At 41.5% G+C, this 115,343-nt stretch carries 95 protein-coding genes and 1 pseudogene (1 of these 96 running past the window's edge); 53 read left to right on the plus strand and 43 right to left on the minus strand.

The genetic code is table 11. From position 1 onward, the window contains the following. Positions 1-36: 36 nt before the first annotated feature. Positions 37-225: pseudogene (locus tag BM736_RS09270) on the minus strand (IS110 family transposase); the annotation flags it as partial. 135 nt (positions 226-360) lie between these two features. Between BM736_RS09270 and BM736_RS09275 the strand changes: the two are divergent. From BM736_RS09275 to BM736_RS09285, 3 genes are all read left to right on the plus strand, one after another. Next, the gene (locus BM736_RS09275) at positions 361-648 is read left to right on the plus strand and encodes a hypothetical protein (RefSeq protein WP_076411196.1); all 288 of its coding nucleotides are present in this window, start codon (positions 361-363) and stop codon (positions 646-648) included. A gap of 110 nt (positions 649-758) precedes the next feature. After that, on the plus strand, positions 759-1,220 hold the full coding sequence (locus BM736_RS09280) for a hypothetical protein (RefSeq protein ID WP_076411197.1): 462 nt from the start codon (positions 759-761) through the stop codon (positions 1,218-1,220). Between the two features lie 207 nt (positions 1,221-1,427). Then, positions 1,428-1,841 carry a VOC family protein gene (locus tag BM736_RS09285; RefSeq protein ID WP_076411199.1) on the plus strand — a complete coding sequence of 138 codons (414 nt, stop codon included), beginning with the start codon at positions 1,428-1,430 and terminating at the stop codon, positions 1,839-1,841. 288 nt (positions 1,842-2,129) lie between these two features. On the opposite strand, the gene BM736_RS09290 is transcribed toward BM736_RS09285, so the two are convergent. Next, positions 2,130-3,428, minus strand: coding sequence for a cytosine deaminase (locus BM736_RS09290; protein ID WP_076411201.1), 1,299 nt, complete (start codon positions 3,426-3,428; stop codon positions 2,130-2,132). After that, positions 3,418-4,677, minus strand: a complete 1,260-nt coding sequence (gene codB / locus BM736_RS09295; RefSeq protein ID WP_076411203.1) for a cytosine permease — start codon at positions 4,675-4,677, stop codon at positions 3,418-3,420. The genes BM736_RS09290 and codB overlap by 11 nt, the downstream gene beginning before the upstream one ends. A gap of 609 nt (positions 4,678-5,286) precedes the next feature. Between codB and hrpA the strand changes: the two genes are divergently transcribed. From hrpA to BM736_RS09325, 6 genes are all read left to right on the plus strand, one after another. After that, positions 5,287-9,174: an ATP-dependent RNA helicase HrpA gene (gene hrpA / locus BM736_RS09300; RefSeq protein WP_179079040.1), complete on the plus strand. Its 3,888-nt coding sequence runs from the start codon at positions 5,287-5,289 to the stop codon at positions 9,172-9,174. Positions 9,175-9,800: 626 nt separating this feature from the next. Next, positions 9,801-10,106 (plus strand): chaperone NapD, encoded by a 306-nt coding sequence (locus BM736_RS09305; RefSeq protein ID WP_076411205.1) that lies wholly within the window; start codon positions 9,801-9,803, stop codon positions 10,104-10,106. Next, entirely contained in the window at positions 10,103-12,592 is a 2,490-nt protein-coding gene (napA, locus tag BM736_RS09310) for a periplasmic nitrate reductase subunit alpha (protein ID WP_076411207.1), read from the plus strand. Before BM736_RS09305 ends, napA begins: the two co-directional genes overlap by 4 nt. Positions 12,593-12,604: 12 nt before the next feature. Next, entirely contained in the window at positions 12,605-13,057 is a 453-nt protein-coding gene (locus BM736_RS09315; protein WP_076411209.1) for a nitrate reductase cytochrome c-type subunit, read from the plus strand. Positions 13,058-13,078: 21 nt separating this feature from the next. Further along, positions 13,079-13,669, plus strand: a complete 591-nt coding sequence (locus BM736_RS09320; protein WP_076411211.1) for a NapC/NirT family cytochrome c — start codon at positions 13,079-13,081, stop codon at positions 13,667-13,669. A gap of 9 nt (positions 13,670-13,678) precedes the next feature. Further along, positions 13,679-13,807 carry a TIGR02808 family protein gene (locus tag BM736_RS09325; RefSeq protein ID WP_076411213.1) on the plus strand — a complete coding sequence of 43 codons (129 nt, stop codon included), beginning with the start codon at positions 13,679-13,681 and terminating at the stop codon, positions 13,805-13,807. Between the two features lie 212 nt (positions 13,808-14,019). Here the strand turns inward: BM736_RS09325 and BM736_RS09330 are convergent, their stop codons facing one another. Next, positions 14,020-14,955, minus strand: coding sequence for a LysR family transcriptional regulator (locus BM736_RS09330; protein ID WP_076411215.1), 936 nt, complete (start codon positions 14,953-14,955; stop codon positions 14,020-14,022). Between the two features lie 303 nt (positions 14,956-15,258). On the opposite strand from BM736_RS09330, the gene BM736_RS09335 reads away from it, so the two are divergent. Both BM736_RS09335 and BM736_RS09340 read left to right on the plus strand, forming a co-directional pair. After that, complete coding sequence (locus BM736_RS09335; RefSeq protein WP_372828696.1) at positions 15,259-16,932, plus strand: ABC transporter substrate-binding protein; 1,674 nt, start codon at positions 15,259-15,261, stop codon at positions 16,930-16,932. Then, positions 16,919-17,641: an ABC transporter substrate-binding protein gene (locus BM736_RS09340; protein ID WP_076411219.1), complete on the plus strand. Its 723-nt coding sequence runs from the start codon at positions 16,919-16,921 to the stop codon at positions 17,639-17,641. The genes BM736_RS09335 and BM736_RS09340 overlap by 14 nt, the downstream gene beginning before the upstream one ends. A gap of 284 nt (positions 17,642-17,925) precedes the next feature. Here the strand turns inward: BM736_RS09340 and BM736_RS09345 are convergent, their stop codons facing one another. From BM736_RS09345 to BM736_RS09355, 3 genes are all read right to left on the minus strand, one after another. Continuing rightward, complete coding sequence (locus BM736_RS09345; protein WP_076411221.1) at positions 17,926-18,936, minus strand: D-alanine--D-alanine ligase; 1,011 nt, start codon at positions 18,934-18,936, stop codon at positions 17,926-17,928. A gap of 248 nt (positions 18,937-19,184) precedes the next feature. Then, positions 19,185-19,655, minus strand: a complete 471-nt coding sequence (gene bcp, locus BM736_RS09350) for a thioredoxin-dependent thiol peroxidase (RefSeq protein WP_076411225.1) — start codon at positions 19,653-19,655, stop codon at positions 19,185-19,187. 3 nt (positions 19,656-19,658) lie between these two features. Beyond that, on the minus strand, positions 19,659-20,207 hold the full coding sequence (locus tag BM736_RS09355; RefSeq protein WP_076411227.1) for a glycine cleavage system protein R: 549 nt from the start codon (positions 20,205-20,207) through the stop codon (positions 19,659-19,661). Positions 20,208-20,445: 238 nt separating this feature from the next. On the opposite strand from BM736_RS09355, the gene dapA reads away from it, so the two are divergent. The 6 genes from dapA (at position 20,446) to BM736_RS09385 (ending at position 33,111) form a co-directional block, all read left to right on the plus strand. Further along, entirely contained in the window at positions 20,446-21,330 is an 885-nt protein-coding gene (dapA, locus tag BM736_RS09360; protein WP_076411229.1) for a 4-hydroxy-tetrahydrodipicolinate synthase, read from the plus strand. 3 nt (positions 21,331-21,333) lie between these two features. After that, positions 21,334-22,455 (plus strand): outer membrane protein assembly factor BamC, encoded by a 1,122-nt coding sequence (gene bamC, locus BM736_RS09365; RefSeq protein ID WP_076411231.1) that lies wholly within the window; start codon positions 21,334-21,336, stop codon positions 22,453-22,455. 119 nt (positions 22,456-22,574) lie between these two features. After that, positions 22,575-24,953, plus strand: coding sequence for an EAL domain-containing protein (locus tag BM736_RS09370; RefSeq protein WP_076411235.1), 2,379 nt, complete (start codon positions 22,575-22,577; stop codon positions 24,951-24,953). A gap of 255 nt (positions 24,954-25,208) precedes the next feature. Next, positions 25,209-26,294, plus strand: coding sequence for an efflux RND transporter periplasmic adaptor subunit (locus BM736_RS09375; RefSeq protein ID WP_076411237.1), 1,086 nt, complete (start codon positions 25,209-25,211; stop codon positions 26,292-26,294). Beyond that, positions 26,291-29,389, plus strand: coding sequence for an efflux RND transporter permease subunit (locus BM736_RS09380; protein WP_076411239.1), 3,099 nt, complete (start codon positions 26,291-26,293; stop codon positions 29,387-29,389). Before BM736_RS09375 ends, BM736_RS09380 begins: the two co-directional genes overlap by 4 nt. Before the next feature lie 356 nt (positions 29,390-29,745). Then, positions 29,746-33,111 carry a PKD domain-containing protein gene (locus BM736_RS09385; RefSeq protein WP_256717769.1) on the plus strand — a complete coding sequence of 1,122 codons (3,366 nt, stop codon included), beginning with the start codon at positions 29,746-29,748 and terminating at the stop codon, positions 33,109-33,111. A gap of 255 nt (positions 33,112-33,366) precedes the next feature. Here BM736_RS09385 and BM736_RS09390 read toward each other — a convergent pair whose 3' ends face one another. The 14 genes from BM736_RS09390 to BM736_RS09455 all read right to left on the minus strand — a co-directional run bounded on the left by BM736_RS09390 (position 33,367) and on the right by BM736_RS09455 (position 46,570). Continuing rightward, a complete protein-coding gene (locus BM736_RS09390; protein WP_076411241.1) occupies positions 33,367-33,609 on the minus strand; it encodes a DUF2897 family protein in 243 nt (80 codons plus the stop codon). 387 nt (positions 33,610-33,996) lie between these two features. After that, positions 33,997-34,734 (minus strand): 8-amino-3,8-dideoxy-manno-octulosonate cytidylyltransferase KdsB, encoded by a 738-nt coding sequence (gene kdsB, locus BM736_RS09395; protein ID WP_076411243.1) that lies wholly within the window; start codon positions 34,732-34,734, stop codon positions 33,997-33,999. Positions 34,735-34,817: 83 nt separating this feature from the next. Continuing rightward, positions 34,818-35,888: a 3-deoxy-alpha-D-manno-octulosonate 8-oxidase KdnB gene (gene kdnB, locus BM736_RS09400; protein ID WP_076411245.1), complete on the minus strand. Its 1,071-nt coding sequence runs from the start codon at positions 35,886-35,888 to the stop codon at positions 34,818-34,820. Positions 35,889-35,971: 83 nt separating this feature from the next. Further along, positions 35,972-37,156 carry an 8-amino-3,8-dideoxy-alpha-D-manno-octulosonate transaminase KdnA gene (kdnA, locus tag BM736_RS09405; protein WP_076411247.1) on the minus strand — a complete coding sequence of 395 codons (1,185 nt, stop codon included), beginning with the start codon at positions 37,154-37,156 and terminating at the stop codon, positions 35,972-35,974. Positions 37,157-37,366: 210 nt separating this feature from the next. Then, positions 37,367-37,981, minus strand: a complete 615-nt coding sequence (gene can / locus BM736_RS09410; protein ID WP_076411250.1) for a carbonate dehydratase — start codon at positions 37,979-37,981, stop codon at positions 37,367-37,369. A 287-nt stretch (positions 37,982-38,268) separates the two neighbouring features. Next, complete coding sequence (locus BM736_RS09415) at positions 38,269-39,102, minus strand: alpha/beta fold hydrolase (RefSeq protein WP_076411252.1); 834 nt, start codon at positions 39,100-39,102, stop codon at positions 38,269-38,271. Between the two features lie 63 nt (positions 39,103-39,165). After that, on the minus strand, positions 39,166-39,858 hold the full coding sequence (locus tag BM736_RS09420; RefSeq protein ID WP_076411254.1) for a M15 family metallopeptidase: 693 nt from the start codon (positions 39,856-39,858) through the stop codon (positions 39,166-39,168). Beyond that, entirely contained in the window at positions 39,852-40,982 is a 1,131-nt protein-coding gene (dapE, locus tag BM736_RS09425) for a succinyl-diaminopimelate desuccinylase (protein ID WP_076411256.1), read from the minus strand. The genes BM736_RS09420 and dapE overlap by 7 nt, the downstream gene beginning before the upstream one ends. Beyond that, the gene (locus BM736_RS09430) at positions 40,979-41,323 is read right to left on the minus strand and encodes an ArsC family reductase (protein WP_083700015.1); all 345 of its coding nucleotides are present in this window, start codon (positions 41,321-41,323) and stop codon (positions 40,979-40,981) included. Before BM736_RS09430 ends, dapE begins: the two co-directional genes overlap by 4 nt. Before the next feature lie 411 nt (positions 41,324-41,734). Continuing rightward, entirely contained in the window at positions 41,735-42,244 is a 510-nt protein-coding gene (crr, locus tag BM736_RS09435; protein WP_076411259.1) for a PTS glucose transporter subunit IIA, read from the minus strand. Between the two features lie 83 nt (positions 42,245-42,327). Beyond that, the gene (gene ptsP, locus BM736_RS09440) at positions 42,328-44,040 is read right to left on the minus strand and encodes a phosphoenolpyruvate--protein phosphotransferase (protein ID WP_076411260.1); all 1,713 of its coding nucleotides are present in this window, start codon (positions 44,038-44,040) and stop codon (positions 42,328-42,330) included. A gap of 43 nt (positions 44,041-44,083) precedes the next feature. Continuing rightward, a complete protein-coding gene (locus BM736_RS09445; protein ID WP_076411262.1) occupies positions 44,084-44,341 on the minus strand; it encodes an HPr family phosphocarrier protein in 258 nt (85 codons plus the stop codon). A 33-nt stretch (positions 44,342-44,374) separates the two neighbouring features. Continuing rightward, on the minus strand, positions 44,375-44,761 hold the full coding sequence (locus tag BM736_RS09450; RefSeq protein ID WP_076411264.1) for an ACT domain-containing protein: 387 nt from the start codon (positions 44,759-44,761) through the stop codon (positions 44,375-44,377). 171 nt (positions 44,762-44,932) lie between these two features. After that, a complete protein-coding gene (locus BM736_RS09455; RefSeq protein WP_076411266.1) occupies positions 44,933-46,570 on the minus strand; it encodes a methyl-accepting chemotaxis protein in 1,638 nt (545 codons plus the stop codon). A gap of 343 nt (positions 46,571-46,913) precedes the next feature. Here BM736_RS09455 and BM736_RS09460 point away from each other — a divergent pair, with 343 nt between their 5' ends. Then, positions 46,914-47,621 carry a DUF3334 family protein gene (locus BM736_RS09460; protein WP_076411268.1) on the plus strand — a complete coding sequence of 236 codons (708 nt, stop codon included), beginning with the start codon at positions 46,914-46,916 and terminating at the stop codon, positions 47,619-47,621. An 85-nt stretch (positions 47,622-47,706) separates the two neighbouring features. On the opposite strand, the gene BM736_RS09465 is transcribed toward BM736_RS09460, so the two are convergent. Continuing rightward, the gene (locus BM736_RS09465; protein WP_076411270.1) at positions 47,707-48,324 is read right to left on the minus strand and encodes a PolC-type DNA polymerase III; all 618 of its coding nucleotides are present in this window, start codon (positions 48,322-48,324) and stop codon (positions 47,707-47,709) included. Between the two features lie 137 nt (positions 48,325-48,461). Further along, a complete protein-coding gene (fusA, locus tag BM736_RS09470) occupies positions 48,462-50,552 on the minus strand; it encodes an elongation factor G (protein WP_076411272.1) in 2,091 nt (696 codons plus the stop codon). Positions 50,553-50,930: 378 nt separating this feature from the next. On the opposite strand from fusA, the gene BM736_RS09475 reads away from it, so the two are divergent. The 8 genes from BM736_RS09475 (at position 50,931) to BM736_RS09510 (ending at position 60,258) form a co-directional block, all read left to right on the plus strand. Then, positions 50,931-52,073, plus strand: coding sequence for a cupin domain-containing protein (locus BM736_RS09475; protein WP_076411274.1), 1,143 nt, complete (start codon positions 50,931-50,933; stop codon positions 52,071-52,073). A gap of 119 nt (positions 52,074-52,192) precedes the next feature. Beyond that, on the plus strand, positions 52,193-52,561 hold the full coding sequence (locus tag BM736_RS09480) for a hypothetical protein (RefSeq protein WP_076411276.1): 369 nt from the start codon (positions 52,193-52,195) through the stop codon (positions 52,559-52,561). Positions 52,562-52,622: 61 nt separating this feature from the next. After that, positions 52,623-53,138, plus strand: a complete 516-nt coding sequence (locus BM736_RS09485) for a hypothetical protein (RefSeq protein WP_076411278.1) — start codon at positions 52,623-52,625, stop codon at positions 53,136-53,138. Between the two features lie 150 nt (positions 53,139-53,288). Then, entirely contained in the window at positions 53,289-54,248 is a 960-nt protein-coding gene (locus tag BM736_RS09490; protein ID WP_256717770.1) for a transporter, read from the plus strand. Positions 54,249-54,259: 11 nt separating this feature from the next. Next, positions 54,260-54,634, plus strand: a complete 375-nt coding sequence (locus BM736_RS25405) for a hypothetical protein (RefSeq protein ID WP_256717771.1) — start codon at positions 54,260-54,262, stop codon at positions 54,632-54,634. A gap of 202 nt (positions 54,635-54,836) precedes the next feature. After that, positions 54,837-56,177: a DEAD/DEAH box helicase gene (locus tag BM736_RS09500; RefSeq protein ID WP_076411279.1), complete on the plus strand. Its 1,341-nt coding sequence runs from the start codon at positions 54,837-54,839 to the stop codon at positions 56,175-56,177. A 217-nt stretch (positions 56,178-56,394) separates the two neighbouring features. Beyond that, entirely contained in the window at positions 56,395-57,609 is a 1,215-nt protein-coding gene (locus BM736_RS09505) for an RsmB/NOP family class I SAM-dependent RNA methyltransferase (RefSeq protein ID WP_076411281.1), read from the plus strand. Positions 57,610-58,032: 423 nt separating this feature from the next. Further along, the gene (locus tag BM736_RS09510; protein ID WP_076411283.1) at positions 58,033-60,258 is read left to right on the plus strand and encodes an EAL domain-containing protein; all 2,226 of its coding nucleotides are present in this window, start codon (positions 58,033-58,035) and stop codon (positions 60,256-60,258) included. A 35-nt stretch (positions 60,259-60,293) separates the two neighbouring features. Here BM736_RS09510 and BM736_RS09515 read toward each other — a convergent pair whose 3' ends face one another. After that, complete coding sequence (locus tag BM736_RS09515; RefSeq protein ID WP_076411285.1) at positions 60,294-61,352, minus strand: UDP-glucose--hexose-1-phosphate uridylyltransferase; 1,059 nt, start codon at positions 61,350-61,352, stop codon at positions 60,294-60,296. A gap of 310 nt (positions 61,353-61,662) precedes the next feature. Between BM736_RS09515 and BM736_RS09520 the strand changes: the two genes are divergently transcribed. Then, positions 61,663-64,896: a DEAD/DEAH box helicase gene (locus BM736_RS09520; protein WP_256717772.1), complete on the plus strand. Its 3,234-nt coding sequence runs from the start codon at positions 61,663-61,665 to the stop codon at positions 64,894-64,896. A 35-nt stretch (positions 64,897-64,931) separates the two neighbouring features. On the opposite strand, the gene BM736_RS09525 is transcribed toward BM736_RS09520, so the two are convergent. Together BM736_RS09525 and BM736_RS09530 are read right to left on the minus strand one after the other, a co-directional pair. Then, positions 64,932-65,618 (minus strand): flagellin, encoded by a 687-nt coding sequence (locus BM736_RS09525; RefSeq protein ID WP_076411289.1) that lies wholly within the window; start codon positions 65,616-65,618, stop codon positions 64,932-64,934. Between the two features lie 177 nt (positions 65,619-65,795). Continuing rightward, positions 65,796-66,215, minus strand: a complete 420-nt coding sequence (locus BM736_RS09530) for a secondary thiamine-phosphate synthase enzyme YjbQ (RefSeq protein WP_076411291.1) — start codon at positions 66,213-66,215, stop codon at positions 65,796-65,798. 249 nt (positions 66,216-66,464) lie between these two features. On the opposite strand from BM736_RS09530, the gene BM736_RS09535 reads away from it, so the two are divergent. The 4 genes from BM736_RS09535 (at position 66,465) to BM736_RS09550 (ending at position 69,613) form a co-directional block, all read left to right on the plus strand. Further along, a complete protein-coding gene (locus tag BM736_RS09535) occupies positions 66,465-66,980 on the plus strand; it encodes a TlpA disulfide reductase family protein (protein WP_372828623.1) in 516 nt (171 codons plus the stop codon). 68 nt (positions 66,981-67,048) lie between these two features. Beyond that, positions 67,049-67,267 (plus strand): DUF4266 domain-containing protein, encoded by a 219-nt coding sequence (locus BM736_RS09540; protein WP_076411293.1) that lies wholly within the window; start codon positions 67,049-67,051, stop codon positions 67,265-67,267. Further along, positions 67,254-68,690, plus strand: coding sequence for a DUF3570 domain-containing protein (locus BM736_RS09545; RefSeq protein WP_256717773.1), 1,437 nt, complete (start codon positions 67,254-67,256; stop codon positions 68,688-68,690). Before BM736_RS09540 ends, BM736_RS09545 begins: the two co-directional genes overlap by 14 nt. Further along, entirely contained in the window at positions 68,687-69,613 is a 927-nt protein-coding gene (locus BM736_RS09550) for an FAD:protein FMN transferase (protein ID WP_256717774.1), read from the plus strand. Before BM736_RS09545 ends, BM736_RS09550 begins: the two co-directional genes overlap by 4 nt. A gap of 81 nt (positions 69,614-69,694) precedes the next feature. Here BM736_RS09550 and BM736_RS09555 read toward each other — a convergent pair whose 3' ends face one another. From BM736_RS09555 to BM736_RS09585, 7 genes are all read right to left on the minus strand, one after another. Next, on the minus strand, positions 69,695-70,960 hold the full coding sequence (locus BM736_RS09555; protein ID WP_076411295.1) for a GGDEF domain-containing protein: 1,266 nt from the start codon (positions 70,958-70,960) through the stop codon (positions 69,695-69,697). A gap of 148 nt (positions 70,961-71,108) precedes the next feature. Continuing rightward, positions 71,109-72,188 carry a sulfotransferase gene (locus BM736_RS09560; protein ID WP_076411297.1) on the minus strand — a complete coding sequence of 360 codons (1,080 nt, stop codon included), beginning with the start codon at positions 72,186-72,188 and terminating at the stop codon, positions 71,109-71,111. After that, positions 72,181-72,585 (minus strand): hypothetical protein, encoded by a 405-nt coding sequence (locus BM736_RS09565; RefSeq protein ID WP_076411299.1) that lies wholly within the window; start codon positions 72,583-72,585, stop codon positions 72,181-72,183. Before BM736_RS09565 ends, BM736_RS09560 begins: the two co-directional genes overlap by 8 nt. A 3-nt stretch (positions 72,586-72,588) precedes the next feature. After that, positions 72,589-72,840, minus strand: coding sequence for a hypothetical protein (locus BM736_RS09570; protein ID WP_083700018.1), 252 nt, complete (start codon positions 72,838-72,840; stop codon positions 72,589-72,591). Positions 72,841-72,854: 14 nt separating this feature from the next. After that, a complete protein-coding gene (locus tag BM736_RS09575; RefSeq protein WP_076411301.1) occupies positions 72,855-74,204 on the minus strand; it encodes an arylsulfotransferase family protein in 1,350 nt (449 codons plus the stop codon). 1 nt (position 74,205) lies between these two features. Next, positions 74,206-76,299: a sulfatase-like hydrolase/transferase gene (locus BM736_RS09580; RefSeq protein ID WP_256717775.1), complete on the minus strand. Its 2,094-nt coding sequence runs from the start codon at positions 76,297-76,299 to the stop codon at positions 74,206-74,208. A 56-nt stretch (positions 76,300-76,355) separates the two neighbouring features. Beyond that, positions 76,356-76,637: a hypothetical protein gene (locus BM736_RS09585; protein WP_076411303.1), complete on the minus strand. Its 282-nt coding sequence runs from the start codon at positions 76,635-76,637 to the stop codon at positions 76,356-76,358. 379 nt (positions 76,638-77,016) lie between these two features. On the opposite strand from BM736_RS09585, the gene BM736_RS09590 reads away from it, so the two are divergent. The 16 genes from BM736_RS09590 to BM736_RS09665 all read left to right on the plus strand — a co-directional run bounded on the left by BM736_RS09590 (position 77,017) and on the right by BM736_RS09665 (position 92,773). Continuing rightward, the gene (locus BM736_RS09590; RefSeq protein WP_179079034.1) at positions 77,017-78,483 is read left to right on the plus strand and encodes a L,D-transpeptidase family protein; all 1,467 of its coding nucleotides are present in this window, start codon (positions 77,017-77,019) and stop codon (positions 78,481-78,483) included. 1 nt (position 78,484) lies between these two features. Then, positions 78,485-78,898, plus strand: coding sequence for a helix-turn-helix domain-containing protein (locus BM736_RS09595; RefSeq protein ID WP_076411307.1), 414 nt, complete (start codon positions 78,485-78,487; stop codon positions 78,896-78,898). Between the two features lie 835 nt (positions 78,899-79,733). Next, positions 79,734-79,934: a Flp family type IVb pilin gene (locus tag BM736_RS09600; RefSeq protein ID WP_076411309.1), complete on the plus strand. Its 201-nt coding sequence runs from the start codon at positions 79,734-79,736 to the stop codon at positions 79,932-79,934. A gap of 90 nt (positions 79,935-80,024) precedes the next feature. Continuing rightward, the gene (locus BM736_RS09605; protein ID WP_076411311.1) at positions 80,025-80,600 is read left to right on the plus strand and encodes a prepilin peptidase; all 576 of its coding nucleotides are present in this window, start codon (positions 80,025-80,027) and stop codon (positions 80,598-80,600) included. A 2-nt stretch (positions 80,601-80,602) separates the two neighbouring features. Further along, on the plus strand, positions 80,603-81,919 hold the full coding sequence (locus BM736_RS09610) for an AAA family ATPase (RefSeq protein WP_143562373.1): 1,317 nt from the start codon (positions 80,603-80,605) through the stop codon (positions 81,917-81,919). 40 nt (positions 81,920-81,959) lie between these two features. Further along, the gene (gene cpaB, locus BM736_RS09615; RefSeq protein ID WP_076411313.1) at positions 81,960-82,796 is read left to right on the plus strand and encodes a Flp pilus assembly protein CpaB; all 837 of its coding nucleotides are present in this window, start codon (positions 81,960-81,962) and stop codon (positions 82,794-82,796) included. A gap of 45 nt (positions 82,797-82,841) precedes the next feature. Continuing rightward, positions 82,842-84,290 carry a type II and III secretion system protein family protein gene (locus BM736_RS09620; RefSeq protein WP_083700021.1) on the plus strand — a complete coding sequence of 483 codons (1,449 nt, stop codon included), beginning with the start codon at positions 82,842-82,844 and terminating at the stop codon, positions 84,288-84,290. A 74-nt stretch (positions 84,291-84,364) separates the two neighbouring features. Then, positions 84,365-84,643 carry a hypothetical protein gene (locus BM736_RS09625; RefSeq protein ID WP_076411315.1) on the plus strand — a complete coding sequence of 93 codons (279 nt, stop codon included), beginning with the start codon at positions 84,365-84,367 and terminating at the stop codon, positions 84,641-84,643. Between the two features lie 147 nt (positions 84,644-84,790). Next, positions 84,791-86,119 (plus strand): Tad domain-containing protein, encoded by a 1,329-nt coding sequence (locus tag BM736_RS09630; RefSeq protein WP_076411317.1) that lies wholly within the window; start codon positions 84,791-84,793, stop codon positions 86,117-86,119. An 11-nt stretch (positions 86,120-86,130) separates the two neighbouring features. Beyond that, positions 86,131-86,598 (plus strand): TadE/TadG family type IV pilus assembly protein, encoded by a 468-nt coding sequence (locus tag BM736_RS09635; RefSeq protein WP_076411319.1) that lies wholly within the window; start codon positions 86,131-86,133, stop codon positions 86,596-86,598. Then, positions 86,595-87,053 carry a TadE/TadG family type IV pilus assembly protein gene (locus BM736_RS09640; RefSeq protein ID WP_076411321.1) on the plus strand — a complete coding sequence of 153 codons (459 nt, stop codon included), beginning with the start codon at positions 86,595-86,597 and terminating at the stop codon, positions 87,051-87,053. Before BM736_RS09635 ends, BM736_RS09640 begins: the two co-directional genes overlap by 4 nt. A 66-nt stretch (positions 87,054-87,119) precedes the next feature. Then, positions 87,120-88,415, plus strand: a complete 1,296-nt coding sequence (locus BM736_RS09645) for a P-loop NTPase (protein WP_076411323.1) — start codon at positions 87,120-87,122, stop codon at positions 88,413-88,415. Between the two features lie 2 nt (positions 88,416-88,417). Next, entirely contained in the window at positions 88,418-89,743 is a 1,326-nt protein-coding gene (locus BM736_RS09650) for a CpaF family protein (RefSeq protein ID WP_076411325.1), read from the plus strand. A gap of 11 nt (positions 89,744-89,754) precedes the next feature. Further along, the gene (locus BM736_RS09655) at positions 89,755-90,732 is read left to right on the plus strand and encodes a type II secretion system F family protein (RefSeq protein WP_076411327.1); all 978 of its coding nucleotides are present in this window, start codon (positions 89,755-89,757) and stop codon (positions 90,730-90,732) included. A gap of 2 nt (positions 90,733-90,734) precedes the next feature. Beyond that, positions 90,735-91,703, plus strand: a complete 969-nt coding sequence (locus BM736_RS09660) for a type II secretion system F family protein (protein WP_076411329.1) — start codon at positions 90,735-90,737, stop codon at positions 91,701-91,703. Positions 91,704-91,735: 32 nt separating this feature from the next. Beyond that, positions 91,736-92,773, plus strand: a complete 1,038-nt coding sequence (locus BM736_RS09665; RefSeq protein ID WP_083700024.1) for a lipopolysaccharide assembly protein LapB — start codon at positions 91,736-91,738, stop codon at positions 92,771-92,773. A gap of 103 nt (positions 92,774-92,876) precedes the next feature. Here BM736_RS09665 and asnS read toward each other — a convergent pair whose 3' ends face one another. Further along, the gene (asnS, locus tag BM736_RS09670) at positions 92,877-94,277 is read right to left on the minus strand and encodes an asparagine--tRNA ligase (protein WP_076411333.1); all 1,401 of its coding nucleotides are present in this window, start codon (positions 94,275-94,277) and stop codon (positions 92,877-92,879) included. Between the two features lie 369 nt (positions 94,278-94,646). Between asnS and BM736_RS09675 the strand changes: the two genes are divergently transcribed. Then, entirely contained in the window at positions 94,647-94,982 is a 336-nt protein-coding gene (locus BM736_RS09675) for a hypothetical protein (protein ID WP_076411335.1), read from the plus strand. 5 nt (positions 94,983-94,987) lie between these two features. Here BM736_RS09675 and BM736_RS09680 read toward each other — a convergent pair whose 3' ends face one another. Together BM736_RS09680 and pabB are read right to left on the minus strand one after the other, a co-directional pair. After that, a complete protein-coding gene (locus BM736_RS09680; protein ID WP_076411771.1) occupies positions 94,988-95,554 on the minus strand; it encodes a CoA pyrophosphatase in 567 nt (188 codons plus the stop codon). A 57-nt stretch (positions 95,555-95,611) separates the two neighbouring features. Next, on the minus strand, positions 95,612-97,006 hold the full coding sequence (gene pabB, locus BM736_RS09685; protein WP_076411336.1) for an aminodeoxychorismate synthase component I: 1,395 nt from the start codon (positions 97,004-97,006) through the stop codon (positions 95,612-95,614). Positions 97,007-97,089: 83 nt separating this feature from the next. On the opposite strand from pabB, the gene BM736_RS09690 reads away from it, so the two are divergent. Both BM736_RS09690 and BM736_RS09695 read left to right on the plus strand, forming a co-directional pair. After that, the gene (locus BM736_RS09690; protein ID WP_076411338.1) at positions 97,090-98,661 is read left to right on the plus strand and encodes a fumarate hydratase; all 1,572 of its coding nucleotides are present in this window, start codon (positions 97,090-97,092) and stop codon (positions 98,659-98,661) included. 216 nt (positions 98,662-98,877) lie between these two features. Continuing rightward, positions 98,878-100,929, plus strand: a complete 2,052-nt coding sequence (locus BM736_RS09695; protein WP_076411340.1) for a S9 family peptidase — start codon at positions 98,878-98,880, stop codon at positions 100,927-100,929. A gap of 647 nt (positions 100,930-101,576) precedes the next feature. On the opposite strand, the gene BM736_RS09700 is transcribed toward BM736_RS09695, so the two are convergent. Beyond that, positions 101,577-103,160: an isocitrate lyase gene (locus BM736_RS09700; RefSeq protein WP_076411342.1), complete on the minus strand. Its 1,584-nt coding sequence runs from the start codon at positions 103,158-103,160 to the stop codon at positions 101,577-101,579. Positions 103,161-103,274: 114 nt separating this feature from the next. On the opposite strand from BM736_RS09700, the gene BM736_RS09705 reads away from it, so the two are divergent. Together BM736_RS09705 and BM736_RS09710 are read left to right on the plus strand one after the other, a co-directional pair. After that, positions 103,275-104,219 carry a LysR family transcriptional regulator gene (locus BM736_RS09705; protein ID WP_076411344.1) on the plus strand — a complete coding sequence of 315 codons (945 nt, stop codon included), beginning with the start codon at positions 103,275-103,277 and terminating at the stop codon, positions 104,217-104,219. 152 nt (positions 104,220-104,371) lie between these two features. Further along, positions 104,372-106,531, plus strand: coding sequence for a malate synthase G (locus BM736_RS09710; RefSeq protein ID WP_076411346.1), 2,160 nt, complete (start codon positions 104,372-104,374; stop codon positions 106,529-106,531). A 79-nt stretch (positions 106,532-106,610) separates the two neighbouring features. Here the strand turns inward: BM736_RS09710 and adhE are convergent, their stop codons facing one another. Next, positions 106,611-109,211, minus strand: coding sequence for a bifunctional acetaldehyde-CoA/alcohol dehydrogenase (gene adhE / locus BM736_RS09715; protein ID WP_076411348.1), 2,601 nt, complete (start codon positions 109,209-109,211; stop codon positions 106,611-106,613). Positions 109,212-109,550: 339 nt separating this feature from the next. Between adhE and BM736_RS09720 the strand changes: the two genes are divergently transcribed. Beyond that, positions 109,551-110,183, plus strand: coding sequence for a YchE family NAAT transporter (locus tag BM736_RS09720; RefSeq protein ID WP_076411350.1), 633 nt, complete (start codon positions 109,551-109,553; stop codon positions 110,181-110,183). 123 nt (positions 110,184-110,306) lie between these two features. Here BM736_RS09720 and BM736_RS09725 read toward each other — a convergent pair whose 3' ends face one another. From BM736_RS09725 to earP, 5 genes are all read right to left on the minus strand, one after another. Continuing rightward, the gene (locus BM736_RS09725; RefSeq protein WP_076411352.1) at positions 110,307-111,641 is read right to left on the minus strand and encodes an anti-phage deoxyguanosine triphosphatase; all 1,335 of its coding nucleotides are present in this window, start codon (positions 111,639-111,641) and stop codon (positions 110,307-110,309) included. A 50-nt stretch (positions 111,642-111,691) separates the two neighbouring features. Continuing rightward, a complete protein-coding gene (yfbR, locus tag BM736_RS09730; protein ID WP_076411354.1) occupies positions 111,692-112,279 on the minus strand; it encodes a 5'-deoxynucleotidase in 588 nt (195 codons plus the stop codon). Positions 112,280-112,403: 124 nt separating this feature from the next. Next, the gene (locus tag BM736_RS09735) at positions 112,404-113,618 is read right to left on the minus strand and encodes a pyridoxal phosphate-dependent aminotransferase (RefSeq protein ID WP_076411357.1); all 1,215 of its coding nucleotides are present in this window, start codon (positions 113,616-113,618) and stop codon (positions 112,404-112,406) included. 336 nt (positions 113,619-113,954) lie between these two features. After that, positions 113,955-114,518 (minus strand): elongation factor P, encoded by a 564-nt coding sequence (efp, locus tag BM736_RS09740; RefSeq protein ID WP_076411360.1) that lies wholly within the window; start codon positions 114,516-114,518, stop codon positions 113,955-113,957. Positions 114,519-114,588: 70 nt separating this feature from the next. Then, positions 114,589-115,343, minus strand: partial view of an elongation factor P maturation arginine rhamnosyltransferase EarP gene (gene earP, locus BM736_RS09745; RefSeq protein WP_076411363.1) — the 3' portion only. Its footprint extends 406 nt past the window's final position; the window shows 755 of its 1,161 coding nt (coding positions 407-1,161); its start codon lies off the right edge, out of view; it ends in the stop codon at positions 114,589-114,591.

Here is a 115,343-nt window from a genome sequence, read left to right on the forward strand (position 1 = left end):
ACAAAGTGTAAGGTTGCTTCTGGGTACTTAGATTGAAACAAAGTGTAAGGTTGCTTCTGGGTACTTAGATTGAAACTGKCTAGMCAGTTTAGTGATAGAGGCTTTCGCACTTGAAATTCGTCCAAAATGAACCGCTTGCGCTCCTCTTTGATCTTCAATATAAGCAACTTCTACAAATTCTTTATGTGTATCAAGGCCAATAAAAAGTATGTTATGTTTATTCATGCTGATCTCCGATTTAGTTTCTTTAACAAAACTATTATGGCTCTGGCTTTCAGCTAACCCACGATTGATTGGAGATCAGCATCTTTAGTGGGGAGTCATTATGTCTATATTTGTCAGAAAAAGTGTTCTACCAGTATGAAAAAAAATGAACTCATTACTCAGTTAGAACTAACTGTTAGCTGTTTAGAGCGGAAAATTGCGGAATCACCAGAGCCAATTGTAATTGAATATTTAAAAAAATACCGTGCGGCAATAGCTTCTTTAAAAAGGCTTGGTAGCAATTCAAGTTCCAAAACACACCTTAATGCGCTTTTGAACTCTGCTAGAGGGTACATGGAAACTTCGAGTAACTATCGCCAAGAGTTTCTTAACGAAATGGGTAAGTCTGAAAAGCTAATTATGCAGTTGCAGTCAAAAATATAACAAGCTGCTAAATCCAGATTCACCAAGGCTGTCATGCCATTTGCTGCGCAAATCGCCCGCCAGCACTTGGTTAACTTACTAGCAGGGCGTGATGTGCTCAGGAGGTGTAGGTGAAAATTGCTCATGTAGCACTAATATCAAGCTTTCTTGTTGGTTGCGCTCAAGGCCGTTTAGATGTAATAGATACTAATGGTAAAGTAATTGGCGAATGCTCAGCTGCTTTCGCTTGGCACTGGTATGGAGCTAAAGATTCTGTAAATTATATCCTTAATCTTTGTGCTCAAGAACAAATAGTTAAAGGTTACACAATTTCAGATAAGACTGTTCTGGTCAATGACTATACTCTTCCTGTTCCACCAAAAGGTAGTGTTTGGAATAAAATAACAGCTAAAGCACAATTCAAAACAGGCAATATTTCAGAGCAACAGTACGGTTACATCTTAGCTGCAATAGAATATGAATATATACTCAAAGTAGAGCAAGCGGAGAATGATCTTGCTAGGGCACTTATTAGTAAAAAAGACTTTGAGCAGGCTATAGAAAAAGCTAAGCTTGAGTTTAATGGCACTTAAGCAGATAACAAGCTAATAAATAATGATAAAACAGTTAGCTGTTTTCGTGCCTCAACATTTTAGTCAACTAATTTTTGACCGTTATTTGGGCGTTGGTATGACTCCCTACGTCAAGTTAAACATAGCGCGCCCTGCCATTTTATTTAGCACCATAGTTCATTCACAAAGTAGTGTAGAATCAGTGTTTTGAGGTAGTCGGATTTAAGTATGTCTAAGCCTGTTCAGCAACAAATCGGTAATGTAGCTCTAGTCGTTGAAAACTACGATGATGCTATTGATTTTTATACACAGAAACTTCAATTTGTATTGGTCGAAGATACCGATTTAGGCGGTGGCAAGCGCTGGGTTCTGGTTTCCCCTCCAAATTCTAATGGTACAAATCTACTTCTAGCCCAAGCGAGCACTGAGGAGCAATCCCAAGCCGTAGGTAATCAAACTGGTGGTCGCGTATTCTTGTTTCTACAAACCAATGATTTTTGGCGAGACTACGAATTAATGAAATCAAATGGTGTGGTATTTCTCGAAGAGCCGCGAGTAGAAGAGTACGGTACAGTAGTGGTGTTCCAAGATCTGTATGGCACTAAATGGGACTTGTTGCAATTAAATAGTGTGACCAGTTAACACGCACGGAACAAAGCACTGAAGGATAAGTGGGGTCACAGTAGACTTTATTTCCCCACTTTAAATTACACTTTTGATCGGTGATTCCAGATTTGCAAGTCTCTTGTTTCTTCTAAATTTGCGCTGCTGGCACCAAGGTGTTGCAGTTAATAGTATGCAAGTAACTTGCAATCCTAAAAATGTCACTGAGACTCTTAGCTTTTAGGTACCACTTCCTTTCTCATAAAAAAAGCCGCTGTGCTTATCTTAAGCATGGCGGCTTTTGTGTTGTGTGCGGTAGGCTTTTGCTTAGCGCTTAAAGGTTACCGCTTCAGTTTCTGCTAAATGGATATCAGTGGTTGCCAACTTAGTCTGTGACAGTAGCTTGCCGTGGCGGATAGAGTATTGAACAGGCACTTGTCTGCGAACGGCATCAAAGCCATTCTCTGCGGGTAAAATCAATAAACTCGCAGGCTTACCAATTTCAATGCTATATTCATGGTGAATATTAAGCGCTTTTGCCGAGTTGGTGCTGATAAGCTCAAGGGATTGGTTTATCTGCTCATAGCCCATAATTTGGCACACATGCAGTCCCATATGCAGTACCTGCAACATATTAGCCGTACCTAACGGGTACCAAGGATCGAAGATATCATCATGGCCAAAACAGACATTAATATTGGCGGCTAGCATCTCTTTGACGCGGGTAATACCACGGCGCTTTGGATAATCATCGAAGCGACCTTGCAGATGAATATTCACTAAAGGGTTAGCAACAAAGCTGATGCCGCTCATTTTAAGCAGACGAAACAGGCGAGAAGCGTAAGCGCCATTGTAGGAGTGCATGGCTGTTGTATGACTGGCAGTGACTCGATCGCCCATATCAAACTTATGCGCTAATGCCGCTAACGTCTCAATAAAACGTGATTGTTCATCATCGATTTCATCACAGTGAACATCAATGAGACGGTCATACTTCTGCGCAAGCTCAAAGACATAGTGGAGCGATTCAACCCCATATTCACGGGTAAACTCAAAGTGAGGGATGGCACCAATCACATCGGCGCCGAGTTTAACGGCTTCTTCTAGTAACGCTTTGCCGTTAGGGAAGGAGAGGATCCCCTCTTGTGGAAAGGCCACAATCTGTATGTCTACCCAAGGCTTCATCTCCTCTCTGACTTCGACCATAGCTTTAAGGGCGATAAGAGAGGGATCGGATACATCAACATGAGTACGGACGTGTTGAATACCGTTAGCGATTTGCCATTTTAGTGTTTGCTTAGCTCGGCTTTTAACATCTTCGATTGAGAGCATCGCTTTGCGCTCTGACCAACGTTCAATACCTTCAAACAAGGTGCCGGAGATATTCCAGCTAGGCTCGCCAGCGGTTTGTGTTGTATCTAGATGTACATGAGGCTCACAAAATGGTGCGACAGCCATGCCGCCTTGTGCATCTATGATGTTATTAACTGCAGCACTCTCTGCGCTTATAGCATCACCCATAGGGTTGAAGGATGTAAACTTTCCATCTTCAATGACGATCTGATGCAGTCCCTTACTGTGGTTAAGGATGACATTATTAATCAACATACTATTTTTACTGTTCATTGGTGCTCTCTTGGCTCGATATAGCTGCACTAGTCGAGTGTTGTTGTAACTTATTTAAAATGAGATAGCTAATCGCACCCGCTAATACGGCATTGATTGGCACTATGCCTGGTAGTAGGTGTCCTGCTGCTACACCTATGGCAACACCTGCAATGGCTGACCAATTCACGGTTGCAAATTTAGCCGATTCATAATCTTTGTATTTATGACGGTTGACTAAGTAATCGGCAATGATTATGCCGCCGATTGGCGGGATAGCTGCAGACAAAAAGGTTAACCAACCAACGAAATTATTATAGAGCCAAAGTGCGCAAAGGGTTCCGATAACACCGTTAACGACCGATAAATAGCGACTCGGTAGGCCGGTAATATTTGAAAAACCTAGGCCTGATGCATAAAGGGCATTATCGTTAGTGGTCCAGATATTTAAGCCTAAGATTATAATGGCTGGGATCAATAGCCCTTGTGCAATCATCACCTCTGAGATGTCTGATTGTCCCGTTGCTGCGGCGCCAGCAGCGCCAAAGATAAACATCAATGAGTTACCGATAAAGAAGGCAATCATAGTGACAAATACTGCGCTGATTGGCTTTTTACCAAAACGAACAAAGTCTGCTGTTAAGGTACCCGCCGAGATAAAAGAACCTACAACTAATACTAAGGCGGTTGAAAACAGCATAGGTTCATCAGGAGTTAACGCGTAAAGGCCGTCTATCCCGCCGATACTGTCGATGGCTGTCATTGCTGAGAAACCACCAAATAGTGCAATGGCGGGGACTGCGATTGCCGACAGTATCATCAAGGCTGCAATACCAAAGTAAACTGTTGCCGTCATTAACAGCCCTGAGATGATAATGAGTAAATTCGTATCAATGCCAGTGGCTTTATGAACAGGGATGGCAAACATAGCAACGCCAACGCCGAACCAGCCCACTTGGGTGCCACCCAGTAGCAATGATGGTAGCCAAGAGCCTTTAATGCCAAATGAGAATCTGGCTAATAGGTGAGTCGATAATCCTGTTTTAGCACCAATATAACCAAGAGAAGAGGTATAGATCCCTAAAATCAGGTTACCTAAAAATACGGCTAGAATGAAATCTTCGAATGAAAGGCCTGTGCCTAACGTACCTCCGGTCCACATACTGGCTGAGAAAAACGTTAAACCTAGCATCACCATGGTCAGAGATACTATGCCTTTTCTGGCCGAAATAGGTACCGGCCCTAAACTGTAGTTGTTGTCACTTGCCACTTTTTCCCCCGATGAAAATGCAATTATTGCGCGTTGATTATTTTAATTCGTCACGTTCTCGCTGAACTGCTGTACTGATAATTGCAGTTTGATGAAACCAGTTTGTTAACTTCTATCTTGTGTAGACAGCTGTTAAGTCGAAGACAAACGGCGCGTATTCTAGGGATTAATAGGGAGCTGTCAATCGACTTATTCGTTATTTATAGCGATTAATTTGCCAGTATATAAATTATTGTTGAAGTTCAATTCATTAAGATTGTATATAATTATGAATTATCAATTTTTAAAAATCACAAACCCGTCAAATGTTAATTAAAATAGTGGGTTACATTGAGCTGGTGTAACTTGATTAATTGTTGTTTACGGGGGAGACATAAGATTTGGTGCCAGATTTAGTATTGTTTGTGAAAATGTGAGTGCGCGTTGTACTCGTTAAGTGCTCTTTGGCCTAGGTTCTGAGTAACAAAGACTAACTTGGTGTGTCTAAAGCAATGGTCTATGTAAATATGGTCAATTACACTTCATAGCTTCCCGATAGTTAACCTATTTAGCAAAATTGCGTACCAATACTATTCGTTAATTGATAGGATCACTTTTTTGCTCAAATTGATGGGAATAGACTTGAGTTCGCCACAACGCCCCTTATCTAAAGATTACCTAAAGCTATGTTATCAAGCAGACGCCTCTAGGATCCGCCGCCGATTATTCAGACTCAACAAAGAAGCTGATTCTGACAAAAAGAAAGCTAACCTTGAAAAGCTTGAAGAACAGGCCGTTGCTGCCTTTGAAAAAGTAGAAAGACGGCGTCAGTCTCGCCCTGAAATTAGCTATCCTGAATCTTTACCTATCTCCCAGAAGCGAGATGAGATAGCGCGGGCAATAGCGGGTAATCAAGTCGTTATTATTGCTGGTGAGACTGGCTCAGGTAAAACCACTCAGCTACCAAAGATCTGTCTAGAGTTAGGCCTTGGGTGCCGCGGATTGATTGGTCATACTCAGCCAAGAAGGCTTGCAGCCAGAAGTGTTGCTAGCCGTGTTGCTGATGAGTTGAACTCGCCGTTAGGTGAGCATGTTGGTTTTAAAGTTCGTTTTGCTGATGCCATCAAAGACACCAGTTATATCAAATTGATGACCGATGGTATCTTACTGGCTGAGCTTACCAACGATAAGTTTCTTGACCAGTACGACACGATTATTATCGATGAGGCTCATGAGCGTAGCCTCAACATCGACTTTATCTTAGGTTATCTTAAAAACGTACTGAAAAAGCGTCCTGATCTTAAAGTGATCATCACGTCGGCGACCATCGACTTAGATAAGTTTTCCAAGCACTTTGACGATGCGCCAGTTATTGAAGTCTCGGGTCGAACCTATCCGGTTGAGACGCGTTATCGCCCATTAGTGCGTGATGAGGGGGAAGATCTAGACCTCACTGAGGGGATCTTCGAGGCTGTCGATGAACTGGTTGCAGAAGGGCCTGGCGATATTCTGATTTTTATGAATGGTGAGCGGGAGATCCGCGATGTCGCCGATCAGCTCAATCGCCGTCAGTATCGTGACACTGAAATATTGCCACTCTACGCACGCCTTTCATATGGTGAGCAGTCTAAGGTCTTTAAAAGCCATATTGGCCGTCGTATCGTACTTGCGACCAACGTTGCCGAAACATCGTTAACGGTACCTGGAATTCGTTATGTTATCGATCCTGGCACAGCCAGGATCAGCCGCTATAGTTACCGAACTAAAGTGCAGCGTTTACCGATTGAACCTATCTCTCAAGCGAGTGCGAATCAACGACAAGGGCGTTGTGGACGTGTCGCTGCTGGTATTTGTATTCGATTATTCAGCTCTGATGACTTTCAAAGTCGTCCTGAGTTTACCGATCCTGAGATATTAAGAACAAACCTTGCTTCTGTCATCTTGAAGATGCTGTCAGTCGGTCTTGGAGACATTGAAGGCTTCCCGTTTGTACAAGCGCCAGATCCACGCTATATCCGTGATGGTTTCTTACTGTTAGAGGAGTTAGAAGCTGTCCATAAAGCTAAGGGGCGCTTAGCGCTAACAAAACTGGGTAAGCAGCTTGCTCACATACCTGTTGATCCTCGCCTTGCGCGTATGGTGATAGAAGCTAACGGCAATGGCTGTTTGCATGAGGCTTTGGTCATCACCTCTGCATTGTCTATTCAAGATCCCCGCGAACGGCCAATGGATAAGAAGCAGGCCGCCGATGAGGTTCATAAAAAGCATAGCGACAAGAACTCTGACTTTATCGCTTATGTAAATCTGTGGGAACACCTCAAAGAGCAGCAAAAGGCATTATCGAGTAGCCAGTTCCGTAAGCAGTGTAAGAAAGAGTTCCTCGCATACTTAAGGGTGCGTGAGTGGCAAGATCTTTATACTCAGCTTAAGCAAGCTGTTCATGATCTTAAGTGGCGTCTAAACAGTGAACCTGCCGATTATGAACTACTGCATCGCTCTTTGTTGTCAGGTTTATTAAGCCATGTAGGCTTTAAAGATAAAGACAATGAATACTTAGGCGCACGTAACCGTAGATTCTTTGTATTTCCAGGATCGCCATTAGCCAGAAAGGGCCCTAAATGGTTGATGGCAGCGGAGCTGACTGAAACATCGAGACTGTTTGCGCGCTGCTGCGCCAAAATTCAGCCTGAGTGGATTGAACCGCTGGCAGGACACTTAGTTAAAAAGAATTATGTAGAGCCTCACTTTGAAGCTAAGCAGGCCAGTGTGGTGGCGCTTGAGAATCAAGTGCTTTATGGTTTGACTATCGTTAATCGACGTAAAACTCAATTTGGGCCTATTAAGCCAATTGAAGCGCGTGAGATATTTATTCGTAGCGCATTAGCCGACGGTGAACTCAAAACCAATGAAGCTTTTTTTGTTAAAAATCAAAAGTTACTGAAAGAAGTTGAGGCCTTAGAGCATAAATCTAGGCGTAGAGATATCTTGGTTGATGAACAGGTCTTATATGATTTTTATGAACCTCGAATACCTGAGGGGATATACAACGGGCCTAAGTTATTTGCATGGTGGAAAACCGCGCGTAAAGCCACACCCGATCTGTTGGACTTTGAACGTGAGCAATTAATGCAGCGCGGGGATGATCATATCTCAGCGCTCGACTTCCCAGATCATTGGCATCAGGAAAATTTCAAATTACCGCTAACTTATCACTTTGAACCTTCTGCTGAAGATGATGGTATCTCAGTCCATATTCCTGTAGCACTGCTTAACCAGATTGAAGACAGTGGCTTTGATTGGTTAGTGCCAGGTTTAAGAGAGGAGAAGTGTGTTGCACTGATCCGCTCTCTACCTAAAAACCTAAGACGCAACTTTGTGCCTGCACCCGATTATGCCAATGCCTGTATGCAAGCAATGAAGCCATTTGAGATGAGCTTTATAGATGCAATGTGTAAGCAACTGTTGAGAATGAGTGGTGTGCGTGTCAGTCCTGATGATTTCGATCTGGCTCAACTGAGTAAACATCTATTAATTAACTTCAAAGTTGAGGGAGAAAAAGGCAAATTAGTGGCTCAATCTCGAAATATTGAGCAGCTTAAAGGTAATTTGCAGGGGGATGTGACGCAGGCAATACGAAAAGTCGCCGATTCTGGTATCGAAAAATCAGATCTGACCGAATGGTCATTCGGAAAGCTACCTAAACAGTTTAAACAGCGTAAAGGTCACTTTGAGGTTAAAGCATTCCCCGCATTAGTTGATGACAAATCCAGTGTATCTATCAAATTATTTGATGATGAAAATGAGGCTGTTCGCGCTCATCAGCTAGGTTTGCAGCGACTGCTGCTGATTAATATGCCTTCGCCAGTAAAACATCTTCAAAAAACATTACCTAACAAAGCCAAACTGGCTATGTATTTCAATCCCTTTGGCCAGGTACAGATCTTACTTGATGATATTTTGGCTGCCGCAGTGCAACAGTTGCTCGACGAAAAGGGACTGGATGTACGTTCAGATGATGAGTTTGAGCAGGCAAAGGATTGGGTTAGACAAGAACTCAACCCAACCGCTGCCAAGATAGCGCTTAAAGTTGAAGAGATCTTGACCTTATATCAGAAGGTCAAGAAGCGATTAAAGGGCAAGATCAGTTTAGATATCGCGTTTGCCATGAGTGATATTCAGTCTCAATTGGATAAATTAATCTTTAAAGGCTTTGTTGAAGCCTGTGGTTGGAAACGTCTACCTGATGTTGCTAGATACTTAAAAGCGATAGATAACCGCTTAGATAAGCTACCAGTAGACCCTAACCGTGACAGATTACATTTGCTGAGTATCAATAATGTTCAAAAAGCCCTTGATGCTCAACTTGCCAAAGTCCCACGTTCAGTTGCGATACCTGACTCATTGTTAGAAGCCAGATGGATGATTGAAGAGTACCGTGTTTCCTGTTTTGCACAGGTTTTAGGCACAGCTTATCCGATCTCTGAAAAGCGGGTGTTAAATAAAATCGAGCAAATTTAACCCTGTTAATCCAAGCTACTGATATCTAAAAAGCATCCATGTCACCATGGGTGCTTTTTTTTTGCACTAACTTCGCTAAAGAGTCCTTTCATTACTCTACCTATTAAGGTATAAATTTAACTGTGTATTAACATTTAGGCTTGAAATTTAACCGCTCTCAACTCATTGTTTAGGCGTTACTGAATAGCTTTGTTCTATACTTTTTGGTGTAACTAATCTAAATAGTTGTTTAGCTTGGTTGATCTAGGATTTGTTTGGGTGAAAAGTATGATTTAGATCAACTGAATAGACCTTTACCAAATTATGGGTATACAGTTTGTTATCAACTTGGGGTTATGATCACCAGCACGTAAAGAGCTTGGAAAAACAGAAAGTTAGTTTCCATGAAATTCTTGAGTCAATGTGTGTTGACTCACCTTGCGAAGGGTTTAACCCTAAGTTGGAGTAAATATGAGTTCCATTGCCGAAGAACAGAAAAATTTAGCTCGAGCAATCTTGATTTTTCTTGCCGTCTTTCAGGCATCCCTTGTCTCGATACTTTTAGTATTTAGACAGGGAGCAGCATCTCTAGTTGCCCAAGCAACATCACTTCAATTTTTTCCCTCAGACAGATAAGGAACGCCCACATGTCGTTACCAGAGGCGCATATCTCAAGCCTACTTGTACAAGTTAGCCCTGAGCACCTAAATACAACTAAAAAGCTTATCGAAGCGTTTGAAGAAGCCGAGATTTATGGCGTCAGTGAAGTCGGCAAAATTGTCGTCGTTCTTGAGACGCAAACTGAAGGTTTCATCACTGACGTCATTGGAAAAATAAATGATATGCCAGGTGTACTTGGCGCAACTATGGTTTATCACCAGATCGATATTGAACCCAATAATAAAAATCAATCCCCAAATAACAGCTATCGTGTTAGCGAGGAACAAGTATGAAAATGTCCAGACGTGAGTTTATCAAAGCAAATGCTGCAGCTTCAGCTGCAGCGCTTGCAGGTGTTACTCTTCCAGCCACAGCGACAAACTTGATCGCATCAAGTGAAGAATCAAAGATACACTGGGATAAAGCCCCTTGTCGTTTCTGTGGTACAGGTTGTTCAGTGCTTGTAGGTACTCAGGAAGGTAAAGTCGTTGCGACCCAGGGCGATCCAGAAGCGCCAGTGAACAAAGGTCTTAACTGTATTAAAGGTTACTTCCTGTCAAAAATCATGTATGGGTCGGACCGATTAACTCAGCCACTTCTTCGTCAAACAAATGGTAAGTTTGATAAAAATGGTGATTTTGCCCCTGTAAGTTGGGATCAAGCCTTCGATATTATGGCCGATAAGTGGAAAACGGCTTTAAAAGAGAAGGGACCAACCAGTGTTGGTATGTTTGGTTCAGGCCAGTGGACTGTCATGGAAGGTTACGCTGCATCAAAAATGATGAAAGCAGGCTTTCGTTCAAACAACATAGACCCTAATGCACGTCACTGTATGGCTTCAGCTGTTGGTGGCTTTATGCGTAGCTTTGGTATCGATGAGCCTATGGGCTGTTATGACGATTTCGAAGAAGCCGATGCCTTTGTATTGTGGGGCTCAAATATGGCTGAGATGCACCCAATTTTGTGGAGCCGCATCACAGACAGACGTTTAAGTCATCCCCATGTGAAAGTGAACGTTTTATCAACGTATTACCACCGTTCTTTTGAGCTTGCTGATAAAGGTTATATCTTCAAGCCGCAATCAGATCTTGCCATTGCTAACTTCATTGCTAATTACATCATTGAAAACGATGCTGTTAATTGGGATTTTGTTAATAAGCACACGCATTTCAAACAAGCGACCACTGATATTGGTTACGGTTTAAGAGATGAACATCCTCTACAACAGAAAGCGGCTAATCCTAACGTTGGCAAAGTGCAAGCTATCGACTTTGAGCAGTACAAAAAGTCTGTTGCACCATACACGCTAGAAAAAACAGCTGAGATGACAGGTCTAACAGAAGATAAGCTTCTTACACTTGCTAAGCAGTTTGCTGATCCAAAGATTAAGGTGATGTCACTTTGGACTATGGGTATGAATCAGCATACTCGTGGTGTATGGATGAACTCATTGGTTTATAACATCCATCTACTTGTTGGAAAAATCTCGCAGCCAGGTAATGGACCTTTCTCATTGACAGGCCAGCCTTCAGCGTGTGGTACAGCACGTGAAGTGGGTACCTTCTCACACCGTTTACCAGCAGATATGGTTGTTGCCAATCCTAAGCACCGTAAGCTATCTGAAAAATTGTGGAAAATCCCAGAGGGTACGATTCCAGCAAAACCTGGATTCCATGCAGTCTTGCAAGATCGTAAGCTAAATGATGGCGTATTAAATGCTTACTGGACCATGTGTAACAACAACATGCAAGCCGGTCCAAACATCAATGAAGAGCGTTTACCAGGTTACCGTAACCCTGCAAACTTTATCGTTTGTTCTGATCCATACCCAACAGCAACAGCGCAAGCAGCTGACTTGATTCTTCCTACTGCAATGTGGGTTGAGAAAGAGGGGGCTTATGGTAATGCTGAGCGTCGTACACAGGTATGGTACCAGCAAGTTGCAGCACCAGGTGAAGCTAAGTCTGATCTGTGGCAGATAATGGAATTTGCTAAACGCTTTAAAATTGAGGAAGTGTGGAGTGAAGAGCTGATTGCCAAGATGCCTGAAGTACGTGGTAAAAACATGTGTGAAGTGCTATTTGAAAATGGCCAAGTCAACAAGTTCCCACTATCTGAAGCACAAGCATTGAACGATGATGCGAAAGATCAAGGTTACTATGTTCAAAAAGGACTCTTTGAGGAGTACGCAAGCTTTGGTCGTGACCACGGGCACGATTTAGCGCCTTATGATCGTTACCATCAAGAGCGTGGCTTACGCTGGCCTGTCGTTAATGGTAAAGAGACTAAATGGCGCTTTAAAGAGGGATCTGATCCTTATGTAGGTAAAGGTAAAGGCTTTGAATTCTATGGTAAGCCAGATGGTAGAGCTTGGATTATCTCTGCACCGTATGAAGCGCCACCAGAATCACCTGATGAAGAGTACAACCTTTGGTTATGTACTGGCCGTGTTTTAGAGCATTGGCACACAGGCACCATGACGCGCCGCGTTCCTGAGCTTTACAAGGCTGTTCCTGATGCCGTTTGTTACATGCATCCAGATGATGCTAAATCACATGGTGTGCGCCGTGGCGATGAAGTATTAATGAGCAATAAGCGTGGTGATGTTCGTGTTCGTGTTGAGACAAGAGGTCGTAACCGTCCACCGAAAGGCTTAGTGTTTGTTCCATTTTTCGATGCTCGTATTTTAGTTAACAAGCTGATTTTAGATGCAACTGACCCTCTGTCAAAACAGACAGACTTTAAAAAGTGTCCAATAAAAATTACTAAAGTGGGATAAGGCGGGTTTAACATGAAAAAGTTACTTTTATTAACAATCAGTTTGAGCTTAGGCCTAGTCAGTGTATTTGCCGTTAGCCAAGATCGCGGTATCGGTGGTGTTGAGTCGCTGCGAGGTAGTGCGGAGTTAGAAACAACAAGAGTGGCAGATCCTATGAAGAAGGTGCCAAGAGATCAGGTAGATATTGAAAGTAGTTATGTCTTTCAGCCTCCATTGATCCCACACCATATTAGGAGCTATGAAGTATCACTAAACGCGAACAAGTGTTTATCATGTCATGGTTGGAAAAATGCTAAAGAGATGGGTGCCACTAAAATCAGTGTGACTCACTTTACGAATCGTAATGATGAAGTATTAGCCGATGTTTCTCCAAGACGATACTTTTGCCTTCAGTGTCATGTCACTCAAGCAGATGCCAAACCGTTGGTGGGTAACTCCTTCGAACGCGTTAAATCACTGCAATAATAACAATAGGCAGGTAGTAATATGAAATTCATTATTAACGCCTTAAAAGGCTTCTGGACAATATTAAGGCGGCCGAGTAAAGCTGCTGTAGGTATTGTTCTGTTCATGGGCTTTGCCGGTGGTCTGATGTTCTGGGGTGCATTTAACACCGGAATGGAAGCAACTAACACTGAAGAGTTTTGTTCTGGTTGTCACGCACCAATTGTGGCTGAAATTCAAGAAACAATACATTATGCTAACCGCTCAGGTGTACGTGCTATCTGTTCAGATTGTCACGTACCTCATGCTTGGACGGATAAGATAGTACGTAAAGTTCAGGCTTCTAAAGAGCTGTTTGCATACTTTGTTACTCAGACTATTAACACTCCTGAGAAGTTTAAAGAGCGCCGTGCTCATTTAGCTGAAAGGGAGTGGGCAAGAATGAAAAGTAATGACTCTTTGGAGTGTCGTAACTGTCATAACTTTGAGTTTATGGACTTTTCTGAGCAAAGCCCACGAAGTGTTAGACAGCACTCAACTGCGCTTGCGAGTGGTGAAAAGACCTGTGTTGACTGTCATAAAGGTATTGCTCACAAGTTGCCTGATATGAACAAAGTTGAAGGTTGGCATTAAGGAGCTGTTATGAGTACATTAGAGAGTGTTATATGGCATGTCCTTGGTTATAGCGCCATGCCAGTTATTGTATTAGTTGGGTTTACAGCTGTTGCTGCAGCCTCTGTTTGGATACTTTCCAAAACATCTGATAAGTAAGCTTGCTATGTCTTCGTACTATGTCTCTGGGCTATGTCTCTGGGCTATGTCTCTGAGCTTAGTCACTTAGACTAAAAGCACGTAAACATAAAAGATGTATACAAAACTAAAAGCCTGACTTTCACAAGTCAGGCTTTTTTATTATCTACGACAAGCTGTGGAATGCCCAGTTCGTAACAGCCATGTATACCTATAAGGTCTTTTGTGCAGATTCAAGTCTCTGGATAGGCATTTTGAACCGATGAGATCATCATCTCTCTTAGCCAGCGGTGGCTGGGGTCTAAATCAAAATGTTTATGCCAAAGCAAAGCATAAGTACCCGGGATCAGCTTTGTGGGTACGGGGAGAGTGATTAACTGATAGTGTCCTAACATCTCTTGTGCATATTTTGCCGGTGAGCAAAGAATAAGATCGCTCTTTTCACAGAGCTGCATAGCGCTATGAAAATCTGTCAGGTTGACCGCTATATCACGCTTGAGGTGCTGCATTTGTAAAACATCATCTAATAACCAATGGGTTATGCCTCCAAAGGTGACTTGTAGGTGACGGTATTTAAGAAATGTGTCTAGATTCCACTCCTCTTCGAGTAAAGGATGATTTTTCCTAACTAGGCAAACAGAGTGATCACGAGTGAGCTCAACATAGTTAAGCTCTTGGGGTAAATTTTTGATATGTAATAATGAGCGCTCATCCCACTCCCGACAAGCAATACCCATGTCAGTTTCGCATCGTAATAACTTATCCATGCTCTCACTGTGCCAAGTTTGACTGTCGACTGTGATATTTGGGGCCTGCTTGAGTAGCTCTGGCATAAAGTAGGGGTAGGTGAGTGAATATGCTGTTTCTACTAGTTCAATTCGAAATTTTCGCTGACTCATAGAGGGGTCGAATTCGCTGGGTCGAGTAAGTTGTTCAACTTGATTAAGCACCAGCCTTAATTGTGGGGCTAATTGCTTGGCTTTAGGCGTGGGTCTGAGCCCGTATGCAGTTCGTTCAAACAGTTTATCATCAAAGGTCTCACGTAACTTAGACAACTGTTTACTTACCGCTGATTGACTTAGGTGTAACCGTGCCGCTGCCGATGTTACGCTCTTTTCTTCGAGTAAAACTTCAAGCACTGAAAGTAAATTGTAATCAAAATTCTTCAATTTTATTCCACCGAGTAACATCTATGACTATGTTGATTTGTTTATAAGTAGGTTTAAGTATTGCCTTGAGTTTACTGTAAAACCTAACGTTATAGCTAAGATAAGTATCGTTTTTCGATTTTATCTTGTTAAGGCAGAATCTATTATTGATTTTGAATTTTAAGAAGGTAATAGAAAAGGTGTTAACTTTGTTGGCGCAACCTTAAGTGGTCAACCATAGTTATAAAGACTTTGATTTTTAGGCAGGAGAATAGGGTGTTGCGTCCAAGTAAGCATATTTTTCTAATATTTTTTATCGCACTTCTGCATCTTGTATGTTTTGACACCAGCGCTTTAACCCCGTCACAATCCAATGCGATTGAGCATTGGGTCAACAATGAATTTCAACCCTCAACGTTAACCACTAAAGAGCAGCTTCAAGAGATGAAGTGGTTCAGCGAGGTCAGTAAACCTTATTCGGGCATGGAGATCCGCGTCGTATCTGAACGCATAACGACTCACTGGTATGAAGCATCTGTTTTAGCTAAAGCTTTTTATGAAATCACAGGGATCCGAGTTGTTCATGAGCTGACTGGCGAAGATGATGTGATCAAAAAACTCTCAGCGCAGATCATGACCCGACAAAACCTCTATGATGCGTATATCAATGATAGTGATCTTATTGGTACACACTTTCGCTCTGATATGATCCTGCCACTCTCTGATTTTATGGTGCTAGATGGGGCTGAAGTTACATTACCAACGCTGGATCTCAATGATTTCATCGGGCTTAAATTTACCACAGGGCCTGACGGGAAGCTCTATCAGTTGCCGGATCAACAGTTTGCTAACTTGTACTGGTATCGCCATGACTGGTTTAACCGTGCAGACTTTAAAAAACGGTTTAAAGCAAATTACGGGTATGAATTAGGTGTGCCTCAAAACTGGCAAGCCTATGAAGATATCGCAGAGTTCTTCAGTGAGGATGTCAAAGAGATAGATGGTGAACGAATATACGGCCACATGGATTACGCTAAAACTGACCCATCATTGGGTTGGCGAATGTCAGATGCATGGCTCTCTATGGCAGGTGTTGGTGATATCGGCTTACCAAACGGGCTACCAGTCGATGAATGGGGAATTAGAGTTGAGAATTGCCGTCCCGTTGGTGCCAGTGTAGAGCGAGGCGGGGCACTTAATAGTCCTGCTGCTGTTTATGCCATTGATAAATTTATCTATTGGCTTAACAGGTTTGCCCCTGAAGATTCCATTCACCTTAACTTTACCCAAGCGGGCGAGTGGCCTGGTAAAGGACTCATTGCCCAACAAATTTTTTGGTATACCGCTTTTGTTGCCGATCTGACCCGTGCTGATCTGCCCGTTGTAAATGATGATGGTACTCCTAAGTGGCGTGTGGCCCCGTCTCCAGTTGGAAAGTATTGGAAAACAGGCATGAAATCAGGTTATCAAGATGCTGGTTCATGGACGCTACTTAAATCTACCCCTTTGAAAAGGCAACAGGCGGCTTGGCTCTATGCGCAGTTTGTTGTCTCTAAAACCGTATCATTAAAAAAGACGTTAGTCGGGCTGACACCCATACGGCAATCAGATATTGACTCAGATGTGATGAGTGAGCGCGCACCTTATCTTGGTGGTTTAGTTGAGTTCTATCGCAGCAGAGGGCGAGATGTGTGGACGCCGACAGGGACTAATGTTCCTGACTACCCGGGTTTAGCGAATTACTGGTGGCAATATATATCAAAAATCGTTGAGGGTAAGGTGACCACACAAGATGGTATGGACCACTTCGCAACTGCGGTAGACCAACATCTAGAGGAGATGAGTCAACAAAGCACACTAAAATGTGCACCTAAGCTGAATGCGCTGTCACCAGCAAATGATTGGTTAATGAAACCTGGCTCACCTAAGAGGCGTCTAAAGTCTGCTCCTGTGGGGAAAACTTTACCCTATGAAGAGGCGATAAATGTTTGGAAATAAGTTAGTTACTCTGGTTATCTTGTGCTTGTTTTCTGTCTCTTTGAGGGCTGAGACTTTGCAAATATTAACCTACGAAGAGTCTCCTTTTGCGCTGCGTGTAGGTAAAACCCACAAAGGCCTGCTAGTCGATATGCTCAAAGAGCTATTCTCACGTACTGAATTGCAATATGAGCTTAGTTTTATTCCTCTTAAAAGGGCAATCATTACCACGGAAAGAATGCCGGGTCACTGCGTATTACCTGTTGCAAGAAGCCAAGAGCGGGAAGCAAGCTTTCATTGGATAAGCCCTGTACTCGTGTCTAGATATGGATTGTATAGTAGCGATAGCGAGCGGATACCTTTGACAACACTCAGCGATGCAAAGCCATATAAAATTGGTAGCTTTCTCGGTAGTGGTATAGGTGAATACCTAAAGGAGTTAGGCTTTAATGTTGAGCTTGCCTCTGTGAGTGCGCAAAATTTAAGAAAACTTAAGCGTTCAAGAATTGAGTTGTGGGCTGCTGAACTGATCAGTGCGCAGGAGCAGATGCATCAACAAGCAATCAACTTTGGCGCGCCTGAACTGGTTTTTTATACCTCTTTAAGAGCGATGGCTTGCAATATTGAGATGCCAAACGAGCAGATCAAAATATTAGAGCAAGCCCTGAATAGCATGTATCGAGACGGTTATATGAGCGCCCTCTACCTTGAATACGGTGTAGAGATCTAATACCAATCGGTATAAAGATGTGGCCATTCAGCGAGAGTTTAGCGCTTGTGAGACAAGGCAACGAGTGAGAGACATAGTTATTCTACGTTTAAGCTCGTTAACGCAGCATCAGAAGTGCTAAAACTCGCCTTCTAGGAGTTTTTTTGGCAGCCTACTTCTGTGTTGAATAAGCTCGAAAGGGATCACCATTCCCTCACTTATTCGCCTTGAATTAAGCCGCCAAAAATAACTCTGAACTGACCACTTTCTTATACCGATTGGTATAATAAAGCCGCAGCTAAAAATTAAGGTGTTATTTCAAGTTGTGATTGAATATTCGACACTAAGAAATCACTAAAGCTATCCCCATGGTTTTGCAACATCTTTGGAAACATTGAGATGGGTGTTGAACCTGGGAAGGTATTTATCTCATTGAGTAATATTTCATTGTCATCGGTTAAGAAAAAGTCGATGCGCGAGAGATGCCTTAACTTCATTCCCTTAAAGACTTTTACCGCATATTCGCGAATTTTATTACTGAGTTCATCGGTAACATCCGCTTCAATTTTTGTTTCAGCTTGGCTATTTGCTGCGTACTTCTCATCGAAGGTATAAAAGGAGTTTGATGCACAGATTATCTCCCCAGGTTTAGTGGCAATGACTTCACCATTAAGCTCATAAACCGCAACCTCTAACTCTCTTGCTGTAATGGTTTTCTCAACGACGACATAAGGAGAAAATTTGAATGCTTCTATTAGCGAAGACGCGATCTCATCTGGCGTATCTGCGCGATAGCAACCGACAGATGAGCCTTGAGATGCCGCTTTAATAAATACGGACCCCCACTTGTCTAATGCCTGAACTGTACTTGCTATAGCCTCATCATTTAGCTCATTGAGGAAAATATAGGGAGTATTAGGGATCCCGAGTGCAGTAAACCACATTTTGGCAGTGATTTTATTAAAGCAGTTACGGCTAGACTCTGCATCACAGCCAAAATAGGGCAAATTGATCAGTTCAAAATATGATTGAATATCGCCAGTTTCCCCAGGATAGCCATGAATGCATGGAATAGCATAATCCACAGGCCAAGGTGCAATCGAATCATTATCGAAACGGAGCTGTTTTAGATTGGTCAGTTCGCAATAATCGCCATTTGCGGTTTGATAACGACCGCTACTGTCTAGCTCGACCCTTACTAGGTTGATATGTGGGAGACTCGCTAGTGATGCTTCAAAAAAGTTGGCAGACATTAATGAAATAGCGTGTTCATCGCCGCCACCGCCGCACAACAAAAGTAGGTTCGTTTGGCTCATCTTTCTTACATCTCCTAGCAAATATTCTGATCTCAGGCTCACTATGAACGGATGCAGATTTATTGCAACAGTTGTGCTTTGTGTTTTGAGCCAACTGGCTAATAATTATTCTGGATTATCGTGATATGTAGCAGAATTAATTTAGGATTGGCTATAGGTAAACAAAAGCCAGTGGCAATGTGCAACTGGCTTTAGAGAGGAACTCTTTTGTAGAAAAGCTATTTGTTGAGATTATATATTAATCGTTATTAGCTTTGCTTTAGATGGTTGAGCACGACTTCATGATGCTCTTTGGTTTTGAACTTATTAAACAGATGGCTGACTTTTCCATCTTCAGTAACCAAGAAGCTCAGTCTGTGGATACCGTCATATACCTTACCCATAAACTTCTTCTCGCCCCACACACCGAATGCATCGGCAATAGCGTGGTCCTCATCACTTAACAGTGAGAAGTTAAGCGCCTGCTTTTCTGCAAAGCGCGCTAACTTTTTAACAGGATCAGGGCTGATGCCTAATACAGTTATATTTAACTCGTTAAGTTCTGTAATGCTGTCTCTAAGGCCACAGGCCTGTACGGTACAGCCCGGTGTAGATGCTTTAGGGTAGAAATAAACCAGCACAGGGCCTTTAGCCAGACACTCTTTTAATGAGATTGTTTGTTCATTTTGGTTTTGAAGCTCAAAGAGTGGGGCCGTATCGCCTGCAATTAATGTTTTCATCTATTATTCCTTTTCTGTTGTGCTAATACCTTGCATACGTTCAATAACGCACTCTAATGATAGTTCTGAAGCAATCTCATTGATGCTCACCTCTAACTTATCAAGTTCCACTTTTTCAGGAACATTGATAGTTAAGAACACATTCTGTGTTGGCTTGCCCTGATCATCTTCTTCTGCATGGGAGCGTACTGCGGCAAGATCCAATGAACGGTCAGCAAGAAATTGAGTGATTTTCTTCATCGTGCCACGTTGATCTTGGCCGGTAAAAGTCACTCCTAGACGTGAGATATAGTTTGGTGCGGTGTGTTTTGAGGTACGCTTCATCACCGTCATGAGTTCGAGTTCAACACTTAAGCTTGGGAGTTGGGTTTCCATTTTTGTAATGGAAGCCCAAGAGCCAGAAAGCATCATGATTAAGGTGAACTCGTTGCCGAATAAGGCCATACGACTGTCGACAATGTCACAGTCACATTCACTAGCAAGTCTTGCGAATTTACTGACTATACCTGGGCGATCTGAGCCCATCGCAGTAACAACAAGATGGTTGGACATGAATTTTCCTTACTTTGTAGCTAATTCTGTACAAAAATGCACCGTAAACAGGTGCATTTAAACGCGATGACCAATGCTACCACAAGTTTACTAAGATGAGATCCCTGTCTTATATATCAAATCTTAGATTGAATACTATTCATAGTGAAAAAGTCTTAACGTTAATGAATCGCTGAAATGCTTGTTTTTAATGGTTAGCATCAGTACCATAGCCAGTCCTGAATCCTGGGGAAGTCACATGATAAACGGAAGCATCGTAGCCTTAATCACACCACTCAATAGTGATGGCTCAGTAGATTATAAAAGTCTTGAAAAGTTAGTTGAGTACCATATTACAGAAGGTACAGATGCCATCGTTGCCGTAGGCACCACTGGTGAATCTGCTACCCTACCAATTTCTGAACATATAGAAGTTGTTGCACATACTGTTAAGTTTGCATCTGGTCGTATTCCAGTCATTGGTGGCAATGGCGCCAATGCTACGGCAGAAGCGGTTGAGCTTACCAAAGCCCAAAATGATTTAGGGGTAGCCGCAATGCTTGGCGTGACCCCTTATTATAATAAACCAAGCCCGAAGGGCTTGATTGCCCATTATAAAGCGGTTGCACAGAGCACTGACATACCACAAATTCTTTATAATGTTCCCGGTCGTACTACGGTCGATATGCTACCGGAAACCGTTGCTGAGCTTGTTAATGTACCAAACATTATCGGTGTAAAAGAAGCGACTGGAGATGTGAGCCGCGTTAAGCGCTTAAGAGAACTATGTGGTGAAGATTTCCTTCTCTATAGCGGTGATGACGCGACAGCCAGAGAGTTTCTCTCTTTAGGCGGTAACGGTGTCATTTCTGTTGCTAACAACATTGTGCCGAAACAGTTTAAATTAATGTGTGATGCAGCCATTAAAGGTGATCTTCAAACTGCTATGGCAGCTGAAGATTCGATTAAAGGCTTATTTAGCGCATTGTTTTGCGAAGCAAACCCTATCCCTGTAAAGTGGGCTGTACATCGAATGGGTTTGATAAGTCATGGTGATATAAGATTACCTTTAACGGAACTTTCGACCGAGTTTCATGGTCTGTTGTTAGACGCGATGAAAAATGCCCGAATAGAGGTTAAATAATAGATGTTCAAACTAGTTACTCCTTTAGTTCTGATTGCTGCGCTTGCAGCTTGTAGCACTCCTGTTGATAGGCGACAGGCAAATGGTGGCGATGAGTATACCAATGTGAGTATTGAACCAGCATTGACGATACCTGAAGGGCTTAATACACCGACCTATAGCAAAGAGTACGATATTCCTCAGTACGGTAAAAATGTAGATGTAGCGCTTGTCGGCAAAAAGCTAGATATTCGACCGCCTCTACAAGTGTTACCTATGGCTGAGGGTACACATGTCGAAGAGGGTAGCGACAATATTAAGATTGTTGTTGAGTCTATCGATAGTGATATTGAACTTAAAAACGAACTTTACTCTGTACTCAAAGACTATCTATCGAGTAAATCGATAGCTGTTTTGAATGAAGATTACGAGAAAGGCATCATTGAAACAGATTGGATTGAGAGCCAAGAAGTGCTCGATACCAGCTTCTGGGGCAGTGATGAGGTTTATACTCTGCGTCAGCGTTATGAGTTTTTAGTTGATGTTCGTCCACATGGACGTAGTGGTAACTTGCTGATTAATCTTATTGATCATGAAGAAAGTTACGACGGAACGTTACAAGACATTATTTTAAGTGGTGAAGATAAGCAACGCTATACTATAGATATGCTAAATAATGCTGTTGCGTATATGAGCATTAAACGTAATCAAGCAATGAAAGCTAAGCGTCTTAGAGAGAGTCTAGGTATTGATATTAGTATCATAAATGGGACTGCTTCAGATGTTGAGGGAGAGCAAGCTTCGCCTTCTTATTGGTTAGCTCAAGCACCATTTATGCGTACTTGGGACAGACTAAGAATTGTTCTACCTGAGATGGGTTTTGAAATTATCGATATGGATAGTAATAAAGGCCTTTATTACATCAATGTTACCGATGACTCAGGTTTCTGGAGCTCTTTATGGAGTGAAAAGAAACTACCTGTAAAAGAAGGGTCATACCGTGTAGTGCTTAAGGAAGATGAAGGTGAAAAGACCACTCGTATCTACCTTCATGACGCGACAGACAAGCCTTTAGAGAATGAAGTTGTTGAAGCTGTGTATGAAGGCTTCTCGGAGCTGATGCAGGAAGATCGTAAGATCCGCTAATAAATTAGCAGACGAAACAACATAAGGAGGCCATTGGCCTCCTTTTTTTTGTCTCTAATTTATATAGGTTTTTATATAAGACTCTATACTTTGATTTGTATCTTGATTTCGAGGTGTAGATGAAGAAGCAGATTGATCTTAATGAGATAGAGTCAAAGTATCTGACAATAGTGAGTGAGTTCGCCATTGATATGCTCTCAATTCATAGTACTGAGAACACCCTGTGGCATCTTGCAAGAAATGTTGTTTCAGAATTAGGTTTTGAAGATGTTGTTGTCTATTTGCTGGATGAAAAGCGGCAAGTACTTTGTCAGAAAGCGGCATTTGGAAATAAAAACCCGAAACGGTATGAAATACTTTCGCCCTTAGAAATTAAGGTGGGAGAGGGCGTTGTTGGTAAGGTCGCTGTGACCAAAATACCTGTGCTTATTAATGACACTCGAAACTTCCCTGATTATATTGTTGATGATGAATCTAGGCTATCAGAGCTTGCCGTGCCAATGATTGTTGATGGAAAAGTCATAGGAGTGATTGATTCAGAACATAGACTGAAGGGATTTTATAATCAGCAGCATAAGAAGACCCTTTATGCGATAGCCTCAATTGCTGCGATGAAAATCTCTAAAAACAAGACATTAAATAAGCTTCAACACACTATTGAGGAGCTAGAGTATAGTTCTAAAATTCAAGACACCTTGTTTGAAATCGCTGAATTGATTTTCGAGACTGATTCACTAAAACTATTTTATCAGCGTCTTCATGCGTGTATTTCACGACTTACCTTTGCAAAAAACTTCTATATTGCGCTTATGAATGACGATGGTACACACTTAGTTTTACCCTATTGCGCTGATGAAAGAGATTGCGTTGTAGAAGACGAAGAAGTGCCTATCAATGTCGCGCAGCCTAGCATTACCGGTTATGTCATGGAGATAAATCAACCCTTGCTGATACATGAATGGGAAATAGAACAAAAAATAGCGAGTAAGACATTTTACCTTAAAGGATCGTTACCAAAATCATGGTTGGGGATCCCCTTTGGGGATAATGATAATGTCAAAGGTATTGTGGTCGTTCAAAGTTATTCTGATACTGTTATTTATCAGGAGAAAGATAAACAGTTATTAAGCTTTGTAGCTAAGCACATTTATAACGCGATTGAACGAATGAACGCCAAAGCAGAGCTCGAGTTTTTAGCGTTACACGACCCCCTTACACACCTGCCAAATAGAGTGCTATTTACTGACAGAGTAGAGCATGCAATAGATAACGCTAAAAGAGTATCCAATACGACTTTAGCTGTTTTATACCTAGATCTTGATAAGTTTAAACATATTAATGACTCATTTGGTCATGGGGTTGGTGATGCATTGCTGGTTATGGTGTCAAAAACCATAAGGGGCTGTTTAAAGGTATCGGATACCTTATGTCGACTAGGTGGTGATGAATTTTCGGTATTGATTGAGACGTTGAAGGGGATAGAGGAAATTGAGCAAACAATAAACGCTATTGTTCGTCAAGTCGCTGAGATAAAACTAATAGATGGTCATCAAGTTAATATATCCACTAGTATCGGGTGTGCAGTTTTACAAAATAATCATGATAACGCTGCGAACCTCTTCGTTCAGGCAGATGAAGCTATGTATCAAGCAAAATTACAGGGACGCAATCAAGTTTGCTACCACAAACCTCAAAATGATTTAGCTGGTCTTAGCCAATTTAGCGTAAGAAGCAATTTTGTTACCGCTATTGAGGAGCAGCAGTTTTATCTGGAGTTTCAGCCCATTATTGAACTAGCTACAGGGCAGATAGTAGCAGCTGAAGGCTTGATACGATGGTTGCACCCTAAGCATGGTTATATACTGCCAAACCAATTTCTTGATGGGTTACAGGTGAGTGATCTATTGACTGAATTGGATCAGCATGTTGTGTCCTTGGCTATAGAATTTTTACAAAAAGAGATCCGTCAGCTGCCAACAGATTTTAGGCTTAATATTAACATTTCGGGTGAGGGGTTTAACTCCCCTAAGTTAATGATGATATTAACTTCAGCATTTGAACTCGAGCCGTATATATTTCAACATTTAACCCTAGAGATCACCGAACAAACCTTGGTGAGCAGTGTTGATGAAACTAAGGTAACGATAGAAGCCTTAAAGCGTATGGGGATCGAAATTGCACTTGATGATTTTGGTACTGGCTTCTCCTCATTAAGTTATTTACATCAGTTTACCTTTGACTGTTTGAAGATAGATCGAAGCTTCATTAGTCAACTTGATTGTGAAAATGGTAATCAGATCATACTCAATACTATTATTAATCTAGCCCATTCACTAGGGATCAAAACAGTTGCTGAGGGTGTTGAGGCGTTAAGTCAGTATAAACAACTGACAAAGATGGAGTGTATATGTGCGCAAGGTTTTTATATGTCTCGGCCCACCTCTGCTTTATCCCTCGTAAAACTCATCACTAGCAATATTAGCTATCTACCAAAATAGCAATTAATGGTAAAAAAGCAGCAACTAGAATCTGGTTAACAGAATAAATAATCAAGAAAACAGCGAATAAGGAATGAGATCCATCTGCTTGACTTGTTTTAAGTAGCGTTTATCTCTGCAGGATGATGATGCAGGTTCCTCTTACTTCTAATGTTGCTATAAAGTTTCATTTGTAAGTAAAAGTAAAACACCTTGAAGCCGCTTAGTCTATGGGTAAACTACCTACATAAAAATAAGTAGTCTTTCGGAAAATTAATGAAAAAAATAATAATATTGTTAATTGTGTTATCACTTTCTTGGCTGGTTTATCAACAAAACTCATCAGATAACAAACCTTCAGCACCAAAATCTCGTCCAATAGCTAATGTTGTTGTGGCAAAAGCTGCCATTGAGCCTGTTAGGGATGAAGTGGAAGCTTTAGGGACGAGCAAAGCGAATGAATCTATTACAGTCACCCCTAAAGTGACAGAAGTTGCCACACAGATTAATTTCAGCGACGGTGATTTAGTTGAAAAAGGAAGACTACTTGTTCAACTACAAGATCGTGAGCAGGTAGCCCGGGTTAAAGTTGCAAAGGTTCGTGTTATGGACCATATGCGGGAACTAGAGCGGATCCGCTCATTGGTGACAAGCCAAACCATTGCAGAACTTGAAAGAGATAGACTCCAAACTTTGATTGATACAGCTAAAGCTGAGCTGGAACAATCACAAGCTGCACTATCAGATAGAAAGATCATTGCGCCATTTAACGGGCGATTAGGCCTTCGCCAAATTAGTGTCGGTAGTTTATTAACTCCTGGAACTGTTATCACTACATTAGATGATATCTCAGTGATTAAGTTGGACTTTTCTGTACCTGAACGCTTTTTACAATCATTAGCAATTGGTAAATCAGTCGAAGCAAGTGCCGTTGCGTTTCCTGATGAGATGTTTATCGGTAAAGTTACCTCAATCGATAGCCGCATCAACCCAACAACTCGTGCCGTTATAGTGCGTGCTGAGATGGCAAACCCTAACAACCGGTTACTACCAGGTATGTTAATGAAGGTCACGCTGATTAAAGAGAGTAGGGAAGCACTTATCTTACCTGAATCTGCCATCATCCCGATCCAAGATAGGCATTACGTGTACCTAGTGAATGATGAGCAAGTCATTGAGCGAAGAGAAGTGGAGCTTGGTCTACGTAAACGAGGCTGGGTTGAAGTGCTCGATGGCGTAGAGCTTGATGAGCAAGTTGTTATCCGTGGGATCTTAAAAGTACGCCCTGGCGATAAAGTGAAAGTACAGTTTAGTGAACGTTTTAGCTTCCTTAAAGAAGCTAAGGTTGGGCCAACTGTATGATATTAACCGACCTTTCAGTAAAACGTCCTGTCTTTGCCTCTGTTATCAGCATTTTGTTGATAGCTTTTGGCTTGGTCGCGTTTGATAAACTTCCTTTACGAGAATACCCAAATATTGATCCACCTGTGGTCTCTATTCAAACCAACTACAGAGGTGCGAGTGCCTCGGTGGTTGAAAGTCGTATCACTCAGCTTGTTGAAGACCGTATCAGTGGTGTAGAAGGGATAAGACATATCAACTCATCGAGCCGAGATGGTCGCTCTTCGGTAACATTAGAGTTTGATATTGACCGCGATATTGAAGCGGCAGCCAATGATGTCCGAGACCGGGTTTCGGGTTTGCTGAATAACCTACCTGAAGAAGCAGAGCCACCAGAAGTTCAAAAGGCAAATGGGGGGGATGAGGTTATCATGTGGCTGAACTTAGTGTCAGATCAGATGACCACATTACAGCTGACTGATTACGCTAGGCGTTATCTTACAGATAGACTTTCGGTTATCGATGGCGTCGCTAATATTCGTATTGGTGGCGGTAAAGTTTATGCGATGCGGATATGGATAGACAGACAAGCTCTCGCCGCGAGAGGGCTGACGGTTGCTGATATTGAGAGTGTGCTGCGCTCTGAGAATGTTGAGCTTCCTGCAGGCTCGGTTGAATCAAAAGAGCGTCACTTTACCGTAAGAGTTGAGCGTAGTTTTAAAAATGTTGATGACTTTGCCAATCTCGTACTCACTGAGGGAGATGACGGTTATTTAGTTAAATTAGGTGACGTGGCTAAAGTGGGTATTGGCTCTGAAGAGGAGCGGATCACCTTCCGCGGTAACCGTGAGGCAATGATAGGCTTAGGGATATCCAAACAGTCAACGGCTAATACGCTCGATGTTGCAAGAGCTGCGAATGCTTTAGTCGATAAGATAAACCCAAGTTTACCCGCTGGAATGGAAATAAAGCGCTCCTATGATAGCTCGGTGTTTATTGAAGCTTCGGTAAAAGAGGTGTATCAGACTCTCTTTATTGCGATGTTTTTAGTCATCATCGTCATCTACCTTTTTCTTGGTAGTGTACGGGCAATGTTAATTCCAGCGCTCACTGTTCCCGTCTCTTTAATGGCGACATTTATTGTTCTCTATGCCTTAGGTTATACGATTAACTTACTGACCTTATTAGCGATGATCCTAGCCATTGGTATGGTGGTTGATGACGCTATTGTGGTGCTTGAAAATATTCATAGACGTATCGAAGAGGGAGACTCTCCGTTAAAAGCGGCTTATCTGGGCTCCCGAGAGGTGGCTTTTGCTGTCGTTGCGACCACCTTGGTACTGGTTGCTGTATTTATGCCGATAACCTTCTTAGAGGGAGATTTAGGTAAGCTATTTAAAGAGTTTGCCGTGGCGATGAGTGCCGCAGTGATCTTTTCGAGCATAGTGGCACTGACATTGAGCCCCATGATGTGCTCTAAACTACTAAAACCTGCTGGAGAGGATTCTTGGCTGGTACGTAAAGTCGATGCAGCAATGAACTTTGTCAGTGCTAAGTATCAAGCATTGCTGGTTAAGGCGATGAAGCATCCTATTATTATCTCCTCTTTTATCATTGCAGCGCTAGGATGCAGTGCGCTATTGATGAAAGAGGTCCCACAAGAGTTCGCCCCACGAGAAGATCGTGGCTCTATGTTCTTGATTGTTAACGGACCACAAGGCGCAAGTTTCGAATATATTGAATCTTATATGGACGAAATCGAAAACCGCTTAATGCCTTTAGTAGACAGTGGTGATATTAAGCGTTTGTTGATCAGAGCGCCAAGAAGCTTTGGTAGCAGTGCCGATTTCTCTAACGGAATGGCGATTATTGTGCTCGAAGATTGGGCAGAGCGCCGCTCAGCCTCTGAGATCACCACAGATATTCGCAGCCGCTTGTCAGATCTTGCCGGAGTAAGGGCATTTCCTGTCATGCGGCAAGCATTTGGTCGTGGCGTAGGTAAACCGGTGCAGTTTGTACTTGGAGGGCCAAGTTATGAAGTATTGGCCCAATGGCGTGACATTATTCTCGAAAAAGCTAAAGAGAACCCTAACTTAGTGGGTTTAGATCATGATTATCAAGAAACTAAGCCACAATTGCGGGTTATTATTGATAAAGAGCGTGCGGCAGATCTTGGGGTTTCAATCTCACACATAGGAAGAACACTCGAGTCAATGCTAGGCTCTCGCTTAGTCACTACCTTTATGCGCGAGGGTAAAGAGTATGATGTGATTATCGAGGGTAATCGCGAAAATCAGAATACGGCAGCGGATTTGGAGAATATCTATGTACGCTCAGATCGCAGCCAGGAACTGATCCCATTATCTAACTTAGTGAGTGTTGAAGAGTTTGCCGATGCGAGCCGATTAAATCGTTATAACAGAATGCGTGCAATTACCTTAGAAGCTAACTTGGCTGATGGCTACAGTTTAGGGGAAGCATTGGGTTATCTTAACGATCTAACCGCAACCTATCTTCCAGCTGAAGCTGTGATCAGTTACAAGGGGCAGTCACTCGATTACCAAGAGTCCGGTAGCTCAATGTACTTTGTATTTATCTTGGCACTTGGGATTGTATTTTTAGTACTCGCAGCGCAATTTGAAAGTTATATTCATCCTATGGTGATCATGTTAACTGTACCATTAGCAACCCTTGGGGCGCTTGTTGGCCTCTGGCTTACGGATCAAAGCCTTAATATCTATAGCCAGATAGGTATTATTATGTTGGTTGGATTAGCGGCCAAAAATGGTATTTTAATTGTTGAATTTGCCAATCAGTTAAGAGATAGAGGCATTGATTTTGATACCGCTATTGTGCAAGCCGCAGCGCAAAGACTAAGGCCTATTTTGATGACTGGTATCACCACGGCAGCGGGTGCGATTCCCTTGGTTATGTCACAAGGTGCAGGTGCTGAAACTCGCTTTGTAATTGGTGTCGTTGTGCTATCGGGAATCATATTAGCAACGCTATTTACCTTGATGGTGATACCTGTTGCTTACTCTCTATTTGCAAGAAATTCGAGTTCACCCGAAGCTGTCACTAGGGCATTAGAAGTTGAATTAGAAAAGAGTCAGTAGATAAGACTAACCACTTAATAAAAAGACCAAGCAGCTTACTGCTTGGTCTTTTTTTTCGTATTCCATTAATCAAATCAAGGGTTTTATTGACTAAAGGTCTTGATATTGGCACCTATTGTTTATGTTAATAAAATGTTTCTTAAAATTGTATATTGGATATCTTTTGTGCTAGGTTGAACTGAATAGTGATTTATTCGTGTGCAATTCCTTGATTGTTTTAAAGGGAGCAGGCACGTAAATCAGTATTAATAAAAACCATAATAACGGTGAATATGGGCAGATATATCACCGAACAGAGCATCTATGTTGGCATAGACCAATATATGATTTTCCCCTGATACTTTGAGAACATAACCATGATAAAAACAATCAAAGGCGGTGCAATATTAACAGCACTTACCCTCTGTGCAACGTTGCCGATCGGGCAAGGTTGGGCAGGGCAGTCAGTTAATAAGATTAACCAAGCCAGTAATAAACAGAGCAATACCATCTCGAATCACTTCAAAGCAGGCGGTCAGGTTTGTGGTACTGACGAGAATGGTCAAACTTGGGTGCCTAGCCCAAATGAGGGACTGTTTTTTGGCGCTGCAGAACCAAAAGGAAGTAATAAGCTTAACTCAAAGCTCAACCTATTGAGTGCTGATGATTTTTTAGTTGAAAATCAATCAATAGGCGTACCTGATGAAGGTGAATATATCATCCCTGTGGTATTTCATGTCTATGGTGCAATCCACAATTGTGAGAGTGGCGGCTCTTGTGTACCTGACTCGCTAATTGCTAATGCACTCAAGAGAAGTAATGAAGATTTTCAAGGGCTTAATACCCTTGATGGACCGATTGCTTCACAGTTTCAAGCGATACGCGAGAACATGAATGTCGAGTTTGTTCTTGCGAAAATCGATCCATGGGGTAATCCAACCAACGGTATCGTTAGGCATGGAGAAGCAACAGGGTATGGTAATTACGAGGCACCCAATGACGAGGCTCGCGCAGCAAAAGATGCTGAGATAGCCGCTGATGCCTGGGATAACTATCGTTATATGAATATCTATATCATGAATGATATAGATGGTGATGGTGCAACCAATAATTCAGGGGTAGCTTGGTACCCAACCACGTCGATGTCTGATGCCGGCCTTGCTCGCGTGGTGTATAACGGTGCATATCTTGGTACAAATACAGATGAAAACTTCCGCTCAATTTTAACTCATGAATTTGGCCATTGGCTTAACTTGCCACATGTTTTTGATGGCGCTCAATGTAACACTGACAATGAGATTTTCTGTTCTCATACAGGTGATAGAGTGTGTGATACGCCACAAATGAGCAGTAACTCTATGGCGAATAATGCTGAAAACTGTTTGGGGCAAGCGACCAATACAGAAAACTTTATGCATTACACAGATAACTACGCCATGTTTACTCAGCAGCAAGCTCAGCGTATGTATGGCGCATTAAATCACCCTGCGCGTAGTTCACTTTGGACTGATGATAATCTGATTTCTGTAGGATTAAGCGCATATACTTCAAGTTTTCCTCATAACTGGGATGGTTCAGGTGTCGACGCGCCACCAGAAGGGACAGTGTTAATGGAGCTCCCTGGTCTATCGGCATTGAAAGGCGAAATAAATACCTACACCATCGACCTGCCAACTGGCACAGAGGTGATGGCTGTGTATCTTGATGGGTTTTCAGAAGATCCTGATCTCTATGTAAGACATGGACAAGCGCCTTCATATGATGGGACTAACTGGACCTACGATCTATTCTCTTTTAGCTCGGCAGGCACACCTGAGTTTATCGGCCTTGTTGGCCCTAAAACGACGGGGACTTACCATATAACGATCGATGCCTTCTCAGCATATACTAATGCAAGGTTGATTGTTGTTGCGATGGATGATCCCACCTTATGTAACGGTTGTGAGCGAGTAACGGCAATTGATGAGAGCGGTTTAGCTGCGGTTAAAGGTTCTGCACCAAAGCATTATAGCTTTACCGTACCTAATGACGCGACCAGAGTAATGGTGGAGATCCCTGGGGGTTATGGCAGTACGTTACAAGGCGGGCCTGATCCTGATCTGTACGTGAGCCGTGATATTATTCCCACAACTTCCGTAGCCGACTGTAAACCCTTTGCTGCGCCTGGATTACGTGAAGTCTGTGAGTTCACAGGAGCTGATCTTGGCGGCACTTACAATATAATGATAGACGCGTTTTTGGATTACAGTGATGTAAGCTTAAAAGCCACTTATGATCATCCTGTGAGTCATAATCAGCTACCTACTGCCGTGGTTAATGGTCCTTACTCGGCCACATTAGGCTCACCTATTAGTTTTTCAAGTAACGGCTCTAGTGATGTCGATGGCACTATAGCAAGTTACAGTTGGGATTTTGGTGATGGTTCTTTAAGTACCGATGCAAACCCCGTTCATACTTACTTAACTGCAGATAACTTCAATGTGACGTTGACAGTGACAGATGATTTAGGCGGCATAGCTACATCAACGACAAACGCTGTGGTAACTCATTCAGGTCTTGTGGAATTACGTAATGGTGTTGCCAAGACTGGCGTATCAGCTAATACTGGTGATGCTGCAAAATTCTTCATTACAGTTCCAGCTGGTGCGACTAATCTAGTGGTCAAAATTAGTGGTGGTACAGGAGATGCTGACCTTTACACTCAGTTGGGGTCAGAGCCAACAGACACAAGTTATGTATGTCGTCCTTACATAGGTGGAAACAGCGAAACTTGTACTGAAGCTTCGCCGACAGAGGGTGTATGGTATGTCAATCTTAAAGCCTATAACACTTTTGCCGATGTAACCTTGCTTGCGACCTTTGATGCCGGTACGGAAAATGTTGCACCAACCGCGAATGCTAATGGTGCCTATACAGGCAGTGCTGGGCAAAGCATTCAGTTTTCTAGCCAAGGCTCGAATGATTCTGATGGCAATATAGTTAGCTTTGAGTGGGACTTTGGTGATGGAAGCGCTAGTACACTAGCTAACCCAAGTCATGCTTACTCTGTTGTGCAAAATTATACTGTGACGTTAACAGTGACAGATAATGGCGGTTTAACTCATAGCAGCACGACAACTGCAAGCGTGACGGGTTCACAAAATGTTGCACCAGTTGCCATGGCTAATGGACCATATTCAGGAGAGGTCGACTCAGCGATAAGCTTCAGTAGTCAAGGCTCAAGTGACAGTGATGGCTCGATAGCGAGTTATAGTTGGGATTTTGGTGATGGTAATACGAGTAGTCAGGCTAGCCCTAACCATACCTATGTATCAGCAGGTGATTATACCGTAACACTCACCGTGACTGATAATTTAGGCGCGACAGGTACTAGCGTTGCTTCAGCCTCTGTATCTAGTCTGCCGGTAAATGGTTTAGTCAATGCGTGCTCAACTCAAGCGGAAGAGGATTATATTACGCCTCAAAGCGGTGCGCCTATCTGTGTGACGGCAGGAAGTGATAAGTATTTTTACTTTTATGCTGATGGCGTGACGCAAACAATCATCCGAACGCAACATGGTACTGGCGATGTCGCGCTTTACTATAGTCAAACTGGCTGGCCTTCAAGTTCATCTTATACTCAGGTATCTAATACTTCAGGTAATACTGAGACTATTACGGTCAATGGTTTGGCGACTGGCTGGCATTATATCTTAGTGGGCGGTAGCCATAGCGGTGTGACGTTGCGAGTTGATATGCAGTAAATTGATATGCAGTAGAGGGCGAAGCGTTATACCAATTGCTCTGCCCATTTTTAATACCAGTAGATGAACAATAAGACTTAAACTTAAAATGAAAACGATCTGAGCAATCAGGTCGTTTTTTATATGAGAAGAACAATATATTTTGGCTGAAAGCTTATCTCTGATCACTCTGTATTAAGCAAAGCACTGATGTGATTGCTGTCTTGTTAAAGAGCTGATTATTCAGCCAATTAGCTAACTTGTTAACCGTTATGCTTAGTTATCACTATCTACTTGAGTGGGCGCTTTCTTAGTGGTATCACCATTTTGTTTATTTGAGTTATCGTCTGGGGCTTGAGTGCTGTTAGTGGTGTTAGACGTTTTATTTAACTCTTTTGGTTTATTCTCTTTGCCAAACTGAGGCATTTTATATTTGGCGCTGTATTTTAGTACGGCCAAATTGCTGGCGATAACGCCTATAACCAATATGATGATAAGCCAAGTTTCAAGATCGGACATAATACTCCTAAAATAACTTTCGGTTAGCAAACAGATCTTATTGCAAGCGAGAATGCGAGTTATCTGTCAATGGTGCTAAAAAGTTTATCACTAGTATATCAAATTTTCTTTAGTAAAAACTTAAGTTGAAGGCGTATCAGCAACTGCATCTAGTATTGAAAATGGATTAAAGATCACTTTTGAAGTTCAGGATACTTTTAGGAAGCTTAGGGGACAGATATGAAATATGGCTTTACAGAAACTGAATAAGTTAATTCGACATTCTTGGCAAACTAGGATAGTCAGAACTTAGTGGAAACGTTCGCTAATCGCTTTGAGCTTGTTGATTGATTATGTCATCAGGTGGTTAGAATAAAAAAGAGCTCATGATGTGAGCTCTTTTTCTATTTAGTCTACGGCTAATCTAGCTTCACAGACTCTGATATCTTCAGGCGTATCCACTTCAGGAGAATCAAAAGCACTAATAGCGACTTTTATCTTGTAACCATGCTCAAGTGCTCTAAGTTGCTCAAGCTTTTCTAAATCTTCTAAGCGTCCTAATGGTAGCTTAGCGAATGTAGAAACGAATTTACGTGTGTAAGCGTAAACACCTAAGTGTTTATAAACCGGATAGTCATCAGTGTCACGGCCAAATGGAATGCGGGCTCGTGAGAAATAGAGGGCATTAAACTCATTATCAAACACCATCTTCACATGCTTTGGATCATTAAGCTCACACTCTTCGGTGATCTCAAACCCTAAAGTAGCCATACCAAATTCACCGGGGTGGCGCTCAAACAAGCTGATAATTTGCTCGATAGATATTGGGTCAATGAGCGGTTGATCGCCCTGAAGGTTAACGACGAGATCATCATCCTTTAACCCTAATTGAGTAATCGCATCTTCAATTCTGTCGGTACCAGAAGCAGCTTCTGCGCTGGTCATTACCACTTGACCACCAAATGCTTCAACGGCGTCCTTAATGCGAACATCGTCAGTGGCGACATAAATAGCGGTTAAGCCTTTTGCTAGAGCCGCACGTTCATACACGTGCTGGATCATTGGCTTGCCGTTAATCGGAGCGAGTGGTTTGCCAGGAAAGCGGCTCGAACCATAGCGTGCAGGGATTAACAGGGTAACGTTCATGAATTATACCTATTACAAATATCTGAATATAAAAGGGCTCTAAAGAGCCCTAAATACTGTCTAAGGACGATAAAAGTCCGAAATTACATGCGGCGATAAAGCGCTGTTAACATTTCGTCAGTGACTTTATCTTCCCAAGTTGGACCGTAAACATTTTCCCAAAGTGGACCCATGCTCTTAGCGACTTTTACCATTTTAGCAATCGTCTCATCAGGCAGATCTTTACAGATACCTTTAGGGATAGTGATGTTATGCTTCTTCACCATAGCACGGAATTCGGCAATGCCTTCTGGGTAGAAATCGTCAAGTACATCAAAGGTAATACAGTTACCTATTCCATGATGATAACCAAGTACGTAACCAAGACCATATGAAACAGCATGACAAGCACCAACTTGGCTGTAGGCGATACTCATACCACCCATGTAGGAAGCCATCATCAATTTGTCATCTTTCTCTTCATGATCATCTATATAGACTTCACGACAAAGGTCCATAGACTTTTCTGCAAAGGCTTTAGCAAACTCATTAAGGAACGTGCCTTGCAGTGATTCAACACAGTGAATATAACAGTCCATACCTGTGTAGAACCATTGGTCGGTAGATACACCGGCAATCAGTTCTGAATCCATAATGATTTGATCAAATACTGTGTAATCTGAGTTCAAACCAAGCTTACGTACAGGCCCACAAAGTACCGCTGTGCGAGAAGCTTCAGCGCCAGTACCAGAGATAGTAGGAATACCAATATGGTGAATTGCTGGGTTCTTGATTAGATCCCAACCTTGGTACATTGCACTGCCGCCAGGGTTAGTTAGCATTAAAGAGACCGCTTTCGCTAAGTCTAGTGTTGAACCACCACCTAAACCAACGACACTGACAGGTTGTTTACCTGCAAAGGCTTGAACTTGTTCTGTTAATGCATCAACCTGCTTTGTTGATGGCTCGTCGTCTACGTTAACGTAGATTAAAAGATCATGGGCTTTTACAGGAACACGTTTAGCCAGTGGCTTGTCTTGATGAACATCATCGACAAGGAAAACAACAAAGTCATCTTCTGTTTTACGCTCTTCGCTCAATACTAGATCGAGATCGACAAATGACCCACGACCAAAAATCATTTTTGGTACGCATTTGAAATTTTTAAAACTCATTACAACATTCTCCGTTGAGATTTTTACTGTAAAAAGTGAAATCGCGCCTTAAAAAAGGCGCAATAGGTATAAGACTTTAGCGCCTAGGCAAAGGCTTTCTTAATATTCTCGATACGCTGAGCAATCTCTTCTTCAGTCCAAGATAGCTTAATTAGCATAGAGATGGTTTTACTCATAATAGCATCAGATTTTGGTACTGATACCTTAGTGTAGTCTGGACGATCTTTGATTAATGTGATCGGTAGGGCAGAGCATGATTTCAACTCTTGAATGTGCTTCCAGTTGCTGAGGTAGTGCCAGTTATTAACATACCAGTAGAAGCAACCGTCAACGCCATTCTCAGCTAACTTTTTGTTGATCTCTATGGTGCGCTCTTCAGATGACATCATGAATGTCAAGAAACCTGCTGAATCACCTTCAGCATCAGGAAGTTCACGGAAAGTCACTTCACTGATATCAGCCATTGCTGATTTTATGGTGTTTTTGTTCTTGCGCTGAATCTCGATGATGGTATCCAGTTTACGCAACTGCGCAAGACCCATAGCGGAGTTCATTTCTGAAATACGGAAGTTCAGACCCATAATAGGGTGGCCTTCTGCACCACGATCGTTACCCACATGGTCGTGGCCATGGTCTGAGAACATATGTGAATGGTTGTAGATGGTTTCACTGTTAGTGATTACCGCTCCACCTTCACCACATGTGATGGTTTTAACTGAGTCAAACGAGTAACAGCCTACATCGCCGATAGTACCGAGTGCCTGACCTTTGTATGTGCCACCAATCGCCTGACAAGCATCTTCTAAAAGCACTAAGTCATGCTTTTCACAAACCGCTTTAATTTCATCTAACTTGCCCATAGAACCACACATATGCACAAGGTTGACCGCTTTTGTACGTGGAGTAATAGCAGCTTCAATGCCTTCTGGAGATAGACATAAGGTCTCATCGATTTCAGCAAAAACAGGGACGGCACCTGCCATAAATACTGCTTCAACTGAGGCGACAAAAGTGAATGGAGGCACGATAACTTCGTCGCCAGCACCAATACCGGCAGCGGCTAATGCAGTTTGAAGTGCTGCAGTACCACTTGACAGTAGATGAGCATGTTTAACATTCATCTTTTCACAAAGCAATTGCTCCATCTCACGCGTTTTCCAGCGGTCGTTGCGCATATGATCAAAGTTATAACGGAAGGTGAAACCGTTCTCCATTACATCTGCAACTTCTTGCTTCTCTTCAGGGCCAAATAATTCAAAACCGGGCATGGAAATTTCCTTAGAATTCGCTGCGCTTATTTGCGCGTGAAATAAATCATAACTACAGGATTATAACTGGGTTGGATGGAAAACTGCGATGTTTATTAAGGAATATTCAGTTAAAACTGAAAAAAAACGATGTGATAGGGTAAAGCGTATGCAGCTAGCCCTTAAAATGAGAATTTTTAAGGGCTGTTCAGTGCAGCTTATCAGTGCAGCTTAGTTTTCTGGTTTGAACTTGTCGTTGTCGACAGTTACATCTAAATCTGATAATAATCCGTTGTCGATACCGTAAATCCAGCCGTGAACTGAGATGTTTTGACCTCTGGCCCAAGCATCTTGCACGATATTAGTACTGCTTACATTACCAACTTGTTCGATGACATTAAGCTCACATAGGCGATCAAATTTCTCTTCACCCTCTAGTTGACTGAGCTCCTCAGTATGTAAGCGATGAACATCTCGAATGTGGCCTAACCAGTTATCGATTAACCCAAGCCTATCATTGCCCATAGAGGCTTTGACTCCACCGCAACCATAGTGGCCAACGACCATGATGTGCTTAACTTTTAGTACTTCTACTGCATATTGCAGTACAGATAAACAGTTAAGGTCGGTGTGAATAACCATGTTAGCGATGTTTCTGTGAACAAAAACTTCACCTGGCATCAAGTCAATGATCTGGTTAGAGGGGACACGGCTATCAGAGCAGCCAATCCACAGGTATTCAGGATTTTGTTGGGTAGCGAGTTGCTCAAAAAAATCGGGTTTCTCTTGTACGATACGTTCAGCCCAACGGCGATTGTTTTCAAAAAGCGGTTTTAGTATTTTCATTGTTCTCAAAAGTATGCAGTTGAAGAGGGAACTTGTCAGCCAAGTTGATTCAGTATTCTAGCACTGATTTCTCACTATGCTGGTCTATTCAGTAAGATACCTAATTAACATTAATTAATAATTAAGGTGTTTAATCTATTTGGTGTTAACTGTGTTTTGTTTGTGGTTCTAGATTGTGGTGAGTCTTGTTAATGGGATGAAAAGGCTTTGAAGGTTTGTCTGGCTAGGTAAATAACACAGCCAGAATGAATTCTGGCTGTGTTTGTTAAACTCAGCACTTCTAGCAATTACTTAAGGTGCTTACCGAGAAAATGTTTAAGCTGGTTATTGATGAAATCTGGCTCTTCCAGTGTTGATATATGGCCTGCATTGGGGATATGTATAAACTCACTACCATCAATCGCATCGTGCATCAGATAACTTTCAAGTACAGGCCTAACTGTGTCTTCGACACCAGTCATAATTAAGCAAGGCAAGGTCAAATTCTCAATATCATCCATGGTATCTCGGCGTCCAAAAATGATTTTACCTAATCGATAAATGCTCTCTATCCTTGCAGGCTCTAAGTTTTCTAGCGATGTTGCAAAGCCCTGAAAAAGCGCTGGGTGCTTTTTGTCAGCGTCTTTGCAGAAGTAAAGCGGCGTGATCTGCTCAATTAATGCAGCGGGTACAGCCTGAGTGTTACGTATGATATCTAACATGTTGTAATACTTAGCTCGGGCAACTTCAGGCTCATAACCAATAAATGAGTTCATCATCACTAAGGTTTGGACGCGCGTTGGAGCCAATAATGCAAGCTCAGCTCCCCACATTCCACCGACTGATAGCCCGACAATACTGAATGAGTCAATCGATAGCGCATCCATGAGTTCAAGCATTTGCGCACTGATATCTCTTAGAGAGTGAGTAGACTCTGGTAGGCTTTCTGAATCACCGTGGCCCCATAACTCTGGAACTATGCAGCGGTAATGCTGTGAAAGACATTCTATTTGAGGTGCCCACATCTGTGAGTCCCAAAGATAACTATGGCCAAATAGAAGTACAGGCCCAGTACCAATATCTAAATAACTTAAACGTTTGTTATCAATTGTTATCTGCTTTTTAGAAGGTGAAGAGTTCATATTGCCTACTGTGTTGTACTGAAAAATTAAAGATAATTGTATTCGTGTGAATTAATGCGCTAGCTAAAGCACTTGCGTAACCCCTGAGGGGCTAGGTGCGACTTTAAAGACGTAATGATTCACTAATGGTTCAAGTCTAGCGAGTAACTCTGACTTGAACCTGATATCTGAGTTCGATATGGCCTGCTTTAAAACATGGATATCAAAACCGCTTAATATGTTGTTTGCTACTGGAAAGTAGCTTAAGTGCCAGGGCTCTGGACTAACACCACTTAAACCGAGTTGAAAAGGGAAGTAAAACCCGTATTTACTGGCATTGAGTACCAACCATTGGTGCAGCGCACTGCAGGGGCCATCTTTGTCATATTCAGCTGAAATAAGCTGCAGTTGGGATTGAGTGATTTGATTGCCATCAAATAGATCGACATCAGTCCCCCAATGGTGGCGTGAAGTACCAGGTAACGCCGACCAGAGTAGAATCAGGTCGATAATCTCATCCGCTGACTTTTCGCTTATGTCAACCGGCTTAGATTCGAGATCAAGCACTGGTCGTAGGCCATTAGCCTTGTTATTCCAGATATGCATTTGACGGTCAAAATCACGGTATCCAGAGCATATCTGGATATCAATGCCTGCAGTCACGGCCGCTGCAGTCATCTGTGATAGCGCAGCAGCTGTGTGTGATTCGAGCTTGTGGCCTTGATGTTCGATAAGCGCACTCGAGTCAAGGCCATAGGCTGTTAGCGGGTTTAGCAAAGTAGCTTTTCCAAAATTACCTCATAACATAGGGCCAGCTGCTCAAGATCTGAGACTTTTACGCATTCATTGACTTTATGTATGGTTGCATTGACTGGGCCTAGCTCAATCACTTGTGCGCCAGTTGGGGCAATAAAGCGGCCATCAGATGTACCGCCAGAAGTCTGAGGATCTGTTTCAGTACCTGTGACGTGTTTTATCGCTTCACGGGTGGCATCAAGCAAAGGCCCATCTTCGGTAAGAAATGGCAGGCCGTTATAGATCCAGCTTATGTCATAATCTAATCCATGTGCGTCAAGAATATTCAGCACACGTTGGATTAGAATTTCAGCGGTAACCTCAGTGGAGTACCTGAAGTTAAACATCACTTCTAACGCTCCAGGTATAACGTTTGAAGCGCCTGTTCCACCATTGATATTGGCTATTTGAAAGCTAGTCGGCGGAAAATACTCATTGCCGTTATCCCACTTCATCCTTGCTAGCTCATCAAGGGCTGGCGCCGCTTTATGAATTGGGTTATCAGCAAGGTGAGGGTAGGCCACATGGCCTTGGATACCGTTAACGGTTAAGTTTCCTGTTAGGCTACCTCTACGTCCATTCTTAACGATATCACCCAGCTTGTGGGTAGAAGATGGCTCGCCGACAAGAGACCATGTGATTTTCTCATTCCGTGCTTCTAAGGTATCGATAACACGGGTTGTACCATTAATAAATGGCCCCTCTTCATCACTAGTGATCAAGAAAGCAATTGAGCCTTTATGATCTGGATTCTTTGCCACAAATCGCTCAGTGGCAACCAGCATTGCGGCCAAAGAGCCTTTCATATCAGCTGCGCCGCGACCATGAAGGTAGCCATCAATAACCACTGGGTCGAATGGCGGGGTATGCCAACGGTTAAGATCACCGACAGGCACAACATCGGTATGGCCTGCAAAACAAAACAGGGGTTTTTGACTCCCGCGCCTTGCCCACATATTTGTCGTATCTTCAAACACCATAGATTCGATGTCAAAACCTGCATTGGCAAGTCTATCTGCCATAAGTTGCTGACAGCCTTCATCTAAAGGAGTGACTGAAGGGCGTGAAATGAGATCCTGAGCGAGTGTTAATACATCCTGACTCATGAGTTAAACCACGCTTGGTAATCAGCTTCTTTAAAGCCTACTTGGATTTTGTCATCGACGACAAGTACTGGCCTTTTAATCAAGGTTGGGTGGTTTAGCATGAGTTCGATAGCTTTATCTTGGTCAATATCGGCTTTATCGGCATCAGAAAGGTTTCTAAAGCTGGTACTACGCTTATTAAATAACTTTTCCCATCCAATCAACGCAACCCAATGGGTTAACTGCTCTTTGTCGAGCCCATCTTCACGAAAATCATGAAATGAAATGTTTGGTTGGTTTTTATCAAGCCATTTTCTGGCTTTTCTGACTGTATCGCAGTTTTTGATGCCGTAGAGGGTCAAGATGATTACTCCTTGTCTTGCTTATATTTTATTCGAACGAGCGAATTGTTATTTATTTGCATTGTGGCATTGCCTGAGAGTTCTCACAAGCGTCAGTTGGCTTCATGTATAGATGTCATACCAATTAAGATAATAATTTATACGCTGAGTAGGAATTTGAAGCCAGAACCGCTTCGCACATAGGTAAAAGTTATATCTATGTAAGCCTTGAGTAGAACTTTCACAATAGGTTCTTAGCATCTACGTCATGTGACTAGGGTTATCTGAGATATAATTTTTTGGATTATCTTAGGTATAAATAATGCTGTTTGCGATTTAATTAAACCTTTATGGGTGTGCTTGAACAAAATAGGGGTAAATAAAAATGCTTCACCAGTAACTGATGAAGCATTAGGGGATGATCAAGTGGTTTTAGAGTACGACGGTGAAAATGACATCTTTTCCAGCTTCAATACTGCCTTGTCGTTTTTCTAACGACTGGATATCTTCCATGTTCGCTAACACAACGGGAGTGAGCAAACTTTCTACTTGGTCTTTAAGATAGTTAAGGTCAAATTCAAGGATAGGTTGACCTGCTTTGACCTCTTGACCCTCTTCGGCTAAACGTTTAAAACCGTTACCCCTTAACTCTACGGTGCCAACACCGAAATGGACAAAAAGTTCAAGGCCTTGGGGAGACTCAATACTAAATGCGTGGTTTGTTTCAAATATTTTTCCAATTGTGCCATCTATCGGTGCAACTATCTGCTTTCCTTTAGGCTTGATGGCTAATCCATCACCAACAATTTTTTCAGCAAAAACAACGTCGGGAACCTTCTCAATTGGCACAATTTCACCTGATACTGGTGCATATACATCAATGCCGCCTACGAGATCGGTTTGCCCGGACATTAAACGTCTTATACGGCTTAAAAAACCCATTTTTTATCCCCTAGTACTATTTTTAGTCTTTTTTATAATCTTATTTATTATGCGTTTCATATTTATATGCTGAATCATACCAGTTAGTTACAGTGTGACACATAATCATTTAGTTCATCCAATCTTTGTATGGATAATGCTTGATTGCACCATTTTTGATAAGTAGACAAGGTATGCTTACCCAGTGATGATTTAAGCTCCAGTAAACTAGAAGGCGCAACACTGAGTTCATCAACGCCCATCCCTATAAGGATGGGAGCTATGTTTTGATTACTGCCCATTTCTCCGCAAACTGAAATTGTAAGCCCTGCTGGTTTTGCACAAGCTATTGTCATCTTGATTAAAGCTAACACGGCAGGAGACAGTGACGGATAGCGCTTTGCTAACATAGGGTTAGTTCTATCTGCAGCCATAGTGTATTGAGTCAGATCGTTAGTACCTATGCTGATGAAATCAAGCTTGTCTATCATCGATGGCAGGTTTATTACTGCGGCTGGGGTTTCTATGACAACGCCAAAATCGAGTTCTCCAAATCCTCTTTCGCTTTCTATTAGCTCGACTTTACACTGCTCGATAATATCAAATAGGGAGTCGAGTTCCTCGACTTGGTTGATCATCGGAAACATTAACCTGACTTTGCCGTGATTTGCCGCCCTAAGAATTGCCTTTAATTGGGTTTTTAATAGAGGAAGGTTAGCGAGTGAATACCTAATCCCACGCAAGCCAAGGGCTGGGTTCTCCTCATCGGGTAAAGATAAGCAGGGGAGTTCTTTATCTGCGCCAATATCTATGGTTCTTATGGTGAAGGTTTTACCATTGAGTAACTGTAATGCGTCACAATAAATACCATATTGGACCTCTTCACTTGGTAGCTCTTGGGCATTCATTAACATAAACTCAGTCCGAAATAATCCAATGCCATCAGCACCAATCTCAGAGAGTTGCCTGATCTCGCTAATGCAGCCGACATTCGCGAGCAATGGGATCTTATGATTATCTTTGGTAAGTGTTAGCTTGTCTTTGAATTTGAGTAATTGACTCTTTCTTAAACTATCGTCTTCATTGAGTTGCTTAAGTTTATCGAGGGTATCTGTGCTCGGGTTAATATGAACTTCACCAGATAGAGCATCAAGTGCAATAACTTGATTATCTTTAAGCGTTTTAGGCACAAGCGCATCGAAATCACAGCTCAACAGGGCTGGGATCCCAACACTTCTGGCCAGAATCGCTGTATGACTGGTTAAGCCGCCTGTTTTGAGCACTATCCCACTGATCTTATCAAGCGGGAGATTTGCAAACTCTGCGGGCGTCAGATCTGATGCAAACAAAATTGTCGGCGCGCTAAGCTGTTGCAGATCGTGTTTGATATTGCCAAAAATGGCCGAGATTAATCGAGTTGAAAGGCATAAAACATCATCAGCGCGGTGTGCGAGATAGGGATCTTCCATGGCTTTTAACTGATCGGCTTGTTGTGTAAATATCCGTTCAACAGCAACGGCTGCGGTAAACCTTTGTTCAGAAATAGCGCTATTTAATTGGTCTTTTAACTCATCATCATCAAGCAATAATATATCCGCTTCGATGAGTTGATAGTTTTCACTCTCAGCTTCCAGCTTTTCTAAGCTATTGCTGAGTAACTGGACAAACTCAAAAATTGCCTGCTTGAGTTTATCGAGTTCGATATTTATCTGGCTGGTGGGAAGTACACGGTAATCTAACTCGGCTTTGTGTGGCTGAACAATTTTTGATTGACCAAAGGCTACGCCTGATGACACAACAATTCCTGAGATGGGCATACTAAATTCCTGTATATATCTTTATTACATTGGTTTTTCAGTTCTAGCTCAAGGTGATAAGTAGCTCAGATACTTTCTCAACCGCTTGCTCTGCTTCATCACCTTCAGCGAATACTTTGACAGTAACTCCTTGGTATAAGCCTAAGGTTTGTAATTTAAATAGACTCTTAGCACTGGCTTGTTTGCCATTACACTCTACCAGAACATCACAATTAAATGTTTTAGCAGCTTTTACGAGTAGGGCTGCAGGTCTAGTGTGAATGCCATGGGTCGCAGTTATAGTGACTGATTTTTCATACATATCAACAACTCTTAAAATGAAGTATAAAATGGATTAATATTCAGAAATGATAAAGTTCTTTTTTTTCAGCGTCGTTATGGCTAAGGGCAGCTTGTCATTTTTGACGAGAATATAGTCGGTATCAAATGTTGATATAGCAAAAATGCTAATGTCGGCATCGGCAAGGGCACCTGATACGCTGGAGAGTATCCCTGTCATTGAGAAACCTAACGGACCAATAACTTCTAAGCAGCCCCAATCGCTTTCCTCTTCAAGGCTATCTAATACTAACTCTTTAGGCACAACCACGGAAATCTCATCTTTTGTTTTAGCGATAAAGAACATCTCTTGTTGAAAGATTTCAGGCGCTATCGATGAATCAGGGCTGAAGCTATGTATGCTGTATTGCTGGGCATGAACTGCTAACGTCATTCGAGCCATGAAAGCCTATTACCTAAGTGTTTTGAAATATGAGTCAGTAGCTTAGCATAGATTGTTAACCTAGAGTTTTATAGGGTGTCTTGAGATTTTTTTTCGATTTGTTAGTAGATGATGAGGGAGAGCGTTGCTCTCCCTTGGCTTGATAACCTAAACCTAAACCTAAACCTAAAGCTAAACCTTAAACTGGCTGAGCGTATTAGATGAGTCAGCACTGATATCTTGAAGTGAGATCGCTGCAGAGCGATTACTTTCAATTGACTTAACAGATACCTCGGTTAATTCTGTAATGCTGCAGATATTACGGTTAACCTCCTCAGTGACTAAAGATTGCTCCTCTGTTGCGCTGGCAAGCTGAGTATTCATATCACTGATATGGGCAATGAGTGCTAAAATCTCAGTTAATGAGTCCCCAGCATCTTTTGCTTGAGATTGCAGTTCAATAGACCTTTGTTGGGTATCACTGTTACTTGTCATCACAGAGGATACACCTGATTGGATTTCGCTAATTATTTTTTGTATCTCATTGGTCGATTCTTGGGTTCTGGTTGCTAATGCTCTTACTTCATCAGCCACAACGGCAAAGCCTCTACCATGAGCACCAGCCCTTGCAGCTTCAATAGCGGCATTAAGTGCAAGTAGGTTCGTTTGATCTGCGATACCTCTAATGACATCTAAAATACTACCAATCTGATCTGAAGACAGTGCAAGGTTTTGGGTGATCCCTTCAGCAGTTTTTAGTTCAGTAACGAGTATCTGTGTGTTTGATACCGTCAAATCCATCTGTGCCTTGCTCTGTTGTGCTTGCACTTTCACACTATTGGCAGCATCCGCAGCCTGCTGAGTATTACTTGCCATCTCATGGGTCGTTGATAGCATCTCGTTGATCGCGGTTGCGACGCTGCTTGTTTCTTCATGCAGGTGATCAACGCAATCATTCGATTCTTGTACCGATCTCAATAAACGGTTTGCATCTTGATCTAGCGTGGCGCCAAGCGGTTGAAGGTGACCAACCATATCAGCTATTTTTTTGACAAATAAATTAAACGCGACTGCAAGCTCTACAACTTCATCACGTCCTTGAGTTGGCAAGCGTTTAGTTAAATCGCCTTCACCTTGGGCGATATTATTCATGGCTGCAATCGCTTCTTTCAGTGGCGAAGTTATGGAATGATTAAGGATTAAGAAAAAAGCAAATATAGGTGCAGCAATCAATACCATTATTATCAGATAATTGCCGACGATTGAGAATGTAGCGTCATCAATATCACTGATATGGCTGCCCGTAATGAGTGTCCATTGCCATTGTGAATAATACCTTGCCTCAACCAACTTCTCTTGAAATCCACCGCTTACAGGGTCGGCAACCTGTAAAGTGAGCTGTGAGTTATGGCTTTGTTTTGCCTCATTAATTAGGCTGGTCAGAGTGTCATTATTTGATTTTGTTTTTACGGCTGTAGCGGCTTGACCAATTAATCTATCCGAGCCGCCATGTGCGAGTATTTTGTGCTGGTTATCGATGAGAATAAAGTAACCATCTTTGCCATAATTCATCTGATTGACTAGCTCGGCAGCTTCAGTCTTAGCGTCCTCAAGGGTTATTTTTCCGTCTAAAGCTTGCTGGCGATGCGCTTCAATAATACTGAGCGCCGTACCAAGTTGTGCATCATTTTGAATCCATTTTTGTTCGATTAAGTTATTTCTCTGCTCGTTAATAGAGAAACTGGCGAATACAAATGTGCCGATGGCCGCTAATGCTAACATTAAGATAAGACGTTGAAGAATAGATAGTTGCCGTAGTAGTTTTGTCATAGCTTTCCCTTATGAGGAATATTGTGATTACCTATAAAATATACCTTCCATATGACGCTAATTATATGGTGTTGAACGATTTTTATTGGATTCTAGACATTGCTCACTCTTGTGGATGTTGCAGTGGTCTTTTTTATACCTAATTAATGTAAGTTAGTCGTATTCGATAGGTTAATTATTTATCGGTTGTTTACTTGGAGTGTAAATTTAAAGCCGTAATAACAGAGGTTTAAGTGATTTCGGGGCTTGTTGAAGAGGATTTATTGGTTAATATATTGTTTTCACTTTGATTTTTTTGTTATTTGAGCGCAAAATTAAATATTATTCCTTTTTGGTTGTTCTCATGACTACGACATCACAAGTTATCACCTCTGATGACATTCTTTTGAAACTGTGTAATTCCGTTTCTCATGTACTTTCCAGTACAACGGCGAGTCAAGTGACTCATGCTGCAATGGTGCAACGTATTACCCGCACTTGCCTTAAGCCTGACCTTGGTTGTTTCTCAATTTTCGATGGTGGTTTTTCTGGGTTGGTTGTCATCAATTTTTCAGCCCCAGCAGCAATAGAGATCTATCGCTCTTATATGAAACAGATGGGAATGCCTGAATCTGAGCTTGCTTTTTCACACACTTCTGATGAAGTTGGTGACATCATGGGTGAGTTGATGAATCAAATACTGGGTGACTTCATCAACAAGGTGAATAAACAGCTGCAAACATCGATAAATCAAAGTCAGCCTAAGATGCTGACGATTAATAAAGAGCTTACAATCTCAATTGATACGAACCTAGATGAGGCTGTGGCGAGAAGGGTATCATTTAGAACTCAAAGCAATCATATCTTTTATCTAGAGTTTGCAATGGATAAAACAGAGTTTATTAAGCTCGATGAGTTTGATGCTGAAGATGACTTTGATCCCGATGACTTGATTGCAGAGCATGGCGTTAACGGCTCGACTAAAGATAAAAAAGCTTCATGGTCACAGCCCACTTCAGCTGCAGTGATCACAGACGATGCTGACGATCTGCTTAATGAACTGGGTATTTAGCCTTAGTTAACGAATACAGCGAGCTTATTGACGGTGTTTTTATTTGTGGGCTTGTTATCAACTAAATGTATTGCGGAAAAATCAATTATACTTGTCTGAGAAAGCTTGATACTTGGGACTTTGATTTTTTCGCAATCTGTTGCATTAACTTAAATGAGGGCATTGATATATTATAATCCTTTTCCATCTCATCAAGCATAAGCAGCCAAAGCTTTGCCGTCATTTCTGAATCTGCCAACGCCCTGTGAAATACCCCATCATTATCAATCTGCTTATACGCGACTAAACCGCCAAGTTTGTGGTTAGGTGCATCTTGAAATATGCGTCTTGAGATCAGCATAGAACAGGCAAACTCACCTCCGTATCCTCTATTGATCGTTGCCAGTTCGGCATCAAGAAACCGTTGATCGAAAGACGCATTGTGTGCGACTAGATTATCTGAGCCGATAAAGTCGGCAAAACGTGCCATAACAGCTTCACAAGAATCCGCACGGCTTAACATAGAATTGGTGATACCTGTATAGCCTTCAATAAAGGCGCTAACCCTAAAACCAGGGTTCATTAATTCCTGAAAGGTATCTGTGACTTGGCCGTTTTGTATTTTTACTGCGCCTATCTCAATGGCGCGATCGCCCTGATTAGGAGAGAGACCTGTAGTTTCGAAATCGAGAACGATAACTGAATCTGCACTGCGTAATGTCATTGCCTTGATGTGCCTTTTACCCGGTATTTAGAAAGTTGTTTTATGTATCGTTGCATCTAATGCACTTATAGCAAGCAAATAAAAAACCCGCGAGATAAGTCGCGGGTTTTATCATGTGCAAATATTAAAAAGTAAAATTACTTCTTAGCAGCTGCTTCACGTTCTTTAACTTCAGCGATAACTTTCTCAGAAACACTGTTTGGACATGGTGCGTAGTGTGCGAACTCCATAGAGAACTGACCACGACCAGAAGTCATTGTACGTAGTGAACCGATGTAACCGAACATTTCTGATAACGGTACGTCAGCTTTAATACGAACACCAGTAACACCAGCCATCTGATCTTTGATCATGCCGCGGCGACGGTTAAGGTCACCAATAACATCACCAACGTTGTCATCTGGGCTGAATACATCAACATTCATGATAGGCTCAAGAAGTTGTGCACCTGCTTTTGGCATAGACTGACGGAAAGCGCCTTTAGCTGCGATTTCGAACGCGATAGCTGATGAATCAACTGCGTGGAAAGCACCATCTACTAGCTCAAGTTCAACGTCAAGTACTGGGAAGCCAGCAACAGTACCAGTTTCCATCATAGATGCGAAACCTTTCTCAACTGCAGGCCAGAATTCCTTAGGAACGTTACCACCAACAACTGATGACTTGAATGTGAAGCCAGTGTTTTGCTCACCAGGGCGGATGATGTAGTCAATCTTACCGAACTGACCAGAACCACCAGACTGCTTCTTGTGCGTGTAGCTATCTTCAGTGATCTGAGTGATAGTTTCACGGTATGCAACTTGAGGCTCACCAACGATTAGGTCAACACCGTAGGTACGCTTAAGGATATCAACCTTAATGTCTAGGTGAAGCTCACCCATACCTTTAAGAATTGTTTCACCTGAATCTTCATCAGTTTCTACGCGGAATGATGGATCTTCTGCAATCATCTTACCGATAGCGATACCCATCTTCTCTGATCCGCCTTTATCTTTTGGCGCAACAGCGATAGAGATTACTGGCTCTGGGAATACCATAGCTTCAAGAGTACAAGGGTTCTTAACATCACATAATGTGTGACCAGTTTGAACGTTCTTCATACCTACGATAGCAATGATGTCACCAGCTTGTGCGTAATCAAGCTCGTTACGCTCATCAGCTTGCATCTCAACCATACGTCCAACACGCTCAGTTTTACCTGTGAACGAGTTAAGGATGGTGTCACCTTTGTTGATCTTACCTGAGTAGATACGTACGAAGGTTAGTGCACCGAAGCGGTCATCCATGATTTTGAAAGCAAGTGCTTTAAATGGCTCATCGATAGATACAAGTGCGTGCTCGCCAGTCTCGTTACCTTCTTCATCAGTAAGAGGCTGTGGATCAACTTCAACTGGGTTTGGTAGGTAATCAACAACAGCGTCAAGAAGAAGCTGCATACCTTTGTTCTTAAACGCAGAACCACAGTATGTTGGGAAGAAGTCCATAGTACGAGTACCGCTACGGATACAACGCTTAATGTCTTCCATAGATGGCTCTTCGCCTTCCATGTAAGCTTCCATAAGATCATCGTCCTGCTCAACAGCAGTTTCGATTAGCATCTCACGGTACTCTTCAACTTGGTCAACCATGTCAGCTGGAACGTCTTCGATCTTGTAGTTTTCAGCTTGACCAGTTTCATCCCATATCCAAGCTTTACGAGTTAGTAGGTCAACAACACCACTGAACTCATCTTCGATACCGATAGGAAGAACCATAACTAGTGGGTTAGCCGCTAGTACGTCTTTAGTTTGCTTAACTACACGTAGGAAGTCAGCACCCATACGGTCTAACTTGTTTACGAAGATAATACGTGCAACTTCTGATTCGTTCGCATAACGCCAGTTAGTCTCTGACTGAGGCTCAACACCACCAGAACCACAGAATACACCAACACCGCCATCAAGAACCTTAAGTGAACGGTAAACTTCAACTGTGAAGTCAACGTGACCAGGGGTGTCAATAACGTTAAAACGGTGATCGTTCCAAAAACAACTTACAGCAGCAGACTGAATGGTAATACCACGCTCAGCTTCCTGTTCCATGAAGTCAGTTGTTGATTCGCCATCATGAACTTCACCTATCTTATGGATCTTACCGGTAAGCTTAAGGATACGCTCTGTTGTGGTGGTCTTACCCGCGTCAACGTGAGCAAAGATACCAATGTTTCTGTACTTTGATAAATCAGTCATTTTTCTACTCTAATTGGAGTTACGTTCTAAAATTCGGGGGGAAGTATATCAACACTTTGGGAATAGTTTTATAGATTTTTATTAAAATCGTTCACTTTCGCACAATAAACCCATAAATTAGACTAGGTCAATGTTGGTTTAAGTGGTATAAGTCATGTAAATACAATGGTTTGCGGGTGTGCAGCGTAAAGGCGGTTAACTCAGGAAATGCTTATATCATTTTGTCCAATTGTGATGTTAGTTCAGTACAAAATCGTCTTTTATTGACCTTTTCTTCATTAGCCACTCAGTTTTTATGATCTCATCGAGCGTTTCGAAAATGCATCATTGCTAATATCTGCGCAATTCAAGTACGCAAGATTATTAGGTTACATATATATGCAATTAGATTTAGGTCAGCTGACACCAGAGATATTTCTGAAACAATACTGGCAAAAGAAGCCGTTAGTCATTCGACAAGGGTTCAAGAATTTCAAAGACCTATTATCACCTGAAGAGATGGCTGGTCTTGCGTGTGACGAATTAGTCGAGTCAAGGCGTATCTATAAAGAGCAGGGGGATTGGCAAGCAGAGTTTGGCCCTTTTCAATCTTATGAGCACTTAGGTGAAAGTGATTGGACGTTAGTGGTACAAGCGCTAAATAACTGGGTGCCCGATGCCGAGAAACTGATCCAATGCTTTGATTTTATTCCTCGCTGGCGATTTGATGATGTGATGGTGAGTTATGCGACTCCTGGTGGTGGAGTTGGCCCTCATATCGATCTCTATGATGTATTTATCTGTCAAGGTTCAGGTCGAAGACGCTGGCGTGTGGGTGATAGAGGACCGCACAAAGAGTTTGCCGTTCACCCAGCTTTGCTCCATACCGAGGCGTTTGATCCAATTATTGATGTTGAGCTTCTTCCCGGCGACATTCTTTATCTGCCTCCAGGTTTCCCACATGATGGAGTCACGTTAGAGTCGTCTATGAGCTTCTCTGTTGGCTATCGTACTGCATCGACAAAAGATATGGTTAGCGCGTTAGCTGATCACTTGATTGATAACGAGCTAGGTTGTGAGCAGGTAGAAGATCCTGATAGAAAACTTTCTGTTAACAGTGGCAGGGTAGATGTAAACGATTTATCACGTATCAAAGCTCAGCTTCTTTCGCAGCTAAATGATCAATTAATTAGCGAGTTTTCTGGACGTTATCTCACTCAATCTAAATGTGAGCTGGACTTGCCAGATGAAAACCTTGGCTTTAGTTGCGAAGACTTTAAACAGATCATTCAAAATCAACCATTAATACGTATAGGTGGGCTAAAAGCGCTTTATTTTGATGCCAGTGTCGATAGGGGCGTTTTCTTCCTTAACGGTGAACAGGTCACTCTCCCTCTATCTTTAATAGATGTCATTCCTGTACTTTGTGATAATCAGACGATTAGCTATGATCATCTTTCTAACTGGCTAGAAGATACTGCGTTTGTTGAAATCATGCTTGAGTGGATTAATTGCGGTTATTGGTATTTTGAACAGGACTAGTTAATCCCTCGATATAAGTATTTTTTTATCGCGTATTTGCAATAAATAAGTGGAGCCATTTGGCTCCATTTTTGTTAGATTCTCACTGATTATTTTCTTTATTAATAAGGGGAAGCCTTTTGGCGATTGAACACAGTACAATCATGTTGGTGTTATCTCAGTTAGAGTGTCGGACCAATTTTACTATCAAAAAAATCACTGAATATATGCTCCCAAAGCTTAAAGAGCCGATTTACTTACATGGAGCAGATAGGGATTGCCAATTAGTGATAAGACCTGCTTATGAAGTGTTTTTGGAAGATTTCTCTTCACTTGAAGGGGTGACACATAAAACAGGCTATTTTCACAATAATGAGATGACTCGCTTTCCTAAAAGAGTACAAAAAAGTCTCAATGGTATCCATTATGGTTTAGGGTTTAAATTTGAAGATGAAGATGCTGTAAAGCGATTTATTAACCGCTTAATAGCGATCAATAAGGGAGAGTGAAGGTACTCATCTCTGTAAGTAAAGGTGTTGTAAATAAAAGGTGCTATGAATAAAAGCTGGTATGAATAAAAGTAAACTTGTAGAAAGCATAGTCACCCAACTTGAGGTAAAGCGGGCGTTGGCAATTAATGCGGCGAACCAAGCCCATGAAACGGCGACCCACACCGAAACCGTTGCAAAAAGTAAATATGAAACTTTCGGCCTTGAAGCTTCATACCTAGCTCACGGACAAGCTAAACGTGTCACTGAGTGTGAAGCTGAGATAAATCTATTTTCAAGTATGGCAATAAATGATTTCAGTGAAGAGGCTCAAGTTGGGGTATCTGCTTTGGTCACCATTGAAGACCCTCAAGGTGAACTTAAAACATGTTTTGTGGCTCCTGGTGGCGGTGGTTTAAAGCTTGAAGCCAGAGAAGTACTATGTGGTTATGAGCCGTCGTCATTTAGCCAATTTATCACAGTGATCACGCCCTCATCCCCCTTGGGGGCAGCGCTAATTGGTCGCTCTATGTTTGACTCATTTACGCTGGATATAGGCAGTAAAATCATAGTTTATGAGATAGTCGGCATATTTTAGCCCTTTTGAGTGGGTTGCAATCAATCAAACTTTCCCTCTGTTCATTATTTTAATTTCATGATTTACCCTCGCTAACCCTTAGTTTATGATGTGTCTAACTTGTTGCTATTAAGTTGTTTTATTGAGGCTTGCATCAAATAAGGTGGTAAATTGATTTCATATTATCGTAATGGCAATGGTTTGAGCTATGTTAAACAAGTTAAGGCTTGTAGGTATGCAGCCTTAACAATTTGTATAGCCATTATTCTATCTTTAACGAGCTACCAAGCGATGGCTCAAGATCTTGAACCGCGAAGTTATAGCAATATTCCTATCGGGATGAACTTTCTTGTTGTAGGTTATGCCCGCTCTCAAGGGGAAGTGTCTCCATCACCAAGTGCACCTGTTGAAGATGTAAACCTTGAAATTGACGGTGCTGTTATCGGTTACGCGCATTCATTTGCACTTGCAGGTCAATCTTCAAAAGTTGACATGGCCGTTTCTAGAGTATGCTTTGACGGGAGTGCAAGACTTGATGGTGAGACTGTCACTGCGGATCGGTGTGGCTATACCGATCCAAGCATTCGGCTTACTTGGAACTTTTATGGCGCTCCAGCGTTAAAGCCTAAAGATTTTGCCAGTTGGCAGCAGGGAGTTGTCGTTGGTACAAGCTTACAGATCACCGCACCTATCGGCAGTTATAGTGACGATGTTTTGTTAAATGCAGGGACGAATCGCTGGATATTTAGGCCCGGTGTTGGCATGTCGCAAAAGCTAGGCCGCTGGTATTACAATCTTATCGCATCCATGAGGTTGTATGCGGATAATGATGAATATTATAATGATATTTTACTGACTCAAGAGCCACAATATACTTTGCAGGGGCATCTTATCTACACTTTGAGCCCAGGTCACTGGGTATCGCTAAACTCCAACTATTTCTTTGGGGGTGAAACCTCGAAAAACAATATTGAGTCGAATGACCGTCAAGAGAACTCACGTTTTGGTGTCACCTATTCATTTCCTCTGAGTCGGAGTAGCAGTATTAAGCTGAACTACAGTAAGGGAGTATTGACTCGTGTCGGTAATGACTTTGACTCATTTGGTGTTTTTTGGCAGTACGGTTTTTAACGTGATACAAGATGGCTATATTGTCATTCGGAGGTTATTTGTTTAAGTCTAGGCTTTATCTATCTCTCATATTATTAGTGTGTTTATCAGGTTGTAACCTGGCTAATCATGGCTCCTTTGTAACCCAGAGTTTTCATCTAAATGATGGTAGTGTTCCGCAACTGCTGAGCAAAGTATCAGGAGAGAGCTGTCAAACCTCTGTTTTGTATTTTATTCCCTATGGCGAATCAGCATCAACTGCAAACGCGATAGCTGATGCAAAATCAAAAGTGGCTGGAACACAGTTTTTAGCCGATATAACTATTGATGACGAATTTTGGTTTGAGTTTGGCTATTCGGTGCAATGTATTATTGTTTCCGCCACGGCGTATGGTGATATTGATTAGGCACAAATGTTGAGTTAAGAGCACTTCTAAAGGCAGACATGGTTAAGATAACTTGTCATGATTGGCTCTTAAGTCTGTAATTCGTCGCAAACATAAAAGTTACCCACCTTATACTGATTCGTATTATAATTGCTGTGCCTTTATAATGTGATTGAATTTGAGCATTATTATTCTGTTTCGCAACTATCCTTGAGAGCTGTACATGTCCTTCTCGTCCCTTGGTTTAAGCCAACCTATACTCGACTCCCTTAAAGACCTTGGCTATGACACGCCAACTCCTATTCAAGCAGAAGCTATCCCCCTCGCTGTCAAAGGCAAAAGTTTGATCGCTGCGGCGCAAACGGGGAGTGGTAAAACGGCGACATTTGTATTACCGATTTTAGAAAAATTAGCCAGTGGTGAAACCCTGCGAAAAAAACGCGCTAGGGCATTAATATTAACTCCCACTCGAGAGTTAGCCATTCAGGTATTTAAGAGTATTGAAGCATATGGCAAAAACTTAAATTTGAAGGCTATGGCTGTATATGGTGGTGTTGATTATGCCCCTCAAAAACAGCAGTTAATTGAAGGTGTCGATATCGTTGTCGCTACACCGGGTCGCTTAAGAGATCTTTATACCCAAAGAGCGATTCATTTCGATGAAGTAGAGCTATTAGTCTTAGATGAAGCAGATAAAATGCTTGATATGGGCTTTATTGAAGACATTAATAAAATTGTCGATACCTTGCCTGAGCATAAGCAAACCTTACTCTTCTCAGCGACATTATCTCGTCAGGTGAGGGAGCTTGCTAAGGAGACTGCAGTTAATGCCGTCCAGCTTTCAGTCACGCAAAAAAGTGAAGGCAAGCCTAATATTGAACAATGGTTAGTGACAGTCGACAAGGACAAAAAGTCAGCTCTACTTAGTCATCTCATTAAGCAGAGTGACTGGCCCCAAGCACTTATTTTTATTGAAACCAAACATGGCGCAGCTAAGCTGGTGGCACAACTCGAAAATCGTGAGATTCAAGCTGAGTGCATACACAGTGGGAGAACCCAAGCGATTAGGGAAAGTATCTTAGCTGACTTTAAATCTGGGAAAATTAAATACCTTATCTCAACAGGGATCTCAGCACGGGGTATCGATATTGATGAACTTCCTTTAGTGATCAATTATGACCTGCCTTTTCCTGCCGATGAATATGTCCACCGTATTGGGCGAACAGGTCGCGCAGGCGCTAAGGGAGAGGCACTCTCTTTGGTTTCGAAAGATGACTTTAAAAACCTCTGTATGATTGAAAGTCGAATAAACCAGCTTATCGAGCGCCGAGTCATCGAAGGGTTTGAACCTCGTAAACTTGTCCCTGTGTCAGTGCTAAACTTTGTACCTAAAAACAAGCCTGCCAAGAAAAGCACAGTAAATAAGCCAGTAACTGAAGGAAGACAGAGTAAAAATACGCCAAAGCGAAACTCAGAGAAACACACAGATAAAGGCAGCCGCAAAGCGAAAACTGAAACCCTCAAGGACGACAAACTACCGCTAAACCCTTGGGGTAGGTCATAGGCCTTTTTACAGTAACTATATTTCAAAACTTATATTTCAGAGCTTAGGTTCAATCAGCACAAGAGTAGTGATTTTTGTTTTCTACTTTGTGCTGAGAGTGCCAATTATTTTGCGGAGTTAAAAATTGTAGATATAGAGCTATACTTTGCTTGCGTATTACAGGCTTAACTCCTATGATCCACTCGTTTTTTATTACCCATACACCGCAGGCGATTTCATGCTTAACTCTCCGCTTTCCCCTAGCTCGACCGAATTAGTTATCAATGTTTTGGATATGGTTTTATCTGAAGGCAAACCTTTAGACCGTGCCTATTCCCATCATTTCTCGGGCCTGAATCTAGCGCCTTCTGAGCAGGCTCGCATTACAGTTGTAGCAGGTGATATTTTACGTCGGTTAAACCTCTATTGTTACCTATCTGATGTGAAGTTTGATGAAATGTCTCGAATGGGGACCCGATTACTCAATGCATGGCATACGTTCCATGAGCTAGACTTGCCTAAAATGCAATATGCGCTTCAACTTGATAAAGCGCTTTATGCTGAACGGTTAGAGCAAGCAAAGGCTCAGCCAGCATTGTGGGATGGTTGTCCCGAATGGCTTGATGAGATGGGACAAGCTCAACTGGGTGAGGATTGGGCTAAAGAGAGAGCGGCTTTAAATGCACAACCTAAACGTTATCTTAGAGTTAATCTATTAAAGTGTACTCGTGAAGAGCTAGCAAAGAAGTTAAGAAATGAGCAGGTACAGACAAAAGAGGTCGACGGTGTTGATACAGCGCTTGAGGTCACTTCAGATTCAGCGTTGTTCCGTACTGAGTGTTTCAAAAAAGGTTGGTTTGAACAGCAAGATGCTGGCTCTCAACTTGTTGCAGCGGCTTTAGATGCAAAACCTGGCATGCGAGTGATAGATGCATGTGCCGGTGCCGGTGGTAAAACACTTTCTATTGCGGCGCAGATGAAAGGTAAAGGTCGATTGCTTGCTATGGATGTCGAGCAATGGAAACTTGATAGCTTAAAGCAGCGTGCTCGACGTGCTAATGCTCATAACGTAGAGACGCGTATAATCGCAAGCTCTAAGACTATTAAACGGCTTAAATTAAGTGCTGACCGTGTGTTGTTAGATGTGCCATGTTCTGGACTTGGCGTACTTAAACGTAATCCAGATGCCAAGTGGCGTGATACTCCAGAGCGCCTACCTGTACTAGTAGAGCTGCAAAAGCATATTCTGCAAAGTTATAGTCGTATGGTTAAAGTTGATGGGATTTTAGTTTACGCAACTTGCTCAATCATGCCTGAAGAGAATAGAGACCAAGTGGATGCTTTTCTGGCGGAAAACAAACATTTCAAATTTATTGAAGATGAGACTATCAGTGTTGCTGACTCAGGGTTTGATGGCTTTTATATGGCCAAGCTTGAGCGTATAGCTGAATAACAGCAAGCGGCGCCTATTCCCTTTACCATCGCCCTTTTCTGCAAGGGTGATGGTGGTCTGATGATTATCGTCTGATAATGTATGAAGATAGTTTACCTTACCCCTCATTAGGCTAATACCCCATTACTGTCTGCAAGAAATCCGCACAATCTTTTAGTTATCTTCAGCTGTTAATAATACCCGAAGCTCAGCCTGACCTCATTACATAGGCATATCGCTAAAGCATGCTTATATTTTGTTAATATAGGATCTTTGTAGTCTAGAGAATGTGAGGATGGCTATTTTATAACTTACTCATTGATAGGGATTTATAGTGATTGGTATCAGTAGCTTGTGTTGAAGATTAACCTTACAATTTCATAGTGTTTTAAAGCATAAATCGGTACTATGTACGATATACGGGTTGTTTAGGTATGAGCATCTATGGAACAGAGTGGTTCATCAAGTATTGAAGTTTTTCCAGTCGTAACTGACTATCATGTCAGCGTGAAACATTATGGAGCGATACTAGCGCTCCTGTTAGATGGCTCACCTCTTAGCGAAATATTATCCTCTTTAGTCTCACTTATTGAAGCTGAAAAACTGGGCACTATGGGCTCAGTTTTACTCCTTAGTGATGATGGTAAGCGGCTCCTTAATGGCGCTGCGCCTAGATTACCCGATGATTACAATAAGGCCATTCATGGCATTGAGATAGGTGATGGTGTCGGTTCATGTGGTACAGCTGCTTATCGTGGTGAACGTGTCATCGTTGAAGATATTGAAACCCACCCCTTTTGGGCTCCTTTTAAAGCGTTACCATTAAAGGCGGGTTTGAAAGCTTGTTGGTCGGAGCCGATTAAAGACAGCAAAGGCAATATTATTGGCACATTTGCCATGTATTACGACTCTCAAAAGTCACCAACAGCGCAAGATCTATTACTTATCTCAGAAGCTGCCAGTTTAGCGAGCTTAGCCATAGAAAGAAGTCGAGCCCTTCAGTTTCAACGTTTAACAAGTAATATATTTAAGCACTTACCCATCGCGCTCGTTATCACCAACGATAATTGGAATATTCTGAATGCCAACCCGGCGTTTTATCAATTAATTAAACTATCTGCCGAGAAAGAACATCAATTTGACCCTCACCATTTTTTTGAACCTTCAGGGTTAAACAAAATCGCTCATATGTATGAGTCTTTACAAAAGAACGAAGCATGGCAAGGGGAGCTAATTGGTAAGCGTTTATGTGGCGCTAGTTTTCATCTCGATCTAACTGTGACCATGTTTAAAGACCCTTGCTTAGATGAAGTATGCTATGCATGGTTATTTAGTGATATTAGTGAGAGAAAACAAGCCTCTGAATTGATCGATTATCAAGCTAATTTTGATTCATTAACTTCCCTTGCCAACCGTCATCAGCTGTTTCGTGTCATGCAAGAAGAGATAAACTCTGACAGTTTAATGCCAGGTTTTTCATTTATGTTGATGGACTTAGATCATTTTAAGCAGGTTAATGACACGTTAGGTCACGACAAAGGTGACAAGTTACTCGTCGAAGTATCAAAACGAATAAGTCACTGTATCCACGAATCATTTCTACTTGCTAGATTAGGTGGCGATGAATTTGCACTTTTTTTACCTGGGTTAGTGAAAGCCAGTGAACTCACAAAGCTCGCCGATCATATTGTAGAAAGTGTTTCTCGGCCTTATCTTATTGATGATAAACAAGTATTAACTAGTATCAGCGTCGGCATTGCGCGCTTCCCTGAAGATGCATTGAACCTTGAGCAGTTATTAAATTGTGCGGATCAGGCGATGTATGCTTCAAAAGAGGAGGGCAGAAATCGATTCCATTTCTTTACTCAGCAGATGCAGCAAGATGCTGAGCGCACAGCTGTAATTCATACCGCATTACGATTAGCATTAGATCTAGATGCGTTCGAGCTTAACTTTCAACCCATTGTTTCATTAACCACAGGGGAGATTATTCGTGCGGAGGTTTTGCTTCGGTGGAAGCATCAAGGGAATTACATCTCTCCACAAGATTTTATCCCCATCGCTGAAAGTAGTGGTTTGATTGTTGAAATTGGTCAGTGGGTGCGTAAAGAGGCGATGAATGCCTTAATGGAGTTTAAACAGATAAAGCCTGAAATAGGTTTATCAATTAATGTCTCTATGTATGAGTTTTGGTCTCATGCATTGCAAGACAGCTTAGTAAAATCGATAGAAGATATAGCAGTGGATTTAACGACTGAGGGCTTTCCCTTTGAATCTATGACAATTGAGATCACTGAATCGTTATTAATGAAAAACAATCATCACTCAATTCAATCATTAAACAAATTAAGAGAGATGGGATTAAAAGTTGCTATTGATGACTTTGGTACCGGGTTTTCCTCTTTATCCTATCTAAGTCAGTTTCCATTAGATCAAATTAAAATTGATAAAAGTTTTATTCAACAGTCTGAAGGAAATTATAAACAGCAAGCGCTCGTAACTGCGATAACGTCATTAAGTCATGCTTTAGGGCTAGATGTTATTGCTGAAGGTGTTGAAGTTGAACAAGAATTAGCGTTTGTTAAACAAGCAGGTATTGGCTTAGTGCAAGGCTACTATTTTTACAAGCCAATGAGTAAAGCAGCACTGTTAGCTCAACTATCTTTATAGATAGGTGAGCTCAATGCACTTGTGTTCACTTTTTGTTATCTGTCTAAATAATGAATATCGCAAACGTTTCTTAATTTCTCTGCAGCTTGCTCCGGTGTTAAATCTCTTTGGGGCTCAGCGAGCATCTCGTAGCCAACCATAAATTTCTTGACGCTGGATGAGCGTAGAAGAGGAGGATAAAACACGGCGTGAAGCTGCCAATGGTCACCTGATAGCAATTCGCCATTTTCATCTCGTACAAACGGTGCAAAGTGCCAGCCCATGGAGTAGGGGAATGAGCAACTAAATAAGTTATCATAGCGTATGGTTAACTGCTTTATCGCCAATGCAAGATCTTCACTACTGGCACTATCTAGCTGATCAAAACGTGTAATCGCAATCTTTGGCATTAAAATAGTCTCAAATGGCCAAGCTGCCCAATAAGGAACAACGGCTATCCAATACTCTGTCTCTATCACTGTGCGGCTTCCATCTCGCTTCTCTCGCAAGGCATAATCAAGCAGCAAATTACTAGCATGCTGTTGTTGATAGCGCTTTAGGTTTTTATCTTTACGCTTTACCTCATTAGGAATAAAGCTATTTGCCCATATCTGCCCATGAGGATGGGGTTGTGAGCAGCCCATAACTGCGCCTTTGTTTTCAAATGCTTGTACCCAAGGATAGTGGCGGCTTAATCCTTCTATCTCTGTTTGCCATGTATTAATCACCAAATGGATCTGTTCAACCGTTAACCTAGGTAAACTTTTACTATGATCTGGCGAGAAACAGATCACTTTACTAAGACCTTGAGCACTTTCACTGTGCATAAGTGGATCTGTATTGACGGGGGCATTCGGGGTATTAGGCGATAACGCAGCAAAGTCATTCTCGAAAACAAAGGTTGTTTGGTACTCAGGATTTGTCTCACCATTAACCCTTAGGTTACCAGGGCAAAGAAAGCAACGGGTGTCATAGCTAGCTGATTCTGTTTGTTGCACTTGTTCATCTTGACCCTGCCAAGGTCGCTTTGCTCTATGTGGGGACACTAATACCCAGTCACCTGTTAATGGGTTATATCGTCGGTGAGGGTGTTCTGCAGGATCAAAATCTATCATCTTTATCTCTTTGGATATTGTATAAAGTAATTCTATAGGAATTATGCCTGCAAAAGCGATAGCTAGTTTAAAAATAATTATTAAATTTTGAAGTCAGCAGAAAAGCTATCAAACACCAAATATTAGGGGTTTCTCTATTCCTTGATGATTTTGATAAAAATCATCCGGTATCAGTGTTATAGTTGATCTTTTCGACTTTATTCCAATGGGCTAATTGACATCGTTGACTCTTTAGCACTTGTCTGTTCTGGCAAGGAAGAGTAAATGGGTTATTTGAGTCTTGTGGCTTCTTTTGAGTGATTACTAAGGCGTGAGATTGTTAGAGCTAGAAAACTTTATTAGCAAGGCGATGTTGTTTGATGCTGCAAAACTGCTAACGACTCGGTCCATATTTAAAAATGACTATCGAGAGCCTATCTTGTCCGCACAATTTAGCCAGCATATAGTTGGGGAAAAGACTCGCGATGAAAGTGATATAACCGATAAGGTCTTCGCCGAGCTAGATTGGTCTGCAGGTCCTATCATTGCATCATCTAATACGCATTGTACCTATTGTAAATCGGAAGCGATGCCTTGCGTTCACATTGCGGCTATCGCTATTGATCACCTAGCGAAACTAAAGCCCATCGCGCCCTATCCCAGTGAGAAAAAACGCGCCGACACAGCTGTTAGACTACTTAAAACTGACCTTAGTCAACGTTTTGATCCTTATCCAAATATGGCTAGGCACAGGGTTGTCTATCTGTTGAGTATACGCGGTGAAGTGCTTCACCTTGAAGTGTATAAAGGCTATGTCAGTAAAACCGGCGACTACTCAATTAAAGCCGACTTTGGTTTTGAAATTCTAGCTAGAAGCAGCTTACCTAAGTTTATTTGTCAAACCGATCACTGGTTGTTGGAAAAGCTAAAGGAATTGGCATCCCGTTTATCGGCTGATGAACAGGAGAAGCTGGTTAATAAAGTTTCGCTATCTGTTGAAGCTATTTGTGATGATGAGTTTATATCCCACCTTATGGCAACCGAGCATTGCTTCTGGCAAAGCTGTGATGGCAGTAAGCCACTTAAGATAGAGCATCATAGCTTTAATGATTTTATCGATCATGATTACTTTTATGAGATCACAAAAGACTGCTATTTGGATTTAGCGAGCAATAGTGTAGTACGGCTTGATTCATCTTCGATAGCTAATTGCAGTGATGAATCTCTTGGACAATACATCGTTGATTTAAATGACAAAGAAAGAGAGTGGCAACCCAAACTGAGTGTTTCACGTCATCATCTTGAATTTTCATGGGATGAGCAGCTTCAATTAGAGCTCGACGTGTCTGAGTTTTCGTTAAATAGTAATGGCGAAGACTATCCGCTTGACTTGCTTTTCTCCGTTGCTAATGAGGCGCCACACCTCATAAAAATTGCTGCGGAGTTTAATACACAGCTGGTATCCATACCACTGCTTTCTACGCAGTTTGAATCTGTTGTTTGGCAGCAGTTTACGTTAGGTACACGGCTTTTAACTGGCAGCTTAAGTGAGCAGTTAATCATGCTCAGGCGTCTGATGTTAGCTGGGTGGCTGATTGAACTAAAGCTGAAAAATAGGTTTGATTTAGTTAAACCCCAGCGTTGGTATACGTATGTTGGACAAGCGCTAACGGAAAAGCGCTGGTTTGATCTAGAGCTGGGGGTCGAGTTTGATGGTCGAAAGATTAATTTATTACCTTATTTGGTAAAAGCGATAAGAAAGGGGCTTTTGCAAAATGTCAGTGATAATGAAACGGTATTAATGGAGCTAGATTCTGGCCAAAGGTTGTCACTACCTGCCCAGAGGATTAAGCAAATTCTAGCGGTATTAGTTGAACTGTATGAGGCTAAGCCTCTATCGAATGAAGAAACCTTAACACTCCCAATCCATCAACTAACCAGAATTGCTGAGTTGGCATCATTAGAAAAAATCAATAAAAAAGAGTGGCTTTGGCAAGGTAGTAGTTGGTTACAGAATAAGGCGAGCAAGATGTTCTCCTACCTTGAAAACGAGGCTGAGGGAGTGGTTAAACACCCTGTTGGGCTCAATGCACAGTTAAGAGAGTATCAGTTAAGTGGCGTGAGCTGGCTGCAATTTTTAAAACAGCATGAATTTTCAGGACTACTCGCTGATGATATGGGGCTTGGGAAAACCATTCAAACCCTAAGCAGCATCTTGCTTGATAAAGAGTCTGGTGAGGTAACTCTGCCAAGTTTAGTGATAGCGCCAACGAGCTTGCTTGCAAATTGGCAACATGAGACGCAAAGTTTTGCGCCATCGCTCAAGTTATTACTATGGTCAGGACCAAAGCGACACAAGTTACAGTCTCAAATTTCTGAAAGTGACCTGATACTCACTAGCTACGGTACGTTGCAGCAAGATGCAAAATTTTGGGCTGAACAACATTTTCATCTGATTATTTTAGATGAAGCGCAGATGATTAAAAATGTAAGAAGTCGAATTAATCGTGTGGTGTGCGGGTTATCTGCAAGGCACAGACTTTGCCTGACTGGTACCCCAATGGAGAATCATTTAGGTGAGCTTTGGTCACTGTTTAATTTTCTTATGCCGGGTTTCCTTGGAACCTACTCTCAATTTCAACGTCTTTATCAGATACCGATTGAAAAGGAGCAAGATGATGAGAGGCGCCAAGCATTAGTACAGCGAATTAGCCCATTCATGTTACGTAGAGTTAAGGCTCAAGTCGCCAAGGAACTACCCGAAAAAACAGTTATTAATGAGTATATAAGTTTAACCCAAGCCCAAGGGGATCTATATGAAACGATTCGCTTGACCATGTCTGAAGAGGTGAGAAAGGCTGTCTCTGTATCAGGTATAAAACGTAATCGACTGGCTATTAGTAATGCTTTACTTAAATTACGACAAGTATGCTGCCACCCTCAGTTACTTAAGTTTTCAGCAGGCCAAGAAAACGTTTCACTTGAGCATTCGGAGCGAGCGACTTCAGGTACAGGTCATAGCGAGCATCTCTCACAGGAAACCAGTTCAGGTAAGTTAAACTGGTTAGCTGATAAGTTACCTAATATGGTTGAAGAGGGCAGACGGATCCTGATATTTTCATCTTTTACCAGTATGTTAGATTTAATTGCTGAGCTGCTAGAAAATCTGACTATCGATTTTGTTGAGTTGACGGGTAAGAGCCGTGATAGAGGCCAACTCGTTGATCGTTTTCAGCAACATGAAGTCCCTATTTTTCTTATCAGTCTAAAGGCTGGTGGCGCAGGTTTAAACTTAACGGCAGCCGATGTGGTGATACACACTGATCCATGGTGGAATCCCGCTGCTGAGCAACAGGCTAGTGATAGGGCCCATCGGATAGGGCAAGATAAATCAGTATTTGTATATAAGCTTATTTGTAAAGACACGGTAGAGGAGCGAATTCAGCTTTTACAGCAGACAAAGCAGAACCTTGCTCAGAGTATCTACCAACAAGATGCAAAGCCTGTGTCTGAGATGTCCGGGGAAGATTGGTTATCTCTGCTCAAACCTGTTGGCTTAGAATAGCTATGCCTTACTTTAAAACAGATTCAAGAAACAGATTAAATATATTGATTAAACAGTAGGCCCTTACGCTCCTCTTCATCCTTTTTTAAGATGACAGCAATTTTTAGCTGTAGTTCAGTCTTTAGAAGATCTGCTGATGATTGAGCGTAATCTGTGTCTTGGATCCGTGAACGTGCCTCACTGGTATTAATACTACTAATTTGGTAATTATTCACTCGGCTATCAATGGCGTTACTTTCAGCCCCACCCGCACTTGCCGCATCATCAATAACTACGCTTGCATCATCAATAACTGTTAATGAAGCACTTGGATCACTCGCATCGAGTCCTGAGATAAAATTACTTTGGCCTAATACTTCCTCTGCAATCACATTTATCTCTTCAGTAAGCAGATCAAGTTCAGTTTGAATCGCTTGCTTGTCATATAAAGGATTACCGGCTTGTATTGTTAACTCTCTGGCTCTGACAAGGTTATCTGTAATAGATGAGTATTGGCCTGCCTGAGTATTTAGTATGCTCTGCTCATCTCTTGCATTTCTTGTGCGAATATCAGACTCGTTGATGCTGGACGTTAACCGGTTCGCTATCTGAAAGCCTGCGGGATCATCTGAAGCTTTATTAATCTTTAGCCCAGTACTGAGCCGCTCCATCTGCTCTTTTCGTTTCTCTTGTAGTTTCTCTAAATTACTAAGATTTGACGATTGTGTGCTAGGCAGTTTCATGGCAGCGTCCCTCGATAGTCCTTTGTTAATTATCTAACGCGGCTGTATGAAAAACAAACACTCAAATGCGATTATTTAGAGTAAATAGACTTAAGCGCAAAGCCTTTATCGTCAGAGGTTATAAAAAGAGGCGAGGTTAGCTGTGAATAGGTGAGCTTTGCAAATATGATAAATTGATTATTCACCCTGTAAGGTCACCACGACTCTACGGCTACCACCTGAGTCTCGAGGCTCACATAAGTAGATACCTTGCCAAGTACCTAAGTTTAAACGGCCATTGGTTATAGGAAGTGTAAGAGATGCGCCTAATAAGCTTGATTTAATATGAGCTGGCATATCATCAGGACCTTCATAGGTATGGGTATAGTAATGCTCGTTTTCGGGGGCTAATCTATTGAAGTACCGCTCAAAATCAACACGTACACTGGGATCGGCATTTTCATTGAGTGTCAGGGCTGCAGAAGTATGTTGAAGGTGTATATGAGCAAGTCCCATCGTTAATTTGTTTAACTCTGGAAGTAAACTGATAATTTCATCAGTGATCAAATGAAAACCTCTAGGCTTTGCTTGTAGATTAAACTCTTTTTGAAACCACATAAGCTATTCTTTAAATAGTTGATTTATATAATACAATAATTTGCCGTAATTATTGACCTAAGGCAAATCAAAATACTTTATTTGTTTTACACATTGACAGAGGCGAAAGGGTTAACTTTGGCTAATAAGTATTGTGTAACGCTTTAAATGTCTGACTTGGATAATCATTGATTTATGCTCCAGTGCTGGAACAAGTAGGTGGCAAGGTGTATAACTGGTTTAATAGTATACGGATTTAAGGATTGTAAGGTGAATATATCTCAATGGAGAATATCCTCGTCGGTATTTATATTCTTAATCCTACTCAGTGTTTTTTTGCCTGTTAATCCCGCTAATGCTGAGCCGAGTCTTAATGTTAATGTGCAAAGTGCTCAAGGTGTATCTTTTGAGCTAAATGAGTACCTTGGTAGCGTCGTTTATGTTGATTTTTGGGCCTCTTGGTGTGGGCCCTGTAGAAAGTCCTTTCCTTGGATGAACTCGATGCATAATAAATATGCCGCTCAGGGGTTGAAGATAGTTGCAATTAATCTAGATACAGATCCAAAGCTTGCCAAGCAATTCCTGAAAGAGATTCAAGCATCGTTTGATATAGCTTATGACGCAGACATGCAGGTTGCGAGTGAGTTTGACATTATTGGTATGCCAACGAGTTATCTGTTTAATCGTAAGGGGGAGCTTGTGGCTCAGCATGTTGGGTTTTATCGTGAGGATCACATGAAGTATGAAGCGGAAATAAAGCGTTGGTTAGCTATGGTGGATGATTGACCATCAATGAACCATTAATGTTTTACGCTGTGCATTTAAATTGAATAGATATACGTACGTGGAGCAATATGAAAAAATCATTCATTACCGCCATTTTATGCTGCTTTACTCTTGTTGGTTGTTCAAGCTTAGGGGTCGAGCCTTGGGAACGCGATCAGCTAGCGCGTAAAGATATGGCTCTAGATATTGATAAAATGGATTTAACGATTAACGATCATATCTACTTTAGTAAAGAGGGAACCAGCGGTGGTAGAGCGCTTGCTGGTGGCGGCTGTGGCTGTAATTAAATCTAATACTAAGTTTATTGATGGGTCTAATACTGAGTCCAGTACGCCTTTAATTGTGCCTAAACAGCAAACTCCTCCCCATGGGGCAGTGTTATCGAGTTTATCTGCCGCGAGCTTATCACTGCTCAATGCCACTGCATTACCTGCGCTAGCACAAGAACAATTAGTGGAAAACAATCAAATTAATCAAGCGCAGTTTGGGGCTGGTAAAGTCGGCGCTGATAGTGATATCAAAATTGATACGGCTTTTTTATATTACCAAGAGCTTGATAAGGTGACTGCTGCTGAAGGGATTTTTTATATTGAAAAAATTCAAGGCGACAAACGTAGTTATTCTGGCAAGTTAGTACTTGATACATTAACTGGCGCATCAGCGAATGGCGCTGTGCCACAAGAGGCTGCCCAAACGTTTACACGCCCCTCTGGCAATGGCGAGTATACCATTGCTGCTGGCGCTGAGCCTTTGGACGATACCTTTAAAGATACGCGATTACAGTTAAGTGGTAATTGGACGGAGATCTGGTCACCCACATGGACCTCTGTAAATGGACTCTACTTCTCTAAGGAGTTTGATTACACCTCCATAGGGGCAAATACTGGATTGGAACGCTCTTTTAATAAGAACAACACTCAAGTGTCGTTATCTGCAGCATATTATTATGATGTCGTTAAACCAGTTGGTAACAGACCTGTCCCATTAAGTAAAATGCAATTTAGAAGAGACTTTGAGACAGAAGAGGCTTTTAGAGAGCAGTTTGATAGCACTAGGCAAACGGGAAGCGCTGATAAGCAAACATTTGATTTAAGTTTAGGGTTTACTCAAACTTTAACGCGTTTCTCGCTACTGCAGTTAAATTTAAATTGGTCCACCATTTCAGGCTATATGACCGATCCCTATAAATTGTTAAGTGTGATTGATGAGCAGGGGACGAGCCAATCTTACCTGTATGAAAGCAGGCCTGAAGATCGCACTAAGCAAAGTATTTTTCTCTTAAGCAAGCATGCACTTGTTACTGGTGTTGCCGACATCTCATATCGCCTGAGTCAAGACAGTTGGGGGGTGAGTTCTCATACCTTAGAGAGCCATTATAGGTATAATTTTTCTCCAACAATGTTTGGACAAGTCCACTTTAGGTATTATCAACAACAAGCTGCTGATTTTTATACTCGTTACCTTAATGAAAGTGAGCTGCTCCCTCAGTATGCTAGCGCAGATTATAGGCTAGGTAATTTGAAAGCTTATACATTCGGTATAAAGTTTGGACATCAGATATCAGATACTGGCCTGGCGACTTATCGATTAGAGTATTATCAGCAAAACCCTTTTGATAACGATCAAGCTGCAACTGGCCAGCTTAGTGCACACGACTTATATCCCAGCACTAAGGCTGTTTTTTTTCAAATTGGCTTTTCATTCCTATGACAACGACAACCTTGGCTAAAAGTTTAAGTCGCGAAGCGCTTTATCAAATTACGGGTATCAGTGGTTGCTATAAAGTGACCTTTCACGTTATGGCTAGTCCTTGTGAGTTATTAGTAAAATCTTCGAAGCGACAGCTGGTTAAACAAATGGCTGAGCATGCTGTAACTGAAACCAAGCGTATTGAGTTAAAGTACAGTCGTTTTATTAAAGGAAACATGCTTGATCAGATCAATAGCAATGTAGACCGTTGGCAAAGGTTAGACGAGGAGACAATAGCGTTAATCAGCTTTGCCAAGCAATGTTTTGAACTGAGCGAAGGTTTATTTGATATTACTGCTGGTAGGGTTTTAAAGTTGTGGGCTTTTCATCGAGGCGCTACAGTGCCTTCGCATGAAGCGATAACTCGGTCACTCAAAACAGTTGGTTTTGATGGGTTAAAATTCAATGGCAATCAACTATACATCCCCAAGGGAGTGAGTCTTGATTTTGGAGGGATAGGTAAGGAGTATGCGTGCGATAGATTAGCCCAGTACTTTGCACTTCACTATCCGCAGTTGCCTGTTTTAGTCAATTTAGGCGGAGATATCAGCTGTTCAGTGCTAAACAATACACCATGGAGAGTGGGGGTGGAGTCGCCAGAGCATTTAGACCATGTAGATGAGATCATGACGTTGTCTCAGGGAGCTTTGGCATCAAGCGGCAATAGTAGGCGTTACATTACCCATGAAGGCAAGCGGTATGGGCATATTATAAACCCTGTTACGGGGTATCCTATTATGGGGGGACCACTGTGTGTGACTGTTAAAGCTGGCAATTGTTTAACTGCGGGAATGTTATCTACGATAGCAATGTTACAGGGCCGAAAAGCAGAAGCGTTTTTACAATCTCAAGGGGTTGAATATAAGGTGATTTGGTCTAGCTAAGATCCAAAGGTAAGGCCAGTCTATCCAATACAAGAGTAGAGCTTGTAGAAAATAGTTACCGACAAATAGTGTATTAAAATCTTAAGCAAATCTTAGGTTTGTCACTCGATTTCTTCCGCCACTCTTGGCTCGATATAACGCTTTATCGGCTGCTTTAAATACTTCGTCTGTGCCAAGGTTATGCTCTTTTGTTCTGTCATTAATGCTATCGGCGACGCCAATGCTAACAGTGATATTGACCTTTTTATGTTCACCCACTTGGTGTTGATTATGTTTACCATCCTTATCAAGAATAGGACGCTCATGATGATCTCGTATAATCAGATCATAATCAGCAATGTTTGCCCTTAATTGATTGAGGTAGGGGAGACACTGATTTGAGTTTTTGGCTTTAAATAAGATAACAAACTCCTCTCCTCCGTATCTAAATACCTGTGCCTTACCCCCCGTGTTTTTCATTAACTGGGCAACTAACTTTAATACTTCATCCCCTGTTCTATGGCCGTAATCGTCATTAAATTTCTTAAAATAATCGACATCAAGCATAGCGATAGTATAGAGGCCTGAGATATGTTCCATTTCAATTTCTAACGCTCTACGTCCTTGTAGTTCAGTGAGTTGGTCGATAAAAGCCAGTTCATGGCTGGAGGTAATTATGCTAATGACAAGCAAAATTGCTGCAAATGAAAAGCAGATGGCTGGAATTGAGGGGGTGTCGAAAAGCACTAGCGCCAGTGTTGAAAACAATAGATTGATATAAACGGTATGATCAAAGTTTGAGTTTCTGAATAAGACCATTAAAGCGCTTACCACAGTTAGTACAATCGAAATGATGATTAATAGAAAGGGGGAACTGGACAGTGTTGGTAGTGGTTTTAGATAGGCTGCCCATAACCAGCTAACATGCTTTGCTTCAAGTTGTTCAATGAGTAAAAAACACCACAGCACTTGAAAAATAATGAAGAAAAGATAGTTTAATCCAAAGCGAGATAGTAGACGTTTTTCGGGTAGAAAGTGGATGATAAACAGGTTTAAAGGGAGCGCGAATGCAATTAAATAGTAGGAAAACTTCTGCAGATCATTAATGGTGTCGAAATCAATAAAGTTTTGCATTAAATAGAAACTGATTGCCATTAAAAGCGCAACTAGGCCCGTAGCGCCTTGATTAAAGGGCTGGCTAAGAAAAATAACAATAGACAACATGATAAAGGGAAATGACTCAATAAGCCCTTCATAGGAAGTAAGCATCGCTGAAATGTTATCCAAAGAATAACATAGCAGGATTGCCAATATTAATGGGAAGAGCACTCGAAACGGAGCACTTCTAATGATTACAAATGATGACATTAACGCTTTCCCTAGTCAGTCTCAATTTTTACATCACTGTATATTTGAATCTATGTTCATGTTGTCGTTTTTATAAGCCATAGTTGAGTATAGTTGTTGTTTGTAAAACAGCCAGTGTTCATCGCTATAGCTTAATAGTTGATTTTACTTATTTTTGTAAGATGCACCTGCTTAACAAGTGCTCGTAACACTCGATGCATGCTTTTTTTAATTGGGGGTCAACGTCATGGTTATCAAATCGCTGTTGAGTGTTAGGGTGTAATTTATTTGACATTGAATCTATTATCGGCTGATTGCAATCGAGTTGTAACTCCTCTGATAAACATTTAATCCCCAGTTTTGCATTGCTGCACAGTGATTCATAGCCGATGAGTTTAATGTTAGGCAACCTAGAAAGGTGAGTAAACGCGGCCAGCCAATAGGCAAGCCAGTAATTTAATTCAGAGAATTGGTGACCGCCGATAAAACGCTTAAGCTTTGGGAAGGCAATGGGTTTATGTAAGGCCCCAAACTCATAATGGCCAATACTTTTCATATATATTTTTGAGAAATGGCTGTCACGGTGAAGAGTACTAAAGTGATTATGTTGACGGAGTAACGAGATCGCTTGCTCAAAGGGGTCCCTAAATGGCACTAGAATGATTGAATCTGGGTAGAGGGAGCTGATCACTTTTGTTCTCGCAATATTAGCATTATTCTTACTTATGTATCTGCTTGCACTACCATTCTCTTTCATACGAACAGCGATAATTTTTTTTATCTGTTTATGCAATAAAGTTTGAAGCTTATCTTTTGCATCAAGACATAATGGAATCGTACTGTGTTTATAATCAGAGGGGGCCGCTAGTTTCCAAATGACCTCTTCAAAAGCCTCTGGGCTGTCGGTATTAACCACAATGCCATCAAGATGTGAACGCTCTTTTTTTATACCTGCATGATGAAATCTATGGGAAAATTTCTGCCAAAGATAAGGAGTCAATATAAATGGCATATCACGATAATGATAAGTGGCAAGTGACGGATGTGTATTCAGTGCTTCAAGTAGAATCGTTGTACCTGCTCTTGGAAGAGAGCAGATAAAGATAGGTTGCTTTACTTTGATATTTTTCCAGCGCTCTTCAAAGAGCGAGTTTTCTATGTCTGCCAGTATGTTTTGCAATGAGGATGAGCTGAAGGCGAGTTGGTGAACTTTTTGTTCTAAAAATGAGTAGTTTTGATCTTTAATCATGATCGCCACCTTTATTCAGTTGTTTGATAATCAAAGAGGCTGTAAAGGGGATAATTAAGATTACACAGGTAATAATGAATATATCTAGCCTAAAGATGAATAACTGAAACTTTTCGAAAGAAAGCAATGAAACTTGAGTGCCAATAAGGACTGGTATGGCGCTTGATAACAGTGCCAATGCCAATTTAGAGACAATTATGATTAGTTGTTTTATGAGTGCCAAACTAGATTTCTGGCATGCTAGTTCTTTAGCTTCATCTGGTTGCTCTTTATCTGAGATTACTTGGTAAGTATCTTTGACAAGGTTAATCACCACTTCGAATTGATTGGTGATTTTAATGTAGACAAAACATAAGCTAAATAAAGTAACTGAAATAATATAAAAAAATAGCTCCATGGCTTAGTCGTCCAAATTATGGCGATTTCTAGCTTCATTATTGTTTATCTGTTCAGGTTGCTTTTGTTGTTTTTTGGCTGTTATGAGTCGCTTTATTGGATACCAGATAAAGCCAAGTATGAGCAATAAAAGAGCACCGACAAATGCGATGACAGAACCTAAGACTGAAAGGCCTGTCCCTGGGCCCACGTACGCTTCTACAGAAAATGGGAGAAGGGGGATGATAAGAAAAAATATTTTTAATAAGTTCATCATAGTAACCTCAAATATTAAATTTGCTGTTTAGGTTCACACTGCCAATCATTCACTTGAAAGTAATCACTTTCAACTCTCTGAGAGATAGCAATCAAAGATGCCATATCATTGTTATAGGGTAATATGTATTGCCAAACTAACTCTCCAGATGAAGTGACTTCAAATACACGGCCCGCTCGGCTTTCAGAAATTAGTCTATTGTTATTTTCAAGACCTTGATGGCTACCCATTATGTTAGTAAAAAATGATGGCGAATCTTCAGTCGGGTATAGAATTCTTGTCTGGTTTGTCGCAGGGTCTAGCTCTACAATATTACTCCCTGCTGGCCTGTTGAAAGCGACCTCTACGACACTGTTATTAAAGACAACTATATTACCTTCAATGGTGATATCAGGATCATGTTGGCTCACCCAAGGGCCGAAGTGACGCCACTTAATTTTGCCTGTAAATTGATCTAAAATAGTGAGCATATGCATCTGTCGGATAGAGATTAAAAGATCGCCCTCATTCACATTGTTAATTTTTCTTGCTAATGCGGGGGTGACTATCTCAATATCATTGATATGGGTAAGATCAAATGGTTTCGACTTTAAGGAGCTGACCACCGCAGCCTCCCAACTGGCTTGATATATGGCTTCAAGCATAGAAAACTCTCTTAGTATGTTGCCCTCATTATCGATAAGTAATATGAGGTTTTCATAGCCAAAAAATGTGTCTTGCTCCCTATTATTAAGATGATCTTTAGTTATACCGGCAAATAGAAGGTGCTCTGGAATATCTTCAATATCTCGGTGAGCAGGGATCCAGAAATTCCCATCAGTAGTTTGGGTTACAGAGTGATGTGTACGTCTATTTACGGTCCAGATCACATTTGAACATTTGTCTAATTTTGCCGACCCTTTACCCCCTACATTTACTATGATTGACCCATCAGGTAAGGCAACAAACCCTTGAGTATGTGTATAAAGTTCAGATACAGGCCTGAAGCTCTCGCTCAGGTGATCAGGGGTAGGCCAAATATCAAAAAAATTTACATCCCAGCGATGTATTTCGTTACCATTCATGTCTATCAGTTTGACTTGTGGGCCTCCAGGCATGGTCCCTTGTAAAAGGGTATAGCCAGTATACGCCTTATCAAGGTTATAACTTTTCACACCATCTCCTGGATAGACAATAGGCTCTAAAAGTCGGGGAGTTGAGGCGGTATACCTGTTCCATAGCCCCTGAGTATCGGCCACAGCAGTAAAGATGAAAGTAAAAGGTTGCCACTGGTTTAATGCGAACAGACCACCAAGCAAAAAGCAGCTGATTAAAACCGCGAGGTTAAATAGTGTTCGAGCAATAATTATGCTTCGGATAGCCATTCTATTGTCCTAACTCTAATTGGTTTAAAGCCTGTATGTTACTAGCTCGCTGTGTAACTTGGCTTTGTTTGCAATGGAGACGTTGATCGAATCCGAGATCGTTTTTATAGTGGTGACATAAATCAAATAGCATGCTTCTCCAAGGTGCTTTACCTTGATACTGTGACACTTGATACCATAGCTTTTTATGTGTATCTATCAGCACTAGCTCATCAAAGTTAGGTAGTATGGCTAGCTGCCACTGTTTAAAATAGATAGCTCGCTGCTTCCTGGCCACCATCTCTTTATAAACTGAAGGAATAATGACTGCACGGCCATTTTCTCTGACTTCATAATTAGAAGCGGTTTCATAGATAACCTGCTTTTCGTCGATAAAACTGGCATTAATCGAACGAAATGGAACCGAAGACTCTACAAAGATTGAACGGTCTACTTTCGTATCATTTGCAGTTTGTAACGGAAGCCCATCAAAAGGTTGATCGCTCTTTTGCAGTGTTAAGCTAAGCTCTTGAAATAGGCTTGGAGCAATATCAATGAGTGAGAAACTACCTTGGATTTCTTTATTAATAGGAGGTGATATCTGTTGATTATCAAAACGGCGATATGCCATCAATACGTTAGTTTGATCTTGACTCAAAATATTAGTGCCGTGACCCCATGCGCTGGTATGTAATGTTTCGTTCATGGCTAAAGATGGGTTGTTAATTTCATCTTGTTCGAGCATAAACCCTTCACCATGATCTGAGATGAGATAAACAATGGCATTATCGAGGTAACCTCTTTGCTCAAGTTTAGAGAGAAAATCATCTATCTGCAGATCAACCTTCTTTAACATAGCTTGGTACATGAAATGGTTATAGTTCCCTTTCCATTCAGCACTATTAACGTCGATAAAATCTTTGGAGGTATAGGGCCAATGTAATTGGCAGAAATGCACTGATAGAAAGTTTGGTTCTGTACTCGATAAGCTGCGGAGAACCTCATCATTAAATTTTATTGGAGAATAAGCTTTTCCGTAACCTCGATTTATATACAAGTAGGGAAATAGCTTTGAGACCCCAGGAGTATTTGATAGCAAGTTAATCAGTGGAAAATCTGCTAAGCCACTTATGATGGCATCGGCTGCTCCTATTTTGGGGCCTATTACCTGATCAAAGCCATAGGAAGCATCAATTTGATTAAATCGTCTCTCATCCATAGCATATGTCGTTTGATAGTCTTTACGGTTTAGTTCTCTTATCAGTGGAAATTCTTGATTAACAAGCTCTGGTGGAGCCAAATTAAACCTTGCGCCATGATGTTTTGGGTACAAGCCAGATAAGATGCTCATCCAAGCGACATATGTACGACCAAGGGGGGTATAGGTGTTGCTATAAACTGTAGATTGAGAAATGAAATCATCTATAAATGGCGTAAAATTATTGGTACTGTTTTTGTAATTGAGATGATCGGGTCTAAGACCGTCTATGCCTATAATGAAGATATTTGGCTTCTGCTGAACACTCGCAGCGTGTTTAGGCTCAGGACTGTAATTTAAAATGAATACTAATACTGTGGCAGAGGCTATCCCAACTAAAGTGTTTTTTTTGCCAAACTGTGAATAAGTTGCCCATAGAAATAGTGTGATTACGGTGGTTAACATCATAAGTAAACTGATTGGGCTCGCAATAGGGGTATTTCTGAGAAATCCTAATAATGACGTTGGATAAAAATAGGCATTCGCTGCGAGTATTAATGTAAAGTGAAGTAATACGATGACAAACCAAATTTGGGTTTTAATTCCATTATGCTTAATGAGTTTAAACCATGGTTTACATGAGATAGTGATAATCAAAGACCAAATAAAATGAAACAAAACAACTAAAAAAATGAATATTCCTATATCAAATAACAGTCCAGGGCTCATCAGATCTTCACTTCTTACATGGGTCATGACAGATGCTATGGAGAAAGATGAAAAATATTGAATGAGTAATTTGAAATTATATAAAGCGACCAGAAAAAGGAGCATTAATGCATTGGTGCGCCAGAAGGTTCGCTTCATCGAGATACAGTTTTCTGTAGATTCCATATCAATTTGCATATCACTTTCCATGCTTTTTCCTATCGAATATTCATCTTAGACGCAACTCAGTTAACTTGATGCCTATATCAATCTTCTACCTGTTTTATCAATGTGCTAGCTTCGGATTCTACCGCTGAAGTGACTATATAGTTTTGATTATCCTTAATAACACTAGCAAGCTCAGAATCGGCAGGCCAATCCCCTAGTATTAGATATCGCTCCGCCAAACTCGAACCTGAAGGCTTATCAGTTTTAATCGATAATCGAGACTGGTAAACCGCCCATGCAGGGACGAGGTTCACAAGTAATAAGCAGATGATTACTAAGGTTAAACCTATTTGTTGTATCAATTCAAAATGTCTGTCCATAAAGCTCCCAAAGCATTAAAGGCACTAGCATTAACTAGGGTTAGGTTTCATTCGATTCTCTTAACTATTGTCATAACCATTGTCTTAAATTCGTGTTGTTAACTTAAGAAAGTATAGTTGGGACTTACAGGAATAGAGGTGTTTTCGGATAAAAATACTGTGCTAACTTGATCTGGTTAACTTTGTTTTTCTTAGTGGAGTGTACTAAATCTTAAAGGAGCAACATTGATATTATTGTGTGATAAATAATGAGAATACATTTGTAAGTATGAATGTTTTGTTGGTTTAACAGTTGGTTAAAAGAGGTTTGTTCTAAATGTCATGATTGAGACAAACGAAGAAGTTACCTAGTGGTTTTTATTGATATGGGAGAATGATGATGAAGAATATTGTGTTTATGATCAGTTTATTCTTCTATTCTTCGTTGGCATTCGCTCAGCCGAGCCCTTCAAGTAGGGCATTAACAGCTACAGATATATATCAATCAAACGGTAATCAACTCGTTTGGTTTGATAAATATGGGTTAACCATACAAGCAGTAAGTTTCAGTTTATTAATGGATGATTTAGGTGTTGATATAGCAAAGTTTTTGTCTTCTGAACAAACAGATACTCAATTGCTAATGACATATGAAAAAGATCAGGCTTATACAAGGGCTGCAGTGTATTTTTTAAATACTGTAAACGCCTCTAATGGTGGGGTTGATTTATTCACTGAGATTCATTTTATCGATATGGCGAAAAAAAATTCATTTTCTAGTTTTATTTCAAGTCTATCACCACCTTATGATGAAGTTTCAAGGTTAAGAGAGATGATCAGGCATTATAAAACCTTAGCGAGAAAGCCATGGCCAGGCATTGAGGGGATGACATTTAGATTAGGACAAAGTAACAATAATATTCTGCAGCTTAGGCAGCGCTTAGTTGAGCTGGGTGATATCGATCCCCCTGAATCATCACAACCATCACAACCATCACAACATAGAGCAGCGATATACGATCCTAGCTTAATTGAAGGTATCAAAAATTTTCAAAAGCGACACGGTATTGCTGAAAATGGCAAACTCGATGAGGTCACAATTAACTTACTCAATGTACTGCCTAGAAAGCGTGTCGAACTCATGCAGTTAAATCTATGGCGCTGGTTCAAATTACCTAACGAGTTACCTAGTAGGTATTTGAGGATCAATATTCCTAGCTTTGAGTTAAAGCTCTTAGAAAATGAGCATAAGGTGTTAACAATGAAAGTTATCGTTGGAAAGCCGAAAACACCTACGCCAACGATGACTACAACATTAACTCAAATCACAGTAAACCCAAGTTGGACCCCACCTTGGAGCATAGTCAGTAAAGAGTTGATCCCGCTTAATGATAAGCAACCTGGCTACTTAAGCCATCAAGATTTTAAATTAAGAAGACTCGATGATTTCTCTTTAATAGCACTCGATAAGATCAATAGTAAAAAACTAGCGTCACTACTGACTAATCATCAGCTGATTCAATTACCTGGTGCTAAAAATGCACTAGGAAGATATCGATTTAGGATTCCCAACAATAGTGCGATTTACTTGCATGATACACCAACAAAGTCGTTCTTTTCCTATCCCAATAGAGCTATGAGTCATGGCTGTATTCGATTGGAGAACCCCCAAGGTCTTTCTGACTACTTAATGCAAGGTGATAATCGAATGAGTAAACTGCGAAGGGCGGTAAATGAAAAATCGACACAATCATATAAAGTCGGGCAGCCTTTGCCTGTATTCATTACCTATCATACAACTTGGGTAGATGAACGAGGAAAATTACAGTTAAGAGATGATATCTACAGACGTGATAGTGAGGGTTAAGATGATTAATGACAGTCTAGAAGCTCCTGATTTTATGAAACTAATTCGTCAAGAAAAAAATGCCAGAATGAGATTGAAATTATTAGCTTTATTGCATTTTCATGAGGGAAAGTCACGATATCAAATTTCTGATTACCTCAAAGTGAGCCGTACTAGTGTAAATAAGTGGGTGAGTAGCTATTTAAGCCAAGGTTTAGAGGGGTTGAAAGATAAAAAACATAGCGGCAGGCCAGCTGCGTTAACAGAAGAGCAGCTGAAGCAATTGTCTATTTTTATCAAGCATAGGACTAGCAGCTGCGACAAGGATAAATTGCACGGTAGTGAGATTCAGAATTATATTTTGGATAATTTTGGCGTAAGTTATGAGATCAGTAATATTTACAGGATCATTGAGCGCTTAGGTTACGCTGATTAACTGATATTTATAACCATGACTAGAATTGTCATGGCATGAGTACATTGAAAAGTAAGCTGTGCTACTAATAACTTTACAAATTTAGTTCTGGCACTAGACTTTGATAGATAGGGAGGATTTATAGACGGGCTTTTAGCGTCTAGCCTTGATACAGAATAGATATCACCAACTCTTGTTGAAGTGTTAGGCACTTCAATTTCCACTTTTGAGCATCGATCACTTCTTTCTTCCAATATCTAGATGAAAATGATTTAGATTTCCTCTTCGATGGCTGTACTACCAAGGCTTTCAACTGCCTCAATCATATTTTTAGTATTGTAAGTTTAAACCAACTGATTAAATAAGTGATCTAATTTAACTTAAGTATATAAAAATCTAAAAAATGATTTTGTATTTTCTTTTAAAACTATAAGTCTATAACCCTTTGTTTAAATGGTGAATGTTTTAAGTGGTTTTAAATTTCAATTGAAAATAGAGACTTTCTTCATCTATCACCTCCAAGCTTTCCTTAGATGGGATATATCTACTCCTTAAAGAGCAGAGCACTCTTAGATCATTTAATTTATCCACATAGAGGGGATAAGAGGGATTTGCTACTTTTAAGTTAGCTTTAAATGTTTATGAATTTTGACACTTAAGGCCAGTGGAATAAGCGATGTTTGCTTATTAAATCACTTATCTCGTGTTAGTAGAGCACGCGAATTAGTTGTTAACTATTTCGTTAATCATTCTCTAATCACAGGTCTAATAACAGGTCTGATAAAAGCTAGTTGAGATAGATTCATTGAGGTAAGTAAATGGCCAAGTGCCGTATATATGATTAGGAGATCGACTCATGAATATTAAACAGATATTTACAGACTTTATTGAAGATGAAAGTGGTTTAACTGCTGTTGAATATGCGATTGCAGGTGGTTTAGTTGTTGGCGGTATGATTGCGGCATTTAATCAGCTTGGTTCAAATGCAACAAGCAAGCTTAACTGTCTTGCTTCAGCTGTAACAGGTGCAAGTAGTGACTGTACATCTGGCTCTTAGAATAACACTTTTAGATATAACTCGGTGCCCATATGGATGTGGGCAAGCTTTAAAGCAGGTTTTCTATAATTATGTCCATGGTGACTGGTTATGATTGAAACACAATTAACTCTTCAGCTTATCTTATCAGGTCTTTTTTTTACCGCAGCGATAATCATGGACCTCTATCAAGAAAAGATCCCTAATAAGCTCTGTTTATTGGCTATTTTCTCTGGCTTTGCGATTAATGCATATTATGCACAACTTGCTGGTGTGTTAATGGCAAGCTTCGGTTTTGGGCTAGCCTTCATTCTACTTTTCCCAACTTTTCTTTTTCGGATCTTAGGTGCAGGTGATATCAAGCTGATGATGGGAATAGGTGCGTTAATGGGGCCTGAACTGCTTTTTTCCAGTATCGCATATGGCATCGTTGCTGGTGCTGGAACGAGTCTTGTGTTGATCATTTGGAAGACTGGTTTTCGAGGTCTGGTTAAGACCTTAAAAAGATATTGGGATTGCATCTATCTACAAAGTTACTTTAAGCCTGAAGCTGATGAAGCAGCAGGGCAAAAAGTGCCTTATGCTCCTGCACTCGCTATCGGCTGGCTATGGGCTTGCTCTTTGAATAGTGAAATTTTAGCGCTGTATTTTAATTGGAATCAATACTTTGGCCTTTGGGGCATATAAATATGTTGAGACTTAGCACGGACGATCCGCAAACACCTCCCAAAATTGAAGAATTAAATAGCAGTGAATTAGCGCCTAGGCCAAAAACCGTTGAACAAACTGGTATACAAGAGTCAGTGTTACTTGAGCTTATGCTAAAGCACTTACTTGCAGGTGGTGTGCTCACAAAGGCTGAAATAGTCACCAACATGGGGATAACAGGGGGGATTATTCAGAAACTGTTGGACGATGCTAAACAGTTGGCATGGGTAGAAAATCGACAATCCACCCCTGATGGGCAGATGCGTTATGCATTAAGCCAAGGAGGGGACGAGTATGCCAAACAAGCCTCTGCTAAAAGCGGTTATAGAGGTTTAGTACCAGTTCCTCTGGCACAATATACAGAGATATGTTGCCAACAGTCGAGTAGACGAAACTCAATAACACTTGAGATGTTACAACATGGACTTAAGTCACTTGTGCTACCTAATGATCTTCTGCACAAAATTGGCCCAGCTTTAAATTCTAGTAGGCCAGTGCTTATTTATGGGCCTCCAGGTACTGGTAAAAGTTACCTGTGTCGGAACCTAAACTTGACATTGGGTGATTCAGTTTTGATCCCTTATGCCATCTCTATTGGTAATGAAATTATTCAGGTTTATGACCCTCAGCTCCATTATCGAGTCGATGATGATACATCGAGTATGAACCAGTTAGACCTAGTACAAGGTCATGATCCGAGATGGATAAAGTGTAAACGCCCGTTAAGAATTACCGGCGGGGAGTTAACCGCCGAGATGCTTGAGGTGCAATTTGATAGCCATAGTAGGACCTATATGGCCCCAATACAGCTAAAAGCGAACAATGGCATCTTACTATTAGACGACCTTGGCCGTCAAAAAATCAGTGCAAAACAGTTGTTTAACCGCTGGATTATCCCTATGGAAGAGAGACGTGACTTTCTTGCATTACAATCTGGCGAGCATTTTGAGATCCCTTTTGAGCTAATTCTACTTTTTTCTACTAATCTAAATCCTAATGAACTTGTTGATGATGCTTTTTTAAGAAGACTGGGTTACAAGATCCACTTTGATGCACTCGATGAACCGCTATATAGAAAAATATGGTTTCAAGTGTGTGAAGAGCAAAAGTTAGTGTGTCATGAAGAGGAATACCGTCACCTTCTTAATGATTATCATCAGTTATTTGAAAAGCCTTTGATCCCTTGTTACCCCAGAGACCTGTTAGGGATAATGTCAGATCAAATCAGCTTTATGGGGTTAAAGCGAGAGGTCACCAAGTCTTTAATTGCTGAAGCTTGGTCTATCTACTTTGTCTAATAAACAGCCTTGATATCAATAAGCGTCTAAGGAGCTTTTGATGAACAATAAAACACTATTATTTGTCTTACTTTCATTGATATTTGGCGTTGCTGCTGTATTTCTTGCTCAAAGTTGGCTCAAATCAAATACTGAAGCAAACTCTCCTCAAGCATCAACAGGTGTGATCACTATGGCAACAGTTGCGCCTTTAGGAGCAATTCTTGAGCGAAAAAACCTTAAGTTAACCCCTATGCCAAACTCTGTGATCCCAGAGACGGCAATCAAATCTTTTGAAGAAGCTGAAGGCATGGTGGTTAAGCAAAACCTCTATGTTGGTGAAATCTTACGTAGCGAACGCTTAACTAAGAAAGGTGAAGGCAGTACCTTAGCCAGTTTGATCTCCCCCCAGATGAGAGCTGTTACTATTAGGGTTAATGATGTCATTGGTGTTGCAGGTTTTTTACTCCCTGGTAATCGTGTTGATGTGCTCAATCTTTTTAAAAGAGATGGTCGATTACAAACAGATGTTGTATTAGCAAACGTCAAAATCCTTGCAATTGATCAACGTGCTTCTAATGACGAGAACAAGCCTAAACTTGTACGTGCTGTCACACTAGAGTTAAACCTCGAGCAAGCTGAAACCATTATGATTGCTAAGGGGCGCGGTAAGTTGCAACTTGCTTTAAGAAACCCCAATGATTCTGCCAAAGTTGAGCTCGCTCTGATCCGAGATTCAGACAGTGGAGCTGTCGAAGATACTGGCGTTTCTGCTGCGGAAGAGCAGAATATCGTGACAGAACCTATCCCAGCCATCGTGAGAGTATCCTCTGAATCTAAATCAAAAGTGTACCTGCTAAAAGGAATGAAAGAGCAGGTTATCAAGGTCAATAATTAGCGTTAAGTGTTTATGGTTTCCATAAATAACATACAGGAGTGCACCATGGCACGTTCAATACTTAATTTGGCTAGGCTAGCAACTTGCATCTTTGGTTTATGTTTGTTTTCTTTTACAAGCTATGCAGGTGGTCCTACGGGGGCGGAAAGAGAGATAAAACATATCCCTATTTTTAAATCTAAAGTTTTTAAGATTGGACATGCCGTTCATAGGGTGAGTGTCGGTAATCCAAAAATTGGTGATATAAAATTACTGCCTAACAATGAGTTATATGTACTTGGTAAAAAGTTAGGCAGTACAAATATAATGATTTGGGATAAAAATGAGCAGCTTGTTGAGGTACTGGATATTGAGATAACGCACGACCTTAATGGGTTAAAAACGAGGTTACATGAGTTCCTACCATCTGAAAAGCTTGGGGTACAAACGTCGCAAGGCCAATTACTCATTAGTGGACAGGCTTCAAATTTACAAAAGATGAATACGGCGGTTGAGTTAGCACAAGCCTATGCGCAAGCAGCTTCTGTATCTAAAGTGAAGAGCAGTGTGCTCAATATGATGACTGTAGGTGGCGATCATCAAGTGATGCTTGAAGTGGTTATAGCAGAAGTGCAACGAGAAGTAGCCAAACAGTTTGATTCAAAGTTTTTTATATACAGTCAAGGAGATAAGTTTTCAGGAGGTACGGCTGGCGGCGGTGGTGCTTTTGATTTAAACCCTGCTGCAGCGATAGATAACCGGGGTTTCTTTGCAAGGTATCTTAATGACAACTTATTGATGAATTTTGCATTAGATGTAGCCAAACAAAATGGCCTTGCAAAAGTCCTCGCTGAGCCTAATGTGACCGCAATGAGCGGACAATCAGCTGAGTTCTTGTCTGGTGGTGAGTTTCCAATCCCTGTGCCTGGCACAAATGGCTCGACCACAATCCAATATCGAGATTTTGGTGTTGGGGTTAAATTTGTACCAATAGTGCTAGATTCTGGACAGATCAATTTGAATTTGAATGTGATGGTGAGTGAAGTCAGTAACGCTAACTCCGTGACACTTTCCGGAGGCGGTTCAAGTGTTGCCCTTGTTGTCCCCTCTATTATCAAACGTACAACGGCTACAACTGTTGAGTTAGCCGATGGTCAAACGATCGCAATTAGTGGCTTGATCAGCGATACATTAAGAGAAAATATCGATAAGTTACCAGGCTTGGGTGATATACCGATACTTGGGCAACTGTTTACCAGTAAAAGCTTTAAAAGCGGTCAGAGTGAACTTGTGATCTTAGTGACCCCTAGGCTCGTAAGGCCATTTAATAGAAAACAGATCTCTTTACCCACAGACGACTTTGTCTCTCCATCTGATATCGAATTCTACTTATTAGGCAAGTTAACAGAAAAGCAGCAAGATTCTGATAAACATCAAACCCCCTATGAGGCTGTAGAAAGTGAAGTAAAATTAGATGATAGCGGCACTCAACAAAAATACGGTCACTCGCTTTAGTGGTTTTGTATGAAATATGCCTGTACGTAAGTAGAAAGAGAGAGTTTTTACGAAAAGTGTTGGAGATTAACGTGATGAAAAGTAGAGAAATAGTCAACTATTTGAAAGTTGTTGTAGCTGTATCAGTTGTAAGCTTAACGGGCTGTGCTGAGCTGAATAACTTTCCAATGGGTGAAAGTTACCATCAAGTAAAGCAACTACAGATACTCGATATGAATGCTCCAGAAAGAAATGAGGGGATTGTTTTAACCTTAGAAGGAAATTATGGTGAAAAGGTGATGAAATCCTATAGAGACAGTAACTACCTACCTAGGAATGCCAGAGAAAAGATTACGATTAAAGTAAATAAATAATGGCTACCTTTTTAATCTTCTCTACCTTTACAGAGTATGTACTGAAAACCATACTTAAACTTAGGTAATAATGTGGCCTAGACTATCTTGAAGCAGGGTTGCCAACGGATAGCTAATAGCCAATAGATAATAGTGAATGGAGGCAAGATGTTTCCCTCACAAAATATTGTTAAACAGCTAAACTCTCGTACTTGTTCAAAGCAATGTGGCGCTATGCTTGTGATGTTTACAATAGGCCTTTTTTCATTGCTTGCTGTGGCAGCGTTAGCCTTAGACAGTGGCCATATGTTGTTGGATAAAGGGCGTCTGCAAAATGCGGCAGACTCTTCGGCGCTATATGCTGGCAAAATATTACAAGGTGGAGGGAGCCTTTATGAAGCCAGAGAAGCGGCGACAGCCATCCTCATAGAAAACTTTCAGTTTTCTGAAAATGCTGACCTAGATACAAGTATAAGCCTCTCATCGCCAGACTATAACTCAACGCAAGTTACACCTAATCTCTTTATTGAGTTTTCTGAGTGGCCAGATCCTTTTATTCCTGTTTTCGATGAAGGCAGTAAATATGTACGTGTACGTATTGAAAATGTTGGGCTTAATAACTTTATCGCACAAATTTTAAATTTTAATAAAGTGGTTAGAGCTTCGGCCGTTGCTGGTAAAAGTACCGATATAGAATGTCTTAACCGAGTTGTGCCCTTAATGGTTTGTGGTGTCAATTCTGATCCAGACTTTACCATTACTGACCCGATTTCAGGTGAAGTGACTGATGCACCATTTGGGTTACCATTACGTACCCTTTATGTCATGAAGACAGGCTCAAATCAAGGCTCTGCGATTGGTCCAGGAAACTTTCAATTACTCCGCCTCGATGGTTCATCAGGCGGCGCTGATATCCGCCGGGCTTTAGCTGGTGAGTTTACCCCAGGTTCCTGTGTAAGCCCTGGTGATCAAGTAAATACTGAGCCTGGAAATACTGTAGGGCCTGTCGTGCAAGGCATTAATACGCGTTTAGGAAAATGGCAAGGTGGGGGGGTCAATTCAACAGATCATAAAAGAGACACCAATATATGCCAGGGGGACAGAGTTGATGTTGATTCGGATGGTGTGATTGTTCCACTTGATGCAGGAGAGGCTGAATACAGCTACCAGAACTATCTAGATAATGATGAATTACTTAACTGTGACAGCGGTGACATATCTATAGACACCGTTAATACCTCAGGTGGGCGTCGGGAACTGCCTGTTGTTGTCGGCCTTTGTGATGGGATGACAAATGGTGCAAATACTATTACTTCATTAGGAACTGGCTGTTTCTTTTTAATTCAGGAAGTAAACCAGAAGGGGAATGATGCTCATATTGTCGGTGAGTTTGCTCGCGTGTGTTCAAGCACTGGTAGTGCTTCGCTGGACCCTGGATTTGTCAGTAACACCTCAACCATAGTGCTTTATCGTGATCCTGATAGCCCAGATTCATAATGGAGACAGTGATGATAAATCAAAAAGGCGTCGCAGCAGTTGAGTTTACTATCATGCTTCCTATGTTACTTATTCTGGTGTTTGCTACAGGTGAGATTGGTCGAGCTCTGTTTCAATATAGCCACCTGACTCGAATGGTAAGGGATGCTGGTCGTTATATATCTACAACCGCAATTCAAAATACCACTGAAAACCTGCCTGATCCGTTTAATGATGCGAGTTGCAAAAACTGTATTTCTAACACCAAAGATATCTTAGTGTACGGCTACGTCGGCGGTACTTCTGCGCTGCTGGATGGCCTATCTCCATCAGATGTGACGATAACCGCATTACCGGCAACAGAAAGAATCACGATAACTGTAGAATATGACTGGCAACCCCTATTCGGAGAGCGACTGTCTCATTTTAGTTTAGGAGAGAAGGGAAGTTCTGATATGAGCTTCAATATGAGTGTTAGTTATACGGTGAGAGCGATATGAAATACCAAAAGGGAGTCTATGCCGTTGAATTTGCCATTGTTGGCGGCTTTTTTCTGTTTTTGCTATTTGCCATTATTGAAGTGGGTCGCTTGATGTTTACCTACAATGTACTTCACGAGGCCTCACGTAGAGCCGCTAGAATAGCCGTCGTTTGCCAGATTGACGACACAGATATTAGCAATATGGCCCTGTTTTACGGTGCGAATCTTATCCCTAACCTGTCTCCTTCAAATTTAACCATCAGTTATTTAGATGAGGCTGGCAATACCGCTACTGGTATTGATATTGCCTTAGTAAGAGCCGATATATCAAATTATCAACATCAGTTTTTGGTTCCCGGGCTCGCAAGAGTCATTAATTCGCCGACTTTTACGACTTTTTTACCGAGAGAAAGCCTTGGGGTTTACCATGTTGATGATGAAGACCCAGGTAGTGGGTACATAGATTGTAATTAATTCATCTCCAGTCTCGAAATTCTTACTATAGTAAATATAAGGATTTTTTCTGGGAAGGAAGGCCGAATGGATAAGCCGTTGGAGTTAATAGTGTCTGATAATAATGAAAAGGAGACTAACTTAAAGACGCATGCGAATCCGACGTCAAAAACTATGCATAAAACGACTGTTCACCAGACAAATAGCATTTTGCCATACCCTGTTCATGCCCAAGTCATTAATAGCCAGCATCAGTCCCTTAGTGAAATTGAGGCGATACTCGATAATTGCTTAAACCTTTCATGGCAAGCTATTGAAACACTGAACCCCTTTATTAGTAATCAGCCTAATGCTCGCCCGTTTAACCTTATCTTATTGGTTTTACCCAACGAAGAGTCTCAAGCTGTTCAAGCACTAAAGCTTGCAGCTACATACCAAGTCGACGTTATTATTTTAGGGCAAGATACGCCTCAGAATGTGCTAAGACTGGCATTTCAACAAGGTGTGAGTGATTTTATTCCTATTGATAGCGCTGATAATGAACTCGTTACTTCATTAGAGAAAATTGCCAATAAACTCGCTGAAAAAGCGGATCTAGCACCTGTTTTGGCCATTGTGAACGGCAAGGGTGGCTCTGGTGCAAGTTTCATCGCAACGAGCTTAGCTGTGATAACTGCAGCGAGAGAGGAGGGAGAGGTCTCCCTGCTTGATACTGACTTACTACAGGGCACCTTAGCTCACATGTTGGGCTTAGAGCCAAGCTATTACATTACAGATGCTATACAGGAGCTAGACTCATTAGATGAAGTGGCGTTAAAAGGAGCGATGACTAATCGAGGTCACTTGCACCTATTAGCTGCAGAGCCTTTTGCTGTGCTTAACTCTCCAGAGCCTATAAACCTTAGAAATACTAATGATCTCCTGCTTAAATGCCGACAGTTTTACGATCAGGTTTTTATTGACCTATCTAGAGGTCCAGAGGTATGGAATGCCGATATGTTAACTAATGCTGAGATTCTGTTGGTGATGCAGCAAAACGTAATGAGCATACGCGAGACACGAGCTGTGGTTAATCAACTGGTGAACTTTATGGGAATTGAAAAAGGTAAAATTCACATATTAGTCAATAGGTATCAAAAAACCAGTTCGGGCATTACGTTAAAAGATATCAAAGAGACTGTTGGGATCAATTCAGTATTTGTGGTCTCTAATGACTTTAAACTAGCTAGCCAGTGTATCGATCTAGGCACACCAATTGTTGATGTGGCAAAACGAGAACAGATGCTAACCGATCTTATCAGCGTCACAGAGCATTTTTTCCCAAAATCTAAATCAGCAGATGAGCATTCAAATGGATTTTGGAATCGACTATTAGGGAAGTGATAATGAGCCTGATACAAAATAATGAAGAAGTAGAATTTAAGCCTCTTTCACAAGAGGAGCTATTGCTAAAAGAGCAGCTATATAATCAGCTCCTTAATGTGATGGACCTTTCATTAATAGAGACAATATCAAAAGACCAAGCTAAGCAACAGATCACTGATATTTGTGAAAAGTTAATTAATGATGTACATCTCCCAATAAACCTTACCGCTAGACAAAGGCTAATCAAGCTAATCATAGATGAAGTGCTGGGTTTAGGTCCACTTGAAACATTACTTGCTGACCCTTCAGTTTCAGACATCTTAGTTAACTCATTTGATCGTGTCTATGTAGAGCGACGAGGTAAATTAGAGCCTGTTGCGATTAACTTTCATAACAACGCACACCTACTGAATATCATTGACCGAATCGTCTCTAGTGTTGGGCGACGTATTGATGAATCGTCCCCTATGGTTGATGCAAGGCTAGAGGATGGCTCTCGCGTTAATGCCATCATTCCGCCGCTTGCACTAGACGGCCCAGCTCTATCAATAAGACGTTTTGCTGTAGATAAGCTAAAAGCTGAACAATTGATAAGTTATGGCTCAATCACCGCACCTATGGTTGAGCTACTGAAAGGCTCAGTGGCTGGCAAGCTTAACATTCTAGTATCAGGGGGAACCGGTAGTGGTAAGACGACATTACTTAATATGTTATCAGGATACATACCAAGTGATGAACGCATCGTGACGATTGAGGATTCTGCTGAACTACAATTACAGCAGCCTCATACAGTAAGACTAGAGACTCGTCCTGCCAATATTGAGGGCAGAGGTGAAGTTAGTCAGCGTGAGCTAGTCAAGAACTGCTTGAGAATGAGGCCAGACAGAATCGTTATCGGCGAGGTGCGAGGTGGTGAAGCATTAGATATGTTAACCGCAATGAATACCGGCCATGAAGGGTCCTTGACAACTTTACATGCTAACAGCGCAAGGGATGCATTAGGGCGCCTAGAGTACATGGTGTGTATGGCTGGTTTTGACATGCCAGTAAGTAATATTCGTACACAAATTGCCTCAGCTATTGATCTTGTTGTGCAACTTGAGCGACTCGAAGATGGGGGGAGACGTATTACCAGTATTCAAGAGATTAATGGGATGGAGGGTGAGATTATCACTATGTCAGAGATCTTTCATTTTGTCCGTGAAGGGCGCGATCAAAATGGTGACATAATTGGTAATTTTAATGCTACTGGCGTGATCCCTGGTTTTCATAGCAAGCTTAAGCAACATGGTATTGACCTTCCTTACGAACTGTTTAATAGCGGCGATCCATTTGCTGATTTTTAGGGGCTACTGACATGTTTTCTAATGAAGTGATATTTCTTGGTTTGATCTTTTTAGCAGTGATTTTATTATCACAAGCTTTATTTCTACCCGTTTACAGCCCTCAAAGAGCGAATACTGCGCTAGTACGTAAAAGGTTAAAGCAGCTTTCAGAAAAGGCTGATGGTGAAGCATATGAAACCTCACTTCTCAGGAAAAGCCGCCTGCAAAAAGTGACTAAAATAGGAAGGACACTTGAACAAGTTGAGTTTATTGAGAACCTGAGTTATCGGTTAGAGTTAGCTGATTATAAAATGATGGGTCATCACTTTTTATTATTGACCCTTGTTACCGCCACAATCGTTGCCTTAATTACTTGGACCTTCCTAAAAGACCCTACTGTTACTTTTGTGCTATTTGCTATCACTGTTTTTCTATTTAATTTTAAACTTAATCGCGACACGAACAAGAGAATGGATGAAATAGAGGGGAGTTTTCCAGATGCACTTGATGTCATTCGCCGGGCACTGCAGGCTGGATACTCTTTTTCAGATGCCATTAAACTTGCTACTGAAGAGCTTGATGGTGCAATAGCAAAAGAGTTTAAGTTGATGTTTGCCAATATAAACTACACTAAAGATACTAAACGAGCCTTACTTGGTTTCATCGAGCGGGTACCGAGTATCTCTGCAATGGCGTTTGCCAGTGCAGTGATGGTGCAAAAGGAAACTGGGGGTAATCTTGCGGAAAATATAGGTAACCTTTCAAGAGTGATTCGTGAAAGATTTACCTTTAGGCGCAGAGTCAAAACATTATCTGCTGAGGGGCGGTTATCTGCCTGGATTTTGATTTTGCTACCCTTTGTATTATTTGCAGTGATTTATATCCAGACGCCTGGTTATGTTGGTGAGTTAACAGGGACAGAAGCTGGGCAAAAGTTATTGATGTGGGGGGCCATAGGAATGACAATTGGTGGCTGGTGGATCAGTAAGATAATTAAAATAGATATGTAACTATGGATTATTTAATTGGATTATTTGGCTCGCTATTTGATGACCCTGAAAATGTAAAGTGGGGGATTTATGGTATTGCTGCTATCGCTGGGATCACGTTTGCAATTGCTATCTCCTTTCTTATAAGCGGGATCTACTCACCATTAAGAAAACGCTTAAAGCATATAAATAAAGAAAGTGAACCACTTTTTGATGCTCAAAATGATGTTAATTCGACGCTAGAACATGGGATAAGCCACTCACCTAAACGCTCTCCAATTAACTTATCAAATGATGAAACCCGAAAACTATTAATTCATGCAGGCCTTCATTCTGAAAATGCTCTATCAATTTTCAGCTCTATTCGATTGATTTTAATACTATTAGGGGCTGGGTTATCCGTCATCGTGCTGACCTATTTCCCTGATCTGTCTACTATGATGACGGTTTATGTCATTGCATTCTTAATGGGCGGTGCATTCTTATTACCATCTATGATATTGCAAACATTAGCAAAGCGACGCATGAAGATGCTGAGACGAGGTTTTCCTGATGCTTTAGATCTATTAGTCGTTTGCTGTGAAGCTGGACTTGGCTTATTAGCAGCCATTCAAAGAGTATCGAATGAATTAGCGTTAAGTCACCCAAGCCTTGCTAGTGAACTCGAGCTCGTATGTAGCAAGGTGAGGGCAGGTTTAACGGTTAAAGTGTCACTAGAGGAGTTTGTAGATAGGACAGGTTTAGAAGACATTAAAGGGTTAAATTCAGCTATCTCTCAAAGCATTCGTTTAGGCACAGGTATTGCTGAAACCTTAAGGGTTTTCTCAGATGAATATCGCAATAAACGTTTGCAGGAAGCTGAAGAGCAAGCGGCAAAGCTAGCAGTTAAAATGATTTTTCCTATGATGTGCTGTATCTGGCCTTCCTTTTTTATTGTCGCTGTAGGTCCTGCCGTACTCAAAGTCATGAAGGTATGGGGACAGGCATTTTAGTCTCACTTGATAAACGGATCTGGAGAGCGTAGATGAGCACAAACAAGAGATATGAAGTTGTAAAACACAGCCGTATGCTTTTTACCACAGCTTGCCTCTCTATGGTTATATTTATGCAAGGTTGCGGCTCTACTCAAGATGAAGAGCTCGCGGCAGTCGAAAACACGCCTCCTTCACGCCAAGATCTGTATGATGGTAACACTGCAGTGTCAGTCGCTGCTGCTAATCCACCAAAAGATGAAGCTGATGCATTAGCAAGAGCCAGTCATGAAGAGAAATCTGGAAATTTAGATCAAGCATTATATCTCTATGTTCAGGCACTGGACTTTAATGATCAAAATGCTGAAACACTGTATAACATTGCAAGAATACACAGCATCAAAGGTAATATTCAATTAGCTTATCTAACTTACAATGAAGCGCTAGTGGTCGACCCGAATATGTTAATGTCACATGCGGGCTTAGGGCTAATTAATATGGATAAGCGCCAGCATACACAAGCAAGAATACATTTGATGAAGGCTGTCGAGCTAGATCAAAAACGCCTTGAAGTCGATGGCAATAGTATGATGTCCAATGGTTTCTACCCATTAGATAAGGAGTCACCAGTAAGAATATATAATGCTATCGCTATCTTAGAGGATATGGACAATAACCATCAGATAGCGAGAGACTATTATCAATTAGCATTACAAAGAGAGCCGCGTTCAGCGCTTATCACCACTAATCTTGGTTATTCCTATTACCTTACTGGCAACTTTACGCTTGCTGAGAAATACCTTAAAAAGGCAGTAAAAGAAGACCCGAATTTTGATCGAGGCTGGACAAATTTAGGCTTAGTTTATGTAAGAAAAGGCCTCTATGGACGTGCATTAACAACTTTTGAGCATACTATGGAGCCTGCCGATGCGTTAAATGATCTCGGTTATTTTTTGATGTTAGAGGGGCAATACCAACAAGCTATCGACTTGTTTCAAAGAGCTATAGATAGCTCGCCAAGCTATTTCGAGCAGGCACAAAAAAATCTCAAACGCGCCTCGATGGAACTACGAAGCCAGCAGCGACGTTAGCAAGTTTGCTTTGCTTGAGTCATAAATTTACTCCATAAAAAAACGCCCAAAGGGCGTTTTTATTTAGATGTAAACGCGAGCTTAAATTAGCTCAACTCTACCCTTAGAAGCTCGCAGACTTTGGTGCTCTTGGGAATGGGATCACATCGCGAATGTTAGCCACACCCGTTACATATGAAACAAGGCGTTCAAAGCCGAGTCCAAATCCTGAATGAGGCACTGTGCCATAGCGACGCAGATCACGGTACCACCAGTAATCCTCTTTACTTAGGTTCATCTCTTCAAGACGCGCATCAAGTACATCTAGACGCTCTTCACGCTGTGCACCACCGATGATTTCACCAATGCCTGGTGCTAGTACGTCCATTGCAGCGACGGTTTTACCATCTTCATTGAGGCGCATATAGAAAGCTTTAATATCTTTCGGGTAGTTCTTAACGACAACAGGTGCTTTGAAGTGTTCTTCTGCAAGATATCTCTCATGCTCTGATTGTAGATCGATACCCCACTCGACATCATACTCAAACTTCTTACCACAGTTCTTTAAGATCTCAACGGCATCAGTGTAATCAACTTGAGCGAAGTCACTGGTGACAAAAGATTCAAGACGGTCAATGACGGTTTTATCTACGCGTTGAGCGAAGAACTCAAGATCATCACGACGCTCTTCAAGTACCGCTTTGAAGCAGAACTTAAGCATCTGCTCAGCAAGACCAGCAACATCATCTAGATCGGCGAAAGCAACTTCTGGCTCAACCATCCAAAACTCAGCCAAGTGACGGCTAGTGTTTGAGTTTTCTGCACGGAATGTCGGGCCAAAGGTATACACTTTTGACAATGCACTCGCATAGGTCTCTGCGTTAAGCTGACCTGATACGGTAAGGAAAGATTCTTTACCGAAAAAGTCTTCATTATAATCAACTTTACCTTCATCTGTGCGAGGTAAGTTTTCCATATCAAGTGTCGATACACGGAACATCTCACCAGCACCTTCACAATCAGAAGCGGTGATTAGTGGCGTCGATACCCAGATAAAGCCTTGCTCGTGGTAGAAACGATGAATGGCTTGAGACAGACTATTGCGCACTCGAGCGACTGCACCAATGATATTGGTACGAGGGCGCAGGTGAGCTAGCTCGCGCAAATGCTCTATTGAGTGACGTTTAGCTGCCATTGGGTATGTATCAGGATCATCAACCATACCAGCAACTTCAACATCAGTAACTTGAAGCTCGAATGACTGGCCCTTTCCTGGAGATTCAACAACTTCACCTGTCATAACAACAGAACAGCCAGCAGTAAGCTTTAATATTTCGTTATTATAATTTTCTAAGTTATTTGGCACTACACCCTGAATAGGGTCAAAACAGGAACCATCATAAACGGCAAGAAAAGAGATCCCAGCCTTGGAATCTCGACGAGATCTTACCCAACCTCGAACGGTAACTTGCGAACCGATCGCAAACTCACCTTTAAATACAGAAGCTACAGATGTAATGCTCATTGTTGCTTAGTTCTCCAACGAAACGTTTTATAAAAAATCGGACGTTTATATTACCTTGCTGGCAGCTTTTCTCAAGTATCAATAACGGATAAACCCATTAATCTGGCTGTTTTATTAGCTTATTTGTACATTTAACAGAAAAGACTATCTTCAAGTCAGCCTGTGCTTATGATTGACTGTATGAGAAAGGCACAAATAGCACAGAACAGATGAATCTTAAGTAGTAACCAGTTTCTATAAAACGAGCTTATAAGATGAGATGCGATAGGAAAGGACATTAGCCGTTTAATCCTTGATTGGCAGGTATAAAGCATAATTGTTATGATTAAAACATGAGCTATAAGGTTATCTATGTTTTAGGAGCATGCCATGAAGAAAATTACTCTTTTTCAGCGTTTTTTGGCATTTCTTTCGATTACTGGTTGGGCATTAGCCATCTATGCATTATTGGTGTTTGATAAAGCAAGACCAGACAGAGCGGTTGGTTACTATTTGAGTAAAGGCGCATCGGTAAGGTTAGAGTGGGACCCAATGCGTACGCTGCAACTAGAACATATTATCTGGTGGTGTGCTGCAATCAGTTTTATCAGCTTGGGTTTTAATTACTACTTTGCTCACCATAGTAAGATGGGTTATTGGTTTAATATACCTTTGTTGCTGTTGAGTTCATTAGCTGCAGGGCTATACCTACGCTTTTGGGTTTAGCGTTTTTATTGCAAGTGTATACATAGCCTATTGAGTATTGCTGCCGTAGCCCCCCATATTAGGTGTTCACGGTAGCGAATGAAATATACGCAATGGCGTTTTCCATGTCGATGATATACATGTTTTTGTCTGTGTTTGTTCTGAATTAAAAATGAAAGAGGTACAGTGAAAAGCTCTTCAACTTCACCTGGATCCAGTATCGGATTGAATTGCTCTTTGATGAGTCCTATCACTGGCGTAATTTCAAACCCCGTAAAGGTTTGTTGCACTGGGTATTGACCAATAACTTCTACATTGTCTGGCGATAATGCAATCTCTTCATCTGCTTCTCTAAGCGCTGTCTCAACCAGCGACTTATCATCTTGTTCAAACTTCCCCCCCGGAAAGCTAATTTGTCCAGGGTGAGAACGTAGATGATTTGGACGCTTGGTCAGTAATATATGAATTTCACCATCGAATTTAGTCAGTGCGATAAGCACAGCTGCTTGTCGAAGCGGTGAGCTGATATTTAGTGATGGATCAGAGGGTAACTGAAGAAGGCTATAGCGGGTCTTAAAGTCTGTAAGTTGCATGTTCAAAGCAATATGTGCCATATAACCTCTTTTATTCACTCTTCAGTCAAGCCGGTATTAGGTTTGCAGGACTGGCAAAATCTTACTTACCTTATCATAGCTCTCTTGGTACTCATTCTCTGCGGTCGAGTCGGCAACGATTCCTCCTCCGGCCCAGCAATGGATTTGGTTATTTTTAGCAATTAAGGTTCTAATCGTAATACTTGAGTCCATTTGACCATCTTGACTGATATAACCGATAGAACCACAGTAAAGCGATCTTCTTGAAGGTTCAAGCTCTTCGATAATTTCCATCGCTCTAATTTTGGGAGCACCAGTGATAGACCCACCAGGAAAAGCGGCTTTCAGAAGATCCGTTGCTTGGTAATTTGTAGATAATTTAGCGGTTACTGTACTCACTAAGTGATGAACAGCTGGAAAGCTTTCTATCTCAAACAGGTGTGGAACAGACACTGAACCTGGCTCTGCAACCTTACCTAAGTCGTTGCGAAGCAGATCAACAATCATCAGGTTTTCTGCTCTATCTTTAGTTGATGCCTGTAGTTTAAGTGCTGACGACTTATCATCTTTCAGATTTGCATGCCTTGGACTGGTCCCTTTAATTGGCTTAGTTTGAATCTCTTTACCTTTTAACTGAATAAATCGCTCTGGAGAGATAGAAAGTACAGTCGCTTGTGGAACCCGTATAAAGGCAGAAAATGGGGCTTTATTGGTATCACGAAGAGCGAGGTAGGCTTGCCACTCATTGCCATGATAATCAGCACTAAATCTCTGCGTTAAATTTATCTGATAACAGTCACCGCTGTGCAGATACTCTTGGATATGATTAAACTTTTCAATGTATTCATTTTTAGTGATTTGAGGTTGCCATTCACTGTCAAGTTTAAAGGGGGTTTCTTGTATTGAACTGGATAATTGCTCCTTTAACCACTCGAGTGCTTTTTTAGCATCTGATTCTGAACCATAGTGCACAAGGTTCCACTCACCCGTTTTATAGTCAAATATCACTGCCCATCGATATAAACCAACATGCATATCAGCAAGTTGAATATCATCTTGTGCAATCACTGGAAGCGTTTCAATATGTCGACCTAAGTCATAATTGAAGCAACCAATAGCGCCGCCTGAGAAAGGTAAGGGCGACTGTTTTTTTTCAGGGAAATAATGAGCAATTTGTTGCTTAATGATATCCAAAGGGTTGAGACTGCTAGTGGTCGACTCATAAATTCCCTCTTTTGATAAGGTCTCGATTTTAGTTTCAAGGCCCGATGTAACGAGTGTTACGATAGGGTCAACACAGATAATATCAAATCGGCTGTCGCAATGATTGGCATTAGCAGAATCGAGCAATATAGACCAAGGCATATTGGCTAAGTGAGAAAACAGTTCTGTGGTCGTTAAATTACTGTCTAGACGCAGTATTGAAACAGCTTGAGGCGCCGAAAAGCTCATCGATTAACCTTATCTAAAATGTGATATAGCCCTAAAAGTCGCGAAAGAGTATCATATCTATAAGCTAGCATTAATAAAAACAGATGCGCCGACCTGAATTGGCGGAAAAGTATCCTAATGTCACTAAAAAGGAAGCGATTGTGAGCAAAGAAGTTGTTATCAAACAAGCTGATCTCATCGAGAGTGTAGCCGATTCCCTACAATACATCTCTTATTATCATCCTAAGGATTTCGTCGATGCGATGACGCAAGCCTATGAGCGAGAGGAAAGTGCTGCAGCAAAAGATGCTATTGCACAAATATTGATTAACTCACGCATGTCGGCTGAAGGCAAGCGACCGCTTTGCCAAGATACTGGCATTGTAACTTGCTTTGTCAAAGTTGGTATGGCTGTTAAGTGGGATAAAACTGACATGACAGTCCAGCAAATGGTTGATGAAGGGGTAAGACAAGCTTATCTAAACCCTGATAACCCACTACGTGCATCTATTGTCGCTGACCCTGCTGGTAGCCGTAAAAATACCCGAGACAATACGCCGTCAGTAGTACATATAGACATGGTACCTGGCAATCATGTTGAAGTGGCGATTGCAGCTAAAGGTGGTGGGTCTGAGAATAAATCTAAGATGGCAATGCTTAATCCTTCAGATGATATCGCTGCCTGGGTTGAAAGAACGTTACCGACAATGGGAGCGGGTTGGTGTCCCCCTGGTATGCTTGGCATAGGTATCGGTGGTACAGCTGAAAAAGCCGCTGTACTTGCCAAAGAGTCATTAATGGATCCAGCTAATATCCATGAATTACAAGAAAAAGGCGCAGAAACTGCCGAAGAGAAACTTCGTCTTGATATTTTTGAGCGTTCAAATAATTTAGGCATAGGTGCACAAGGCTTAGGCGGTTTAACCACAGTGCTTGATGTGAAAATTAAGTCTGTGCCTACGCATGCGGCATCAAAGCCCGTTGTCATGATCCCTAACTGCGCCGCGACTCGCCACGTTCACTTTCATCTAGATGGTACAGGCCCTGCACAGTTAACGCCTCCTTCGCTTGAGGATTGGCCTGTGATCACTCGTGAAGCAGGTGAGAATACCCATAGAGTCAACCTAGATAATGTGACTCAAGAAGAGATTGAAAAGTGGAAGAGTGGCGATACCTTGCTGCTGAACGGTAAAATGTTAACTGGTCGAGATGCAGCTCATAAACGCATTCAAACCTTGATTGAAAGCGGTGAAGGTCTACCAGAAGGCGTCGATTTTACCGGTAAGTTTATCTATTACGTGGGTCCGGTCGATCCTGTTGGTAATGAAGTTGTAGGACCAGCAGGCCCTACAACTGCGACTCGCATGGACAAGTTTACCGATCTAATGCTAGAGAAAACCGGCTTAATGGGCATGATTGGCAAAGCTGAACGAGGTCCTGCGACAGTCGCTTCTATTAAAAAGCATAAAGCGGTTTATCTAATGGCCGTTGGCGGCGCGGCATACTTAGTTTCAAAAGCGATTAAAAAATCACGTGTTGTTGCTTTCGAAGATTTAGGTATGGAGGCTATCTATGAGTTTGATGTTAAAGATATGCCAGTGACTGTTGCTGTCGATTCTGAAGGCGTTAATGCCCATGAAACAGGCCCAGCAATCTGGAAAGTTGACGTTAAGTAAATGCTTAAATATTGAGTCATAGTAAAGTTTGGCTTAGGTAACTTGCTTAAGCCAAATTTTTTGGATAGTGTTCGCATATTCGGGTCTATACATTCATTAGGCTCAGGCTTGCATGGATGCACTGACTACAATCATTCAAACTTTAACGTATCACCAAGCTGTAGGTTGCAAAGTGATGTTAAGGTAGGTTTGAAATCTAAAAAGATGATAATAACAATGAAAAAAACTGCAATCATACTTGCTATGGCGAGTACCGGAGTCGTAATGTCGGCTCAAGCCTCATCCCCACAGCCTTTTAAGGTTCAGGACCTAGTTAAAATCAACAAACTTCATTCAGCTAACTTATCAAATGACGGCAACAAATTAGTTTATGCTGTCAAAAAATTTGATGAGGAAGGGAAGGCAAGTTCAGATCTATATCTTCAAGACCTAACGCAAGCGGAAAGTAAAGCGAAACAACTTACTTATGCTGTTGGCACTGAACACAGTGCAGTGTTTTCAGCAGATGACCAATCAGTTTACTTTTTGGCAAGTCGTGATGGCTCAAGTCAGTTATATCAGCTTGCTTTAACTGGAGGAGAGGCAAAACAGGTCTCTGACCTACCTCTTGATATTGAAGGATTCAAGCTATCTCAGGACGGCAAGCAGGTTGTCCTGAATATGCGTGTCTTCCCAGACTGCAAAGATCTAAAGTGTTCAAAAGACAAGTTTAACGCTGAAGCTGAACGCACATCAACAGGTCGTGAATATAAGCAACTGATGGTAAGACATTGGGATACGTGGAGCGATCATTCAAGAAGCCACCTTTTTGTCGCACAATTAAATGGTGAGAAGATCACTGATGCGGTTGATGTGACAGCGGGTTTAGATACAGAAACACCCCCTAAGCCATTCTCAGGCATGGAGGAGGTGACATTTACTCCAGACGGAAAGCATGTGGTTTACAGTGCTAAAGCACCGAGTAAAGATCAGGCATGGATCACTAACTATGATCTGTGGCAAGTACCGGTAACTGGCGGTGATGCGGTAAATTTAACAGAATCTAATAAAGCGTGGGATGCACATCCAACGTTTTCTGCTGACGGCCGCTACCTTGCTTATTTAGCAATGACAAAGCCTGGCTTTGAAGCAGATAGATACCGCATTATGTTACGCGATACGGTAACCGGCCAAGAGAAAGAAGTTGCTCCTTTATGGGACAGAAGTGCAAGCTCGCTTACTTTTGGTAAAGACAACCGTACTTTATATGTAACAGCACAAGATGTTGGTCAAGTTTCAGTGTTTGAAGTGAACACCCAATTTGGTGATGTAAAAACAATCTTTAATGATGGTAGCAACAGCATTGTTGGTGTCAGTAACGATAAGATAGTTTTTAATCACAAGAGCCTAGTGCAACCAGGCGATCTACACTCCATTAATATCGATGGTCAGGGCATTCAAAAGCTTACAGATATCAATAGTGAGAAGCTCGCTAAAATCAAATTCGGTGAGTTTGAACAGTTTAGTTTCAAGGGCTGGAATAACGAAGAAGTACATGGATACTGGATTAAACCATCAGACTATAAAGCGGGAACTCAATATCCTATCGCATTTTTAGTTCATGGCGGTCCTCAAGGTTCATTTGGTAATTCGTTTAGTAGCCGTTGGAATGCTCAACTTTGGGCTGGTGCTGGTTATGGCGTCGTGATGATCGACTTCCATGGATCTACCGGTTATGGACAGGCTTTTACTGATTCAATTACCCAAGATTGGGGCGGCAAGCCACTTGAAGATCTACAAAAAGGCCTAGATGCTGTCACTCAGCAGCAAAAATGGTTAGATCCAAATCGTACCTGTGCGCTTGGTGGTTCATATGGTGGCTATATGATGAACTGGATCCAGGGTAACTGGAGTGACGGTTTTAACTGCCTAGTAAACCATGCAGGCTTATTTGATATGCGCTCTATGTATTACGTTACAGAAGAGTTGTGGTTCCCTGAATATGAATTTGGCGGCACTTATGATCAAAACAAAGAGCTGTACGAGAAGTTTAACCCAGTAAACTATGTAGAAAACTGGAAGACACCTATGTTAGTGATACATGGTGAAAAAGACTTCCGAGTGCCTTATGGTCAAGGCCTTGCCGCATTTAGCTTTATGCAGCGCAAGGGGATCCCGTCTGAGTTACTTATCTATCCTGATGAGAACCATTGGATCTTAAACCCTGACAACTTAGAGCAGTGGTACGCCAATGTACTGGGCTGGATGGATCGCTGGACTAAAAAATAAGTCTAATCTGTATAAATCTAGCTATTTGTAATCCTAATAAAAAACCAGAATCTTGATTCTGGTTTTTTTATTTTCAGGCCTAAAGCACCGTCTTCAGTTGATAGTGCTCACAATTAAGCATTGACTATATGTCTGATTAACCCGTTTTGTTCCAGCCACTCATTAAAACTCTTCCTGTAACATTAGCCTCTAACACTTAAGCTTTTACACTCAACCTCTAACACTCAAGCTTAATACTTGGTCTCTAATACCTAGTCTTTTATTTAACCTTTTTGTTTATGCCGTCCCACTTTAAAATCCGGCATATTGCATCCATAATTAAATCGGTCTAAACATCAACCAGATACCGTTTATAGTGACTATTATTCAAGTTTCATATCCATGGAAGAGGGGCTCAGTAAGTTCAGGTTTCAACGCCCTTTAGGTTTCATTGCGTGGATTCGATATACGACGGTATTGATGCAAAAGATAAGGGGCAGCAGGATGCCACTGTCGAAAATAACGATTAACTCATCCGCTATGATTGTCTGCAGCGCTTTGAACTCCCGCTTAGTGGTTCAACGTTTAATGCTATTGGTAATATATTCCAGATAATTTGAGCAAAAAAAACCAGAGCATAGGCTCTGGCTTTTATTCGTCAGTTTGAATTAACCAAACTGGTTCATCGTATTGTCTTTACCTGAAGCTTTTAGCGCCTGATCGCCTGAGAAGTACTCTTTGTGATCATCGCCCATATCAGAGCCCGCCATGTTCTGGTGCTTAACACAAGCAATACCCTGACGTATCTCCTTACGTTGTACATTAGCCACATAACCTAGCATACCTTGGTCACCGAAGTACTCTTTAGCCAAGTTGTCAGTTGACAATGCGGCTGTGTGATAAGTCGGTAGCGTAATTAAGTGGTGGAAGATACCTGCTTCACGTGCTGCGTCAGCTTGGAAGGTACGGATCTTTTCATCAGCTTGAGTCGCTAGTTCAGTCTCATCGTACTTAATATCCATTAGATCAGCGCGGTCGTAAGCTGAAACGTCATTACCCGCTTCCTGCATCGCATCAAATATCTGCTGACGGAAGTTAAGTGTCCAGTTAAATGAAGGTGAGTTATTGTAAACAAGCTTAGCATTTGGGACGACTTCGCGGATAGCGTTAACCATAGCGCCGATTTGAGCAACGTGAGGCTTCTCTGTTTCAATCCACAATAGATCTGCACCATTTTGTAGGCTAGTGATACAGTCAAGTACACAACGCTCTTCACCAGTGCCTGAGCGGAACTTAAACAGACCATTAGGTAGGCGAGATGGCTTAACAAGTTTATCGCCACGCTTAAAGACCACATCACCATTGTCTAAGTTACTACTCGTCACTTCTTCAACTTCAATAAATGAGTTGTACTTATCACCAAGGTCGCCTGGCTCTTTGGTTACTGCAATCTTTTGTGTAAGACCTGCGCCTAGCGAGTCAGTACGAGCCACGATAACACCATCGTCGATACCCAGTTCTAAGAAAGCGTATCTTACAGCGTTGATCTTTGCTAAAAACTCAACATGGGGAACAGTGACTTTACCATCTTGGTGTCCACACTGTTTAACATCAGATACTTGGTTTTCAAGTTGAATACAGCAAGCACCTGCTTCAATCATCTGTTTAGCCATAAGGTACGTAGCTTCCTCATTACCAAAACCTGCATCGATATCAGCAATAATTGGTACTACGTGAGTTTCGAAATTATCAATCTTATCTTGAATAGCTGCTTTATTTGCGCCTTCAGCCTTATCTAGCTCACGAAATAATCCACCTAGCTCACGTGCATCGGCTTGTCTTAGGAAGGTGTAAAGCTCAGCAATGAGGCTTGCTACAGATGTCTTCTCATGCATTGATTGATCTGGCAAAGGACCAAACTCACTACGAAGTGCAGCAACCATCCAACCTGATAGGTAAAGGTAGCGACGTTTTGTTGTCAACAGGTGCTTTTTAATAGAGATCATCTTCTGCTGACCGATAAAGCCATGCCAGCAACCTAAAGATTGGGTGTACTGAGAGCTATCAGCATCATAGTTATCCATATCTTCACGCATTATCTTAGCCGTGTACTTAGCGATGTCTAACCCAGTCTTAAACTGATTCTGAGCTCTCATACGAGCGACAGACTCAGGGTTGATTGCATTCCAGGCACTACCTTCTTTCTCTATTAGTGTTGTTGCTGTATCAATATCTGCTGTGTAATTTGACATGGTAAGTCCCTTCCTACAAAAAATGTGTTTAACAACGATTGCTTCCGTTAAAAATAATAGTAATATTGAGTCAAATTAGTCTAATTTATAGTTGTTATCTTCGGTATTGATTCTATGAATATATCTCGTATTGACCTGAATTTACTTGTTTATTTTGATGTTTTACTTAGAGAATTAAATGTAACTCGTGCTGCAGATCAGCTTGGGATAAGCCAACCGGCCATGAGTAATGGTCTAAAAAGGTTGCGTACATTGTTCGATGATCCGCTATTAATTCGAACCAGCAAGGGGATGACGCCAACTGAGCGGGCAAGCGAGCTTAAACCCGTTATTCGTGAGTTATTAAATGGGCTAGAAAAAGCAGTCCAGCCTAAAGCAGAGTTTAATGCCCGTGAGAGCGAGCAGGTCTTTCGGATGATGGCTTCCGATTATGCTGAGTCGACATTAATACCACTATTAATAGCAAGGCTACGTAATGAAGCCCCAAAAGTGATTCTAGATATCATGACGCCAAGTGATGTGAACTTCTCAGATGTGGAACAGGGAAGAGTTGATATGGCGATAAACCGATTTGACAACATTCCGCAGTCTTTTCATCAAAAAGTTCTTTGGAAAGACACATTTAGCTGCTTAATCAATCGTACTCATCCTGTTCTTAAAGACTTTAACCTCGACAGTTACTTAGATTCACATCATGTATGGGTGAGTAAAACCGGTATGGGTGTCGGTGTGGGCATGGATCCTGATGATGTTCAACGTTTAGGTTGGGTTGATGAAGCATTGGCTCGATTAGATGCTAAACGACGGATCACAGTGTTTACCCGAAATTATCAAGCAGCAAGCTCTTTGGCTGAAAGACAAGATTTAATCGCAACTGTACCAAGTAAAATGGCAAGGCTGCAGCAAGATAATACCCGAGTCAGTATTGTCAGCCCGCCGTTCGATATTCCTCCTATTGAATTAACAATGGCATGGAGCCCGCTATTGCAGCACAACCCAGCGCATAAATGGATGCGTGAGCTTATTACTGAGACAGCAAGAATCATTGATCGTTTCTAATCGACTTATGTCTGTAACGGGACACAGTGTAAGACTTGTAGAGATATAATTCTGGTGAATGGTAATTATAACTACGATAAATTAGTTAAATACACTCTGGCTGGATAAAATTAGCGCTATTAAGTTAATCGCTACTATTTAAGGGAATAACCATGACATCACGAATTCAGGTTGGCAGTTTAAGCGTTGCAAGCTCGTTGCACGAATTGATCAACGAACAGATTATTCCTGGAACAGGGATCTCATCGGATAAGTTTTGGAACAAACTAGAAGCTATTTTAGACTCACTTGGCCCAAAGAACAGAGCGTTACTAAAAGTACGAGATGAACTTCAGCTGAAGATAGATGCCTGGCATTTAGCTAATCAAGATTTTGACCCTGCGGCGTATCGAAATTTCTTAGAAGAGATTAACTACATAGTCCCTGAGGGTGAGAACTTCAGTATTACGACTGAAAATGTTGATATTGAAATTGCAAAGCAGGCAGGGCCGCAACTCGTTGTGCCAGTAAAGAATGCCCGCTTTGCGCTCAATGCTGCTAATGCTCGTTGGGGCAGTTTATATGATGCCCTTTATGGTACAGATGCGATAAGTGAAACGGGTGGTGCTGAAATAGGTACATGCTTTAACCCTGTTCGAGGCGATAAAGTCGTTGCATTTGCAAAAGCGCACTTAGACCAGTTAGCACCTTTATCTGTAGGTAGCCATAGCGAGGTGAGCCACTATCAAGTTGCAAACCAGACGCTACTCATTACGTTGAACGATGGGACTGACACACACCTTCAACACCATGAAAAATTTGTTGGCTACCTTGGCAGTGAGCAAGCGCCGACAGCCATTTTATTAAGAAATAATGGCCTGCATGTTGAGATTCAAATCGATAGAGCTAGCAGTATTGGAAAAACTGATCCGGCAGGTGTAAAAGATCTCCTTGTAGAGGCGGCAGTTACCACCATTATGGACTGTGAAGATTCAGTTGCAGCAGTTGATGCTGAAGATAAATGCGAAGTCTATAGCAATTGGCTTGGTTTAATGAAGGGAGATTTAACGGCGGAGCTGTCAAAAGGGGGCAAAACGATAACCCGCGAGTTAAATAATGACCGTTGCTACCTCTCACCCAAGGGAGTTTCGTTCAACTTACCTGGCCGAAGCCTATTGTTCGTTCGTAATGTCGGCCATTTGATGACGAATGAGGCTATTTTAGATAAAGAGGGACAGGAGATCCCTGAGGGAATTTTAGATGGCATGGTGACTGTGCTTGCAGCAATCCACGATCTAAAAGGCAATAATAACGGTCGTGCAAATAGCCGAGCTGGTTCAATCAATATCGTTAAGCCAAAGATGCATGGTCCAGATGAAGTGGCTTTTGCATGTGAGCTATTCACTATGATTGAGGATGCGTTTAGTTTATCTCGTAATACCATTAAGTTAGGCATTATGGATGAGGAGCGACGCACTACCGTTAACCTTAAAGCGTGTATCCGTGTCGCAAAAGAACGGGTGGTGTTTATTAATACCGGTTTTCTCGATAGAACCGGTGATGAGCTCCACACTTCGATGTTAGCGGGACCCTTTGTCCCTAAGACTAAAATGAAGCAGCAAGCCTGGATCAACGCGTATGAAGATTGGAATGTTGATGTTGGTTTAGCATGTGGCTTACCTGGCCGTGCACAAATAGGAAAAGGGATGTGGGCGATGCCAGATGAGATGGCTGCGATGCTCACTCAAAAGATAGGTCATCCTAATGCAGGTGCTAATACTGCTTGGGTCCCTTCGCCAAATGGCGCCGTATTACACTCAACGCATTATCATAGTGTGGATGTGGCAGAGAAGCAGAAAACACTTAAACAAAGAGCCTGTGCGAGTTTAGATGATATTTTAACTATTCCTCTGCTAAAAGGGTCATTGACTGACCAAGAGATACAACATGAGCTAGATAATAATGCACAAGGGATCTTAGGTTATGTTGTACGTTGGATTGATAGTGGTGTAGGTTGCTCAAAGGTTCCTGACATTAATAATGTTGGCTTAATGGAGGACCGAGCTACGTTAAGGATATCATCACAGTATATTGCGAACTGGCTTATCCATGATATTTGTACAGAAGAGCAAGTAACAGCATCACTGAAACGAATGGCGGTTGTTGTTGATAGTCAAAATAGCGCTGATCCAACCTATACCTGTATGGCTCCAAGTTTTGATGGCGTTGCATTTAAAGCGGCTTGCGAGTTGATATTTAAAGGAAAAGAGCAGCCTTCAGGCTATACAGAACCATTACTTCATGCTTACCGTATTGAGAAAAAGGCGATGTAGTAACCTTTTAATATAAAAAGCCAGCGTTACTTGAGAAACGCTGGCTTTTTTATGCCATTAATATTGTTGTTGTCTTAGCTTATTTATCTGAATAGGCTCTGCCATAGAAGCTATCGAGTAGCACTTGCTTTAACTCTGCAATCAATGGGTATCTTGGGTTGGCACCTGTACATTGATCATCAAATGCATCTTCTGCTAACTCATCAATCTTAGCTAAGAAATCGGCTTCATTGACGCCTGCTTCTTGGATTGAAGCCGGAATGCCAATCGTCTTCTTGAGCTCATCGATCTTTTCAAGGAGAGCTTCGACTTTCTCTTCATCTGTCGTTCCATCTAAGTTGAGATAATCAGCTATCTTTGCATAACGGCAAAGTGCTTGAGGACGATCGTACTGGCTAAATGCAGCTTGTTTTGTCGGCATATCCGTTGCGTTAAAACGGATCACATTACTAATGAGTAGCGCATTTGCTAAGCCATGTGCTAAATGAAACTCTGCGCCGAGTTTGTGCGCCATAGAGTGACATACGCCAAGGAAGGCATTGGCAAACGCGATACCGGCTATGGTTGAACCATTATGTACCTTTTCACGGGCTACAGGGGCGTTAGCTCCTTCGTTATAAGCATCAGGCAGATACTTAAATAGTAGGTCCAATGCCTGCAGGGCTTGGCCATCGCTGTATTCATTAGCCATGATACTGACATAAGCTTCTAGCGCATGAGTCACAGCATCAATACCACCAAATGCGGTGAGTGACTTTGGCATATCCATTACCAAGTTAGGATCGACAATGGCCATGTTCGGTGTTAACTGATAATCGGCAATAGGGTATTTCATGCCGGTTTTTTCATCAGTTACAACTGCAAATGGTGTCACTTCAGAGCCAGTGCCAGATGTGGTTGGAATCGCAACCATCTGAGCTTTTACACCAAGTTTTGGAAATTTATAGATACGTTTGCGGATATCCATAAAGCGTAAAGCCAGATCGGCAAAATCAACATCTGGGTGTTCATACATAACCCAGATTATTTTAGCTGCATCCATAGGTGAGCCTCCACCTAATGCAATAATCACATCTGGTTGGAAGCTATGGGCCATCTTGGCACCCTGATTAACGATTGCTAAAGTCGGATCTGCTTCTACTTCATAAAATACATCTGTTTCGATGCCCTGAGCTTTTAAAATTTTAATTGTTTCATCACAGTATCCATTGTTGAACAGATACTTATCAGTAACGATTAGCGCTCGTTTCTTCTCACTAAGCTCTTCAAGTGCAATGGGCAAGCTGCCACGTCGGAAGTAGATAGATGAAGGAAGTTTATGCCACAACATATTCTCGGCCCTCTTAGCGACCATTTTTTTATTGATTAGATGACTTGGTCCAACGTTTTCAGAAATTGAGTTTCCGCCCCATGAACCGCAACCTAATGTCAGAGAGGGGGCTAATTTGAAGTTATAAAGATCGCCAATACCACCCTGAGAAGCTGGTGTGTTAATCAGTATTCTGGCTGTCTTCATTCTAAAGCCAAAGGCCTTGATACGATCGCCTTGGGTATCTTGATCTGTATATAAGCCAGATGTATGGCCAATACCGCCGAGAGTCACTAAGGCTTCAGCTTTATCCATCGCATCTTCAAAATCACTTGCGCGGTACATACCTAAAAGTGGTGAAAGCTTTTCGTGGGCGAAGGCTTCGGCTTCTGAGATATCACTGGCTTCACCAATTAATACCTTGGTCCAGTGAGGGACATCTATATTGGCCATTGCGGCAATGGTTGACGCACTTTGGCCAACGATGTCTGCATTAAGGCCACCATTTTTCAAGATGATATCTTGCATCGCTGCTGTTTCATCTTTACTCAGCAAGTAACCACCGTGTGATGCAAAGCGCTCTTTAACTGTGTCATATATTTCATCGACGACAATAACAGCTTGCTCTGAAGCACATACGACACCGTTATCAAATGTCTTAGACATTAAAATTGAGCTGACGGCGCGTTTGATGTCGGCACTTTCATCTATCACAATAGGCGTGTTACCCGCACCGACACCAATGGCTGGTTTGCCTGATGAATAGGCAGCTTTCACCATACCAGGGCCACCGGTCGCTAAGATAAGATTAATCTTATCATGAGTCATAAGCTGATTAGACAAGGCGACACTTGGCTGATCAATCCAGCCTATGATGTCCTTTGGTGCACCAGCTTCAATGGCTGCTTCTAATACAATACGTGCAGCAGTCGTAGTCGACGCTTTAGCGCGTGGATGCGGTGAGAAGATGATGCCATTACGTGTTTTTAGACTGATAAGCGCTTTGAAGATAGCGGTAGACGTTGGGTTTGTGGTGGGCACTATCCCGCAGATAATTCCGACTGGCTCTGCAATCGTGATGGTCCCAAATGTTGGGTCTTCATCTAAAATCCCGCAGGTTTTGTCATCTTTGTATTTGTTATAGATATACTCAGATGCAAAGTGATTTTTGATCACCTTGTCTTCTATCACGCCCATGCCGGTTTCAGATGCAGCCATTTTGGCAAGAGAGATACGTGCATCAGCCGCAGCGAGTGCAGCAGCTCTAAAAATTTTATCTACCTGCTCTTGAGTATAATTGGCAAATTGAGCCTGAGCATCTGCGACACGTTGCACAAGAAGGTCGAGCTCTTGCTCATTGGTAACTGTCATATTAAGTTCCTCGAAAAAATTTAGCCAAAAACGATTTTGGCTAAATGTTCTCTTGGAGAAAAATTACACCCAAATCCGTTTTGTAACCGTGATCTTTACCACAGTTTCTTTGCTATATGTAATTAAATTACATTGTTAACGACTTGTATGCTGCTTTGATGAACAAAACAGACAAAAATAGCATAAAAAATCTTATGCGAACTGTGTCAAACAGATAAAAAAACTCATTTTTACCTGGTTAAATCATAGGGTAAAGTAGCGATCTTTATAGGCTATTATGACAATTGCCTAAAAGCCGTATATTTTTATATTACCGTGTTATCTCTTGAGGATATGTAAGTGGATTTGACTCTTTACGTTAAGTTTTTCTTGGGCTTGGTTGCGATTATCAATCCGGTTGGACTTTTACCTGTTTTTGTCAGCTTGACTAGTCACCAGACGCCCTTTGAACGGGATCAAACTGGCAAGGTCGCTAACTTTGCAGTGGTAGTGATCTTATTGGTCACTATATTTGCAGGCCAACATATCCTGAACATGTTTAGTATCTCACTTTCTGCATTTAGAATTGCAGGGGGCTCTTTGATAGCCATCATCGCCATGTCGATGCTACAAGGAAAGCTGGGTGAGGTGAAACGAAACAAAGAGGAGGACCGTGAAGCATCAGGCATGGAATCAGTAGCTGTAGTGCCTCTTGCCTTGCCGTTAATGGCTGGACCGGGCGCGATTAGCTCTGTGATTGTATCCGCTGCCGAAAATGATAACTTTATTAATCATATCGGCATGTCTATTACGGTGGTTCTGTTTGGCTTAACAAGCTACATCCTGTTTCGTTCAGCACCTATGATCTATAAGTTATTGGGTAAGACGGGCATTAACGTCATAACCCGTTTAATGGGTCTACTTATGTTGTCTATCGGTATTGAGGTGATTGCAGCTGGATTTAAAGGCTTGTTTCCTAATTTGCTCCAATAACTGTTGAGACAACTTGCTGTTAAAATCTTGATTTTTATTGAAAAGATAAAGTGACGCTCCTAGGCGGAGCGTCTTTGGCTAATGTGTATAGCATGGGTTTCTAACATGTGGTTATTGATTGAGTTAAAGCTCTCTATTTAATTCAATCAAAGATCCAGAATTAGGACTGAACAGATGTTGGTGTAAACGTGCAGCGAATTCATCGGTCATGCCTGAGATGTAATCAGCAATGACCCTATGGCTATTTAGACCGTTCGCTTTACTATCACGCCACCTTTTTTGGGTATTAGTAGGTAATAGTCGTTCAGGATCTGATTCAAACGCTTCAAATAGCTCCATCACTATCTGTTGTCCCTTGTACTCCAGCATCTGTATTTCAGGCTTTCTGATCACATATTTATAAACGAAGCTTTTTAATGTTTCTAGTGCGATGGTGAAGTTGTCATCGAGACCTGCGTTAAAGCGCAATAGCTCATCATTAAAATTAGTATCTTCCTTGATATCTATAGCGGTGACAAAACCGTTTACTAAGGTGCCGATAGCATCCTTTCTTAAATGATGTTTACTTGAAAAAAGTTTACTGCCAATGGTACAAAATTCGTCACTTATCCAGCTGTCTTCACTTAATATAAGCGGGTTTGCGACATCACTTTTCCATTGTTCAAGATTAACTATTCCCATAACGATAGCATCCTCTAAATCATGAACTGCATAGGCAATATCGTCAGCTAGCTCCATGATAGAACAGTCTAAGGATTTAAACTGAGTTCGCTTATGGCGATGATCTATGGGTTTATGGCTTGCTAAAAACCGCTCTTTATCACTGAGGCTGAGTGGCTCAAGTACCCACTCTAATATATCGATATCATCGTCAAAAATGCCTTTTACCGGCGTCCACTGAGCGGGTTTGAGCTGTCGAATATTAGATATACTATCAATGTCATAATCCTGTAAAAGATCAGAATAGGGGGCAGGGTACTTTAATACTCCCAATAAAGTCCTTCTACATAAGTTCATGCCAAAAAACTCAGTATAGGGCTCGAGTCCAGTCAGTATTCTGAACGTTTGCCCATTGCCTTCAAACCCACCATGTTTACGCATCATATAGTTAAGCGCGACTTCACCGCCATGTCCAAATGGTGGGTGACCGATATCATGAGCCAGGCATAATGACTCTATCAAACTCATTGAATCAAACAGCCTTTCTAGCTCTGGGCGCTTTTGCTTGAGTTGAGCGCGAATACCTGTACCTATTTGGGATACTTCAAGAGAGTGTGTAAGACGAGTACGATAGAAATCATTCATGCCTACTCCTAACACCTGGGTTTTGGCCTGTAAGCGCCTAAATGCAGCAGAGTGAAGGATTCTAGCTCTATCTCTTTGGTAAGGGCTACGGTGATCGTTGCGTCGTTTTTTATCTTCGCTTAAACGTCGTGCGTGCCATACAGACTCTGTCATAAGGGATCTCTTTTCAATGCTACTTATAAGAAGTGTTATTCCAATTGGTATTAAAGCAGCTGATTAATATCATCTAAATTCAATTTAAAACTAGGAATAAAGCAATCGATAAAATACTTAACCGCGGGATCGGGGTTTTCACTCAAAGCGTGTTCTAACCGTTTTCGGGCTGTATTGAACTCCTTGTTTCCCGCGCCATGCTCCTCAAGGCATTTGATATAGGCGCAAATGGTGTCAGCTGATTTCACTAATGACTTGTATCTTGCATCTGCATACTCACTGACTAGCAGGGCCTTATAATCATCCTGAAACTCATCGGGGACCATCTCCAATAGCCTTTTCTCAGCTATAGCTTCAATTTTTTTGTATTCAGATTCAATCTCTTTATTGAAGTACTTTACCGGGGTGGGTAAGTCTCCTGTGATAATCTCACTTGCATCGTGAAATATTGCGATTGTTGCAGCTCTATCAGGTGATAGGGTCGTACCAAATTTACGATTACTAATGATTGCTAGACTATGGGATATCATGGCAACTTGTAGCGAGTGTTCTTGAACGTTTTCAGTTCTAACATTGTACATGAGTGGCCAGCGTTGAATTAATTTCATGCGAGCAAGGTGGGCGAAAAGATGGCTCATGGATAAATTCTGCCTATTTCTTTAACGAGATAAACTTACATTAGCACAAGCATCTAATTAGAAAAATAAAAGCAACCCATGAGGTTACTTTTATTATCGAGATAGTGACGAGTTACGGAACTGGCTATTGGCGATATGTTTCCATAAACTCACCAAATTCGATCAGTGCTTTCTCTAGATCTTCTTTATGGGGGAGGAAAACGACTCTAAGATGATCTGGCTCTGGCCAGTTAAATGCGGTGCCATGGACGAGTAGGATCTTTTTCTCTCTTAATAGATCAAGTACTAAACGCTCGTCATCGCGAATATTGAACTTTTTACTATCAAGTTTAGGGAAGGCATACATGGCCCCTTTAGGACATTTAACACTGACTCCTGGGATCTGGTTGAGTAGCTCAATGCATGTGTCACGTTGAACTTTTAACCTGCCGTCATCAATTAGCAGCTCGTTTATACTTTGGTAACCACCAAGCGCAGTTTGAATGGCATGTTGATTTGGGACATTGGAGCAAAGTCGCATTGAAGCCAACATTTCAAGACCTTCAATATAGCTTTTTGCCGCTTTTAAGTTCCCCGATAACATCATCCAACCGACTCGAAATCCAGCTGCTCGGTAAGATTTTGATAATCCGTTGAACGTTACTGTGAGTATGTCATCCGATAAGCTAGCGGCTGGGACATGCTGAGCTTCGTCGTACAAGATCTTGTCATAGATCTCATCGGCAAAGAGAATAAGGTTATGCTCTCTACAGATCTCAATAGCTTCTAGTAACAGCGCTTTGGAGTACACGGCACCTGTAGGGTTATTCGGGTTTATCAGTACTAAGCCTCTAGTTCTTGGTGTTATTTTTGATCTAATATCATCAAGATCCGGAAACCAGTCCGCTTCCTCATCACAGCGATAGTGCTGAGCATGGCCACCTGAAAGGTGAACTGCAGCTGTCCATAACGGGTAATCAGGGGAAGGTATAAGCACTTCATCACCGGAATTTAATAGGCCCTGCATGGCCATTACGATAAGCTCTGAAACACCGTTACCGATATAGATATCTTCGATATCAACACCAAAGATCCCTTGTGATTGATAATGCTGAACAATGGCCTTTCTGGCGGAGAAAAGACCTTTGGATTCACAATAGCCCTGGGCACTTGGAAGATTCAAGATAACGTCACGTACAATCTCTTCTGGCGCTTCAAAACCAAAGGGAGCAGGATTACCAATATTTAGCTTTAAAATGCGGTGTCCTTCATCTTCAAGGCGGCGTGCCTCTTTGTGTACAGGCCCTCTGATGTCATAACAGACAGTGTCTAGTTTGTTTGATTTGATGATTGGACGCACAAATAACCTCTACATTTCTAAAAAGCATCACTGAGTAGCTTTAAAATGCGAATACCGCATAAAGTCTCTGGACAATAACGAATAACTGACAGTTTTAGAAGTTGTTTCGTTGATTTTATTGCAATTTGAGATAAGAATTTTTAGTTGTTAATACTAAGTGAGTGCGTATTGATAATTACTTGCGGAGTTATGCACTGAATAAAACCTTTGCTTTGGGGTTATATGCTTTGTGCGGGGTTGTTCAAATGAGAGAGACGGATAAAATCTGAGATTTAAAGGTTACAAAAAAGCCAGTGCGATCACTGGCTTCCCATTTTCATAAAGGTTTAATGAAACTTAAACGCGCTTCTTGAACTCATGAGTACGTGTATCAATTTCAATAAAATCACCCGTTTTAACGAAATCAGCAACAGTAAGGGTGAAGTCAGTACCTAAAAGAGTTGCAGGCTTCATGACTTTACCTGAAGTGTCACCACGAGCCGATGGCTCAGTGTAACCTACTTCACGAGCAACTGTTGTTGGTAGCTCAACAGAGATGGCTTTACCTTCATAGAAGGTAACCTGGACGATATCTTCCATACCGTCAACGATATAGTTAAGTGCATCACCAACGTTTTCAGCTTCAACATCATAAGGGTTGTACTCTTCATCCATAAATACATACATAGGATCGGCATAGTAAGAGTAAGTACAATCTAGGCGCTCAAGAATGATATCTTCAACTTTATCTTCTGCTTTAAAGGCGGTTTCTGTGCCACTGCCAGTAAGTAGGTTTTTTATTTTCATTTTTACGACAGAAGAGCCGCGCCCAGACATGTGATAGTCGGTCTTTAGTACCACCATAGGATCTTTACCTATCATGATGACGTTACCTACGCGTATCTCTTGAGCTGTTTTCATTATCTATTCCTATTCTTTAGTTCAATATTTTAGTTGAACCGAGTGCCAACAAATTTGAATGGCGAGAATCTTAGCCTTTTTTGACAAATTGCACTAGTCGAGTTGCTAAATCTGCGTCATTAATTGCTTCTACCGGCCATTTTGTTGCATGCGAAGTCAGTTGTGGGTATTTAAGATGCAGTTTTTGCCACTGCGCAGCAACGGTTTGATTGTCTTGCTGATTGAAGCCAATATTAAGCTGTTGCCATGCATGACTCGTTTCATTATCCAAAGAGCGGCTATACCGAGTAAAGAAGGCCTTTAATTTATCTAAATGCGCATCATTTTCTTGTGGATAAATATGCCAGATAAAGGGGCGCTTGGCCCATTGAGCACGCAAGAAAGAGTCTTCACCGCGAACAATATTAAAATCACAACTCCAAAGCAGTTGATCGTAGCTGACTTGATCAGTCATTGGCAGGATATGTAGCGATAAACTGCCTAAGGTCACACAATCGCCTGGTTGCAGCAAAGCGTTAGAAAATAGTGGCTGAATACTCGTTAGACTTTTTCCTTGGGGAACTAACGCATGGACTGGCGTTGTAGATTGACTCCATAATTCACAGAGCGTTGTTAATGCACTTGTCTCATAGCTAAATACACTAATTAATGTATCGCTTTCATTTACCCCTTCAATAGATAATTTTTGTAATAAGGCTGCTCGATGAGCTTTATCTGCCTGCCATTGAGTGACTTGGTCTAATAAGCCTGTTTCGCAGATCAGTCCGCCAGAGTGCTTGGAAAAACCAGGAAAGTAGAAATGTTTGGCTATGCCATTGCTTTGCA

It is taken from the genome of Shewanella sp. UCD-KL12 (assembly GCF_001957125.1).
Lineage (GTDB): Bacteria > Pseudomonadota > Gammaproteobacteria > Enterobacterales > Shewanellaceae > Shewanella.

Bases quoted from the DNA above. Each gene is read 5' to 3' on its own strand.
- BM736_RS09695 (WP_076411340.1), top strand. From the start codon at position 98,878: ATGAAAAAAACTGCAATCATACTTGCTATGGCGAGTACCGGAGTCGTA.
- BM736_RS09325 (WP_076411213.1), top strand. From the start codon at position 13,679: ATGAGTACATTAGAGAGTGTTATATGGCATGTCCTTGGTTATAGCGCC.
- BM736_RS09595 (WP_076411307.1), top strand. From the start codon at position 78,485: ATGATTAATGACAGTCTAGAAGCTCCTGATTTTATGAAACTAATTCGT.
- BM736_RS09515 (WP_076411285.1), bottom strand. From the start codon at position 61,352: ATGATAGATTTTGATCCTGCAGAACACCCTCACCGACGATATAACCCA.
- BM736_RS09700 (WP_076411342.1), bottom strand. From the start codon at position 103,160: ATGTCAAATTACACAGCAGATATTGATACAGCAACAACACTAATAGAG.
- BM736_RS09275 (WP_076411196.1), top strand. From the start codon at position 361: ATGAAAAAAAATGAACTCATTACTCAGTTAGAACTAACTGTTAGCTGT.
- hrpA (WP_179079040.1), top strand. From the start codon at position 5,287: ATGGGAATAGACTTGAGTTCGCCACAACGCCCCTTATCTAAAGATTAC.
- cpaB (WP_076411313.1), top strand. From the start codon at position 81,960: ATGAACAATAAAACACTATTATTTGTCTTACTTTCATTGATATTTGGC.
- BM736_RS09635 (WP_076411319.1), top strand. From the start codon at position 86,131: ATGATAAATCAAAAAGGCGTCGCAGCAGTTGAGTTTACTATCATGCTT.
- BM736_RS09525 (WP_076411289.1), bottom strand. From the start codon at position 65,618: ATGAAACTGCCTAGCACACAATCGTCAAATCTTAGTAATTTAGAGAAA.
- BM736_RS09290 (WP_076411201.1), bottom strand. From the start codon at position 3,428: ATGAACAGTAAAAATAGTATGTTGATTAATAATGTCATCCTTAACCAC.
- kdsB (WP_076411243.1), bottom strand. From the start codon at position 34,734: ATGAACGTTACCCTGTTAATCCCTGCACGCTATGGTTCGAGCCGCTTT.
- bamC (WP_076411231.1), top strand. From the start codon at position 21,334: ATGTTCAAACTAGTTACTCCTTTAGTTCTGATTGCTGCGCTTGCAGCT.
- BM736_RS09540 (WP_076411293.1), top strand. From the start codon at position 67,049: ATGAAAAAATCATTCATTACCGCCATTTTATGCTGCTTTACTCTTGTT.
- BM736_RS09345 (WP_076411221.1), bottom strand. From the start codon at position 18,936: ATGAGCCAAACGAACCTACTTTTGTTGTGCGGCGGTGGCGGCGATGAA.
- ptsP (WP_076411260.1), bottom strand. From the start codon at position 44,040: ATGCCCATCTCAGGAATTGTTGTGTCATCAGGCGTAGCCTTTGGTCAA.
- BM736_RS09565 (WP_076411299.1), bottom strand. From the start codon at position 72,585: ATGGAGCTATTTTTTTATATTATTTCAGTTACTTTATTTAGCTTATGT.
- BM736_RS09465 (WP_076411270.1), bottom strand. From the start codon at position 48,324: ATGACATTACGCAGTGCAGATTCAGTTATCGTTCTCGATTTCGAAACT.
- BM736_RS25405 (WP_256717771.1), top strand. From the start codon at position 54,260: ATGGCTATATTGTCATTCGGAGGTTATTTGTTTAAGTCTAGGCTTTAT.
- BM736_RS09560 (WP_076411297.1), bottom strand. From the start codon at position 72,188: ATGATTAAAGATCAAAACTACTCATTTTTAGAACAAAAAGTTCACCAA.
- BM736_RS09375 (WP_076411237.1), top strand. From the start codon at position 25,209: ATGAAAAAAATAATAATATTGTTAATTGTGTTATCACTTTCTTGGCTG.
- BM736_RS09655 (WP_076411327.1), top strand. From the start codon at position 89,755: ATGTTTTCTAATGAAGTGATATTTCTTGGTTTGATCTTTTTAGCAGTG.
- BM736_RS09415 (WP_076411252.1), bottom strand. From the start codon at position 39,102: ATGAACTCTTCACCTTCTAAAAAGCAGATAACAATTGATAACAAACGT.
- BM736_RS09620 (WP_083700021.1), top strand. From the start codon at position 82,842: ATGGCACGTTCAATACTTAATTTGGCTAGGCTAGCAACTTGCATCTTT.
- BM736_RS09680 (WP_076411771.1), bottom strand. From the start codon at position 95,554: ATGCAACTTACAGACTTTAAGACCCGCTATAGCCTTCTTCAGTTACCC.
- napA (WP_076411207.1), top strand. From the start codon at position 10,103: ATGAAAATGTCCAGACGTGAGTTTATCAAAGCAAATGCTGCAGCTTCA.
- BM736_RS09705 (WP_076411344.1), top strand. From the start codon at position 103,275: ATGAATATATCTCGTATTGACCTGAATTTACTTGTTTATTTTGATGTT.
- BM736_RS09600 (WP_076411309.1), top strand. From the start codon at position 79,734: ATGAATATTAAACAGATATTTACAGACTTTATTGAAGATGAAAGTGGT.
- yfbR (WP_076411354.1), bottom strand. From the start codon at position 112,279: ATGAGCCATCTTTTCGCCCACCTTGCTCGCATGAAATTAATTCAACGC.
- kdnA (WP_076411247.1), bottom strand. From the start codon at position 37,156: ATGCCCGGTTTTGAATTATTTGGCCCTGAAGAGAAGCAAGAAGTTGCA.
- BM736_RS09385 (WP_256717769.1), top strand. From the start codon at position 29,746: ATGATAAAAACAATCAAAGGCGGTGCAATATTAACAGCACTTACCCTC.
- kdnB (WP_076411245.1), bottom strand. From the start codon at position 35,888: ATGAGTTTTAAAAATTTCAAATGCGTACCAAAAATGATTTTTGGTCGT.
- BM736_RS09320 (WP_076411211.1), top strand. From the start codon at position 13,079: ATGAAATTCATTATTAACGCCTTAAAAGGCTTCTGGACAATATTAAGG.
- BM736_RS09555 (WP_076411295.1), bottom strand. From the start codon at position 70,960: ATGTCATCATTTGTAATCATTAGAAGTGCTCCGTTTCGAGTGCTCTTC.
- BM736_RS09675 (WP_076411335.1), top strand. From the start codon at position 94,647: ATGAAGAAAATTACTCTTTTTCAGCGTTTTTTGGCATTTCTTTCGATT.
- dapA (WP_076411229.1), top strand. From the start codon at position 20,446: ATGATAAACGGAAGCATCGTAGCCTTAATCACACCACTCAATAGTGAT.
- BM736_RS09530 (WP_076411291.1), bottom strand. From the start codon at position 66,215: ATGTGGTTTCAAAAAGAGTTTAATCTACAAGCAAAGCCTAGAGGTTTT.
- BM736_RS09660 (WP_076411329.1), top strand. From the start codon at position 90,735: ATGGATTATTTAATTGGATTATTTGGCTCGCTATTTGATGACCCTGAA.
- BM736_RS09605 (WP_076411311.1), top strand. From the start codon at position 80,025: ATGATTGAAACACAATTAACTCTTCAGCTTATCTTATCAGGTCTTTTT.
- bcp (WP_076411225.1), bottom strand. From the start codon at position 19,655: ATGAAAACATTAATTGCAGGCGATACGGCCCCACTCTTTGAGCTTCAA.
- BM736_RS09450 (WP_076411264.1), bottom strand. From the start codon at position 44,761: ATGGCTCGAATGACGTTAGCAGTTCATGCCCAGCAATACAGCATACAT.
- efp (WP_076411360.1), bottom strand. From the start codon at position 114,518: ATGAAAACAGCTCAAGAGATACGCGTAGGTAACGTCATCATGATAGGT.
- crr (WP_076411259.1), bottom strand. From the start codon at position 42,244: ATGGGTTTTTTAAGCCGTATAAGACGTTTAATGTCCGGGCAAACCGAT.
- adhE (WP_076411348.1), bottom strand. From the start codon at position 109,211: ATGACAGTTACCAATGAGCAAGAGCTCGACCTTCTTGTGCAACGTGTC.
- BM736_RS09510 (WP_076411283.1), top strand. From the start codon at position 58,033: ATGGAACAGAGTGGTTCATCAAGTATTGAAGTTTTTCCAGTCGTAACT.
- BM736_RS09380 (WP_076411239.1), top strand. From the start codon at position 26,291: ATGATATTAACCGACCTTTCAGTAAAACGTCCTGTCTTTGCCTCTGTT.
- BM736_RS09355 (WP_076411227.1), bottom strand. From the start codon at position 20,207: ATGTCCAACCATCTTGTTGTTACTGCGATGGGCTCAGATCGCCCAGGT.
- BM736_RS09315 (WP_076411209.1), top strand. From the start codon at position 12,605: ATGAAAAAGTTACTTTTATTAACAATCAGTTTGAGCTTAGGCCTAGTC.
- BM736_RS09665 (WP_083700024.1), top strand. From the start codon at position 91,736: ATGAGCACAAACAAGAGATATGAAGTTGTAAAACACAGCCGTATGCTT.
- BM736_RS09305 (WP_076411205.1), top strand. From the start codon at position 9,801: ATGTCGTTACCAGAGGCGCATATCTCAAGCCTACTTGTACAAGTTAGC.
- BM736_RS09690 (WP_076411338.1), top strand. From the start codon at position 97,090: ATGCGCCGACCTGAATTGGCGGAAAAGTATCCTAATGTCACTAAAAAG.
- BM736_RS09650 (WP_076411325.1), top strand. From the start codon at position 88,418: ATGAGCCTGATACAAAATAATGAAGAAGTAGAATTTAAGCCTCTTTCA.
- BM736_RS09460 (WP_076411268.1), top strand. From the start codon at position 46,914: ATGACTACGACATCACAAGTTATCACCTCTGATGACATTCTTTTGAAA.
- BM736_RS09500 (WP_076411279.1), top strand. From the start codon at position 54,837: ATGTCCTTCTCGTCCCTTGGTTTAAGCCAACCTATACTCGACTCCCTT.
- BM736_RS09445 (WP_076411262.1), bottom strand. From the start codon at position 44,341: ATGTATGAAAAATCAGTCACTATAACTGCGACCCATGGCATTCACACT.
- BM736_RS09725 (WP_076411352.1), bottom strand. From the start codon at position 111,641: ATGACAGAGTCTGTATGGCACGCACGACGTTTAAGCGAAGATAAAAAA.
- BM736_RS09505 (WP_076411281.1), top strand. From the start codon at position 56,395: ATGCTTAACTCTCCGCTTTCCCCTAGCTCGACCGAATTAGTTATCAAT.
- dapE (WP_076411256.1), bottom strand. From the start codon at position 40,982: ATGAGTCAGGATGTATTAACACTCGCTCAGGATCTCATTTCACGCCCT.
- BM736_RS09340 (WP_076411219.1), top strand. From the start codon at position 16,919: ATGTTTGGAAATAAGTTAGTTACTCTGGTTATCTTGTGCTTGTTTTCT.
- asnS (WP_076411333.1), bottom strand. From the start codon at position 94,277: ATGAGCATTACATCTGTAGCTTCTGTATTTAAAGGTGAGTTTGCGATC.
- BM736_RS09570 (WP_083700018.1), bottom strand. From the start codon at position 72,840: ATGATGAACTTATTAAAAATATTTTTTCTTATCATCCCCCTTCTCCCA.
- BM736_RS09575 (WP_076411301.1), bottom strand. From the start codon at position 74,204: ATGGCTATCCGAAGCATAATTATTGCTCGAACACTATTTAACCTCGCG.
- BM736_RS09485 (WP_076411278.1), top strand. From the start codon at position 52,623: ATGAATAAAAGTAAACTTGTAGAAAGCATAGTCACCCAACTTGAGGTA.
- fusA (WP_076411272.1), bottom strand. From the start codon at position 50,552: ATGACTGATTTATCAAAGTACAGAAACATTGGTATCTTTGCTCACGTT.
- BM736_RS09625 (WP_076411315.1), top strand. From the start codon at position 84,365: ATGAAAAGTAGAGAAATAGTCAACTATTTGAAAGTTGTTGTAGCTGTA.
- BM736_RS09710 (WP_076411346.1), top strand. From the start codon at position 104,372: ATGACATCACGAATTCAGGTTGGCAGTTTAAGCGTTGCAAGCTCGTTG.
- BM736_RS09610 (WP_143562373.1), top strand. From the start codon at position 80,603: ATGTTGAGACTTAGCACGGACGATCCGCAAACACCTCCCAAAATTGAA.
- BM736_RS09645 (WP_076411323.1), top strand. From the start codon at position 87,120: ATGGATAAGCCGTTGGAGTTAATAGTGTCTGATAATAATGAAAAGGAG.
- BM736_RS09455 (WP_076411266.1), bottom strand. From the start codon at position 46,570: ATGACAAAACTACTACGGCAACTATCTATTCTTCAACGTCTTATCTTA.
- BM736_RS09590 (WP_179079034.1), top strand. From the start codon at position 77,017: ATGAAGAATATTGTGTTTATGATCAGTTTATTCTTCTATTCTTCGTTG.
- BM736_RS09630 (WP_076411317.1), top strand. From the start codon at position 84,791: ATGTTTCCCTCACAAAATATTGTTAAACAGCTAAACTCTCGTACTTGT.
- BM736_RS09550 (WP_256717774.1), top strand. From the start codon at position 68,687: ATGACAACGACAACCTTGGCTAAAAGTTTAAGTCGCGAAGCGCTTTAT.
- pabB (WP_076411336.1), bottom strand. From the start codon at position 97,006: ATGAGCTTTTCGGCGCCTCAAGCTGTTTCAATACTGCGTCTAGACAGT.
- can (WP_076411250.1), bottom strand. From the start codon at position 37,981: ATGAAAATACTAAAACCGCTTTTTGAAAACAATCGCCGTTGGGCTGAA.
- BM736_RS09580 (WP_256717775.1), bottom strand. From the start codon at position 76,299: ATGGAAAGTGATATGCAAATTGATATGGAATCTACAGAAAACTGTATC.
- BM736_RS09285 (WP_076411199.1), top strand. From the start codon at position 1,428: ATGTCTAAGCCTGTTCAGCAACAAATCGGTAATGTAGCTCTAGTCGTT.
- BM736_RS09640 (WP_076411321.1), top strand. From the start codon at position 86,595: ATGAAATACCAAAAGGGAGTCTATGCCGTTGAATTTGCCATTGTTGGC.
- BM736_RS09370 (WP_076411235.1), top strand. From the start codon at position 22,575: ATGAAGAAGCAGATTGATCTTAATGAGATAGAGTCAAAGTATCTGACA.
- BM736_RS09475 (WP_076411274.1), top strand. From the start codon at position 50,931: ATGCAATTAGATTTAGGTCAGCTGACACCAGAGATATTTCTGAAACAA.
- BM736_RS09585 (WP_076411303.1), bottom strand. From the start codon at position 76,637: ATGGACAGACATTTTGAATTGATACAACAAATAGGTTTAACCTTAGTA.
- BM736_RS09390 (WP_076411241.1), bottom strand. From the start codon at position 33,609: ATGTCCGATCTTGAAACTTGGCTTATCATCATATTGGTTATAGGCGTT.